Source organism: Enterococcus sp. DIV0170 (assembly GCF_051710765.1).
GTDB classification, from domain to species: Bacteria; Bacillota; Bacilli; order Lactobacillales; family Enterococcaceae; genus Enterococcus_A; species Enterococcus_A raffinosus.
Genome location: NZ_JBIOLG010000001.1, coordinates 1,105,001 through 1,220,343 on the forward strand (window position 1 = coordinate 1,105,001; position 115,343 = coordinate 1,220,343).

121 protein-coding genes, 1 tRNA gene and 1 riboswitch (2 of these 123 running past the window's edge) are annotated in these 115,343 nt (G+C 39.3%); of the genes, 94 read left to right on the top strand and 28 right to left on the bottom strand.

The genetic code is table 11. From position 1 onward, the window contains the following. The 3 genes from rsxC to IGI50_RS05295 form a co-directional block, all read left to right on the top strand. A protein-coding gene (gene rsxC / locus IGI50_RS05285; RefSeq protein ID WP_438776380.1) for an electron transport complex subunit RsxC crosses the window boundary here: on the top strand, positions 1–749 show its 3' portion. It extends 565 nt beyond the left edge of the window; only the last 749 of its 1,314 coding nucleotides appear in the window; the start codon falls outside the window, past its left edge; the stop codon is at positions 747–749. Between the two features lie 2 nt (positions 750–751). Beyond that, the gene (locus IGI50_RS05290) at positions 752–1,738 is read left to right on the top strand and encodes an RnfABCDGE type electron transport complex subunit D (RefSeq protein WP_438776381.1); all 987 of its coding nucleotides are present in this window, start codon (positions 752–754) and stop codon (positions 1,736–1,738) included. 145 nt (positions 1,739–1,883) lie between these two features. After that, a complete protein-coding gene (locus tag IGI50_RS05295) occupies positions 1,884–2,444 on the top strand; it encodes a histidine phosphatase family protein (RefSeq protein WP_438777568.1) in 561 nt (186 codons plus the stop codon). 26 nt (positions 2,445–2,470) lie between these two features. Here the strand turns inward: IGI50_RS05295 and IGI50_RS05300 are convergent, their stop codons facing one another. From IGI50_RS05300 to IGI50_RS05310, 3 genes are all read right to left on the bottom strand, one after another. Further along, complete coding sequence (locus IGI50_RS05300; RefSeq protein ID WP_222226871.1) at positions 2,471–3,376, bottom strand: lactate/malate family dehydrogenase; 906 nt, start codon at positions 3,374–3,376, stop codon at positions 2,471–2,473. Positions 3,377–3,462: 86 nt separating this feature from the next. After that, positions 3,463–3,912, bottom strand: coding sequence for a class Ib ribonucleoside-diphosphate reductase assembly flavoprotein NrdI (nrdI, locus tag IGI50_RS05305; protein ID WP_438776382.1), 450 nt, complete (start codon positions 3,910–3,912; stop codon positions 3,463–3,465). A gap of 478 nt (positions 3,913–4,390) precedes the next feature. Next, positions 4,391–5,542, bottom strand: a complete 1,152-nt coding sequence (locus IGI50_RS05310) for a hydroxymethylglutaryl-CoA synthase (RefSeq protein WP_218257008.1) — start codon at positions 5,540–5,542, stop codon at positions 4,391–4,393. Between the two features lie 229 nt (positions 5,543–5,771). Here IGI50_RS05310 and IGI50_RS05315 point away from each other — a divergent pair, with 229 nt between their 5' ends. From IGI50_RS05315 to mgtA, 3 genes are all read left to right on the top strand, one after another. Further along, the gene (locus IGI50_RS05315; protein WP_438776383.1) at positions 5,772–8,189 is read left to right on the top strand and encodes a hydroxymethylglutaryl-CoA reductase, degradative; all 2,418 of its coding nucleotides are present in this window, start codon (positions 5,772–5,774) and stop codon (positions 8,187–8,189) included. Positions 8,190–8,453: 264 nt separating this feature from the next. Then, positions 8,454–8,623, top strand: a riboswitch (M-box (ykoK) riboswitch). 130 nt (positions 8,624–8,753) lie between these two features. Then, positions 8,754–9,227, top strand: a complete 474-nt coding sequence (locus tag IGI50_RS05320) for a GNAT family N-acetyltransferase (RefSeq protein ID WP_438776384.1) — start codon at positions 8,754–8,756, stop codon at positions 9,225–9,227. A gap of 199 nt (positions 9,228–9,426) precedes the next feature. Further along, positions 9,427–12,081 (top strand): magnesium-translocating P-type ATPase, encoded by a 2,655-nt coding sequence (mgtA, locus tag IGI50_RS05325; protein ID WP_438777569.1) that lies wholly within the window; start codon positions 9,427–9,429, stop codon positions 12,079–12,081. Between the two features lie 46 nt (positions 12,082–12,127). On the opposite strand, the gene IGI50_RS05330 is transcribed toward mgtA, so the two are convergent. The 3 genes from IGI50_RS05330 to IGI50_RS05340 form a co-directional block, all read right to left on the bottom strand. Continuing rightward, entirely contained in the window at positions 12,128–12,574 is a 447-nt protein-coding gene (locus IGI50_RS05330; protein ID WP_222226603.1) for a GNAT family N-acetyltransferase, read from the bottom strand. Then, positions 12,564–13,031 (bottom strand): GNAT family N-acetyltransferase, encoded by a 468-nt coding sequence (locus IGI50_RS05335; RefSeq protein ID WP_438776385.1) that lies wholly within the window; start codon positions 13,029–13,031, stop codon positions 12,564–12,566. Before IGI50_RS05335 ends, IGI50_RS05330 begins: the two co-directional genes overlap by 11 nt. Before the next feature lie 324 nt (positions 13,032–13,355). Further along, a complete protein-coding gene (locus IGI50_RS05340; RefSeq protein WP_438776386.1) occupies positions 13,356–14,423 on the bottom strand; it encodes an endonuclease/exonuclease/phosphatase family protein in 1,068 nt (355 codons plus the stop codon). A gap of 201 nt (positions 14,424–14,624) precedes the next feature. Here IGI50_RS05340 and IGI50_RS05345 point away from each other — a divergent pair, with 201 nt between their 5' ends. Then, entirely contained in the window at positions 14,625–15,206 is a 582-nt protein-coding gene (locus tag IGI50_RS05345) for a GNAT family N-acetyltransferase (protein ID WP_438776387.1), read from the top strand. A 61-nt stretch (positions 15,207–15,267) separates the two neighbouring features. Here IGI50_RS05345 and IGI50_RS05350 read toward each other — a convergent pair whose 3' ends face one another. Beyond that, complete coding sequence (locus IGI50_RS05350) at positions 15,268–15,789, bottom strand: LURP-one-related/scramblase family protein (protein ID WP_218257014.1); 522 nt, start codon at positions 15,787–15,789, stop codon at positions 15,268–15,270. A gap of 26 nt (positions 15,790–15,815) precedes the next feature. Further along, positions 15,816–16,679, bottom strand: coding sequence for a Cof-type HAD-IIB family hydrolase (locus IGI50_RS05355; protein WP_438776388.1), 864 nt, complete (start codon positions 16,677–16,679; stop codon positions 15,816–15,818). Between the two features lie 168 nt (positions 16,680–16,847). Here IGI50_RS05355 and IGI50_RS05360 point away from each other — a divergent pair, with 168 nt between their 5' ends. From IGI50_RS05360 to IGI50_RS05400, 9 genes are all read left to right on the top strand, one after another. Next, positions 16,848–17,528 carry a uracil-DNA glycosylase gene (locus IGI50_RS05360; protein WP_218257016.1) on the top strand — a complete coding sequence of 227 codons (681 nt, stop codon included), beginning with the start codon at positions 16,848–16,850 and terminating at the stop codon, positions 17,526–17,528. Positions 17,529–17,686: 158 nt separating this feature from the next. Next, positions 17,687–18,667, top strand: a complete 981-nt coding sequence (pta, locus tag IGI50_RS05365; protein WP_010746429.1) for a phosphate acetyltransferase — start codon at positions 17,687–17,689, stop codon at positions 18,665–18,667. Positions 18,668–18,921: 254 nt separating this feature from the next. Beyond that, entirely contained in the window at positions 18,922–20,511 is a 1,590-nt protein-coding gene (locus IGI50_RS05370; RefSeq protein WP_438776389.1) for an alpha-glucoside-specific PTS transporter subunit IIBC, read from the top strand. A 19-nt stretch (positions 20,512–20,530) separates the two neighbouring features. Further along, entirely contained in the window at positions 20,531–21,862 is a 1,332-nt protein-coding gene (locus IGI50_RS05375) for a 6-phospho-alpha-glucosidase (RefSeq protein WP_028020723.1), read from the top strand. A gap of 64 nt (positions 21,863–21,926) precedes the next feature. Next, complete coding sequence (locus IGI50_RS05380; protein ID WP_218257018.1) at positions 21,927–22,706, top strand: MurR/RpiR family transcriptional regulator; 780 nt, start codon at positions 21,927–21,929, stop codon at positions 22,704–22,706. Positions 22,707–22,743: 37 nt separating this feature from the next. Next, on the top strand, positions 22,744–23,196 hold the full coding sequence (locus IGI50_RS05385) for a hypothetical protein (protein ID WP_438776390.1): 453 nt from the start codon (positions 22,744–22,746) through the stop codon (positions 23,194–23,196). A gap of 2 nt (positions 23,197–23,198) precedes the next feature. After that, the gene (locus IGI50_RS05390) at positions 23,199–23,663 is read left to right on the top strand and encodes a PTS sugar transporter subunit IIA (protein WP_438776391.1); all 465 of its coding nucleotides are present in this window, start codon (positions 23,199–23,201) and stop codon (positions 23,661–23,663) included. 158 nt (positions 23,664–23,821) lie between these two features. Then, complete coding sequence (gene tsaE, locus IGI50_RS05395; RefSeq protein WP_218257021.1) at positions 23,822–24,289, top strand: tRNA (adenosine(37)-N6)-threonylcarbamoyltransferase complex ATPase subunit type 1 TsaE; 468 nt, start codon at positions 23,822–23,824, stop codon at positions 24,287–24,289. Then, positions 24,286–24,807 (top strand): GNAT family N-acetyltransferase, encoded by a 522-nt coding sequence (locus IGI50_RS05400; protein WP_218257022.1) that lies wholly within the window; start codon positions 24,286–24,288, stop codon positions 24,805–24,807. The genes tsaE and IGI50_RS05400 overlap by 4 nt, the downstream gene beginning before the upstream one ends. A 21-nt stretch (positions 24,808–24,828) precedes the next feature. Here the strand turns inward: IGI50_RS05400 and IGI50_RS05405 are convergent, their stop codons facing one another. After that, positions 24,829–25,362, bottom strand: a complete 534-nt coding sequence (locus IGI50_RS05405; RefSeq protein WP_222226609.1) for a 3'-5' exonuclease — start codon at positions 25,360–25,362, stop codon at positions 24,829–24,831. A 76-nt stretch (positions 25,363–25,438) separates the two neighbouring features. Then, positions 25,439–26,194, bottom strand: a complete 756-nt coding sequence (locus tag IGI50_RS05410) for an exodeoxyribonuclease III (RefSeq protein WP_438776392.1) — start codon at positions 26,192–26,194, stop codon at positions 25,439–25,441. Between the two features lie 115 nt (positions 26,195–26,309). On the opposite strand from IGI50_RS05410, the gene IGI50_RS05415 reads away from it, so the two are divergent. Continuing rightward, entirely contained in the window at positions 26,310–27,221 is a 912-nt protein-coding gene (locus tag IGI50_RS05415; protein WP_438776393.1) for a Gfo/Idh/MocA family protein, read from the top strand. 85 nt (positions 27,222–27,306) lie between these two features. Next, positions 27,307–28,215 (top strand): UDP-N-acetylmuramate dehydrogenase, encoded by a 909-nt coding sequence (gene murB, locus IGI50_RS05420; RefSeq protein WP_218257026.1) that lies wholly within the window; start codon positions 27,307–27,309, stop codon positions 28,213–28,215. Positions 28,216–28,260: 45 nt separating this feature from the next. Here murB and IGI50_RS05425 read toward each other — a convergent pair whose 3' ends face one another. Genes IGI50_RS05425 through IGI50_RS05440 form a run of 4 tightly spaced genes read right to left on the bottom strand, consistent with a single transcriptional unit; the run spans position 28,261 to position 31,144 of the window. Continuing rightward, the gene (locus tag IGI50_RS05425) at positions 28,261–28,884 is read right to left on the bottom strand and encodes an ECF transporter S component (protein WP_010746417.1); all 624 of its coding nucleotides are present in this window, start codon (positions 28,882–28,884) and stop codon (positions 28,261–28,263) included. Between the two features lie 3 nt (positions 28,885–28,887). Continuing rightward, entirely contained in the window at positions 28,888–29,430 is a 543-nt protein-coding gene (coaC, locus tag IGI50_RS05430; RefSeq protein ID WP_010746416.1) for a phosphopantothenoylcysteine decarboxylase, read from the bottom strand. After that, the gene (locus IGI50_RS05435) at positions 29,427–30,152 is read right to left on the bottom strand and encodes a phosphopantothenate--cysteine ligase (RefSeq protein ID WP_438776394.1); all 726 of its coding nucleotides are present in this window, start codon (positions 30,150–30,152) and stop codon (positions 29,427–29,429) included. The genes coaC and IGI50_RS05435 overlap by 4 nt, the downstream gene beginning before the upstream one ends. After that, on the bottom strand, positions 30,149–31,144 hold the full coding sequence (locus IGI50_RS05440) for a YhdH/YhfP family quinone oxidoreductase (protein ID WP_218257028.1): 996 nt from the start codon (positions 31,142–31,144) through the stop codon (positions 30,149–30,151). The genes IGI50_RS05435 and IGI50_RS05440 overlap by 4 nt, the downstream gene beginning before the upstream one ends. 502 nt (positions 31,145–31,646) lie before the next feature. Between IGI50_RS05440 and IGI50_RS05445 the strand changes: the two genes are divergently transcribed. The 17 genes from IGI50_RS05445 (at position 31,647) to IGI50_RS05525 (ending at position 47,948) form a co-directional block, all read left to right on the top strand. Next, entirely contained in the window at positions 31,647–32,189 is a 543-nt protein-coding gene (locus IGI50_RS05445; RefSeq protein WP_010746413.1) for a helix-turn-helix domain-containing protein, read from the top strand. A 21-nt stretch (positions 32,190–32,210) separates the two neighbouring features. Beyond that, positions 32,211–33,299 carry an ABC transporter ATP-binding protein gene (locus IGI50_RS05450; protein WP_218257029.1) on the top strand — a complete coding sequence of 363 codons (1,089 nt, stop codon included), beginning with the start codon at positions 32,211–32,213 and terminating at the stop codon, positions 33,297–33,299. Positions 33,300–33,314: 15 nt separating this feature from the next. Further along, on the top strand, positions 33,315–34,124 hold the full coding sequence (locus IGI50_RS05455; protein WP_438776395.1) for an ABC transporter permease: 810 nt from the start codon (positions 33,315–33,317) through the stop codon (positions 34,122–34,124). Next, positions 34,121–34,966, top strand: a complete 846-nt coding sequence (locus IGI50_RS05460) for an ABC transporter permease (protein ID WP_010746410.1) — start codon at positions 34,121–34,123, stop codon at positions 34,964–34,966. The genes IGI50_RS05455 and IGI50_RS05460 overlap by 4 nt, the downstream gene beginning before the upstream one ends. Further along, positions 34,963–36,033, top strand: coding sequence for an ABC transporter substrate-binding protein (locus tag IGI50_RS05465; RefSeq protein WP_438776396.1), 1,071 nt, complete (start codon positions 34,963–34,965; stop codon positions 36,031–36,033). The genes IGI50_RS05460 and IGI50_RS05465 overlap by 4 nt, the downstream gene beginning before the upstream one ends. Positions 36,034–36,517: 484 nt before the next feature. After that, positions 36,518–37,630, top strand: a complete 1,113-nt coding sequence (locus IGI50_RS05470) for a hypothetical protein (protein WP_438776397.1) — start codon at positions 36,518–36,520, stop codon at positions 37,628–37,630. Between the two features lie 39 nt (positions 37,631–37,669). Beyond that, the gene (locus IGI50_RS05475) at positions 37,670–37,978 is read left to right on the top strand and encodes a hypothetical protein (RefSeq protein ID WP_438776398.1); all 309 of its coding nucleotides are present in this window, start codon (positions 37,670–37,672) and stop codon (positions 37,976–37,978) included. Positions 37,979–38,378: 400 nt separating this feature from the next. After that, entirely contained in the window at positions 38,379–39,215 is an 837-nt protein-coding gene (locus IGI50_RS05480; RefSeq protein WP_438776399.1) for a class II aldolase, read from the top strand. 147 nt (positions 39,216–39,362) lie between these two features. Further along, the gene (locus IGI50_RS05485) at positions 39,363–41,264 is read left to right on the top strand and encodes a BglG family transcription antiterminator (protein WP_438776400.1); all 1,902 of its coding nucleotides are present in this window, start codon (positions 39,363–39,365) and stop codon (positions 41,262–41,264) included. Between the two features lie 234 nt (positions 41,265–41,498). Then, positions 41,499–41,912, top strand: a complete 414-nt coding sequence (locus tag IGI50_RS05490; RefSeq protein WP_438776401.1) for a PTS sugar transporter subunit IIA — start codon at positions 41,499–41,501, stop codon at positions 41,910–41,912. 16 nt (positions 41,913–41,928) lie between these two features. Next, entirely contained in the window at positions 41,929–42,405 is a 477-nt protein-coding gene (locus tag IGI50_RS05495; protein WP_010744416.1) for a PTS sugar transporter subunit IIB, read from the top strand. A 17-nt stretch (positions 42,406–42,422) separates the two neighbouring features. Next, positions 42,423–43,187 carry a PTS mannose/fructose/sorbose/N-acetylgalactosamine transporter subunit IIC gene (locus IGI50_RS05500; RefSeq protein WP_222226622.1) on the top strand — a complete coding sequence of 255 codons (765 nt, stop codon included), beginning with the start codon at positions 42,423–42,425 and terminating at the stop codon, positions 43,185–43,187. After that, positions 43,180–44,010 carry a PTS system mannose/fructose/sorbose family transporter subunit IID gene (locus IGI50_RS05505; protein ID WP_438776402.1) on the top strand — a complete coding sequence of 277 codons (831 nt, stop codon included), beginning with the start codon at positions 43,180–43,182 and terminating at the stop codon, positions 44,008–44,010. The genes IGI50_RS05500 and IGI50_RS05505 overlap by 8 nt, the downstream gene beginning before the upstream one ends. A 10-nt stretch (positions 44,011–44,020) precedes the next feature. Continuing rightward, positions 44,021–45,064: an alcohol dehydrogenase catalytic domain-containing protein gene (locus IGI50_RS05510; protein WP_438776403.1), complete on the top strand. Its 1,044-nt coding sequence runs from the start codon at positions 44,021–44,023 to the stop codon at positions 45,062–45,064. An 18-nt stretch (positions 45,065–45,082) separates the two neighbouring features. Next, positions 45,083–46,552, top strand: coding sequence for a xylulokinase (locus IGI50_RS05515; protein WP_438776404.1), 1,470 nt, complete (start codon positions 45,083–45,085; stop codon positions 46,550–46,552). Beyond that, positions 46,549–47,088 (top strand): DUF4428 domain-containing protein, encoded by a 540-nt coding sequence (locus IGI50_RS05520; RefSeq protein ID WP_438776405.1) that lies wholly within the window; start codon positions 46,549–46,551, stop codon positions 47,086–47,088. The genes IGI50_RS05515 and IGI50_RS05520 overlap by 4 nt, the downstream gene beginning before the upstream one ends. Next, the gene (locus tag IGI50_RS05525) at positions 47,082–47,948 is read left to right on the top strand and encodes a class II fructose-bisphosphate aldolase (RefSeq protein WP_438776406.1); all 867 of its coding nucleotides are present in this window, start codon (positions 47,082–47,084) and stop codon (positions 47,946–47,948) included. The genes IGI50_RS05520 and IGI50_RS05525 overlap by 7 nt, the downstream gene beginning before the upstream one ends. Positions 47,949–48,011: 63 nt before the next feature. Here the strand turns inward: IGI50_RS05525 and hxlB (IGI50_RS05530) are convergent, their stop codons facing one another. Continuing rightward, positions 48,012–48,569 (bottom strand): 6-phospho-3-hexuloisomerase, encoded by a 558-nt coding sequence (hxlB, locus tag IGI50_RS05530; RefSeq protein ID WP_438776407.1) that lies wholly within the window; start codon positions 48,567–48,569, stop codon positions 48,012–48,014. Positions 48,570–48,757: 188 nt separating this feature from the next. Here hxlB (IGI50_RS05530) and IGI50_RS05535 point away from each other — a divergent pair, with 188 nt between their 5' ends. The 18 genes from IGI50_RS05535 to IGI50_RS05620 all read left to right on the top strand — a co-directional run bounded on the left by IGI50_RS05535 (position 48,758) and on the right by IGI50_RS05620 (position 69,042). Beyond that, a complete protein-coding gene (locus IGI50_RS05535; protein WP_438776408.1) occupies positions 48,758–50,209 on the top strand; it encodes a PTS transporter subunit EIIC in 1,452 nt (483 codons plus the stop codon). 63 nt (positions 50,210–50,272) lie between these two features. Continuing rightward, entirely contained in the window at positions 50,273–52,264 is a 1,992-nt protein-coding gene (locus tag IGI50_RS05540) for a BglG family transcription antiterminator (protein WP_438776409.1), read from the top strand. 16 nt (positions 52,265–52,280) lie between these two features. Then, positions 52,281–52,712 carry a PTS sugar transporter subunit IIA gene (locus tag IGI50_RS05545; protein ID WP_010744427.1) on the top strand — a complete coding sequence of 144 codons (432 nt, stop codon included), beginning with the start codon at positions 52,281–52,283 and terminating at the stop codon, positions 52,710–52,712. Continuing rightward, entirely contained in the window at positions 52,712–53,878 is a 1,167-nt protein-coding gene (locus tag IGI50_RS05550) for a mannitol dehydrogenase (protein ID WP_438776410.1), read from the top strand. Before IGI50_RS05545 ends, IGI50_RS05550 begins: the two co-directional genes overlap by 1 nt. Next, positions 53,875–54,525 (top strand): dihydroxyacetone kinase subunit DhaL, encoded by a 651-nt coding sequence (dhaL, locus tag IGI50_RS05555; protein ID WP_438776411.1) that lies wholly within the window; start codon positions 53,875–53,877, stop codon positions 54,523–54,525. The genes IGI50_RS05550 and dhaL overlap by 4 nt, the downstream gene beginning before the upstream one ends. 5 nt (positions 54,526–54,530) lie before the next feature. Further along, a complete protein-coding gene (locus IGI50_RS05560) occupies positions 54,531–55,523 on the top strand; it encodes a dihydroxyacetone kinase subunit DhaK (RefSeq protein WP_010744430.1) in 993 nt (330 codons plus the stop codon). A 17-nt stretch (positions 55,524–55,540) separates the two neighbouring features. Beyond that, the gene (hxlA, locus tag IGI50_RS05565) at positions 55,541–56,176 is read left to right on the top strand and encodes a 3-hexulose-6-phosphate synthase (RefSeq protein WP_438776412.1); all 636 of its coding nucleotides are present in this window, start codon (positions 55,541–55,543) and stop codon (positions 56,174–56,176) included. Between the two features lie 14 nt (positions 56,177–56,190). Then, complete coding sequence (gene hxlB / locus IGI50_RS05570; RefSeq protein WP_438776413.1) at positions 56,191–56,751, top strand: 6-phospho-3-hexuloisomerase; 561 nt, start codon at positions 56,191–56,193, stop codon at positions 56,749–56,751. 49 nt (positions 56,752–56,800) lie between these two features. Then, on the top strand, positions 56,801–57,454 hold the full coding sequence (locus IGI50_RS05575) for an HAD family hydrolase (RefSeq protein WP_438776414.1): 654 nt from the start codon (positions 56,801–56,803) through the stop codon (positions 57,452–57,454). Positions 57,455–57,585: 131 nt separating this feature from the next. Then, a complete protein-coding gene (locus IGI50_RS05580) occupies positions 57,586–58,707 on the top strand; it encodes an aminotransferase (protein ID WP_438776415.1) in 1,122 nt (373 codons plus the stop codon). 151 nt (positions 58,708–58,858) lie between these two features. Beyond that, positions 58,859–59,938, top strand: coding sequence for a helix-turn-helix domain-containing protein (locus IGI50_RS05585; protein WP_438776416.1), 1,080 nt, complete (start codon positions 58,859–58,861; stop codon positions 59,936–59,938). 268 nt (positions 59,939–60,206) lie between these two features. Continuing rightward, positions 60,207–62,867, top strand: coding sequence for an HAD-IC family P-type ATPase (locus IGI50_RS05590; protein ID WP_438776417.1), 2,661 nt, complete (start codon positions 60,207–60,209; stop codon positions 62,865–62,867). Between the two features lie 152 nt (positions 62,868–63,019). Next, complete coding sequence (locus tag IGI50_RS05595; protein WP_028021270.1) at positions 63,020–63,325, top strand: PTS sugar transporter subunit IIB; 306 nt, start codon at positions 63,020–63,022, stop codon at positions 63,323–63,325. Positions 63,326–63,328: 3 nt separating this feature from the next. Next, positions 63,329–64,588, top strand: coding sequence for a PTS sugar transporter subunit IIC (locus IGI50_RS05600; protein WP_438776418.1), 1,260 nt, complete (start codon positions 63,329–63,331; stop codon positions 64,586–64,588). Positions 64,589–64,626: 38 nt separating this feature from the next. After that, positions 64,627–64,968: a PTS lactose/cellobiose transporter subunit IIA gene (locus IGI50_RS05605; RefSeq protein ID WP_010744438.1), complete on the top strand. Its 342-nt coding sequence runs from the start codon at positions 64,627–64,629 to the stop codon at positions 64,966–64,968. Positions 64,969–65,051: 83 nt separating this feature from the next. Further along, positions 65,052–66,479 carry a glycoside hydrolase family 1 protein gene (locus tag IGI50_RS05610; protein WP_438777570.1) on the top strand — a complete coding sequence of 476 codons (1,428 nt, stop codon included), beginning with the start codon at positions 65,052–65,054 and terminating at the stop codon, positions 66,477–66,479. 54 nt (positions 66,480–66,533) lie between these two features. Further along, positions 66,534–68,429, top strand: coding sequence for a BglG family transcription antiterminator (locus IGI50_RS05615; protein WP_218257036.1), 1,896 nt, complete (start codon positions 66,534–66,536; stop codon positions 68,427–68,429). After that, a complete protein-coding gene (locus tag IGI50_RS05620; RefSeq protein WP_438776419.1) occupies positions 68,422–69,042 on the top strand; it encodes a YczE/YyaS/YitT family protein in 621 nt (206 codons plus the stop codon). Before IGI50_RS05615 ends, IGI50_RS05620 begins: the two co-directional genes overlap by 8 nt. A 161-nt stretch (positions 69,043–69,203) precedes the next feature. On the opposite strand, the gene IGI50_RS05625 is transcribed toward IGI50_RS05620, so the two are convergent. Then, on the bottom strand, positions 69,204–70,064 hold the full coding sequence (locus IGI50_RS05625; protein WP_218257038.1) for a MurR/RpiR family transcriptional regulator: 861 nt from the start codon (positions 70,062–70,064) through the stop codon (positions 69,204–69,206). A gap of 273 nt (positions 70,065–70,337) precedes the next feature. Between IGI50_RS05625 and IGI50_RS05630 the strand changes: the two genes are divergently transcribed. The 9 genes from IGI50_RS05630 (at position 70,338) to IGI50_RS05670 (ending at position 77,913) form a co-directional block, all read left to right on the top strand. After that, positions 70,338–71,336 carry a D-isomer specific 2-hydroxyacid dehydrogenase family protein gene (locus tag IGI50_RS05630; RefSeq protein ID WP_218257039.1) on the top strand — a complete coding sequence of 333 codons (999 nt, stop codon included), beginning with the start codon at positions 70,338–70,340 and terminating at the stop codon, positions 71,334–71,336. 14 nt (positions 71,337–71,350) lie between these two features. Further along, the gene (locus IGI50_RS05635; protein ID WP_438776420.1) at positions 71,351–72,454 is read left to right on the top strand and encodes an iron-containing alcohol dehydrogenase family protein; all 1,104 of its coding nucleotides are present in this window, start codon (positions 71,351–71,353) and stop codon (positions 72,452–72,454) included. 74 nt (positions 72,455–72,528) lie between these two features. Further along, positions 72,529–73,371 carry a PTS mannose/fructose/sorbose/N-acetylgalactosamine transporter subunit IIC gene (locus IGI50_RS05640; protein WP_438776421.1) on the top strand — a complete coding sequence of 281 codons (843 nt, stop codon included), beginning with the start codon at positions 72,529–72,531 and terminating at the stop codon, positions 73,369–73,371. A 23-nt stretch (positions 73,372–73,394) separates the two neighbouring features. After that, positions 73,395–74,264, top strand: coding sequence for a PTS system mannose/fructose/sorbose family transporter subunit IID (locus IGI50_RS05645; protein WP_010744447.1), 870 nt, complete (start codon positions 73,395–73,397; stop codon positions 74,262–74,264). A gap of 21 nt (positions 74,265–74,285) precedes the next feature. Further along, the gene (locus tag IGI50_RS05650; RefSeq protein ID WP_010744448.1) at positions 74,286–74,792 is read left to right on the top strand and encodes a PTS system mannose/fructose/N-acetylgalactosamine-transporter subunit IIB; all 507 of its coding nucleotides are present in this window, start codon (positions 74,286–74,288) and stop codon (positions 74,790–74,792) included. Between the two features lie 34 nt (positions 74,793–74,826). Further along, positions 74,827–75,699 carry a hypothetical protein gene (locus IGI50_RS05655; protein ID WP_438776422.1) on the top strand — a complete coding sequence of 291 codons (873 nt, stop codon included), beginning with the start codon at positions 74,827–74,829 and terminating at the stop codon, positions 75,697–75,699. 16 nt (positions 75,700–75,715) lie between these two features. Next, the gene (locus IGI50_RS05660) at positions 75,716–76,159 is read left to right on the top strand and encodes a PTS sugar transporter subunit IIA (RefSeq protein WP_438776423.1); all 444 of its coding nucleotides are present in this window, start codon (positions 75,716–75,718) and stop codon (positions 76,157–76,159) included. 21 nt (positions 76,160–76,180) lie between these two features. Beyond that, on the top strand, positions 76,181–77,248 hold the full coding sequence (gene uxuA / locus IGI50_RS05665) for a mannonate dehydratase (RefSeq protein WP_222226643.1): 1,068 nt from the start codon (positions 76,181–76,183) through the stop codon (positions 77,246–77,248). Between the two features lie 26 nt (positions 77,249–77,274). Then, a complete protein-coding gene (locus tag IGI50_RS05670) occupies positions 77,275–77,913 on the top strand; it encodes a bifunctional 4-hydroxy-2-oxoglutarate aldolase/2-dehydro-3-deoxy-phosphogluconate aldolase (RefSeq protein ID WP_438776424.1) in 639 nt (212 codons plus the stop codon). A gap of 282 nt (positions 77,914–78,195) precedes the next feature. On the opposite strand, the gene IGI50_RS05675 is transcribed toward IGI50_RS05670, so the two are convergent. After that, positions 78,196–78,855, bottom strand: a complete 660-nt coding sequence (locus IGI50_RS05675) for a C39 family peptidase (RefSeq protein WP_438776425.1) — start codon at positions 78,853–78,855, stop codon at positions 78,196–78,198. Between the two features lie 67 nt (positions 78,856–78,922). Beyond that, positions 78,923–80,842, bottom strand: coding sequence for an ABC-F family ATP-binding cassette domain-containing protein (locus IGI50_RS05680; protein WP_218257047.1), 1,920 nt, complete (start codon positions 80,840–80,842; stop codon positions 78,923–78,925). Positions 80,843–81,044: 202 nt separating this feature from the next. Here IGI50_RS05680 and IGI50_RS05685 point away from each other — a divergent pair, with 202 nt between their 5' ends. Next, on the top strand, positions 81,045–81,689 hold the full coding sequence (locus tag IGI50_RS05685) for a redox-sensing transcriptional repressor Rex (RefSeq protein WP_010744455.1): 645 nt from the start codon (positions 81,045–81,047) through the stop codon (positions 81,687–81,689). 74 nt (positions 81,690–81,763) lie between these two features. On the opposite strand, the gene IGI50_RS05690 is transcribed toward IGI50_RS05685, so the two are convergent. Next, a complete protein-coding gene (locus IGI50_RS05690; protein WP_218257048.1) occupies positions 81,764–82,102 on the bottom strand; it encodes a thioredoxin family protein in 339 nt (112 codons plus the stop codon). A 133-nt stretch (positions 82,103–82,235) separates the two neighbouring features. Between IGI50_RS05690 and IGI50_RS05695 the strand changes: the two genes are divergently transcribed. After that, positions 82,236–82,306, top strand: a tRNA-Gly gene (locus IGI50_RS05695). Between the two features lie 376 nt (positions 82,307–82,682). Then, on the top strand, positions 82,683–83,030 hold the full coding sequence (locus tag IGI50_RS05700) for a DUF1648 domain-containing protein (protein ID WP_438776426.1): 348 nt from the start codon (positions 82,683–82,685) through the stop codon (positions 83,028–83,030). 19 nt (positions 83,031–83,049) lie between these two features. Here the strand turns inward: IGI50_RS05700 and IGI50_RS05705 are convergent, their stop codons facing one another. Continuing rightward, positions 83,050–83,739, bottom strand: a complete 690-nt coding sequence (locus IGI50_RS05705; protein WP_438776427.1) for a lysostaphin resistance A-like protein — start codon at positions 83,737–83,739, stop codon at positions 83,050–83,052. A 136-nt stretch (positions 83,740–83,875) separates the two neighbouring features. On the opposite strand from IGI50_RS05705, the gene IGI50_RS05710 reads away from it, so the two are divergent. The 4 genes from IGI50_RS05710 to IGI50_RS05725 all read left to right on the top strand — a co-directional run bounded on the left by IGI50_RS05710 (position 83,876) and on the right by IGI50_RS05725 (position 86,942). Next, a complete protein-coding gene (locus IGI50_RS05710; protein WP_438777571.1) occupies positions 83,876–84,091 on the top strand; it encodes a hypothetical protein in 216 nt (71 codons plus the stop codon). Next, a complete protein-coding gene (locus tag IGI50_RS05715; RefSeq protein WP_010744460.1) occupies positions 84,078–85,022 on the top strand; it encodes an SPFH domain-containing protein in 945 nt (314 codons plus the stop codon). The genes IGI50_RS05710 and IGI50_RS05715 overlap by 14 nt, the downstream gene beginning before the upstream one ends. Positions 85,023–85,204: 182 nt before the next feature. Continuing rightward, positions 85,205–85,873, top strand: coding sequence for a DNA/RNA non-specific endonuclease (locus IGI50_RS05720; RefSeq protein WP_438776428.1), 669 nt, complete (start codon positions 85,205–85,207; stop codon positions 85,871–85,873). Positions 85,874–86,300: 427 nt separating this feature from the next. After that, positions 86,301–86,942, top strand: coding sequence for a lactate utilization protein (locus tag IGI50_RS05725; RefSeq protein ID WP_438776429.1), 642 nt, complete (start codon positions 86,301–86,303; stop codon positions 86,940–86,942). A 74-nt stretch (positions 86,943–87,016) separates the two neighbouring features. On the opposite strand, the gene clpP is transcribed toward IGI50_RS05725, so the two are convergent. Continuing rightward, positions 87,017–87,610 carry an ATP-dependent Clp endopeptidase proteolytic subunit ClpP gene (clpP, locus tag IGI50_RS05730; protein ID WP_010744464.1) on the bottom strand — a complete coding sequence of 198 codons (594 nt, stop codon included), beginning with the start codon at positions 87,608–87,610 and terminating at the stop codon, positions 87,017–87,019. A gap of 288 nt (positions 87,611–87,898) precedes the next feature. Between clpP and IGI50_RS05735 the strand changes: the two genes are divergently transcribed. From IGI50_RS05735 to IGI50_RS05755, 5 genes are all read left to right on the top strand, one after another. After that, positions 87,899–88,414 (top strand): hypothetical protein, encoded by a 516-nt coding sequence (locus IGI50_RS05735; RefSeq protein WP_010744465.1) that lies wholly within the window; start codon positions 87,899–87,901, stop codon positions 88,412–88,414. A 61-nt stretch (positions 88,415–88,475) separates the two neighbouring features. Further along, positions 88,476–89,210, top strand: coding sequence for a glycerophosphodiester phosphodiesterase (locus IGI50_RS05740; RefSeq protein ID WP_218257051.1), 735 nt, complete (start codon positions 88,476–88,478; stop codon positions 89,208–89,210). After that, positions 89,207–90,136: a tRNA (adenosine(37)-N6)-dimethylallyltransferase MiaA gene (gene miaA, locus IGI50_RS05745; RefSeq protein WP_438776430.1), complete on the top strand. Its 930-nt coding sequence runs from the start codon at positions 89,207–89,209 to the stop codon at positions 90,134–90,136. The genes IGI50_RS05740 and miaA overlap by 4 nt, the downstream gene beginning before the upstream one ends. A gap of 90 nt (positions 90,137–90,226) precedes the next feature. Beyond that, positions 90,227–91,471, top strand: coding sequence for a GTPase HflX (gene hflX, locus IGI50_RS05750; protein WP_438776431.1), 1,245 nt, complete (start codon positions 90,227–90,229; stop codon positions 91,469–91,471). Continuing rightward, positions 91,455–92,708, top strand: a complete 1,254-nt coding sequence (locus tag IGI50_RS05755) for an aminotransferase class I/II-fold pyridoxal phosphate-dependent enzyme (RefSeq protein WP_438776432.1) — start codon at positions 91,455–91,457, stop codon at positions 92,706–92,708. The genes hflX and IGI50_RS05755 overlap by 17 nt, the downstream gene beginning before the upstream one ends. Before the next feature lie 37 nt (positions 92,709–92,745). Here the strand turns inward: IGI50_RS05755 and IGI50_RS05760 are convergent, their stop codons facing one another. Continuing rightward, the gene (locus IGI50_RS05760; protein ID WP_438776433.1) at positions 92,746–92,919 is read right to left on the bottom strand and encodes a hypothetical protein; all 174 of its coding nucleotides are present in this window, start codon (positions 92,917–92,919) and stop codon (positions 92,746–92,748) included. A gap of 192 nt (positions 92,920–93,111) precedes the next feature. Here IGI50_RS05760 and IGI50_RS05765 point away from each other — a divergent pair, with 192 nt between their 5' ends. Both IGI50_RS05765 and glnA read left to right on the top strand, forming a co-directional pair. Beyond that, the gene (locus IGI50_RS05765) at positions 93,112–93,492 is read left to right on the top strand and encodes a MerR family transcriptional regulator (RefSeq protein WP_010744471.1); all 381 of its coding nucleotides are present in this window, start codon (positions 93,112–93,114) and stop codon (positions 93,490–93,492) included. Positions 93,493–93,540: 48 nt separating this feature from the next. Beyond that, the gene (gene glnA, locus IGI50_RS05770) at positions 93,541–94,881 is read left to right on the top strand and encodes a type I glutamate--ammonia ligase (protein ID WP_010744472.1); all 1,341 of its coding nucleotides are present in this window, start codon (positions 93,541–93,543) and stop codon (positions 94,879–94,881) included. Between the two features lie 55 nt (positions 94,882–94,936). Here glnA and IGI50_RS05775 read toward each other — a convergent pair whose 3' ends face one another. Together IGI50_RS05775 and IGI50_RS05780 are read right to left on the bottom strand one after the other, a co-directional pair. After that, positions 94,937–95,779 (bottom strand): ABC transporter permease, encoded by an 843-nt coding sequence (locus IGI50_RS05775; protein ID WP_218257055.1) that lies wholly within the window; start codon positions 95,777–95,779, stop codon positions 94,937–94,939. Further along, positions 95,760–96,515 (bottom strand): ABC transporter ATP-binding protein, encoded by a 756-nt coding sequence (locus tag IGI50_RS05780; RefSeq protein WP_218257056.1) that lies wholly within the window; start codon positions 96,513–96,515, stop codon positions 95,760–95,762. Before IGI50_RS05780 ends, IGI50_RS05775 begins: the two co-directional genes overlap by 20 nt. A 215-nt stretch (positions 96,516–96,730) precedes the next feature. On the opposite strand from IGI50_RS05780, the gene IGI50_RS05785 reads away from it, so the two are divergent. Then, positions 96,731–97,465, top strand: a complete 735-nt coding sequence (locus IGI50_RS05785) for a class I SAM-dependent methyltransferase (RefSeq protein ID WP_438776434.1) — start codon at positions 96,731–96,733, stop codon at positions 97,463–97,465. A gap of 59 nt (positions 97,466–97,524) precedes the next feature. Here the strand turns inward: IGI50_RS05785 and IGI50_RS05790 are convergent, their stop codons facing one another. The 3 genes from IGI50_RS05790 to IGI50_RS05800 form a co-directional block, all read right to left on the bottom strand. Further along, a complete protein-coding gene (locus IGI50_RS05790; RefSeq protein WP_438776435.1) occupies positions 97,525–97,938 on the bottom strand; it encodes a DUF3021 family protein in 414 nt (137 codons plus the stop codon). Next, positions 97,935–98,384: a LytTR family DNA-binding domain-containing protein gene (locus IGI50_RS05795; RefSeq protein ID WP_438776436.1), complete on the bottom strand. Its 450-nt coding sequence runs from the start codon at positions 98,382–98,384 to the stop codon at positions 97,935–97,937. The genes IGI50_RS05790 and IGI50_RS05795 overlap by 4 nt, the downstream gene beginning before the upstream one ends. A gap of 156 nt (positions 98,385–98,540) precedes the next feature. Next, complete coding sequence (locus tag IGI50_RS05800) at positions 98,541–99,008, bottom strand: TspO/MBR family protein (RefSeq protein ID WP_438776437.1); 468 nt, start codon at positions 99,006–99,008, stop codon at positions 98,541–98,543. Between the two features lie 251 nt (positions 99,009–99,259). On the opposite strand from IGI50_RS05800, the gene IGI50_RS05805 reads away from it, so the two are divergent. From IGI50_RS05805 to IGI50_RS05840, 8 genes are all read left to right on the top strand, one after another. Continuing rightward, positions 99,260–99,529 carry an IreB family regulatory phosphoprotein gene (locus tag IGI50_RS05805; protein WP_010739601.1) on the top strand — a complete coding sequence of 90 codons (270 nt, stop codon included), beginning with the start codon at positions 99,260–99,262 and terminating at the stop codon, positions 99,527–99,529. Next, the gene (gene ruvX / locus IGI50_RS05810) at positions 99,526–99,954 is read left to right on the top strand and encodes a Holliday junction resolvase RuvX (RefSeq protein ID WP_010744479.1); all 429 of its coding nucleotides are present in this window, start codon (positions 99,526–99,528) and stop codon (positions 99,952–99,954) included. Before IGI50_RS05805 ends, ruvX begins: the two co-directional genes overlap by 4 nt. Positions 99,955–99,969: 15 nt before the next feature. Continuing rightward, positions 99,970–100,290, top strand: a complete 321-nt coding sequence (locus IGI50_RS05815) for a DUF1292 domain-containing protein (protein ID WP_218257062.1) — start codon at positions 99,970–99,972, stop codon at positions 100,288–100,290. Positions 100,291–100,476: 186 nt separating this feature from the next. Then, a complete protein-coding gene (locus IGI50_RS05820) occupies positions 100,477–101,580 on the top strand; it encodes an alpha-hydroxy-acid oxidizing protein (protein WP_438776438.1) in 1,104 nt (367 codons plus the stop codon). 209 nt (positions 101,581–101,789) lie between these two features. Continuing rightward, positions 101,790–102,626: a transporter substrate-binding domain-containing protein gene (locus IGI50_RS05825; RefSeq protein ID WP_438776439.1), complete on the top strand. Its 837-nt coding sequence runs from the start codon at positions 101,790–101,792 to the stop codon at positions 102,624–102,626. Beyond that, the gene (locus IGI50_RS05830; RefSeq protein ID WP_438776440.1) at positions 102,626–103,285 is read left to right on the top strand and encodes an amino acid ABC transporter permease; all 660 of its coding nucleotides are present in this window, start codon (positions 102,626–102,628) and stop codon (positions 103,283–103,285) included. Before IGI50_RS05825 ends, IGI50_RS05830 begins: the two co-directional genes overlap by 1 nt. Positions 103,286–103,497: 212 nt before the next feature. Continuing rightward, positions 103,498–104,955 carry an amidase gene (locus tag IGI50_RS05835; RefSeq protein WP_438776441.1) on the top strand — a complete coding sequence of 486 codons (1,458 nt, stop codon included), beginning with the start codon at positions 103,498–103,500 and terminating at the stop codon, positions 104,953–104,955. A gap of 104 nt (positions 104,956–105,059) precedes the next feature. Continuing rightward, entirely contained in the window at positions 105,060–106,250 is a 1,191-nt protein-coding gene (locus tag IGI50_RS05840) for an amidohydrolase family protein (protein WP_438776442.1), read from the top strand. A 44-nt stretch (positions 106,251–106,294) separates the two neighbouring features. Here the strand turns inward: IGI50_RS05840 and rnhC are convergent, their stop codons facing one another. Further along, the gene (gene rnhC / locus IGI50_RS05845) at positions 106,295–107,197 is read right to left on the bottom strand and encodes a ribonuclease HIII (RefSeq protein WP_438776443.1); all 903 of its coding nucleotides are present in this window, start codon (positions 107,195–107,197) and stop codon (positions 106,295–106,297) included. A gap of 134 nt (positions 107,198–107,331) precedes the next feature. Here rnhC and zapA point away from each other — a divergent pair, with 134 nt between their 5' ends. The 9 genes from zapA to IGI50_RS05890 all read left to right on the top strand — a co-directional run. Then, positions 107,332–107,766, top strand: coding sequence for a cell division protein ZapA (gene zapA, locus IGI50_RS05850; protein WP_010744487.1), 435 nt, complete (start codon positions 107,332–107,334; stop codon positions 107,764–107,766). Positions 107,767–107,778: 12 nt separating this feature from the next. Beyond that, positions 107,779–108,327: a CvpA family protein gene (locus IGI50_RS05855; protein WP_218257068.1), complete on the top strand. Its 549-nt coding sequence runs from the start codon at positions 107,779–107,781 to the stop codon at positions 108,325–108,327. Between the two features lie 60 nt (positions 108,328–108,387). Further along, complete coding sequence (locus tag IGI50_RS05860; RefSeq protein ID WP_438776444.1) at positions 108,388–110,748, top strand: endonuclease MutS2; 2,361 nt, start codon at positions 108,388–108,390, stop codon at positions 110,746–110,748. Between the two features lie 115 nt (positions 110,749–110,863). Next, entirely contained in the window at positions 110,864–111,178 is a 315-nt protein-coding gene (trxA, locus tag IGI50_RS05865; protein WP_010744490.1) for a thioredoxin, read from the top strand. A 250-nt stretch (positions 111,179–111,428) separates the two neighbouring features. Further along, positions 111,429–113,204, top strand: a complete 1,776-nt coding sequence (gene uvrC, locus IGI50_RS05870; protein ID WP_010744491.1) for an excinuclease ABC subunit UvrC — start codon at positions 111,429–111,431, stop codon at positions 113,202–113,204. Positions 113,205–113,292: 88 nt separating this feature from the next. Next, positions 113,293–113,499: a helix-turn-helix transcriptional regulator gene (locus IGI50_RS05875; RefSeq protein ID WP_010744492.1), complete on the top strand. Its 207-nt coding sequence runs from the start codon at positions 113,293–113,295 to the stop codon at positions 113,497–113,499. Beyond that, positions 113,496–113,960 (top strand): hypothetical protein, encoded by a 465-nt coding sequence (locus IGI50_RS05880; RefSeq protein ID WP_010744493.1) that lies wholly within the window; start codon positions 113,496–113,498, stop codon positions 113,958–113,960. Before IGI50_RS05875 ends, IGI50_RS05880 begins: the two co-directional genes overlap by 4 nt. Before the next feature lie 11 nt (positions 113,961–113,971). Further along, positions 113,972–114,871, top strand: coding sequence for an ABC transporter ATP-binding protein (locus tag IGI50_RS05885; RefSeq protein ID WP_438776445.1), 900 nt, complete (start codon positions 113,972–113,974; stop codon positions 114,869–114,871). Further along, a protein-coding gene (locus IGI50_RS05890) for an ABC transporter permease (protein ID WP_060789361.1) crosses the window boundary here: on the top strand, positions 114,864–115,343 show its 5' portion. 780 nt of this gene lie beyond the right edge of the window; the window shows 480 of its 1,260 coding nt (coding positions 1–480); the start codon lies at positions 114,864–114,866; its stop codon lies off the right edge, out of view. Before IGI50_RS05885 ends, IGI50_RS05890 begins: the two co-directional genes overlap by 8 nt.

The following is a 115,343-nucleotide window of genomic DNA, read 5'->3' on the forward strand; positions in this document are numbered from 1 at the left end:
AATTAGTTTTAAAAGCAACAAAGGCAAATGAAGGAATTATCGCGATTGAAGATGATAAGCAAGAAGCCATCACAGTGATGAGAAGACTGTCTAAAGATAATCCGAAGCTCTCCGTTGCGGAAGTCCCGTCTGTCTATCCTCAGGGGAGCACAGAGATGTTGTTTAAAGCTATTACAGGTAAAGAAGCACCAGCCGACGGATCAACTAGAGATTTAGGTTATTTAATCATTAATGTAGCTACGACCGTGGCAGTTTTTGAAGCCATTGACCCAGGAATTCCTCTTAGCCATCGAATATGTTCAGTAGTTGGAGATGTAAAAAAGCAAAAGAATGTCTATTTCCCCATTGGAACGACGATTGAAGATATGATTGACTTTTGCGGTGGATTTGAGGGGAAACCATCAAAAATTATTACAGGTGGTTTTATGATGGGAAAGACGGTCGATACAATGGCAGCTTCTTTGACGAAATCTGCCAACGGATTGATTGTTATAAATGAAACACATGATCAGGACAGCTCCCCCAGTCCTTGCATCATGTGCGCGCGTTGTGTAGAAGTCTGCCCAATTGGCCTATTGCCTCATCAGCTTGAAAAAAGCTATTTAAAGGAAAATTGGAAACGTCTAGAAAAGCTTTATGTGGATAGCTGTATCAACTGTGGCTGCTGTACCTATATTTGCCCTGCAAGGCGTCATCTAGCTGAACATATCGTCGCAGGACAGCACACGCTCAAAGAAAGGAAGGCCTGATTATGGATAATAACCGTTCTTTCGAAGAAGTTCGCAGCAAGCGGTATCCGATGATGGAAGCATCCCCGCATTTGCTTTTTCATGAAAAAACCGACCAAATCATGCGACTCGTATTATTGGCACTATTTCCAAGTATTGTTGCCTCAATTATTTTCTTTGGTGCTCGATCGCTGCTCTTATATGTAATTTCGATTACGACCTGTTTGCTTTCAGAATTTGTATGGTTTAGGATTCGTAATCACTCATTGCCTAAAGACTATTCAGCGGCTGTTACGGGAGTTTTATTAGCGATGAGTCTACCGGTAAGTGTCCCCTTATGGTATCCGGCTTTAGGTGGAGTCATTGGAATCATTGTTGCAAAAGAGTTATTTGGCGGTATCGGTAGGAATTTATTGAATCCCGCCTTGACTGGTCGTGCTGTTTTAAGACTAATTTTTGTCAAAGAGATGTCTGAAAATGTTCAGCCACAGCCGTTTTTCTCAATAAATGGTTTAGATGTGGTATCATCAGCAACTCCATTGATGGAAGCTAAAGCTGGTGAATCACTCAGTTCTGGTCAGATGGTGGATAGTCTGACAGGTCTAATTGCAGGTAAAAATGCGGAAACCACCGCTATTCTTCTACTTTTAGGCGGATTATTTCTCCTATATAAGAAGGTGATTACATGGCACATTCCCTTCTGTATGATTGGCACAATTATTATTTTAGCGCTATTCATAGGAAAAGGGGATCTGACGATTGTTTTTGCCCATATTTTTGGTGGTGCTACGATGCTGGGGGCCTTTTTTATGGCAACAGATTACAGTACCTCGCCCACGACACCAAAAGGAGAGATTATTTACGGAATTTGCTGCGGTTTGTTATTGATGGCTTGGCGGGAGCTAAGTTCGATGCCAGAGGGAATGACCTTTATTCTATTAATTATGAATTGTTTTGTTCCTCTAATTGATCATCTTATTATACCGCGAGCTTACGGCGTGGAAAGATAGCAATTATTTTCAGTAAAAAAGTAGACGTCCTTTCATTCTAATGATAAAGTGATAAAGTTGGTGGCTATTACCAGTTTATTAGAAAGAATTATCTTGAAAATCACTCCATGATTTTCAATTTATAGGATAGAGAGGATTGTTTTATTTGCTTTACGTTGCGAGACATGGTGAGACTGAATGGAATCGGAAGGGGATCATTTCAGGTAGAAGTGATATATCTTTATCAGAAGTGGGGTATAAGCAAGCCGAATTTTTAGCAGAAGAAGTAGCAGCCCTTAAAACGCCCATAACTAAAATAATCCATTCGCCGTTAGAAAGAGCGCGAGAAACTGCACGGATCGTAGCAGAAAAAAATCAGCTGCTAATGAATATGGATGAACGCTTAATAGAGTTAGATTACGGGGATTACGATGGGACAAGTGATAAATCTGAAGGGTATTTAAAATTAAGAACACAATTTGCAGTCAGGTATCCCAATGGAGAATCCTTGATGGATGTTTACGCACGAATTGTCCCATTGCTGGAAGAATTGGAACAGGATTCTGAAAATACTTATTTATTAGTCTGTCATAATTCTGTGATTCGGGCGATCAAAAATTATTTTGAACCTCTTGAAAATGAAAAAGTCTTTAACTATCGAACCCCTAATGCAAAATTGATTGGTTTTGATTGGAAAAAAGTAGCATCAACGATCAAGAGTGCATAAAAAAACGGACATCATGTCCGTTTTTTTTATATTGTCCCGTGCATGGAATGAATCGTCTGAATCGTCTGTTGCCATTTTACTTGTTCTGCATTTGAAAGATCTAAAGGAAAGCTTTCCATAATTCCTTGTCGTGAAAGCTTTGCTGGAGAGCCTACATAACAGTCTTCAGCAGGATGATAATGGCTGACTGGAGCGACTAGATAGTTATTATTCAGAATGGCTTCAACAATTCGTGAGGCCTGAATGGCAATCCCATAAGAAGTATAGCCTTTACCTCTGAACGTAACCCAGCCACCATCTCGAGCAGCAGCATCTAATGCTGTAAGTTTCTCTTCAGATAAGGTATCTGTAATTGGTACTCCACCTATGCGAACACTTGACCAAGCAACGAATTGGCTTTCACCGTGCTCACCAATAACATAGCCGTCAATTGCAGAAGGATGAACGTTTAATTTCTGACTAACAGCATGTTTCATGCGTCCAGTATCTAACGTAGTACCTGTGCCTAGCACTCGTTCTTGAGGAAAACCCGTTAGTTCCTGCAAATACTGGGTGATCACATCACATGGATTAGTAATGTTCAGTAGTATTCCATTAAACCCAGATTCTTTGATTTTTGGTGCCCATTCCTCCACGATCTTTTTAGTAAGGTTCAATTCTGCGAAACGATCAGGATTGCCTTCGAAGATGGAAATGTCGCCGGCTGAAAAAACAATGATGTCAGTGTCTGACAACTCAGCTAAATCAGGTTCGATTAGCCGTACTTGATTATTTTGTTCCATTTGTCCATCCATCAGATCATTTAATTCTGCTCTAAGAATAGCTTCTCTTGGCTCAAAAAGAACCAGCTCATCTATTATATTTTTTGAAATTAAGGTATAAGCTGTCGTACTTCCAACATGACCTACACCGATAATTGCGACTTTTCTCAATTTCAACACACCTCTCTCAAAAAAATTCTTATTTTAAAAGAATGCCCCTAACATGAGAAAAAGTCAATAGAATAATTAGTAAATGATTAATTTTCGGCTTTCTCCTTTAAAATCTGGTACACACGTTCACAATCTGCAGAGGTCCCTCTTAGTTCATAATCCGCTAAAAAGGGAAAACCAAAAGCTTCACTATATTGTTTTGCGGTTAAGCAATATTGGTAGTTAAAGTTTTTGTTTCCACTGCCAACTACACCTAGACATTTTTTGTAGTTATCTTCGTATTCTAAGTATTCACGCATCACTTCGGTCAGGATCTCAGTATCCCCGCTATCTACACCGTTACCGCCTTCTAAATAGGTGGGAACAAAAGTAAAGAAAGGAGATTCTTCCACTTCAAAAATACTGTTCTCTGAAATTTCTTTGGCTGAAATCAATGGATTTGCTGAGTCTAACTCATGTTGTTCTTTCCCGTATTCCTCCAAGCGTTTTATAAAAGCTTTTGTATTTCCAGAGATCGAGATATATAAAATATTCATTAACTGACGCCTCCTATTTATTAAAATGAGTGAATCATAATCGTTTTATCTGACCACAGAATTATAACATGAAAAAGATAAACAAACAGATTGTAAACGGTTGCAAAAATCAGTAAAATGTGTTATAAATATAGATGTAAGGGGTAGGTCCCTAAGGTTGTAAAATTGTACAACAGAAATGAATGGAAGCAGTATTCATTTCAAAGTGAATGCCGAAATGGCAGAAAGGAAGTAGGGATTTGAAGTCTCCTTACCAAGTTATTCTAATCTAGCGGGGAAGAGAAATGTAGACAGTAGAACCATTTCTCCACTTAATGGTGAGGCTTAAACGAAATTCAACCACAAAGACGTTTAAGACCTAGACAAGAGTGTGAATATTCCAGAAATCTGGAATGAAGAAAAAACACTTAGCCATTAGACCTGCTAGATTATTTTTTTTGCCCAAAAAAGCCAGCTGAAAAGCTGGCTTTTTCGATAGTTATTTATTGTAATAACGAATATCACCACTAATTTTGTTTATTGCGTAATCAGTGGAATCAGAGAAAGTATACGTTTCTCCATCTGTCGGTAATTTCTTATTGAACATCGCTTCATATTCGTCAATCGACAATTGTTGACGACTTGAAAGCAATGCTTGATTTTCCTCAATTGATAGATAGGTTTTGTAATCATCCATCAAAGTCATTGAAAAGAATTCGCTGACTGCACCAGAGCCATAACTAAATAGACCAATCCGATCGCCAGCAGCTAAGTCCCCATTATCGAGTAGTGACATGAGCCCAAGGTATAAAGAGCCTGTATATAGATTTCCGACTTGTCGACTATATACAACCGCCTCATCATAACGAGCTTCAAGTCGTTGCTGCTCTTCTTCCGACATTTCAGAGAAAATTGCCCGCAGCGCTTTACGTCCCATTTTTGTATAAGGTAGGTGGAAAGTCAGCGCGGCATAATCACTACTATCTGTATGATTGACTTTTTTATTTTGTTCCCAAATACGAGTGAAGGAATCGATATACACCTGATTTGACATGTGACCATCAACTAATGGGTAATCATGTCCGGCCGGACGCCAGAAATCATAAACATCTTCAGAATAGAAGACACTATCATTGTTGAAAGCTAATAGATGTGGGTTTTTAGTAACTAGCATAGCGACTGCACCGCACCCTTGTGTCGGCTCGCCTCCGGTGTTCAGTCCATATTTAGCAATATCTGCTGCAATAACTAGAACTTTGCGATCCGGATGCAAAGTAACATAGTCGTTGGCTTGTTGCAGTGCAGCAGTACCACCGTAACAGGCATGTTTTATTTCAAATGAACGAGCAAATGGTTGAATATCTAACAGTTCATGGATGATAACTGACGCTGATTTTGAAAAGTCGGTGCTAGATTCTGTGCCGACAATTACCATGTCGATATTCTTTTTGTCCTCATCTGTAAGAATTTTCGCAGCAGCACTTGCTCCTAAAGTAACGATGTCTTGTGTCTCAGGAATAATTGCCATCTGATCTTGTCCAAGACCAATGTGAAATTTGTTGGGGTCAGTCTCACGTGCATTTGCCAAGTCCGTCATATCAAGATAATAATTTGGTACATGGAAACTGATTTTATCAATCCCTATATTCATATTGCTCCTCCTATTTCTAATTGATGAATAATGCTTCATCAATCAATTTCACCAGCATATCTTTCCACTAAATTACCAAAGTAAAAAAGTAGAGTAGACATTCTTTTCTTCCAAAGGTAAATATATCATAGAAAGGTCAAAATTAGTTAAGTTTGAATCTTAAGAAATTATAAAACTATCTATGCTATACTTACGTCTGGTTTTTAATGAAAATATTGGAGGTGCACTCTTGGAAGAAGTAGTTATTTTAAGCGCTGTACGAACACCAATTGGCAGATATAAAGGCAAATTAGCAACTGTTTCAGCCGTCGAGTTAGGTGCGTTCGCCGTAAAAGAAGCGATGAAACGCGCAGATCTCGCGCCAGATCAAGTTGAACAAGTATTCATGGGGAATGTATTGCAGGCAGGAAATGGTCAAAATGTCGCAAGGCAATCTGCAGTAAAAGCAGGAATTCCTTATGAAGTACCCGCCACGACAATCAATGAAGTTTGCGGTTCAGGAATGAAATCAGTTATTTTTGGAATGCAGCAGATTTTGCTAGGTGAAGCTCAGGTTGTTGTCGCAGGAGGAACTGAAAACATGTCACAAGCACCAAAAGTGACAAGTTTTGACTATTCTGCACAAGAGTGGCAGGAACCAAAATCAAGCATGATCTATGATGGATTGACAGATGCGTTTAGTGGCAAGCATATGGGATTAACGGCGGAAAAGGTAGCTGAAGAGTATCAAATTACTCGTGAAATGCAGGATCAATATGCCTATGACTCCCAAATGAAGGCTTCAAGAGCCAGTAAAGATGGAAAATTTGAATCAGAAATCGTTCCTATTCCTCTTCCGGATGGAAGCACCTTAAGGGAAGATGAAGGGATTCGACATGATTCATCGCTTGAGAAAATTGCTTCTTTAAAGCCTGCTTTTAAAGAAGAGGGCGTTGTTACAGCGGCTAATGCTTCGACTTTGAATGATGGGGCATCAGCGGTTGTTCTAGCGGCGAAATCCTATGCGATTGAAAACGGATTAGCTTATTTAGCGGTTATCAATGGCTATAGTGAAGTGGGAATTGACCCTAGTATCATGGGGATGGCTCCAGTTTCAGCGATTAATAAACTATTACACAAAGCAAACCGAACGATTGACGAAATTGATACCTTCCAAATCAATGAAGCGTTTGCGGCTGCTTCTGTCGCTGTTCAAAAGGAATTAAAGCTCCCTAATGAAAAAATCAACGTCTATGGTGGTGCAATTGCACTAGGACATCCAATCGGAGCTAGTGGAACACGGATTATCACGACTTTGATCTCAGAGCTTGTACAAGAGGACAAACAGCGAGGCGTCGCAAGTCTCTGTATCGGTGGCGGCTTAGGTCTAGCTTTGATGATAACGAAAGCTGAGGATCAAGAAACTGCAAAAAAAAAGTTTTATCAAATGACCCAAGCCGAACGATTAGCTAAGTTGGTCAAAGAAAAAAAGTTGTCGGCGAAGGAAGCGGCACAACTAGCCACTGAGACAGTATTACCAGAGAAAATCGCGAATCATTTAATTGAGAATCAAATCAGTGAGTGCTCCATTCCACTTGGATTGGCACAAAATTTCGTCATTAATGGAAAAAAAAAGCTTATTCCAATGGCGACAGAAGAACCTTCTGTTATCGCTGCTGCTAGTAATGCAGGGAAGATAATCGCTAAATCTGGTGGAATCACGACACGTGTGATGAATCAAAATATGGTTGGTCAAATTGTTCTGCGGAACGTTACAGATTTTGAGAAAGTGAAAAAAATCGTTGATGCCAACGAACAAAGCTTTTTTGCGGTCGCTGAGAAAAGCTATCCGTCTATTTACCAACGTGGCGGTGGAGTACAATCGATAAAAGTGCGTACCTTTGAAGAAGGTTATGTTTCTATCGACTTAGAAGTGGATACAAAAGACGCGATGGGAGCGAATATCTTAAACACAATGCTGGAGGCTGTTGCTCAAGAAGTCCGACAACTAATGCCAGAAGCAGATATCTTATTTAGTATTTTAAGCAATTATGCGACACAGTCACTCATTGAAGCGAAATGTGAAATTTCATTGGAACAGCTCTCACCTGAGTTGGCTGAAAAAATTGTTTCTGCGAGTGAATACAGTAAGATTGATCCGTATCGTGCGGCTACCCATAACAAAGGCATTATGAACGGCATTGATGCTGTGGTATTGGCAACTGGAAATGACACAAGGGCTGTAGCCGCTGCGTGTCACGCATACGCGGCACGAAACGGTCGATACGAAGGGATGACTGATTGGTCCATTCAAGAGAACACCCTCATTGGTAAGTTGACTTTGCCTATGAAGGTTGGAATTGTTGGAGGAGCAACAAAGGTTTTTCCAAAAGCGCAATTAAGCTTGAAGTTATTAGAAATAACGTCTGCTGAAGAGCTAGGAGAAATCATCGTGGCTGTTGGATTGGCTCAAAATTTTGCGGCTATTCGTGCATTAGTCACAGAAGGAATTCAAAAGGGACACATGGCGATGCAAAGTCGTTCGTTAGCGATTACTGCAGGCGCAACAACTAGTGAAATCCCACAAGTTTCTAGACAATTAAGAAAAGCTGAACGAATGAATTTAGCGACAGCTGAAGAAATTATAAAAAAACTTCGTTTGGGTTAATTAAAAGAGTCGAAAACGATTGAGTAGAGCAAGAGGCTCTACTCTTTTTTATAGAAACAATCGTTATTTAATTATGTCCTCTCAGATTTTTCTGTACTTTTCTATAAACTGTAAATTAATTTGAAAACTATTTTTAATAAAAAAATCGCTTTAAATCAATATAAAATTGGATTTTTCAAAGTGTGAATAAAGGGATCAATGGATTTTTTTCATAAAAAAGTTTGACAGACTCGTTATTACTTGTTATATTGTGTTCGAAAATAAAATATGATTTGTTAGGTGAGGCTCCTATACAAACATAGGCTACTGCCCAAAAATGTCGAGAGACGCCAATGGGTAGAACAGGAACTGTCGAATACAAGGCTTTTCTTAAGGTAGCTAAGATGTTTGTCTTTACGTTGTATAGTGCCAAAACTCAACGATTAGATCGACTATACGACTTTGTCTCTTTAGGATGAATAATAGTAAGGCTTTTCGCTGAGTTTTTGAGCGAAAAGCCTTTTTTACGTAGCAAACATTATTATTTTTAAAACAAGAATAAGGAGGAACAATCATGGTAAAACAGTGTTCACATTAACAAAGTGGAATAGCCCATTATATAATGAGGCCTTGACACTTAGAAACAACGAGTTAAAGCTAAGCTCTGGTAAGCAACTTCTATTCCAAGCACCTAGAGAGGAAAAGAACGATCTTCACTTGGTTGTCAAGCGAGGGAATCGAGTAGTAGGAACGCTATTACTACATCCGATTTCAAACGAATGTGCTCAGATCAAACAAGTTGCAGTAGATGCTCATTTTCAAGGGGAAGGGTTAGGAAAAAATTTATTGCTTTATGCAGAACAGATCGCGAGGAGTTTCGGCTTTTGTTTCGTTTTTTTAACTGGTAGAAAGCAAGCATGGGGATTTTATGAAAAATTAGGATACCAGGCGATTTCTGATGATTATGAAGAAGGCAGATTGGTTATGAGAATCTATAAAAAGAAGATTCAATCATCACTTGAACAAACAGAAAAAAAGGAGATGAAAACAAATGGATGACAGTAGCTCAATAATTACGGGTTTATGGCAGAAAAGAACAAACAAGATACTATTGTCTATTTGTTTTTAACCTCCACTTTTCTCCATAAGCCCGTCGATTGCAGGAGGGGTAAGGATGAATACGGTAAAAGATATGGCTCTATACTTGTTTATAGGGATAGGATTATGGCATATTTTTTTCGGAGAAAAGGAGAAAAAAATGAGACAACAAAAGAAAGTAACAACAAGGACAGATTATAGTTTATTTGCTAGAAAAACAGTGAAAAATATTTTTGAGACGTTTAATACATCGACATTGGGATTATCAGCTGAGGAAGTTTTAGAAGCAAGAGAAGCATTTGGCGAAAATAAGCTTCCTTTAAAAAAGGCGACACCTTTTATCATAGAAGTTCTAAAAGCATTTATCACCCCTTTTACTTTGGTTCTAATTGGGTTAGGATTCATTTCTTTGGTTACAGAAGGGATCTTGCCAGAAGCAGGTGAGAAAGATTTCTTTGGCAGCGGCATTATTTTGGTTATGGTGTTAGTCAGTGGAACAATGACACTGGTACAATCTGTTCGTTCAAATAAAGCGGCAGAAAAGTTAAAATCGTTGGTCAAAGTAACGGCAACGGTTCGTAGAGAGAATCGTTATAACGAGATTCCGATGGAGGAGATCGTCTGCGGTGATCTAGTAAAACTTTCCGCAGGGGATATGATTCCAGCGGATATCCGTCTGATTACCACGAAGGATCTATTCATCTCACAATCTGCTCTAACTGGCGAAAGCTATCCTGTTGAGAAAAGTGCCGGTGAGATAGCGGGGAATAAGGATTCTGAAACTAGTTATGATAATTTGGTATTTATGGGAAGTAATGTAATTAGTGGAAGTGCTGAAGGCGTTGTAATTGCCACGGGTGCAAATACATTGTTTGGCGATGTCGCAAGTTCTTTATCGGACACCCCCGTTCAAACAAGCTTTGAGCTAGGAATTCGTAAGACCTCCCTCTTATTTATTAAATTCATGGCCTTGATGGCGCCAACAGTGATTATTATTAATGGATTTACTAAAGGGGACTGGATGGAAGCATTTCTATTTGGTTTATCCGTTGCTGTAGGTTTGACACCGGAAATGCTGCCGATGATCGTAACGACTAATTTGGTCAAAGGTGCTACAGGGATGGCGAATAATGGCACAATTATCAAGAACTTAAACGCGATTCAAAATTTTGGTGCAATTGATGTTTTATGTACAGATAAAACGGGAACCTTGACTCAAGACAAAATCATTCTCGAATATCATTTGGATTGTGATGGAGAAGAGGATCATCGAGTTCTAAGACATGCTTATTTAAACAGCTATTATCAAACAGGATTAAAAAATTTGATTGATGTTGCGATTATTGAATCTACCAAGCAGGAATTAGACACCGATGCGATTCGTTACAAAAAAGTAGATGAAATTCCTTTTGATTTTCAGCGGCGTAGAATGAGTGTTGTTGTGGAGGATCAACAAGGAAAAACTCAAATGATTACAAAAGGCGCGATTGAAGAAATGCTGGAAATTTCCTCTTTCGTAGATTTTAAAGGGGAAGTCACAGAATTAACAAATGAATTAAGAAAAAAAGTATTACAAAAGGTACACGAGTTAAATGAAGATGGCTTACGTGTCATCGGGGTCGCTCAAAAAACGAATCCTAGTGTTGTCGGTGAATTTTCAACTGCTGATGAGGCAGAGATGGTGCTTATAGGCTATTTAGCTTTTCTAGATCCACCAAAAGAAACCACGAAACAAGCATTGAAGGCATTGAAAGAACACGGTGTAGGTGTGAAGGTTTTAACAGGCGACAATGCCTTAGTGACAAAATCTGTTTGCAAGCAAGTTGGATTAGGAACGGAAACAATCATTCATGGAGAAGACTTAATTCATTTAAAAGAAGATGAATTAGCGGAGATCGCAGAAAATTACAATGTCTTTGTAAAGCTAAATCCGCAGCAAAAACAGAAAATCACGAGTTTGCTCAGAAAAAATGGGCATACGGTTGGATTCCTCGGAGATGGGATCAATGATGCTCCGGCAATGAAGGCAGCCGACGTTGGAATTTCTGTTGATACTGCAGTGGATATCGCGAAAGAATCTGCGGACGTCATCTTGCTAGAGAAAGATTTGATGATTTTGGAACGAGGAATTCTTTCTGGAAGAGAAACCTTTGGCAATATCATGAAGTACATCAAAGCTACTGCTAGTTCAAATTTTGGGAATATGTTTTCGGTATTAGTAGCTAGTTCTTTTCTGCCATTCTTACCAATGCTGCCGTTACAAATTCTCTTCTTGAATCTGATTTATGACATTTCTTGTATTTCAATTCCTTGGGATCGGATGGATAAAGAGTATTTAGAAAAACCAAAAAAATGGACTGCCTCCAGTATAGGTAAGTTTATGGTCTGGCTTGGTCCAACTAGTTCAATCTTTGATATTACCACGTATTTATTGATGTACTTTGTGGTCTGTCCAGCTGTTATTGGCGGAAGCTATCACTCATTGTCACCAGATCAGCAGGTAGCTTTTATCGCTATTTTCCATGCAGGCTGGTTTGTCGAGTCGCTTTGGTCACAAACCTTAGTTTTACATGCGCTGAGAACTCCCCAGATTCCATTTATTCAAAGCAGAGGGTCATTTATCATGACGGTCATTACAACTTTAGGGATTGTTGTAGGAACCTTGTTGCCATTTACAAATTTCGGACAGAATTTGGGATTAGGTATCTTACCTAATCAATATTGGCTATGGTTAGTTGTCACGATTTTGGCTTATCTATTGCTAGTTACCTTGGTAAAAAAGATCTATATCCAACGTTACCAAGAACTTTTATAATAAATCACGCCTCTGAAAAATTAATTTCAGAGGCGTGCTTTATTATTTATTTTTTATCTGCTCGCAAATAAACCATGTCGACGAGTTGAACGCCTTGGTCAATTATCGGTTCGTGATAGTTGTCTGTAAAGAAGTTTTCTACACGATGAGATTCTTGAAATCCACACTTTTTATAAAAGTTCAGGATGCCAGGGACATCACCAGTTCCAACATACATCGTTTGATACTGAGTTAAAAACTCATTGAATAAAAACTGAATCATGGCTTTGCCATAGCCTTTGCCATGCTCATTTGGCATCGTCGCGATATTTTTCAGTTCACATTCCGTTTCATTTAATTGTGTGACAACGGCTTCGCACTTCAAATCGTCATCATACAGGACAAACATACGCCCGCTATCAAGGTAGCGATCAATCATGTCTTCTTGTTCGTCTGCTAAAAGAAGCAAATCTAAAAACTTTTTCTTATTTGAATGAATTTCTTCAATTTTCATTTGAGTTCTCCTTAGTGTTTCTTATTTTTAAATGCAGGATGGGAAAAGCGTTCCCCTGCTCGTCAAATTCTGAACGACCAGCTAGTTGAAAGCCCATGTGCTGATAAAATCCTATTCCTTGATCATTTTGTTCATTTACATCGACATACTTTATCTGTTGTTCGTCAATTGCGTATTGAAGCAATTTTTTACCGATTCGGTTTCCTCTGAAATGAGCAGCAACAAAGAGCATCTCGACTTTTTCATTTTCGATTCCAACAAACCCGACAAGAGTTGGGTCGTAATAGCCATAAAGCTGATCGATCATTAATAGAGCGTTCTTTACCTCAGGCTTTAAAGACTGGATGTCTTCTGCTGTCAAAAAGTGGTGGGTAGCTGCCACCGAACTTTCCCAAATCAGCAACAAATTTGCGAGTTCATTTTTTTTCTTTCTATTTATTTGTTTAATAGTTCCCATTTAGCAATCCTCCAATTTTTGTAAGGAAGAAGTGTTTTTCTCCGCAACAAATAAAGAGCACCTAAAATGGCTCTTTAATGAAGACGATGAAACCTTTCTTATTCCTCCTTCAAACAATGTTTCATCTCATAGTAGTTTTCTTGTTTGAAGGAAAGCAATTGTGCGTATATTGAAGACAAAATGTCGCATAGAGAACAACTCTTTTCTTATTTTCTTAATTTTAACAAGGAAAAAAAGGGAATGCAATTTCTCATGGAAGAGTAGATCAAAGGAGAAATAAAAAAAGACAGCAGGCTTTTTTTTTAAAGCTGCTGCCTTCGAGGATTATTTCAAACTAAAATCTAGGTAGACGGGATTATGATCAGAATATTTAAATTGCATATCCTTTACATGAACATTTTTAACATTGATGTTATCCGAAACAAGAAAACCATCAATCAAAGTAGTATACGTGGTTCCTTTTTTATAGGGCTCGTTTAAGGCACGAGCGGATGGAATTTTTTCTTCGGCTAGCTTTCCATTAGGTAGGTGAAAGCCTGCTGGAAGTTGATCTTTTGGAAATGGATGCGTCCAAGTTTCTCGTTTTTTGGTCGTGTCAAAAACCTCCGGACTATTTCCTAAGACATCGTGATTATAGTCTCCTGCGACCAAAACATAGTTGCCCTTTTTATACTCATTTTTCATCACATCAAAAATCTTTTTTAATTGAGCTGCTTGAATCGAGCGGTCTTTAGTAAAAGCGGATAAATGTGTGTTGATCGCAATTAGCTCATGATCCCCCTTAACTGGAATACGGCTAACGGTGAAGGCGCGATCCAAGTCAAAGAATTTATTGAAATTTGTCTCGATTGGTAAAGAGTAGCGCTTGCTGCTGGTTATTTCTGCTTTACTCAATGTCACAAGTCCAGACTTTGCTTGACCGATGGGATCTGTAAAAGGATAGAAAAGGTAAGAGGAATCATAATTTTGACCATACAAACTATTGTATGCAGGCAGGTGCTTCTTCAACCAAGCAACTTCATCCACATGCTGCGAACGATCGCCATCTTGATCCACTTCTTGATAAAAGGCTAGTGTCGGTTCTAGCTCCTTTGTCGTATTCACAATTCCCTGCATGTTTTCTTTAACGGTTTCTTTGTCATATGCTCGTGAGTACTTCCCGCCATCCATAAAAAAACTATAGCTTGGTGGATAAGCACCGTATCCTACATTATGACTCATTGCGCGATACGTTTTATTTGTTTCAAGAGTTTGGTTATGCGAATTGTTTGGTTCTAAGGTTTGATCGTCAGGCAGACGGTCATAGCTTGCGAATAGGTAGATCAGGTAGCCGCCTAATACAAGGATGATTGCTGCAATAACTCCTAAAAAAATTTTTACTATTTTTTTCATTGATTTTCCTCCTAAATAAACGAAAACGCCCTTAATAGTTCTTATCTATTGATTTTAAACACAGCAATATGGAAATGAAACTGGTCAAAGTAATCATAGCAAACTTTTTACTGAATACAAAGGAACCGCACTTTCGAAAATCGGCGCCTCATGGTACACTGTGAAGGTAGTATCAAACGTTATTAAAAGAGAGGTTTTAAAATGATTCGATTTGCAAAAAAAGAAGATGGAGCGGCCGTAGCTAAACTGATATTGGTTATTTTAAGGGATATGGAGCTGGATTTTCTTGAAGAGTTTGGAGAAGAACAGGCCTTAGAAGCTATCGCTGCTTGCTTTGAAGATCCAACCTACCGCTTTGGATATGCAAGAGGGCTTGTGGAAGAAATCGATGGCGAAATTGCTGGTGCTGTTTTTGGTTATCCGGCGAATAAGGAAGCGATTATTGATCTGCCCTTACAAAAATATTTGAGGGCTCAGGGGATTGAAGATGAGGTTCAAATGTTTATTGACCCAGAGGCCTTTCCGAATGAATGGTATTTAGACTCGATTGCGGTTGATGAACGATTCCGCGGTCAAGGGATTGGTTCGAAATTATTAACAGCTGTCGATCGTTTAGCGACTCATGAAGGAGAAAAAGTGATTGGATTAAATGTTGACAAGGCGAATCCAAATGCGAAACGACTTTACCTACGAGACGGGTTCAAGGATGTTGGCGAAATCGTGATCAGCGGACATGTCTATGACCATATGCAACGAAAAGTAAAAGCCTTTGATAGAGGTTAACTTCTGACAAGTTGCTGAGAAAGAATGCGAAAAAAGAGCTATGACGATGCAGTCATAGCTCTTAATTTTGAGAAAAAGTCACTTCAAAGGCCGTTTCGGACTCTTGCTGTTTGTTTCGATTGTAGAGCCAATAATCCATGATGGCTGCTACACAGATGCAGACTGGGGCATCTGCCGGATTGGTGACATCTAAAACATAATAATCACCTGTTAGCAAAGTCGCCTTATCCATTGTCATAATTGATTGGTTGAAGTGGTTGATTTTATATTTATGATTATAAATATCTCCATAAACAGCCCAATGAAGCTGTTGGATGTAATAGAAGTCGCCAGGCCAATGGAAAATTTTGTGAAGCACACCTACTTTTGTGTGATCACAATAAATTTCAAATTTGCGCCCGAAAATCACACTTGCCTGCTTGATATAAGCGACGATTTGACCATCCATGGCATATAGAGATAGTACATTTCCTTTTCGTCCCCAGTGGCCAACCATTAAGTATAAAGGAACTCCCTTGTTGTCTTTGACGATCGTTCGTGTCATGGAACTTAGTTGTTTTTCTTGAATAAAAAATTCGGTCATGTTGTATCACACCTTCTAATTATCCATTATTCAGAAAGAATTCGATCGATTGCCGTTGCTACTCCATTTTCTTCATTCGTATCAGTGACATGTTTAGCAATTTTTTTGATGGCGGGTGCTGCATTGCCCATCGCGAAGCTAGTGCCAACGTATGTCAGCATACTGACATCATTGAAATTATCCCCAAGAGCCATCACTTGATCCGCAGTAAAGCCCCGTTCTTCGGCAAATTGTTTTAAGGCAATCCCTTTTTGAGCATTGACGTGATTAATCTCTATATTCGTCAATTCAGAGGCGGCAATTGCTAAATCCCCCATTTTTTCTAGAACACCAGTAACTTCTTTTAGCTGTTCGGGTCCGTTTTTGTCAAAAGCAATGATTTTTAATACGTCTTCATTTTTTTCAATTAATGTCTGACGCATATCTTTGACGAAAGTAATCGGTGTTAAAGATAAATGTCTAGAAGAAGCCGCAATCGCCATTTTTTTAGAAATTCCGGGCATCTTTTCTAGAATATGCTCAGAGAAAAACTCGATTCGCATCGGCTGATTTGAAGAGTAGACATGTTCGGCAGTAAAAATTTCATAATAAAGGTCGGCCTCTTCCAGCACGTCCATTACTTCAAATGTCTTTTCCTTGCCGATCGGAATCGTAAAAATGGTTTCTCGTTCTGCGTTTACGACATGAGCGCCGTTTAATAAAATCATTGGTACGTGAATGTTCGCTTCATCCAAAGAAATTTTGGCGTGGCTCATTCCGCGTCCAGTAGCTGTAATAAATTCAATTCCTTGAGCTTGAGCTTTCCGAATGGCTTCGATATTTGCTGTCGGGACTTGCATTTGATCATTCAACAGTGTACCGTCCATATCAGAGGCAATGAGTTTTATCAAAATTATTCACCTAGCTTTCCTATCATACAACGATAGTGTACCATAATCCCAGAGAGGATAACCATGTCGAGGATATTCTTTAAAAAGAATTAGTTGAACAGGAAAAATAGAGTGGAAGGATTAAACCGTTTTTCTAATGCAAATTATTTCAAACAGGAGTGAGTGAACGTGAAAGAAATCATCCATAATGACTGGCAGAATGTTTTAGCCGATCAATTTCAGGCACCATATTATTTAAAGCTGCGTGAATTCTTGAAACAAGAATACAGTACGCAACGAATCCATCCAGATATGTACCATATTTTTGAAGCACTTGAATTAACCCCTTATGACAAGGTGAAAGTTGTCATTTTAGGACAAGATCCTTATCATGGCGTAGATCAAGCACATGGACTGTCCTTTTCTGTTCAACCTGGTGTAAAAATTCCACCATCCTTACGGAATATTTACCAAGAAATGCAAAGTGATTTAGGCATTCCGCCAGTTCAACATGGAAATCTCGTAAGTTGGGCGAAACAAGGCGTATTGTTGCTTAATACAGTCTTGACTGTGCGAGAAGGGCAGGCGTATTCTCATCGAGGACAGGGCTGGGAGCAATTGACAGATGCGATTATTGAGCGGCTAAACGAACGGGAAAAGCCCATTGTCTTTATCTTGTGGGGAAAACCGGCTCAGGAAAAAATTAAAATGATTGATACAAGCAAACATGCCGTTGTGAAATCTGTCCATCCGTCACCATTGTCTGCTCATCGTGGATTTTTTGGGTCAAAACCTTTTTCAAAGACGAATCAGCTATTGACGGAATGGGGCGAGGCACCGATTGATTGGCAATTACCTGAAACAGTGTAGTATGACAACGGTTTCTGTTATAGAGACAGTTTGTGAAAAGGCTCTTAATTCACATTTACTAGATTTTAATTAGTAGTACAGATGCTTTATTCTGTCCTTTTCTTTTCATGTGAAGTATTGTATGATAGATAGGAAATAAATATCTGGAGGGTTTTATTGTGGAACTATTTGATAGTTTGAAATTTAAGATTATTCGTCGCAACATTAAAGTTGCATTTCCTGAGGCAACTGACGCACGTATTTTAGGGGCTGCCTCACGGTTGAAAGCGGAAGAACTAATTGAACCAATCTTGATTGGGAATATGGCTGAAATTGAAAAAGCTGCGGGCGCTCGTGGAATCGCTTTAAGCAACTTCACGATCATTGATCCTGATCATTTTGATCGCTGGGATGAAATGGTAGAAGCCTTTGTTGAACGCCGTAAAGGAAAAGTCAGCAAAGAAGATGCTGAAAAGATTCTTAAGGATGAAAATTACTTTGGTACAATGTTGACTTATATGGGTATCACAGACGGAATGGTTTCTGGTGCGATTCACTCAACAGGAGATACAGTTCGTCCAGCATTGCAAATTATTAAAACGAAACCAGGCGTAAGCCGAACAAGTGGTGCGTTCTTAATGGTTCGTGGTCGTGACCAAGAAAAATATCTGTTCTCGGATTGTGCCATCAACGTAAATCCAAATGCTCAAGAATTGGCGGAAATTGCTGTTGAATCAGCAAAAACTGCAGAATTATTCGATATTGAGCCAAAAGTTGCAATGATGAGCTTCTCAACAAAGGGTTCTGCAAAAGCTCCAGAAGTAGAAAAAGTTGCTGAAGCGACAAAAATCGCTCAGGAATTAGCGCCAGATTTCTTAATCGATGGCGAATTACAGTTTGATGCTGCCTATATTCCAGGTGTGGCACAACTAAAAGCCCCTGAATCTAAAGTAGCCGGTCAAGCAACAGTCTTTGTTTTCCCAGAGCTTCAATCAGGAAATATCGGCTATAAAATTGCCCAACGCTTCGGTGGATTTGAAGCTATTGGTCCAGTCTTGCAAGGATTGAACAAACCAGTTTCTGATCTTTCACGTGGGTGTAACGAAGAAGATGTATACAAACTATCAATTATTACAGCAGCCCAATCATTGATGAGCTAGTCTCGAAGGGCTAAACGATAAAGAATAAAAGTAAAAAAGACAAGAATTCGCAATTAGACGAATTCTTGTCTTTTTTTTCTGTCAATAATCGAAACTGGGGGAGGTTGGGAAATTTCCCAGTCCCAGACACTTGGTGACAAGCTTGGAACCTAATTCCCAGAGTTGTCTCAGAATATTGTAAACGGTTTATTCGCCCTGTATAGTCTGAGGTGTAAACAGGAAAATTAATAATTGGAAGGAGAGGTATTGTTGTCATGATGGAAAAGATTCAGCGCTTTGGAGGAGCAATGTTTACCCCTGTACTATTATTTTCTTTTTCAGGAATAATGGTTGCTCTTTGTATCATTTTCAAAAACCCAATGCTTGTGGGCAGCATCGCCAATGAGGGGACGACTTGGTACTCGATCTGGAGCATCGTTGAAAATGGTGCTTGGACAGTCTTCAATCAGATGGAACTGCTATTCGTTATCGGATTATCTATTGGGCTAGCGAAAAAGGCAAATGCTCGAGCAGCGATGGAGGCATTCGTTGTCTATACGACCTGTAATTATTTCATCTCATCGATGTTGGAGTACTTTGGAAACTTTTTTGGAGTAAATTTTGCAGCAGAACCAGGTGGAGAGAGCGGGCTTAAACTAATTGGAGGAATCAAAACGTTAGATACCGGAATTATCGGTGCGATTTTTATTTCAGCAATTGTTGTTTTTTTACACAATCGATACTTTGATACAAAGCTGCCGGATTTCTTGGGTATCTTTCAAGGATCGTCGTTTATTGTCATTTTAGGATTTTTCTCAATGCTGCCGATTGCCTTTCTGATTTGTTTGATTTGGCCAAAGGTTCAACAAGGAATCGGTTCTTTGCAAGGTTTCTTAGCAAGTGCAGGGATCTTTGGGGTTTGGCTCTATACCTTCTTAGAGAGGATATTAATCCCAACAGGTTTGCATCACTTTATCTATACGCCATTTGTATACGGGCCAGCGGTTGTTGAGGAAGGGATCACCAAATATTGGATGGGGCATCTGCAGGAATTTGCTCAGACAACTAAGCCATTAAAACAATTATTCCCAGAAGGCGGCTTTGCTTTACATGGAAATTCTAAAATTTTTGCTTCTCCAGGAATTGCGGCGGCCTTCTATTTTACTGCGAAGCCAGAAAACAAAAAGAAAGTATTAGCTATTTTAATTCCAGCCACTTTGACTGCTGTGTTAGCTGGGATTACGGAGCCTTTAGAGTTCACTTTCCTATTTGTATCGCCACCGCTATTTGCTGTACATGCATTTTTAGCAGCATCGATGGCGGCGACAATGTACGGCTTCGGTGTAGTAGGGGATATGGGCGGCGGCTTCATTGATCTGCTGGCGAAGGTTTGGATTCCATTATTTCAAAATCATAAAAGCATGATCTTTACTCAATTATTTATCGGACTAGCGTTTATTTTGATCTATTTTGTCGTTTTCCGCTTTTTAATTCTACGGTTCAATCTGGCAACACCGGGACGCGAGGAAAATACCCAAGACATTAAATTGTACTCAAAGAAAGATTACAAAGCAAAACAAGGCGGCAACGCACCCGTTTTAGAAGGTGCGAATCAATATACTGAACAAGCAGCTGTTTATTTAGATGGTTTTGGCGGAGCGGAGAATATTGAAAAAGTGAATAATTGTGCTACCCGTCTACGAATTACAGTTAAGGATGAGAGGCTTGTACAACCTGATGAAGTGTTTCGATCAGGCGGCGCTCATGGCGTTGTACGAAATGGCAATGCGTTTCAGGTGATTGTCGGTTTAGATGTGCCGCAGGTTCGTGAACAGTTTGAAACATTAATGAACACAGAAAATTAATAAAGGGAGCGTATGAAGAATGAAGAAATTTTCAATTGTTATTGCAGGTGGGGGAAGTACTTTTACTCCAGGAATTGTTTTGATGTTATTGGACAACTTAGATAAATTTCCAATTAGACAAATAAAGTTTTACGATAATTTGGAGGAACGTCAAAATCATGTGGCGAGTGCCTGTGAGATTTTATTAAAGGAACGTGCACCAGAAATAAACTTTGTCGCTACGACAGATCCGGAAACAGCCTTCACAGATGTAGACTTTGTTATGGCTCACATACGTGTTGGATTGTATGCGATGCGGGAAAAAGATGAAAAAATCCCATTAAAATATGGTGTAGTAGGACAAGAAACCTGCGGGCCTGGGGGAATTGCTTATGGCATGCGTTCGATTGGCGGCGTACTGGAATTAGTCGACTATATGGAAAAATACTCTCCAGACGCTTGGATGCTGAATTATTCGAACCCGGCGGCTATTGTAGCAGAAGCTACTAGAAAATTAAGACCAGAATCAAAGATCATTAATATTTGTGATATGCCTGTAGGAATCGAAGAACGGATGGCGCATTCGATCGGTTTGAACTCACGTAAAGAAATGGAAGTTCGCTATTATGGTCTGAATCATTTTGGCTGGTGGACAGATATTCGCGACAAAGAAGGCAATGATTTGATGCCACAGATTAAAGCGCATGTAAAGGATCATGGCTATTCATTACCGGAAGAGATTGAAGAATCTCAGCATACAGATGCTAGCTGGATGCATACCTTTGCAAAAGCAAAAGAGGTTTACGCGTTGGATCCAGATACATTACCAAACACCTATTTGAAATATTATTTCTATCCACAAGATGAAGTTGCACATGCAAATCCTGAATTTACACGTGCAAACGAAGTGATGGCTGGTCGGGAACAGCATGTATTCAGCGAATGTGACCGTATTGCCGAAGCAGGAACCGCTGAAGGCACCTCTTTAGAAGTGGATGAACACGCAAGTTATATCGTGGATCTTGCTCGCGCGATCGCTTATAACACACATGAAAGAATGTTGCTGATTGTGCCAAATGAAGGAGCCATCGTCAACTTTGATGAAACAGCGATGGTAGAAGTACCCTGTGTTGTAGGCAGTAATGGACCAGAACCATTGACGCAAGGAAAGATTCCACGCTTCCAAAAAGGCTTGATGGAGCAACAGGTAGCAGTAGAAAAATTAGTGGTTGAAGCTTGGGCAGAAAAATCTTATCAAAAATTGTATCAGGCGTTAGCACTGTCAAGAATTGTTCCAAATGCTCGGATTGCAAAAGAATTATTGGATGACCTGATTGAAGCAAATAAAGAGTTTTGGCCAGAATTAAGCTAGTTGCGATGAAAAACAATATTTTTTCCTCCTCCATCACGTATAATAGTGTAGGAGGGGGAAAATTATGACATTAGAGCAGTTGATTCATCAACATTTAGCAGAACTGAGCGAACTGGATAAAGATATCTTACAATTCATGCTGGCGAATCCCGAAAAAGTTAGATCTTCAGGAATTATGGAGCTTGCCGATATGGTCCACGCGTCCAAATCATCTGTATTAAGAACAACGAAGAAGCTTGGCTTTTCCGGCTACTCAGAATTAAAGTATTTTCTGCGGCATACGGAAATCAGCGAGCAGCAAGAAACGAGCGAGAAGAATATTTTTGAGAAGCAACTTGATGATATCAAAAAGACAATTGAGTATATGCAATCAGTGAACTTGGAACCAATCAACGAGATGTTTGATCGAAGCCAAACGATTTATTGCTATGCTACGGGGTTTTCTCAAAAAAATATTATCGATGAATTCTACAAAATGTTATTAAATGTGGATAAACGAGCGCTGGTTTTGCCAAACAAAACTGAGTTGGATATGGTAATGCCAATGATTACCCAAAATGATTGTGTAGTGATTGCTTCATTAAGCGGAGAGACAGATGATGTGAAAGAGAATCTTACAGCGTTTGAAGTTCGGAAAATCCCGGTACTGGCGGTTACAGCAGTCGGAGATAACTATTTTGCTAGACATTGCACGCATCATTTAAATTTTTATTGTGACTTTTTCGTTATTGGCAGGAGAAGGCTTCAATCACAATCTTTGATTGGACTAAGCTGTTTAATGGATTACTTGCTTCGGTCCTATGGCATTTATACACTTGAAAAAAGTACTGATTCCACAACTTAAATATATCTAGATTTTGACACGAAAGGGAGATTTTAAAATGATAGCGCTTAAATCTTTGAGAGTGAAAAGAAATGTGTTGATTGGCTATTGGGTTCTGATGCCAGTGCTCTTTTACTTCTATTTATTTTTAGTAAGCTTCAATCAGCAGGTGACCATCCAACAACTTATTCTTCAAATTCCAGGATTAACATTAGGTTTGCTACTGTCCTTTTTAATGCTCTTTCAAGCAGCTTGCCTCTATTTTATTAGTTCTCAAAATGAGAAGAACCACTTTGTTGAGAAACGTTTCTTAGCCTTTAGTTTGGTTCAGCAAATATTGACGGGAAATATTATTGGCGCTGCCTTGTGTTTTTTCTATAATAGAAAAATAGTTGCTGAAAAACAGCCCATCTCACGCAATACAATGTTCATTTTTTATTTTGCGATTGGATTTATTAGTTTAATTACAGTAATCATCTTATTTATTGCGATGAGGACGAAAGGAGTATAAACATGTTTTCGATGTTTAAAAAAAAGAAGCAAGGGGTTATTTTTAGTCCTGTGAAAGGACAATTAATTCCGCTGTCTGAGGTAAGTGATCCTGTTTTTTCTCAAGGGATGATGGGACCAGGGTTTGCGGTTGAACCTGCATCAAATGAGATTTTCTCACCTGTTACAGGGATAGTAACCAGTATCTTTCCAACTAAGCATGCGATTGGGCTTGAAATGAGTGATGGGAAAGAAGTTCTGCTTCACATTGGTATTGATACGGTTGAGTTGCAGGGTCAAGGATTTGATGTTCTTGTTGGTGAAGCTGTTAAGGTCACACCCGAGACAAAGCTGGCTGTTGTAGATCGAGAGTATTTGAAGGCACAGGGAAAAGCAAGTACAATTATGGTTTTATTCCCTGGGGATACCGAAAGCTATGTAACAAAATCGAAAGCCGTTGAAGCAGCAGAAGAAATCAAGTTCACCTAATTAAATAAGCTGACGATCTAATAAGATAGGCTAAATGCTTATCTTTTTTTGTTTATCTAAAAACACGCTTTAAACGGAAGCAAAAATGAAGAATCTTTTTCTTTTCTCTCAATGCTTAAATCGTTATACTAAGTTGGTAGTAGAAAAGAGGGATTTGCGTGATTACGTTAATAGATACAGCAGCAACGGAACGTTTAGGAAAAATGATTGGGACAGCCGCACAGGCTAGCGATAATTTAGTGTTGACCGGTGATTTAGGGGCGGGTAAGACGACCTTAACTAAAGGAATCGCTTTAGGTCTAGGAATCGACCAAATGATTAAAAGTCCAACCTATACGATTATTCGAGAATATCAGCAGGGGCGTTTACCGCTTTATCATATGGATGTCTATCGGATCGAAACAGGGGCCGATGATTTAGGTTTAGATGATTATTTTGAAGGTGACGGCTTATCGGTGATTGAGTGGGGGCAACAGTTAGGCGAGTATATGCCAGAAGATTATCTGGAATTGATTTTAGCAAAAGACGATCAAGATGAAACGATGCGTCGTGTTGACTTCATCGCGAATGGAAAACAAGCGGAAGAATTTAAAGCACGAATTTTGAAGGCGTGGGAAGCAGAATGAGTGAAGTTGAGATCACATTGAGAGAAGCAATCCCGGACGATGCGGCAGATTTATTACAAATTAGCCGCCAAATCGCGAAAGAAACTGATTTTTTGATCATGGATGAAGTTGGCTTAGGATTAAGTGAGGACATGCTGAGTCTGCAGTTGGCAGATTTATATGAAAGTGAGAATAACTTGCTTTTATTGGCCTTTGCTGATGAGCAAATTGTTGGAATGGCTTCAGTTAAAGCCGCATCGGAGTACACTGTTTCCCACATCGGTGAGATCGGGATTAGCGTGCTGAAGGAATTCTGGGGAATCGGTTTGGGAACGGCGCTGCTCGATGAGGTTATCTATTGGAGTGAGAATGCCTCGTCCCTATACCGTTTAGAACTGACCGTTCAAAAAAGAAATGAACGGGCCATTCGTTTATATCAAAAGTTTGGATTCAAAACAGAAGCAACAATGGTGCGGGGAGCCCGTGATGCACAGGGTGACTTTTTAGATGTATTGCTGATGAGTAAATTGATCAAGTAAAAGCGAAGCGGAGTGCTTCGCTTACATGGGCAATACTAATTTTTTTAGTGGATCGATCCCAAAATGATCTTCCTGATAAAGCAAAATCTTTGCACAGGCACGGCTGTCCTCCAAGGCATCATGATGATGTTCCAAAGGGATGGAAAGCTCCTTACACACTGTGTTTAGCCGATGGTTTGCCATTTCAGGAAACAGTCTGCGACTGGTTCGAACGGTACAAAGAGAAAGGTAAGAGGGTTGCTCTAAATGATAGTAGTCGAGACAACCAGCTAAAACCTTTGTATCAAAGCCGGCGTTATGAGCAACGATCAAACGATTCTCTTTATAATAGTGTTGGATCTCTTGCCATACCTCAGGGAATTTCGGTGCATCCTCCACATCTTCTGGGTGAATCCCATGAATTTGGATGTTTTTCCAGAAGAATTCAGTCTCGGGTTTGATCAATGAATAATACTCTCCGACAATTTGGCTATTTTTTACCATCACCAATGCCAAGGAGCAGGCACTGTGAGATTGATAGTTGGCTGTTTCAAAGTCCATTGCGATAAAATTCAACAGATTCACCTCTTCGCCAATGTTTTACCATATTTTTTAGCAGGGCGAAAGTCCTACAGGTAAAGCTTCAAACTTTTTAAAGATTGATGTCTAATTCTACAGGACAGTGATCGCTGCCGAAAATATCGGTATGAATCTTGGCATCTTGCAATTTTTCTTTCAAGTCGTCAGAAACAACGAAATAATCGATTCGCCACCCAGCATTGTTCTTACGAGCATTGAAGCGATAGCTCCACCAAGAATAAATGCCTTCCTGATTTGGATAAAAGTGTCGGAAGGTATCGATATAGCCATTCTCTAATAAGATGCTAAATTTTTCACGCTCTTGTGGTGTAAAGCCAGCGTTTTTTTGATTGGTTTTCCAATTTTTTAAGTCAATATTCTCGTGAGCAACATTTAAGTCACCACAAAAAATGACAGGTTTGATTTCTTTCAAACCATTCAGATAAGCTAAAAAAGCTTCTTCCCAGGTCATACGATAGTCCAACCGTTTCAATTCGTTTTGTGAGTTCGGTGTATAGCAAGTGATGACGTAATATTCAGGATACTCAAGCGTGATGACGCGACCTTCTTGGTCATGTTCATCCACACCCAATCCATAAGTTACATTCATCGGTTCGTGCTTGGTGAAGATAGCCGTGCCAGAATAGCCTTTTTTCTCTGCATAATTCCAATATTCGTAATAGCCAGGCAAATCCATTTCGATTTGTCCAGCCTGTAATTTGGTCTCCTGCAGACAGAAAAAGTCGGCATCTAATTCATTAAAAACATCCATAAAATTCTTTTTCATCACGGCACGCAAGCCATTGACGTTCCAAGAAATTAATTTCACGATGCATTCCTCCATCCATATAAAGATGAGTTTATTGTAACGAAAAAAAAGGAGAAAGCAAAGGATACAAGTATTGAATAAAACAAAAACTAAATCATAAAAAGGGGTCTTAATCATGAAAATCGGAGTTATCGGTATCGGAGGCATCGCCCAGAAGGCTTATTTGCCTACCTATGCGAAAATGCGCAAGGAAGCGACCTTTATTTTTGCGACTCGCAGAGAAGAAGTTCGGGAAAAAATAGCTCAAGAATACAACTTTGAGCATACAGTCGCAACAATTGATGAATTATTGGCAGAAAAAATTGATGCGTGCTTTATTCATGTGGCAACGAGTGTTCATTTTGAAATTGCCAAGCAATGTCTGAACGCAGGGGTTGCGGTTTTCATTGATAAACCTGTTAGTGAGAAATTACAAGAGGTTCAAGAGCTGCAGCAGCTAGCGAAAGAAAAAGGACTTTTATTTATGGTGGGCTTCAATCGCCGCTTCGCACCAATGGTGGATCAGCTGAAACAGCTTCCGCAAAAAAAAGTTATTCATTTGGAGAAGAATGAACCGAATCATGCGATGAATACACAATATGGCATCTATGATTTGTTTATTCATTTAGTGGATACAGCAGTGTTTTTATTAGATGATGAGGTCATGAAGGTTCATTCTAAAATTCGGGAAGTAAAGGGCCAAATGACGTATGCGCAACTATTGCTTTCAACACCAACGACAGAATGTATTCTTTCAATGGATTTGCAAAGCGGGGGAAAAATGGAACGTTACCAAGTAAGTTCTCCTAAGGAAACGATGGTTTTAGAGCAATTGACAGATTTGACGATTAAACGAGGACAAACAGAAGAGGTACATCGGTTTGGTGATTGGACTACAACGCTTGAAAAGCGCGGGTTTGAACAATTAGTAACTACTTTCATTGCGGCGTTGAATGGCGAAAATGTAGATTTACGTCAAGAAGACGTACTATTGAGTCATGAGCTTTGTGAGCAAATGCTGAAGCAACACATTCGCCATCAGCTATAAGGGGTGGTAAGTTTTTTTCCCGCGTGCTAAAATAGCAAGGATGTTTGAAAAATTTACCCGTATCGAACGAGAAAGGCTTATCAAAGTGAAAACAACAGAATTAACGAACGCATTACCAAATTTGAAAATCCTTTTGGATGAACCCTTAATGAATTATACCTTTACAAAAACCGGCGGACCTGTGGACGCTCTAGCATTTCCTAAAGATAACGAAGAAGTGAAGGCGTTGGTAGACTATTGTCGCGGAAATGATATCCCATGGATCGTTTTAGGGAACGCCAGCAATCTGATTGTCAAAGATGGCGGAATCCGTGGTGTGGTAATCATGCTGACAGATATGACGACGATTCGCGTGGAAGAAGACACCATTACTGCACAAGCCGGAGCGAAATTAATTGATACAACGTATGTCGCCTTGGATCATTCCTTGACAGGTTTTGAATTTGCTTGCGGTATTCCGGGAAGTATTGGTGGGGCAGTATTCATGAATGCCGGAGCGTATGATGGTCAATTAGAAGATGTTTTTGAATCTGTCGACGTATTATTAGCTGATGGCACCTTTGAAACCTGGCACAAAGATCAGATGAACTTTTCTTACCGTCACTCTGCGATTCAAGATCAGCCAGCGATCGTATTAAGTGCTAACTTTAAGTTGGCTCCTGGCGATCATGGACAAATCGAGAAACGAATGACGGAGCTGACGGAATTGCGCGAGTTGAAACAGCCACTGGAATATCCCTCATGCGGCAGTGTCTTTAAACGGCCAGTTGGACATTTTACTGGAAAATTGATCCAAGATGCTGGTTTGCAGGGCTTGGTTTGGGGCGGTGCACAAATCTCTGAGAAGCATGCAGGGTTTATCGTCAATATCAATCATGCAACAGCGACTGATTATATTGAGTTGATTGCACATATTCAGCAAACGATCAAAGAAAAATTTGATGTAACGTTGGAAACGGAAGTTCGGATTCTTGGTGAAGATCCAAAAAAATAAAAAATGTTGGATAGAAATCGAAAATGATTTCTATCCAACATTTTTTTATTTTTTCATAAGTCGTAAAAGAACCGCGCAAACCGCCGTTGTTGCGATACCAGCGACGATGGCTTCAACCAATCCACTCCCGAAAATAATCCCTAAAATGACACCATAAACAGCATTAGCGGTTACCTGCAAGACATTGGCATAGCTGTCTTTAAAGAAGAAAAAGATCAGGTTCATAACTAAAATGGTATTGGTCATCGATCCGGCTAGACCGGCAATGAACAGACTGACTGGCCGTGCCTTTTGTTTCAAAAGGCGATGAAGCCCTTTGTAGACAAAGTAGGGAACGACACCGATTAAAATACGAGGAATAATAGCCACAATTATCGCGCGCCAATCCCCTTGGTTCGTCAACGGATTTGCGATAAATGGAGAAAAGACAAAGGACATCGGTGTGATAATCACCGTCGCTCTAGCCAAACTGATGATTCCAAAAACAGTTCCTAAGCCGGCACCGATGCGTGGACCTAAAACGATGGATGCAATAATGACTGGAATATGCATCGTCGTCGCATTAATCGGACCAATAGGAATAAAGCCAAGTGGAGTGACCGCTAAAATAATCATGATTGCTAAAAACATCGCGGTCAAAGTAAAGCTCTTTACATTTTTCTCTTTCATTTGTTACTCCTTCAATTTTGAATTTACGATATGCACGATATCTGCAACATTGGCCAAAGCACCTCGGCCGTAATCACCACAAGCCAGTAAAGCTTCTCTAGGTTCAACTTCTTGATAGCCAACTTCTTTTAATGTTGCAAGGTTTCGTTGAACGATCGGGTTTTGATACATATAAGTGTTCATTGCCGGAGCGATAATTTTCGGTGTATCTGGCAGTAGAGCCAAGGCAACGGTGGACAATAAATCATCGGCAATTCCATTGGCTAATTTTCCGATTGTATTGGCGGAAGCAGGGGCCACTAAAAATAAATCGGCTTCTTTAGCTAACGCAATATGATTGATCAAAGCGGCATCTGGTTCTTCCATAACATCCAGATGAACACGCCGATGGGACAGTGATTGAATCGTTAAAGGTGTGATAAATTCAGTACTGCTTTTTGTCATCACTACGTCCAATTTATAGCCCATTTTCGTTAGCTCATTCGTGATATCGGCTGCTTTATAAGCGGAGATACTGCCGCTGACACCTAATAGGATGGTCTTCATTTTGCTTCCTCCAATTCCATGACTTCATGTTTGATTAGTTCCGCGATTTCTGTCTTCGTATGTGCTTCTTTAACCTTGTGCTGCTTGTTGATGAGATAACCGTGGTGCTTTTCCCCACGAATCTCAGCTAAATCATTCGCTAAAATAAAATCAGCTTGATTCTTTTTGAGACTTTCCTTTGCCACATTTAACAGTTCAATCATCGTTACATCCACCAATAGTTTAAACCCAACTAAAATCGTCTGCGGCTGTAGTTTTTTAATCAAGGAAATTATTTTTGGTGTTTTCTTTAAGACCACTACCAAATGATCAGTGTCTGAAGAGATCTTCTTCTCCGTTCGTTCGTTGGCAATAGTCACTAAGGCACTTGGTAAATCCTTCGGCTGTGTCGCAACTGCCGCTTCTAGGTCTTCAAGCGTTACTGAGCTTTCAGGAGTGAAATCACTGACAGCCATACTATGAATTACGGCATCATACGTATTTTCAGACATTAGTTTTTTCAGTGTTCGTTCTAAGTCAGTGGTTGATTCGATGTAATAGGGATGAATCGTTTTGCCTTCTGGTTTCATTGCGTGACGAGTAGTGATCATATCGATCACGGCATCCTCTTTTGCAAAGCTTTCAGCAATTGCCTTGCCTAATTTTCCACTAGAGTGGTTAGTAATCGCGCGCACATCATCAATTTTTTCTGAGGTGCCGCCTGAAGTTATCAGGATTCTCACTTGTTTTTTCCTCCTAAAGCGACAATGGTACGGCCTACATGCGTTCCGGCCAATAAATTGTCTGCGGTCTCTTGTACTTGATCAAGTTCGACTTGTTGGACGTTAATCGTGTCTGAAAGAGCCCATTCGTTTGCCATTTTAGCCCAAAGTTTTTGGCGTTGTTCCATCGATGCTTCTACAGAGTCGATGCCTAATAAGTTAACACCACGTAAAATAAAAGGCAAGACAGTTGTATTCAGTTTGATCCCGCCAGCATTTCCACAAAGCGCTAAGCTTCCTCCGTAGTTCACAAAAGGAAGAACCTGTGCTAGTGTATCGCCGCCAACAGTGTCTACTACAAAATCAAAAAGCTGTTTGTTTAACGGACGACTTTTTTCAGGAAATAACTCCGCAGGTGATAAGACAGAAGTGGCACCTACTTCCATTAAATAATTCTTCCGGTCATCCTTGCGACTCAAGGCAATAATTTCCGCACAGCCAATTTGTTTGAGGAAGTGTAAAGCAAAACCCCCAACGCCACCTGTTGCCCCCGTGACAAGTACGCGACTATTTTTATTTAATCCATGTGCCTGCAATGCGTCTACTGCTAATGCTGCGGTAAATCCAGCTGTTCCGAAGGTCATGGCTTGTTTAGCAGATAAATTCTTCGGTCGTTTGATTACCCATGAAGCAGGAACAACTTGCAAATCACTCAAGCCGCCATCTTGTTTGACGCCTAAGCCATAGCCAGTTACTAAAACTTCCTCATTAACAGTAAAGCGTTCATCCTTCGACTCAATAATTTTTCCCGCCAAGTCGATCCCAGGAGTCATGGGATAATCTCTTAGCACGCCTGTGTTGGCCTTTGTCGCTAGAGCATCTTTATAGTTGATCCCAGAATAGTGAACGTCGATTAGTACCTCATTGTCTTCAATCTCAGGTTTTGAAAAACTTTGGATCTCCGTGTGTAGCGTTTCATCGTTGACTACACGTAAACGGCGATATTCAGTCATGGTTCATCCTCCTAGTTCTATTGTAATCTCTTATCAGAAATGACTCCGTAATTGCTAAACTTCTCATACATTTATATTTTTGATGAACGGTGAAAAATCGGACTCGCAGCTAGCTCATAGTAAGGAAAGTATTTTATCTAAGTGCATAAAAAATACAAGGATCTTCGTGTGCCTACCATTCTGCTAGACAGATCATTTGATGTATAGATGTGCATATTAATTGATTTCAAGCCTAGTAATCCGTGAAAAGCAAAACTCGCAGATTCGGTTACTATTATCTTAGCGGAAATGAAAGAAAATGCAACTTTCTTTTCTCTATCATTTCCATAAAACTATCCTAAGAAAATGGGGTTAAATACTTGATTTTTAGTAAAAAGTTCGTATACTTGAGTGGTGCTATTAAACAATAAGTTTACTATTAGCAAACATCATTAGAATTTTCCTAGGGCTGAGATTCGGTCCTATTTTTCTGGAGAAATGATTATAAAGAGGGAGTGAGACCATGGAGATTGGTGAGAAGTTGCGTAATTTGCGAATTCAGAAAAATTTAACACAAGAAGAGTTAGGGGAACGAACCGATTTATCCAAGGGCTACATCTCTCAATTAGAGCGTGACCTGAGTTCTCCTTCAATGGAGACTTTTTTTGATATTTTAGAGGTTTTAGGGGTGACGCCAGCTGAATTTTTCAAGCAAAAAACGGGTGATCAGAAGATTGTCTATAAAGAAGAGGACACTACTTTTTATAGTGATGAAGAACATGGCTACCACATTAAATGGCTGATTCCTGAATCCAATGAAAAGGAAATGGAGCCGATCTTATTAACCCTGGATAAAAAAGGTCAGTATAAGCAATTTACACCTTCGTTATCAGAAACCTTTATCTATGTTTTAGAGGGCAAGGTTGCTTTGCAGTTTGGTGAAACGTTGTATGAAGCGGAAAAAGGCGAGAGTATTTACTATGAAGCGAGTAAACCGCATCGTTTACAAAATCAGGCGTCAGGGGTCAGTAAAGTACTGATCGTCGCTACAGAATCTTATTTATAAAAAACTCATTAGGAGGAAGTCATGGCAAACACAATTATTTCATTTAAAGACGTAATTAAACAATACGACGAAGATGATCCCGTATTGAAAAAAATAAATTTTGATATCGAAGAAGGTCGTTTTTATACATTATTAGGTCCTTCAGGCTGTGGAAAAACGACAATTTTAAGAATTATCGCCGGTTTTACAGACGTAAGTGAAGGCGATATTTTTTTTGAGGGAAAACGAATGAATGACATTCCGGCAAATAAACGCCAAGTCAACACGGTTTTTCAGGATTACGCATTGTTTCCTCACATGAATGTTTTTGAAAACGTCGCTTTTGGATTAAAAATCAAGAAATTGTCCAAAAAGGAAATTGAAAAGAAAGTTTTAGAAGCCTTGAAGCTTGTTCAATTGCCAGGCTATGAGAATCGTGAAATTACTGAAATGTCTGGAGGCCAGCGTCAGCGGGTGGCGATCGCCCGTGCCATTGTGAATGAGCCGAAGATTCTTTTATTGGATGAACCATTGTCTGCTTTGGATTTGAAATTGCGAACAGATATGCAATATGAATTACGTGCCTTGCAAAAACGCTTGGGCATTACTTTTATCTTTGTCACACATGATCAAGAAGAGGCTCTGGCTATGAGTGATGAGATCTTTGTTATGAATAAAGGCAAGATTGTTCAAAGCGGGACCCCGGTTGATATCTATGATGAACCAATCAATCATTTTGTTGCAGATTTTGTTGGTGAAAGTAACATCGTTGCAGGTGAGATGGTGGAAGACAACTTAGTTAAATTTGTCGGTAAAACCTTTGAATGTGTTGATGGCGGTATGCGTCCGAATGAACCAGTAGAAGTAGTGCTGCGTCCAGAAGATTTATCATTGACCACACCAGAAAACGGCAAGTTAGTTGTTACAGTTGATACCCAGCTTTTCCGCGGGGTTCATTATGAAATGAACTGTATTGATGCGGATGGGAATGAATGGATGGTCCATTCTACTAAGAAAGCCAAGAAGGGCAGCAAGGTAGGATTGTCCTTTGAACCAGAAGATATCCATGTTATGCGCTTTAATGAGAGCGAAGAAGATTTTGAAGCGCGTTTAGAAAGTTATGAAGATTAAGGAGGGGATCAAGCAGTGAAAAATATACGTCGGTTCTATTCCATTCCTTATTTCTTTTGGTTGGTGTTTTTCGTTATTGCACCAGTGATGTTAATCGTGTATCAATCGTTTTTTGATATGAACGGTCATTTTACGTTAAGCAACTATCATACGTATTTGACGTCTAAAACGTACTTGATGATGACGGTGAATTCGGTGCTGTTTGCCTTTTTGATTACGTTAATGACGTTATTGATTAGTTATCCAACGGCATATTTCTTGTCTAAATTAAAGCATCGTCAACTCTTGCTCTTGCTAGTGGTGTTGCCGACGTGGATCAACTTGCTACTGAAGGCCTACGCGTTTATCGGTATCTTCAGCGCGAATGGATCGGTGAATGATTTTCTTAGTTTCATTGGAATCGGTCAGAAACAGCTGTTGTTTACCGATTTTAGTTTTATGTTTGTAGCTGCCTATATCGAGCTGCCTTTTATGATTATGCCGATATTTAACGCTTTGGAAGAAATCAATCCCTCTTTAATCAGCGCAAGCCGAGATTTGGGAGCGAATAATTTTGATACCTTTCGCCGTGTCATTTTCCCGCTTTCTTTGAATGGGGTAAAAAGCGGTGTGCAGGCTGTTTTCATTCCGTCATTATCTCTCTTCATGCTGACACGTTTGATTGGCGGCAATCGCGTAATCACACTGGGAACCGCGATTGAAGAGCATTTCCTTGTGACTCAGAATTGGGGAATGGGGTCTACGATCGGGGTTATCTTGATTGTCGCGATGTTCGTTGTCATGATGCTGACTGGTGAAAAACGAAAGGGAGGTCGAGTGAAGTGAGAAGAAGTAAATTTTCTTGGGCAAATATTTACTTGATTTTTGTATTTATTCTGCTGTATATTCCGATTTTCTATTTAATCTTTTATTCCTTTAATCAAGGCGGCAATATGAGCACTTTCACTGGATTCACATGGGAACACTATCAAAATTTGTTCTCTGATCGTCGTTTGATCAGTATCGTTGTTCAAACGTTTGTGCTAGCCTTTCTATCCGCACTTTTAGCAACCATCATCGGCACTTTCGGAGCAATGGGCATTTATTATACACGGAAACGTAACTCACGTAACGTTCTTTTAGGGCTGAATAACATTTTAATGGTATCGCCGGATGTCATTATCGGGGCCAGCTTTTTGATTTTGTTTACAATGCTTGGCGGTGTTCTGAAGAACTTTCAATTAGGCTTTGTTAGTGTTCTGCTTTCACATATCGCCTTCAGCATTCCGATCGTGGTATTAATGGTATTGCCTAAATTAAAGGAAATGAATGATTCAATGATCGATGCAGCTCGAGATTTGGGTGCGAACAATTTTCAGGTTTTATCCAATATCATCTTGCCATTTTTGACGCCGGGAATTATCGCCGGCTATTTCATGGCCTTTACTTATTCATTGGACGATTTTGCAGTGACGTTCTTTGTTACCGGCAACGGCTTTACGACGCTCTCTGTTGAAATATACTCGCGAGCACGGCAAGGAATTAGTTTAGAAATCAATGCCTTGTCTACCTTGGTCTTCATCTTCTCTCTATTATTAGTGGTTGGCTATTACTTCATTAGTCGAGATACCTCTAAAAAAGCTCGAAAACGTAAACGCGAATTTGAGGAGGTGGCGGTACTGAAATGAGAAAATTACAATCACTTTTTATCGGTGTTGTCGCCATTATTTTGCTGCTGACTTTTTTAGTGGTGCGGTTGAATCATTCATCGAATGCAAGCTCAAAAGTATTGAACATTTATAACTGGGGCGACTATATTGATCCAGAATTGATCAAACAATTCGAGAAGGAATATGGCTACAAGGTCAATTACGAAACCTTCGATTCAAACGAAGCGATGGAAGCCAAGATCAAACAGGGCGGAACAGCGTATGATATTGCGATCCCTAGTGAATATATGATCCAAAAAATGAAGAAGGAAAAGCTCTTGCTGCCGTTGGATCATTCAAAGATTCAAGGATTAGAGAATATAGATCCGCGTTTTCTAGATTTGGATTTTGATCGTGATAATACCTATTCGATTCCATATTTCTGGGGAACATTGGGCATCGTTTATAATGATAAATTTGTTTCTGGGGACAAGATTCAGCATTGGAACGATTTATGGCGACCAGAATTGAAGAATAATATTATGCTAATCGATGGCGCTAGAGAAGTGATGGGTCTATCACTTACGACACTGGGCTATTCGATCAATAGTAAAAACATGACGCAATTAAACCAAGCAATCAAAAAATTGAGCAGCCTAACGCCGAATGTTAAGGCGATCGTCGCTGATGAAATCAAAATGTATATGGCGAATGAGGAAAGTGCTGTGGCAGTGACCTTTTCTGGAGAAGCCGCTGATATGATGTCAGAAAATGAACATCTTCATTATGTTATCCCACCTGAAGGCTCCAATCTTTGGTTTGATAATATCGTGATCCCTAAAACATCGAAGAATCAAGAAGGGGCGTATGATTTTATCAACTTCATGTTGAAGCCTGAAGTCGCTAAACAAAATGCTGAATATATTGGTTATTCAACGCCCAATAAAAAAGCATTGGCGATGCTGCCAAAAAGTATCTCTGGGGATAAGCAGTTCTACCCAGACGATGAAACGATTAGTCATTTGGAGGTCTATAAAGATTTAGGACCAGAATATTTAGGGATTTACAATGATTTGTATTTGGAGTTTAAGATGTATAGGAAATAAAAGGCGGCTTGCGAGCTGCCTTATATACTATTTTTTTATAATATACTAGCGAATGAAATTAAGAGCTGATGGAATTACCATAATAAGTAGTAAGACTATTCATGCAAAGCCAAAAGATTTTGCTATGAAAAGATTGTCTGATTTTGGAGTGCTCAAATTCTTTGTAGAATGAGTATGATAACAGAAAAAATATATCTATAAAACAAAAAAATTATAAAAGCCAAAAAGATTATAAAATTATCTTTTTGGCTTTTTTTTATTGTTTTTTTAGAAGGTTTCAGGTTTTGTTTCTTCTAATCTGTCAATTTATTTAGGTGTTATTTGAAGATTTATTTATTCTTTTTCTGTTTATTGCAGTTATGGCTTTTGGCAATGTTATATAGGATCAATCACATTATTTTTTATAAAAAATTTGGATGCGCAAAACGTTGCTTTTCAGGCAAAATAGTTTTTAAGAAAACGCATTCAAAAAGGAGCGAATGAAATGGAAAGCAAACCACTTACACAGCGTCAATTACTAACAATGAAGAGAGCCAACATTGAAGTGAAAGTAAAGAAATTTTGGGAAGCGACAAAAAATGTTGATCTTGTGACAGAGTACATTGTTGCGCTTATTGTGAGAAACGCGTTAGTGGTAAGTGATTTTTCTTTCCCTTGTCCAGAAGTGGTTCAAGAACTGCTTTTCCATACAGAACCAAGTGATGTCTTGAGAAAGTTTTGTCCTTTTTTGAAAGATTATGTGGAAGAGTCAGAATGGGAAAAGGTCATTTCTCGTCTGTTTAAAAGTAAGAAGGAGTATTTTAAGGAAACCAAGACGATGTGTCTTTATGACAGCTATTTGAAAAATAGAGGAACTGCCGTGCTTGAAGAGCACTATGAGAGTTATATTATGGTGGCCCACTTTGACGATGCGAATGGCAAAAAGCATACGTTTCGTATGAGAGACGTGGATGGTCGCAATACACTTGCAGAAAACCAGCGTATTTTGAGAATATTTAACTCCTTCACTATTTTTGAAAAAGATGGGGTGCGTCGTTTTGTGAAATTCTTAGACTGTGAATGTACAGGGACGACAGTCATCTATTCTTCACGAGCAGCGAAGAAGAAATCACCGGAGGAGTCTGTCAAAAATAAGGAAACTACTATAGAAAAAAGCCCGTCAGAATCAACAGTAACTGGGGATTTCTTTGAAGAAGTGAATTTAGAATCCATGACAAAAAGCGAACTGATTATACTGATTAAAGGAATCTTCAAAGAAGTGGAAGCTGCTGTACAGGCGGAACAATCAGAATTAGTTGGTGAAGGTTTTGATGAGGCACCCTTTGAAAAACTCACGTCTCCGCAGTCACAATTAGACGCTAGGATTGTATCAGATCCTGCAGATAGCAAGAGCAGCACACAACAGACAGCAACTTCGACAGCGATAGCCCCGGAGGAGAAATTAAGTCCAGCCTTGGCCTCGGTTGGGGCTGCCCATGATGGCGAGTCAGCAAAAACAAGCCAGACTCAAATCCCTGAAACGAAACCATCAATAAAAATAACGAAGAAAACGCGTAATCTCATGAAGAACTTCAATTCAAGCAAAAAGAAGCGGTGACCACAAGGCGCGCTCGGTGATTCTTGGCGTTTATTTGACATGGAATCAAAAGGAATACAGTTAAAAGCAGATGCTCTAAATAAAGAGATTTCTGTAGTCAAGATGGAAGAAGCGGTTTCCTTTGGTGCTTTGAAGGCAAGCTATTCACATTTTGATTATGAGATCGACTATCAAATTGTTCAGGCGGACCCAAATCAGGTACAAGCGTTTGACAGACTCTTAGATAAATATTCCTATTTATATGAATCAAAACGTTTTTTAGTCGATGATAATTTTCATCAAAGTTATTTTGAGAGCAAAGAAGTACAGAATCGTTGTACGGAAGCCAAAGAGATTTTTTTCAGCTGAAAATAGGGACTCATTGAGTTCCTATTTTTTATTTCCTCAATCGTATCTTTATATAAAAAAACAAATACTCACGGTTATAAAAATTTGAGATAATTAAGCTATAAATCAGCTGTTTTGGTCAACAGTTAAAAAAGAGAAAATTTGTACCTCACAACAAACGACAATTGCATGATTCATCCTGCAACTTTTCTGTTACTAATTATCATCAAGAAAATTTCCTCGAATCCATCCTCCATTGGCTCTAAAAAGATCCTATATAATACAGGATTTCTGTAATACTCACTTACCTTTTCCCGCATAATTATGGAAAGTTGCATGATTCATCCTGCAGAAAGTTCGGCGCCAAGAAGACTTCTTTCATTATATGATTCAGATAGCAAGAGAGAAAGAAGGGCACGGCATGCAATTAGTAAATGGCTACAAGTTAATGGACTATGCAAAAGAAAAAGAATTGGTCTTACCTGCTTTCAATACGACCAACTATGAATTAACAGCCGGAATTATCCGCGGTTATGAAGAAAAAGGGTTAGGTGGATACATTGCGATTTCATCTAGTAATTTAAAACTCTCTAGTCCGAAGATCATTGCGGATATGGTTAAATCAGCGATGAAAAATGCGTCTGTTCCGGTTGCGCTGCATTTGGATCATGGGAAAAGCTTTGAGGATGTGAAAGCTTGCATCGAGGCCGGATTTACCTCAATTATGGTAGATGCGTCTCATTTACCTTTTGAAGAGAATATTGAAGAGGTGAGAAGAACGGTTGAATACTGTCACTTTTATGGTATTCCGGTAGAGGCAGAGTTAGGAGCGATCGGTGGTAAGGAAGACGATCATGTATCTGAAGAAGATGCTAAAACGAACCCAGATGATGTGAAGGAGTTTATTGAAAGAACCAATTGTGATCTACTGGCGGTTTCTATTGGCAATGTCCACGGGATGGACTTAACACCTAACTTAGATTTTCCATTACTGGAAAAAATCGCAGATATCTCTTCTGTTCCTCTAGTGCTACATGGGGGCTCGGGCATTCCTTTTGATCAAGTTCGAAGAGCAAAAAAACAAAATCTTATTAAAGTGAATTACGGTTCTGATCTGCGTCAAGCCTTTATTCGTACATTTGGTCAAGCCTACGAAAGCAATCATAATGAGTTTGATATTATGGCACTGTCAAAATCGGCCATCGAAAATGTTGAAGAGCGTGTGAAGGCGATCATTGCCGAAGTAAATGAAAAATAATTTTTAAATCAAAAGTTTCAATTCCTTTTTTAACAGGAATATAGGTGAGCTGACGAACCTAAAGTCTTGTAGGAAATAAAGCTATATAGCGGAATGCTAAACGGCATCAAAAATAAAAACATGAATAGGAATAAGGAGGGGGATAACGTGCTAAATAAAAGGCAAAAAGAAATGATTCAAGAATTCGAAAGACACAGTCCCTCTTTTTTAACCGCTGACCATTTTGTTGATAAATTTCAAGTGAGTATGCGTACCGTTCAATCGGATATTAAGAAAGTAAGAGAGTATTTGGAAACCAGCAGTTATGCTGAACTGATTTCGGTCGCATCTAAAGGCAGTCATTTAATTATTAAAGACTATACTGCGCTGCGAGCGGATCTCCATCAAGAAGAGGCGGTAAATGAATCCAGCCAATCGGATCGAGTTAGGAAATTGTGTGTATTGCTGTTGAACCAAAAAAGACCTATCAATCGTCAAAAATTGCTGGATCAGCTATTTATTGCTTCATCTACACTGAATACGGATTTAAAGGAAGCCGATAAGCTGCTCAGCAATTATCACTTGAGTGTGGAACGCAAAAGAAATTCCGGCATCTTTATTCGAGGAAATGAATATGACAAAAGGAAATGCTTGCTGAAGCTGGGGCACTTAGAGATTCATCAGGAGCAGAGCAGTATGGGTTGTGAAGAGACCTTTCGTCAAGACATTGAAACCGTACTAGTCAGTGTTCTGTTAAAGCATCACTTCCATATTTCAGAAACACTGTTCCAAAACCTGATCGTTCATATTGAAATGTCTATCAAACGAATGAACAACGGTTTTTACATCGGCTCTGAAGAATTTGAGGGAATCGAAGACTTTGATTCTGAGATGGAGGTATCAGCGGAGATTTTCCATCGTCTAGTTGAGCGCTCCTATTTCAAAATCTCCCAAGAAGAAATCATTAACTTGGCGATTTACATCAAGGGAAAAAGTGATTACGAAAATGATGATTACATCTCCGAAGAAGTCAATACCTTCATTCTTCACGCTTTGAAGGAAATCAATGAAAAATTTGATATTGATTTTCGCCAAGAAATTGATTTGAGAATCTCATTGGCTTTACATCTGATGCCGTTATTAACACGAATTGAGTACAACATTCAAAATGAAAACCAATTACTGGATCAAATCAAGCAGTCTTTTCCATTAGGATTTGATATAGCAGCGTATATGTGTCTTTTATTGCAAAACTCGATTGACAAAAAAATTGAAGAAGGTGAGATTGCCTATCTCGCGATTTACTTCAATCAATATTTGGCTAAATACAATGACATTTCTGGGAAAAAAAGAATTTTGATCATCACAAGCTTGAAACGCAGTGAGAGTATTTTGTTGAGACAGCGTTTTGCTACCTGGTTTTCCAATGAAATTACGATTTTAACGTTAGTCAATACGCATGAAGTTAGCTCGCTCGATATTGAAGATTACGATGTGATCTTTACCACAGAGCAAACAGAACTGACAGATCAGATGGGCGCGATCTTGATCAGCTTTTTCCCGAGTGAGCAGGAGTATTCCAAAATTAAACTGGCGATTGATGGATTTAACGATAAATTTGAGATCGTAAATTTATTTAATGAAGAGCTTTTCCACTTCGGTCAGTTTACCAAAAAGAAGGAAGTGTTGGATAAGATTTGTTCCATTTCCGTTTCAAAAGTTGGCGATAAAGTCTTTCAATTAAGAGAGGCTGTTGAGTTAAGGGAAGAGCTGGGAAGCAGCTATTTCGGAAATGGCATCGCGTTGCCCCATCCGATTAACCCGATTTTGGCTGAAACCTTTGTTTCTGTCATTTTATTGAAAAACGAGATGAATTGGGATTCAGATGGTAATCGGGTACGGCTAGTCATGCTGGTGGCCATTGAAAAAAATAATGCAAAGGTATTCCAGCTGTGGAATTATCTGGCTAAAATCATTCAAGAAAAAGGCTTTGTTGATCGGGTTATCAAAGATCCGACGTTTGATAATTTTAGAGAAAACCTTTCCCAGCTATTGGAAGAATATATTTAAAAATAAAGTGAATAAGACGAACATAAAAAATTTTTCGTGTTTTGAAAAATCAAATCATTAGTAGGAAATAAGATGGCAGTTCCACTTTTTTGCAGTGAATAAAGTAAGTGAGCAAATTGAAAAGCGACAATGAAAAAACTAGGAAGAACTAGTGGAATGGTATACGGCTTGAACATAAAGGATTTTTCGTAATTTGAAAAATCTATTCATTAGTAGGAAATAGGAGGAGCAAGTATGAAATTTATTTTTGTATCCCACGGTGATCTCGCAAAAAGTATTTTAGGAAGTGCGCAGATGATCGTTGGTGAACAAACAGAGGCGAAAGCTTTTGGCTTATACCCAAAGGATGATATTGGCGGCTTAAAAGATCAAGTGAAATCGGCGATTGAAGAGTTTGGCGGTGGGAATGACATCATTTGTTTTACGGATTTATTTAGCGGCAGCCCTTTTAATGCGGTGGTTGCTTTGATGGGAGATTTTCCTATTCGTCATATTACGGGAATGAACTTACCCATGGTATTAGAAGCATTCATGTCACGTATGAACGAAGATAATTCTGCTGAAGTTATTTGTACAAAATTATTGGAAGAGGCTCCCTCGACCTTTATCGATGTAAACCATTATTTAGGAGTAAATTTAGAAGATTAAAAAAGGAGCGAGAAACATGAAAAACATTGTATTTGCTAGAGTAGATGATCGTTTAATTCACGGAGAAGTAGTTACAGCCTGGACACCAACTTACAGTATCAATCATATTGTCATCATTGATGATATTGTAGCCAGCGATCCATTCCAAAAAAGAATATTGAAAGCGTTGGCACCGACTAAAGTTCGCGTGGATGCCTTTACAACAGAAGAAGGTATTGCTGAATTGAAAAAACCTTATAACGAAAAAGAGCGGATTTTATTATTAACCAAAACGCCGATTACTTACGCCAAATTAGTTGAGGGCGGGATTGAATTGCCGCAGGTTAATCTTGGTGGAATGGGTATTCGTGATGAACGAAAGCCATTCATCAAAAATGTTGCCTGTGATGAAGCAGAAGTAGCAGCGATTCGCCAAATGGTGGATAAAGGGGTCCATGTTTTCTACCAGTTAGTACCGGAACAACGCTTAATTGAGATTACGAATTTATTATAAAAAAGGAGGAAAAATGTATGTCGATTTTTCAAGCTTTTCTATGTGGGGTTGTGTATTTTCTAGCAATAGGAAATCTGCCCTTCGTCGGGTTGTGGTCGTTACAGCGGCCGTTGGTGTGCGGACTTATTACGGGGATTATTTTGGGTGACCCTTTAATGGGGGCAATGACAGGAGCTTCAATCAACTTAGTTTATCTAGGATTTATTTCTGCCGGAGGGTCAATGCCTGCTGATATGGCATTAGCCGGGATTTTAGGAACAGCTTTTGCCATAACAGGCGGATTAGATGCGAAAACAGCGTTGTCAGTAGCAGTACCGATCGGATTGTTAGGGACGATCGTCTGGTATGGACGGATGACTTTTGGTTCAATCTTTGTGCATGTGGCTGATAATTATATCGAAAAAGGTGAGTACCATAAGATTTGGCGAGCCAATGTTCTGTTCCCGCAGCTTCTAACGGCGGTCATTACGATTATTCCATGTGGCCTAGCCGCTTATTTCGGCGCAAGTTATATTTCTGGTTTCATTGAAGCGTTAAGTGGTACCGCGTTGACAATTTTCACCGTTATTGGTGGAATGATGCCGGCTTTAGGGGTGGCTATTACTTTGCAATATATTTTTAAAGGAGAAGCGCGGGTCTTCTTATTCTTAGGCTTTGTTTTGGCTACTTATTCTGGTCTGGACTTATTACCATTGGGTGTAATCGCAGGATTAACCGCATTGATCTATGTACAAGCGACAGGCAATAAATCTGATTCAGAGGAGGATGAAATCTATGAGTAAAGAGGCAGAAGGAAGTTTGATTCGTAAAAAAGATCTATTCCGTTCTTGGCTGATTTGGGAAAATTTACCACAAACCTGCTACAACTATGAACGGATGATGGGACAAGCTGTTGCCCATGTTTTCGTTCCTATCTCTAAACGACTGCACAGCGATGATCCAGAAAAGAAGAAGGAAATGATGAAACGTGAGATCGAATTCTTTAATGTTCATATTGAGTTCGGTTCATGTATTATCGGCATGATCATCGCTTTGGAAGAACAAAAGGCCAAAGGAGTGGCGATTCCCAGTGAATTTATTACAAGTTTGAAAACTTCCTTGATGGGTCCCTTATCAGGAATCGGTGATACGATATTCCAAGGGGTATTGATTCCTATTTTATTGGCAATCTGTATTGATTTGACGTTGAAGGGGACCATTTGGGGTTCGATTATTTATGCCGTAGCGATCATCGCAATTGCTTGGGGAATGAGTTACGCCAATTTCATGTTTGGCTATCGAGCCGGGGCAGATGCCGTCATGGATTTCCTTGAGAAAGGACTGCTAAACAAAGTTCTGCGCGGCGCTGAAATCATGGGGTGCATGGTAATGGGCGGCTTGATCTCCAGCTATGTAAAAATCCATGTAGCGTTAAAAATCGTCAGCTCAACTACGACCTTTAAGGTTCAGGAACAGTTTCTGGATGCAGTAATGCCGAATATCTTACCCTTTGCTTTCACAATGCTGATTTATTGGTTAATGAAACGCGGCTGGTCTTCCTTAAAGATCATTGGTCTGATTGTCGTAGTCGGAATTGTTACTGGATTCTTTGGAATTTTAGGTTAGGGGCGAAAGAATGAAAGCAATTGTTGAAACAGGAGTCAAGCAGTTAGAGATTCAAGAACTGCCGATGCCTGAAATTGAAAAAGATGAAGTGTTGATGCAAGTCAGAGCAAATGGCCTTTGTACCAATGATCTACGTGATTATTTAGGAGATATGAATTACACGTATCCTAGAATTGGTGGTCATGAATTTAGCGGCGAAGTGGTAGAAATCGGCAGCGAAGTGAATCCTGAACATTTTGATGTCGGGGATCATGTAGTGAAATATATCATTCCGGCTTGCGGAGAATGTCATTATTGTAAAACGGGTCGTGAGAATCTATGTATTGAAGTCGCTAAATCAACGACTTTTCAAAATCCTGGCGGTATTTCCGGCTTTCTTGGGATGTCACAATATATCGCAGTAAAAAGTCGGGATCTTTATAAATACCCCAAGGAGGTTCCTTTCACACATAGTGCATTTACTGAACCACTTGCATGTGTAGTAAACAGTGTGGAACGTGCTCAGTTGATGTTTGGTCAAGATGTTGTCATAATCGGCGGCGGTGTCATGGGCCTGTTCCATGTTATTTTAGCAAAATTATCTGGTACTCGAGTGATTCTCAGCGAGCCCAATGAAGAACGCAGAAAACTTGCGGAAGAATTGGGTGCGGATGTGACCTTTGATCCAACAAAAGTTGACGCAGTAGCTTTTGTCAAAGAACAAACAGATGGTCGCGGAGCCGAAGTTGTTTTTAATACTACCGCGCTTCCGCAAATTGCGAAACAAGCGATGGACTTAACCGCAACAGGTGGTCAAACCTTTATGTTTAGTTCGCTGCATCCCAATGAACCTGTACCGACGGATATGGGAATCGTCCATTCCTATGAAAAATTAATTACTGGGACAGTTAGTCCGAAAGTTCCAACCTTTTATCGCTCCGTTCAGTTGATCGCAAAAGGGATCGTAGATGTTACTCCGTTATTAGCGAGGACGTTTGATTATACAGATGCCGTAGATGCCTTTGAATATGCGCTACGTCCGGACACATTGAAGACCATTATTACCTTTGATTAGAAGAAAGTAGGAAGAAAAATGAGTGGATCTGTCTATGTTGGACTAGATATCGGGACCACATCCATCAAGGTGGCCGCAGTTACTAACCAGTTAGAAACGATTTTTGAAAAACAATATGCCTATGATTATCTGATTCCAAAAAAGGGCTGGACGGAGATTGAGCCTGATACATGGGTAGAAATCACCATCAATGGGTTACAAGAGTTATTTCAACAAATCCCTGCGGAAACGGTCAAGGGAATTGGGATTACTGGGCAGATGCACACGACCGTGTTTGTAGACAAACACGGTTTTTCTGTCCGACCAGCCATTATGTGGAACGATAATCGAACCAAAGAAATTCTTCCGATAATAAAACAGCGTCTAAAAAGCAATGAGAAGAGTGCACATATCGCAAAAATTGTTTCCACCGGCAGCCCATTAACAAGCTTGTTGTGGGTGAGAGAGCATGAACCGGAAACTTTTGGAAAGATTAACCAGTTTTTGATTGCTAAAGATTATGTGAAATTAAAATTGACTGGGGTTGCTTCCACCGATTATTGTGACGCATCGACCTCTTCTTTATATGATTTGAACAGTGATGATTGGTCGGAAGAAGTCCAAACCTTGTTTAGACTAGATAAACAGCTATTTCCAGCGATTCGGCCCGCTTCAGCAGTTGTTGGAGGATTGACTGAAGAAATATGTCATCAGTTGAATATCACAAAGCCTATTCCAGTTGTTTCAGGAACGGGAGATAATGTCGCGTCGGCTTTAGTTTCTGGTAGCTTTGAGAGTATGCAGCCGTTGGTTTCTTTAGGAACCTCAGGGGTGCTGGTCATTCCCAACAGCCAGCACCAGCTCAAATCTAAAGGAAAAAACGTTGTAGCCAAAATTACTGAAGCGGATGATTCCATCATTACCCAAGGGACTGTCCAGGCGGGGGCAAAAATTAACAGCTGGTGGTTGGAGGATATTTTACAAACAGATAACTACGCCGAAGAGCAGGAAAAAATTTCCTTAACCTTATTGGGGGAGAATGAGGTTTTCTTTTCTCCGCATATGAACGGCGAGAAAACCCTCTTTGCTGAACCGGATTTAAAAGGGGCGTTTATAGGTTTGGGACTGGATACAGGCAGAGCTGAAATGTATTTAGCTGTATTGGAAGGCCTGGCTTTTGGTATTCGACAATTGTTCGATGCTATGAAAAACGAGCAACAGCCAGCGTATTTCACGATTGTCGGCGGTGGTGCAAAAAGTGAAATATGGATAAAAATTTTTGCTAATGTTCTAGGTTATCCAATCAGGCGTGTGTTGACCTCACAGGAGGCGGTCCACGGGGCAGCGATTTTAGCGATTATTAGCGTAGAAGGAAAGATTACTTTTCCAATCAATGCTGCTCAACTAATCCAGCCTGACCCGGAACTTATTGTTAAGTACAATCAACGATATAAAAAGTATTTAAAACTGACTGAGCTATTAATAAATTTGAGAGGTGACGAAGAATGAAAGAGTGCTTGATCTGCGGCGGGCCATTAAAACTGATTAAGTTCAAATGTGCGGATGGCTATGTTTGCAAAGGCTGTTATGAAAAAGTCAGCGTTAATTTTACTCAAACGATCAAAACCAAGAATAAAGACGAGCTTTTAGCACTTCTCGAAGGCTCAACAAAGGAAACGACTACTCCGACATTTGAAATTTCTAGAAAAATCAATCAATTGATTTTCTTTGATGATAAGAATCAAAAGATTTGTTTGCCCAACCATAAAAAATATACGAAAGAAAAATTAAAACCAGAAATTTATCCATTTTCGTCCATCAAAAATTGTCAGGTCATAGAAGAAAAAACGGAAAGGACAGTAAAGAAAAAGATCCAGAAATTGGGCCGGATCAAGGTCGTATTGACAGTCCAGCAAGAAACGCACGACATTTGGCTGATTCCTAATTTTATCAATAGAGACAGCACGGCATACAAAACGATGCGTTCCTTAGCGAGCAACATCGTTGTTGAAGTCAATCAATTGAAGGAGGAGGTTGCATGTTAGCAAATTTAAAAGAGGTCTTGGAAAACGCGCGCGAAGAAAAGCAAGCGATTGCCGCATTTAATGTGCCAAACTTGGAAATGGTACGAGCAGCTATTCAGGCTGCAGAAGAGGCGGAAATGCCAGTTATCTTGCAGCATGCAGAGGGCCATGGCACCTTGATTTCATTAGAAGAAATCGGCCCAATTATGCTCCAATATGCTAAACAAAGCAGTGTTCCAGTAGTCGTTCATTTAGATCATGGGAAAAGCTTCGATGTGATCCTTCAGGCGATGAAACTTGGCTTTACCTCAGTGATGATCGACGCTTCTGATCTGCCTTTTGAGGAAAACATCACACGGACAAAAGAAATCATGAAAGTCGCTCATAGTTTGGGTGTCAGTGTGGAAGCTGAGTTGGGGCATGTCTTTACTTCTTCTTTAGGTGGTGGGGAAGGACGCGCACCAGATGATGATCAAATCGGGGACAAGGATATCTATACAGATCCCAATCAGGCAAAAACCTTTGTCGATGCGACAGGCGTTGATTGCTTAGCGATAGCATTCGGGACAGTTCACGGAATTTACTTGAAAGAGCCGAGACTGGATTTGGATCGTGTAAAAGAAATCTATGAGGAAGTCAGTATTCCGTTAGTCATGCATGGCGGTTCAGGCATCGCTGCTGAAGATTATCAAACAGCGATTGCAAACGGGATTGCGAAGATTAATTACTATACCTATGCCAATCAGGCGGGAGCTGCCGCGCTGAAGGACTACTTGAAGGAGGAATCGCAAGAGTATTTCTTGGAAGACTGTCTCAACGTAACAACAAAAGCACTGAAAGAAGATTATGTTCGAGCGATAAAAATCTTTAGCGGGAAATAGAATACGAAGAAAAAAGTGGTGGTAATCATACAATAATTGATTACGCACCACTTTTTTTGCATTTTATTCCAAGTCGGTATGTCGTTCTAGCATCGTCTCACCAGTTTCGTTCATTCTCTCCATCAGCTCTAAAATAATTCCATCATAGGTCAAGAAACTGATCTGTTCAAATGCTGATCCCATCGGTTGGATTGATGTAAGATTGTTTTCTTTTAATTTTGGTGATACTCCAGGAAGTACGACTACCACGTCAGCCATTTTGGCCATTTCAGATTCTTTATCCATCGTTAATAAAGCAAGGGAAACACCGTTGCCTTTCGCTTTTTTCGCAAGCGTTACCAAACTAGGTGTCGTTCCGGAACCAGAGCCGATAATCAAAAGATCCCCCTTCTTCGTTCTAGGACAACTAATTTCTCCAACTAAATGAACGGATAAACCTAAGTGAAGCAATCGATTCGAAAAACCTGTGATGGCTACACCAGAGCGGCCGGCTCCAGAAAGAAAAATAGTTTTCGCTTGTAAAATGGCTGTTACTAATTGATCAAGTTCCTCATCCTTTTCATACGCCACGAAAGTTGATAGCTCTTCAATAATTTCCTGTGTGTGTTCTTTTACAGACATATAGACGCCTCCAATAGTTATTTGTACTTAAAGCCTAATGAATTTAGTTTCCCTTCACAAGAGTATTTTTGACAGAGAGTGCCTGACAAAGGTGTCCTTTCAAGCGATAGCTTTTCAGAATAACGCCCCCTATAATTAATGTCAGAAGGCGCTTTCTAAAAAAGAGTATTCTCAAGGAGGAAAAGAAAATGGAGTTTCAGCAACCTGCAAATGCGAACAGCTGGCGAGCGAAAATTCAGCGTATGGGTGGATTTTTAAGCTCGATGGTGATGCCGAATATCGGTGTATTTATTGCCTGGGGTCTGATGGCAGCATTCTTCATCCCAACTGGATGGACACCCAACGAACATTTAAATGAGTTAGTTCCGCCAATCTTGAATTATTTATTGCCTGTTTTAATTGGTTATACCGGCGGCTATAACGTTTATGGAAAACGCGGCGGTGCCATCGGCGCCTTAGCGACAATGGGGGTAGTAGTCGGTGCAGATATCACGATGTTAATCGGCGGCATGATTATGGGACCGATCGGCGCGATTTTAATGAAGAAAATCGACGAGCTGCTTAAAGGAAAAGTTAAACCAGGGTTGGAAATGCTGGTAGACAACTTTTCATTAGGCTTTCTCGGTTTTGCGATTGCTCTAATCGGATTCGTAGCAGTCGAGCCCGTTTTCGCAGTGATTCTATCCTTCATTTCTGGGGGAGTCGACTGGTTAATGGCACGGAACTTGATTCCATTAACTAGTATTTTTGTCCAACCGGCACAGGTCTTATTCTTAAATAATGCAGTAAACCACGGAATCATGATTCCATTAGGTACACAACAAGTATTGGAAACAGGCAAATCGCTCTTATTCCTAGTGGAAGCAAACGGCGGCGCTTGGGTTGGGTTATTGATCGCCTTTTCCATGTTCGGCACCGGCATGGCTAAAAAATCAGCGCCAGCCTCCATGTTGATCCAATTCTTAGGAGGGATCGGTGAGGTCGCCTTTCCGTATGCCATGATTAAACCGATCACTATTTTGGCACCAATCGCCGGGAATATGACGGCCCTAGCTATCGGTCAATTATTTGGCGGTGGAACAGTGGGAGCAGTCTCACCAGGAAGCTTTTTAGCCTTACTAATGATGACACCTCGTGGAAATTTCGTCGTAAATATCGCGATGTATGCTTCAGCTGTTTTAGTTTCCTTTTTAGTCGGCGCCTTTTTCCTAAGGCTAAGCTTGAAAAAAGATCTGGCTGCGGAAGAAGAATTGGCCTTAGAAGGAGCAGGTGCCTCTACTGCTGAAGCGTTTGAAACAGAAATGCCAGAACCAATCGTAGCAGAGAATGTAACGCACACAGGCAAACCAATCAGAAATGTCATTATCGCTTGTGATGCTGGAATGGGTTCTAGTGCGATGGGAGCCTCGATGCTGAATACGAAAGCACGGAAAAACATGCTAGAAGTTACAGTTAAAAACGTTTCGGTAGATAACATTCCAGAAGATGCAGATTTAATTATTACCAATGAAATTCTGCTGGAAAGAGTAAAGGGTCTAACAAAGGATAAACAAGTACCGATCTTGACGATCAAGAATTTCTTGGACAACAGTGAATACGATCGATTCATAAAATTTATCAAAGAAAATAATGGTGAATAAGCCGTATTCGCTCTCAATTTAGTGTAGTATGATGAATTCTACTAAGGATGGGGAGGAATCTAGATGTATTTATCTACCAGAGAAAGCTCTATCTTAACAATTCTGTTAAATAGTAGAAATAAGCATACAGTACAAGATATTAGTAATCGATTGAATATCAATGAACGGACTGTTTACAGAGAATTGAAAAATATTAAGGCAACGTTGAAGACATTTCAGCTGGAATTAGTGTCAATTCCATCGGAAGGGTTTGAGATTCAAGGGAAGCCGGAAAATCTATCGGCGTTGAAACAGGCCTTTCAAAAACAGAATATTCATCAAATTCTTTCTGTAACGGAACGGGTTGATTTAGTCACATTGATTTTGTTGTTGGAAGAGGACTTTATCAAGATGCAAGCAATCGCCGCAGAACTGCTGGTCTCTCTTTCAACGATCAAAAAAGATGTTGCTTTTCTAACGGACAACCTGCCTGAAAAAGGGATACAAGTTATTTCTAAAAAAGGAGAAGGGATTCGATTAGAAGCAGAGATGATCAATCGTCATATTCTAATCCTAGATATCTTGACAAAACACGTCGCTTCATCGGAATTTATTGCATGGTTTTTACTAAAACATTCGAAGGATTCATTTTATAAGAAGATTTGTTTTCAAAAAATCAGTGAGCCGCTCCATTTTGTGTATGAGCAGATGGGTCAGCTTAAGGCAGATATTGATGATAATGATTTGCAGGAGCTGGTCATCTTATTATCATTATGGATCAATGTCTGTCATCTGACTGCATTGCCTAACAATACGATAGACACGGTCGCAATTGAGCTGAATCAAACAGGAAAAAAACTTTATCATCGAATGATCGAAAAACAAAGAGATGTTTTAGCGGAAAAAAGTCATCCTGAAGCTTTTTTAGATTACTTAAAATGGATCATTCATTTATATTTTCAACAAGAATCTCCAAATGAATTTGCACTTCCACATTTTGAGAGAGATATTATGCTTTCTGTGAAGGAAATGGTAAATAATGTTGAAACGCAATTAGGGGTCAAATTGCATGGAAATGAACGGCAAATCCGTGACTTATCTGTTCATTTAAGAAAGGCTGTCACACGTATTAATAGTGGTTTGTTTGTTAGAAACCCTATGAAAGATGAGATCAAGAAAAATTATTTGTTTATCTTTGAAATTGTAAGTAAAGCAGCTTCAGAAGTATTCGGTAAAGAATTTTTCCCAGAAGATGAATTGTGCTTTTTGGTTCTGTATTTTGTAATGATGATCGACAAACTATCGAATAAAGCTTTTCGCGTACTAATTGTGTGCTCCAGCGGTATGGGCTCGTCAAAAATGCTCACCAGCCGTTTGGAATATGAAGTACCAGAAGTCTACGTGAAGGATATCATCTCACTAACTGATTTGCACAATAAAAACGTAAACGATTATGAATTGGTTTTATCCACGATTCCTCTGCCCTTGGCGCCAGAAGAATATTTGAAGGTTTCTCCTTTATTGAACGAACAAGAATTGGCGTTGGTTCAGACCAAAATTAACAATCATAAATACACAGATCTAAAAACTATTCAGCGACAAAAACAGATGAATGTAGAAGAATTTGAAAAGCATTTGGTCCAGAAAATGTTTTACGCACAAAAAACGTTAGAGCTGATGAAACATTGCCGGTTTAGCGAAAAGGAAATCTTCCTCACACGTGTCAGGAAAAAAAGAGAGGCAATAAAACAATTAGCGGTATTTTTGGAGGTGGATGAGGCCAAGCTGACCAATAGTATTCAGACGTCTGTGCAGCAGAATCGAACAGTGCTCTTTATCGTTAGAAAAAATGCTGCACTATCAGGAGATCGGATTCAATTGATTTCAGACAGCTCCAAACGGTTGGGGAACTATTACTTAGTCGTAATCGATACTGCGGAAAAGAGTTCAGAGATCAGCCAAAAGTATTATAGCCAAGTCAAAGAAATCTTTTTTGATCATGTCGATGATTTGACCAAAATTGGCTCAACAAATGATTTAAAGACATATTTGGTAAAAATAAATGAAATCCTATAGATTGCGAGAGGTGGAAATGAAAATTTTTAAAGATGAGAATATCCAACTGAATCAGCACTATGAAAATAAAGTCGAAGCCATTTTAGCAGCTGGAGAAATATTAGTTGAGAATGGCTACGTGGCAGAAAGCTATCTCCAAGACATGCTGGCTAGAGAAGAGGAAGTATCAACCTATATCGGCAACAACATTGCGATTCCTCATGGGATCGTAAAGTCGGTGGAAAAAATCTATTCTTCGGGGATTTCATTATTGCAGGTACCAGAGGGCGTTGATTTCGATGGAAACACGGCTTACTTAGTTTTCGGTATTGCAGGAAAAAATAATGAGCATTTAGAGATTTTAGGCCAGATCGCAACCATCTGCTCTGAAATGGAAAATGTTGAGATCCTTCGTCAGGCAACATCTAAAGCAGAGATTCTTAAAATTTTTGAGGAGGTCGTCGTTTAATGAAACAGGCATTACATTTTGGGGGCGGAAGTATTGGGATCGGCTTTATTGCTGATTTATTGCATGAATCCAATTATGAAGTAACGATTGTTGATATTGATCAAGAACTAGTCAGTCAAATAAACGAAACGGAAACCTTTGATTTATACCTGATCAATGAAGAGTACAAGAAAAAGCAGTTAACACATATCCACGGACTGTCTTCGATTGAAGATCAGTCAGAGATCATCGAAAAAATTAGTACCACTGATTTGCTCACAACGGCAGTCTGGGCAGAAAACCTGCCAAAGATCGCACCAGTCCTTCTGGAAGGGTTAAAGAAACGTGCAGCTCTCGGCGAAAAACGTGTAAATATTTTAGCCTGTGAGAATGCAATGTTCAACAGCGAGATTTTGCGTAAAGCGATCCTTGCACTGGATTCTTCAGCCGCAGAGTGGCTAGACGGTATTGCAGCATTCCCTAACACCGCCGTAGATCGGATGGTGTTAGCATCGGAGCATGAGGGGAAAAAGACAATCGATATTGGTCGAGATCACGAGTTAGTGATCGAAGAATCCAAACTGGTTGATCCAGCAAATAAGCCAATCAAGGACGCTGTCTATACGACTAATCTGAAAAAATACATCGAGCGAAAACTTTATGTGGTGAATTGTGGTCATGCATGGGCAGGCTATATGGGTTTTGTTAATGGGTACTCAATAATCCAAGATGTTTTTCATAATGAAGAATTAGTTAGCATGATTCGCGAGACCATGTGGGAATCGGCTCATTTATTGATGGAAAAGCATGGATTTACTGAAGAAGATATGACGGATTATATTGACTTTATTATGGCTCGATATCAGACACCGGGAATCAAAGATTGGATCACAAGAGTGTCTCGTTCGCCCATTCGCAAGCTGCAGCCAGAAGAACGTTTAGTCGGACCTTGTGTGCAATGTGAAGAGCTAGGTCTGAAAAACGAACGGTTGTTAGAAGGAATCGCGGCGGCATTTCTATTTGATAATCCAGCAGATGAGCAATCTATGGAATTATTAGCCTTTGTGGCAGAGCATGGAATTGATGAAGCAATCGTTCATTTTACCAAAATACCACTAGAGAGTCGGATGCACCCAGTCATTAAAAATAATTATCAGAAATTTCTGGAAAAGAAGGGAAAAGCATGAGAACAGATTTTTCTAATCAAGAGGGTAGCAAAATTGTCGATGCCATCATTGCTGCGATTCAGACGAATAAGGAAAATTTGAGCGAAGTGGACAGTCATGGCGGCGATGGGGATCATGGCATCAATATGAATAAAGGCTTTACTTTTGCTAGGCAAGAATTGGATGAACTACCTTGTTACACAATGAGTGATGGGCTGAAGGTGATTAGTCAGGTACTAGTCAATAAAATCGGCGGCTCGATGGGACCGTTATACGGGAGCTTCTTTAGAGGTCTAAGTGCTGCATCAAGAAAAGAAGAGACGATTACTCGCGAAGTGATGCTTGCAATGTTAAAGAAGGCTTATCAAAATCTCTCAGACTTAACGGATGCCAAAGTTGGCGATAAAAGCTTGATTGATGTATTAGTACCTGCCATCGAAACCTATGAAAAAGCAGTTGACGGTGGAGAAGCTTTCAATGAGTGCTTAACACAATCACTTGCTACGGCAAAAACGGGATTAGAAGCAACCAAAAAGATCCCGGCCAAAATTGGACGAGCAAGCCGCATCGGTGATCGTTCGATTGGGTATCAGGATGCAGGTGCGACTTCCTGTTATTTAATCATCGAAGCGATAGTTAACACAATAAATGAATTATTGGGGGAGTAAGAACGATGCAAATTTTTGTAAATGATCCAGATTTTATCGTCGAGGATATGCTGAAGGGATTTACAGCTGCACATCCAGAAGTGATACTTTCGCCATTAAATGATCGAGTGGTGACACTTAAGGATAAAAAAGAAAAAGTCGGCGTCATCACAGGAGGCGGCAGTGGTCATGAACCAGCGTTTCTCGGATATATAGGTGAAGGGATGCTTGATGCTGTAGCGATTGGGGAGGTTTTCGCTTCCCCACCTGCTCAAGGATTTCTAGATGCGATGATCGAAGCTGACAATGGTCAGGGTGTTGCCTGTCTTTTTGGCAATTATGCGGGAGATAATATGAACGTCAAAATGGCGATCCAAATGGCTGAAGAAGAGGACATTGAAGTGAACTATGTGGTAGCGACAGATGATATCGCCTCTTCACCTAAGGCAACTCGTGAAAAACGTCACGGAATCGCTGGCGGGTACTTCATGTGGAAGGTAGGCGGAGCCAAAGCGGCAGCCGGCGGTACATTAGCTGACGTTATCGAAGTGGCACAAAAAGTGGTGGATCGAACCAGAAGTATTTGTGTAGGACTTACCCCCTGCACGATTCCAGCGGTTGGGAAACCAAACTTCTTAATTGATCTAGGAACGATGGAGTTTGGGATCGGTCATCATGGGGAAACGGGGATCGAGAAGAAAGCATTGGGCAATGGGCAGGAAATCGCGATTGAGATGACCAAGGCCATTTTGACAGATTTTGAATTCGATGAAAAAAAGAAACTAGCAGTGATGATTTCAGGACTAGGTTCAACCATGCTGATGGAACAATACGTAATCTGCGGGCAAGTTTTGGAAACGCTGAAGGAACAAGGGCATCAAGTCGAAAAAGTCTATGTTGGCAATTTTGTCACCTCGTTGGATATGGGAGGGATTTCACTTACGATCGTTGATTTAGATGAAGAGATTACACAATTGCTAGATGCAGCAGGACAAGCAGTCGGGTTGAAAAACTATTAAAGGATAAGGGTGGAAAAATGAAATTACAACTAGCGTTGGACGAGTTAAAATTAGAGGAAGCATTGATTTTTGCAGAAAAAGTACAAGAACATGTCGATATTATTGAAATTGGCACACCATTTGTGATTGATTCTGGAATGGAAGCTGTCCGCCGTTTTAAAGCAAAATTCCCGGATAAAGAAATTTTATCCGATGAAAAAATTATGGATGGCGGCTATTATGAATCACAGCTGGGCTTTGAAGCGGGAGCTGAGTATGTCACAGTCTTGGGGGTCACCGATGTTGCTACAATCAAACAATGTGTGAAAGCCGGAGCTGATTTTGAAAAACAAGTAGTGGTGGATATGATCTGCGTTGCAAATCTTGAAGAAAAAATTGCCGAAATGGAAGAACTAGGAGTGGATGTCTTAGCTGTTCATACAGGAGCAGATCAGCAGGCTTGTGGGCGGACACCGCTAGATGATTTGAAGGTAATGACTTCTTGTGCGAAGAAAACGAAAATCGCAGTAGCTGGGGGGATCAGCAGTAAGACAATCGATAAGTATGTGGCACTAAATCCAGATATTATTATTGTTGGAAGCAGCATTACTCACGCACCTGATCCAGTAGAAGAAGCTCGCTTGATCAAAGAAGCGATGTTAGCAAAAGCCTAGTGGAGGACAAGATTATGACACCATCAATAAATTTGCAGAGTATTTTAGTGGAGCTAACTGAAGATGCCCAGCAGATCGATCAAGCACAGCTGAAACAAGTAGAGGCGTTGATTTTGAAGGCAAAAAGAATTTTCATTGCTGGTGCAGGGCGTTCTGGTTTTGCGGCACGCGCATTTTCTAATCGTTTGATGCATTTAGGATTTACTGTGTATTTTGTCGGAGAGCCAACAACACCTTCAATCCGGGAAAATGATTTGATCATTATCGGATCAGGATCGGGTCGTACATCAGGGTTAGTGAATATGGCAAAAAAAGCCAAGAGCGAGAAAGCATTGCTAGCAACGATTACGATTTATCCGAAGAATCCGATTGGAACACTGGCTGATGCATTGGTTCAGATTCCCGGTATTTCGACAGGGGATCATCCGACTGAAAAAGCACCGTCAATTCAGCCAAATGGCTCATCTTTCGAGCAGTTGTCGTGGTTAGTCTATGATTCGATGATCGTTGATTTGAAAAAGAAACTAAAACAAGAGCAGACGGACATGGATTATCGTCATGCAAATCTTGAGTAAAGGATGGCATCGGGCTTCGGCTCGGTGCTCTTTGAGTAGGGAGGACGAAATGAAAGCAGCATTGTTTGATATGGACGGAACATTGATTGATTCTGAACGATACTATTTTTCTATCTGGCAGGAATTAATGGCGCAAGAAGGCTACCATTTAGAGAAAGAGTTTTATCAACATGTGGTTGGGTCGCCAACTTCCATTTTGAAAGAAAAGTTTCAAAATCACTTCGGAGAGCTACCAATGTTTGATCGCTTATTCGAGGAATTTATGGACAGACGCAAACAAGCCCAAAGAAAGGCGATATTTTCAATAACCAACGGCTGCCAGGAGTACTTAGCGTATTTAGTAAAAACAGGTGTTACTTGTGGCATCGTCACATCCAGTTATCAAGAAGAAGCAGAATATATTCTTAAAGCGCTGCGACTGGATTCATTCTTTTCCTTCGGTATTTACGGCGATCAAGTAAGCAAAGGAAAGCCAGACTTTGAAATCTACCACAAAGCAATCGAAGCCGCTAAACAGCCGGCTGATCAAATTTTAGTTTACGAAGATTCGCCTAATGGCATACTGTCTGCGGTCAATGCCGGCTTGAACTGTATCCACATCAAGAATTTTATTGATCCGACACCGGAGATCGAACAATTGATCATTGGCAGCTGTTCGGATTTTATCGAAGTGATGAATTTAACGAATAATATCTCAGATTAAGCAGCGAAAGGGCTGCTTTTTTAATCGTCCAAAAATGAAATCTTTCTAGCTAGCTTAGCGGTTATCCTCTATAATAATAGAACGATGGATTTTTGGTAATAAAATAATTAACGAAAATAAGGAGAAACCAAATGAAAATAGCACCATTTAAAGTAGAACTCTGGATGAATGAGCACGAGGAGAAAGCGATCTATAATACAGGAGAAACTTGCGTTGACTCGATCAGTATGGATGAATTGTTTGAAATCGCCGGATTGGATAAACAAGAAGCGTTGAATGAACTGACACAAAAGCGTTTGACTTATGGGCATATTTTCGGCAATCCACATTTCAAGCAAGGGATCGCTTCACTGTATCAAACGATTCAAGAAGAGGACATCACAACGACCCATGGTGCGATCGGAGCCAATCATTTAGTCCTTTATTCACTGGTCGAGCCAGAGGATGAAGTGGTCGCTGTTTTACCGACGTATCAACAGTTATATTCGATTCCAGAGTCTTTTCATGCAACTGTGAAGCAGCATGTGTTGACACCAGAAAATAATTTTTTACCGGATATAGAGGAAGTTAGAAGTTTAGTCAGTCAAAAAACAAAGCTGATCATTATAAATAATCCGAACAATCCTTCCGGTTCTTTGATGAATCGAAAGATGTTAGAAGAAATCATCGCTATTGCTGAAGATGTGGGAGCGTACATTCTCTCAGATGAGACATATCGCGGATTGACTCAGGCTGAGGTGGAAAGTCCATCGATCGCTGATTTGTATGATAAAGGAATCAGTGTTAGCAGCATGTCTAAGGTGTGGTCTTTAGCCGGTCTGCGCTTGGGCTGGATCGCAACGAAAAATAAAGAAGCGATGGAGCAATGTTTGCTTCATCGTGACCACAATACGATCAGCTGCGGAATGATTGATGAAGAGTTGGCGGCGATTGCTTTGGAGAATAAGGATAAGATTTTAGCGAGAAATCAGCAGATCATTCGAGAAAATCTGAGAATTTTAGATGAATGGATAGCGAAGGAACCTCATATCACATATGTCAAACCTCAAGCGGGAACGGTCACATTGCTTTATTATGATTTTGATCGTTCAAGCATAGAGCTCTGTCTTGATTTAATCAACAATTATGGCTTGCTGTTTACTCCGGGGGATTGTTTTGAGTTTGAATCCTGTGTTCGAATCGGTTATGGCTGCAGTACGGAGGAGTTAATAGCTGGATTGAATAAGTTCTCTGAGTATTTAGCAACTGTATAATTTATAAAAGTATAACGTTTCCTAGCTGGATCGTTATGCTTTTTTTATAGTCTCAATGGTTAACAAAAACACCAAATAGTTTAACAAGCACTCCATTATAATCACTACCTGATAATGGTACACTAAGAGTGAAAAGAGAGGAGTGATTTCGATGGCATTGTTGATGGGCAAAACAATACAGAAGCTTAGGAAAGATCAAGGAATGACTCAAGAGCAGGTCGCTGCTACACTAGGAGTATCGACAGCCGCTGTTTCAAAATGGGAAACAGACAGTACCTATCCAGATATTTCATTGCTAAGTCCTTTGGCACGACTATTAAAAACAAACGTAGATCGACTGGTCAATTTTAAAGGAAACCTAAGTGACAGCGAAGTAGCTCGATTTGAACAGGACGCTCGGTCTATTTTTGAGACGGGGAATAGTCAAGAAGCGATGACGTATTGTCAAGCTTTGCTGCGAGAGTATCCGAACGATGATGGCTTAAAATTTCGTTTGGCCTCGCTGTATATGTTCTATTTAGGCGCTTCTTCCGATGAAGAGTTGGCAAATCAGCAGTTAACTGCTGCTATACGACTTTTTGAAGCACTCCGTTTTTCAGAGACCCTCGAACTCCGACACGCGTCCCTTCACGTATTAGCAGGGCTATACATGATGAATGATGAGTTAGATAAAGCTGAACAGGTGATTGAAGAATTACCGAATACGGATTATGACACACGAATGATGAAAACCAACATTCTTTTTAGAAAGAAAGAATTTGAGGAATCCTTAAAGTTAAGTCAGATGTGCATATTCCAACAAGTACGGGATATCAGTCTGCACCTTTATAATTTAGTAAAAATCGCAAGAAATTATGAACAATATGATAAAGCCAAGGCCATTCTAGAAATCGGCATTGAACTTGATAAGTTGCTTCATATGGACAGAATCAGTGGATTAAATGCAAATTATTATTTATCTAAGGCTGAGATTTCAGCTATACAAGGAGATACCCAAGCGGCGCTGCTCGAGTTAGAACAATTTATTCCGGCGTTAAAGACGGTCTTTGCCTTGAATGAAAACTTGGATGATTTGCTTTTTGATAGACTTGAGCTAAAAGATCCTTCTGTCTCCCCTGCGTTTATTGCTAAGGGAATGGCCGATTTAATTGAGCACTCGGAAGAATTTCAGTCGTTACTGACAGAAGAGCGTTTTAAAACATTACTAAAAACTTTACGAAATTTGGTTTAGGAAATTTTAGTGAGAATAGAAAAAAGCAAAGCAGTGTTTTTGCTTTTTTCTTAAACCGATTCGATAAAATTGACGAAATTTTAGCGCTTTGATACAGTTGTATTAATAAAAAAATTGGAGGTGAGTGGCGCATGGACCCTGACGCCGGTGAGACGTCGTTAATTAAGCAGAAGATTCCTTATTTTCAAAAAGAATAGGCTTTTTTCAGTGCGTTGTGAAAAACAAGGTGCTTTTTTGTCGTATTCAAAAAATAAGGAGAAGAGAACGAATGAAGGAAGATTATTACCAGAGTATCAAGAATTTAGTGAAGGACTATCCAAATGAAGAGTTTGAACAAGGCTTGTCTACGAAAGAAGCGCATGAGCGGTTATTAAGGAATGGTCCCAATAAGCTGGAAACAAAAAAGGTTTCTAAGTGGCGGCTATTTATCCGACAATTTCATAATATGATCATCTATATTTTGATCATTGCGGCGCTGTTAACGATTGTTATGGGACATTATTCGGATGCGATTATTATTGGCCTGGTTGTCGTAATCAACGCATTGATCGGCTACTATCAAGAAGCCAATGCCTCCGACGCTTTAGAAAAAATCAGAGAGATGTTGGCGGTGGAAGCGACAGTTTACCGTGACGGTCAGCGAATGGATGTTCCAACAGAGGAATTAGTAGTGGGCGACGTTGTTTTCCTAGAGGCTGGCGATAGCTTACCGGCTGATTTACGTATTGTCGACAGCGACAATCTGCGTATTCAAGAGGCTTCGTTGACTGGTGAGGCCGATTCCATTGAAAAAACGGCAGAGGATTTAATAGAGATGGATGTTCCTCTAGCCGAGCAGTTTAATCGTGCCTTCGCTTCCACCTCGGTGACGAATGGAAGCGGCTTAGGCGTGGTTATGGCTACCGCAGAGCATACCCAAATTGGACAGATTTCCACAGAAGTTGGTCAAGTAAAAGCGCGAAAATCGCCCTTGATGCAGCAAATTGATGGATTAGGTAAAGGCGTGTCTTATGTTGTGATTGGGGCAGCAATACTACTTTTCGGCTTAGGTCTTTTACTTGAAACTTACTCATTAACTGTTCTATCTTTAGCGATCGTAACAATGATTGTTGGTTCGATTCCTGAAGGTCTGCCAGCGACGACTTCCGTTATTTTAGCGATGGGAGTCAGTGATATGGCGAAGAATAAGCACACCATCGTCAAATCATTACCCGCTGTCGAAACACTAGGATCAGTCGATGTGATCGCCACGGATAAGACCGGTACTTTGACCAAAAATGAAATGACCGTGAAGGATATTTTTCTATCCGCTCATCATTATGAGATCAGTGGAAATGGTTATGAGCCAAAAGGAAAGATAATGGAAGAAGGGCGTGAAGTGACTGCATCTGATGAGCTTGAACGATTTTTAGAAGCTGGTTATCAGGCTAATGACACGTTGTTGTATAAAGAAGAGAAACGCTGGACAATCAATGGGGAACCAACAGACGGCTCCTTTTTAACGTTGTATCACAAGTATTTTGGTGAAAAATATGAATCAAAATACAAAGAAGTTGATATGCTGCCTTTTGATTCGGATTACCGCTACATGGCAAAATTAGTCAAAGACGAAAATGGGAAACAATTGATTTTTATCAAAGGTTCGCCAGATAAGCTTTTTCCAATGGCAAGAGTAGAGGATGACTATTGGCTTCAAACGGTGCAGGAGCTTTCTAAACAAGGAAAACGCGTGGTTGCGGTAGGGTACAAGGAAGTACCGTCTGAACTAACAGAAGTTAGTCATGACATTCTTTTTGAAGGAATCACCTTGCTGGGACTCGCAGGGATTATTGACCCGCCAAGGGAAGAAGTAATCGAATCCTTAAAGGATATGCGTAAAGCTGGGGTAGAAGTGAAGATGATTACAGGAGACCATCCCTTGACCGCGAAAACAATCGGTGAAAAACTGGGGCTGGCACCAAAAATTCAAGTAATTACCGGCCAAGAATGGGACAATCTATCTCAAGAGGATAAAGAAGCTGCAGCACTCTCCCACCAAGTATTTGCTCGGGCAACACCAAAAAACAAGCTTGAAATCATTGAAGCACTGCAAGCAAGAGACAAAGTCACAGCCATGACTGGTGACGGGGTCAATGATGCTCCTGCATTAAAGCGTGCCGATATCGGTGTAGCGATGGGAATCGAAGGAACCGATGTCGCAAAAGATTCGGCAGATATGATTCTGACGAACGACCATTTCGCGACAATGTCTATCGCGATTCGTGAAGGACGACGGATTTACGATAATATCAAGAAGAGTATCTTGTTCTTATTACCGACTTCCTTTGCTGAGGGATTGATCATTGCCTTCACGATTTTAATGCAACAGGACATGCCGCTTCAAGCGACGCAGCTTTTATGGATCAACATGGTTTCAGCGATCACGATCCAATTTGCCTTTATCTTTGAGCCGGCAGAGGATCAAATCATGGAACGACCGCCGCAAAAAACAGGCAGCCGCTTAATGAACAAGCATGACATCTTCCAGATGGGATATGTTTCAATCTTAATGGCGCTGATCAGTATCTTGGCTCATGATTGGCTGTTGGCTCAAGGCTTGGACCAAGTTACCGCCAGCACCATGATGGTCAACATTATCGTTGTCAGCAAGATTTTTTATCTATTTAACATTCGTACATCGAAATTTGCTTTGTCAAAAGAATTTTTCAGCAACAAGCCAGCATTCCTGATCATTGGAATTATGGTAGTGCTGCAGCTGCTTTTGACCTATGTGCCATTTATGCAACAAGCCTTCCATACAGCACCAATGAGTGTTGTTGAGTGGGGGATCACGATTTTAGCGGGTCTCCTGATTTTAGTAATTACTGAGATAGACAAATGGATTCGAATGAAGCGTCAAGAAACACATTTACAAGAGTTGTATGAATAATGCAAAGGCTGGACGAAACAGAGTCCAGCCTTTTTTTGCGTGTTTCCCAGCAACATTTTACTTTTTCCCAGCTCTAGGAAAAAAGTAAGTTTGTCGAAGTAGATTTAATTTTCCTATAATGAGCATGTAAATAAATGAAAGTGGTGAAGGAAATGAAAAACATCTTGTTAATATGCGGATCAGGTGCTTCTAGCGGGTTTATGGCAGCGGCGATCAGAAAAGCAGCAAAAAAAAGAAAGGTAGAGGTAACAGTTAAGGCAGCAAGTGAATCGCAGTTAGATGATCGTATTAATGAAATCGATTACTTGCTGATTGGTCCGCATCTGTCCTATATGCTGAAGGATCTCCAAGAACAAACAAAGGACAAAAATGTCCAAGCGGCGGTGATTCCGCAGGCTGTCTATGGAACACTAAACGGAGAGAAAGCTCTGGACTTAATCTTGAAAATGGAGGGTTAGCTGATGGATAAAATCATGAATTTTATGACGAATTCTTTTGCACCGAAAGTAAATAAGGTAGTGAAGAATCCTTGGATTTCAGCCATTCAGGATTCGATTATGGTAGCCTTACCACTTGTTTTCGTCGGTTCATTGGTAACAGTCGTTTCATTACTAAAAAACATTTTTAGCTGCATGCCGGATTTTTCGATGATCAGTAATTTCTCTTTTGGAATGTACGCATTAGTCGTGGCCTTTTTGATTCCTTATTACCTAATGGAGAAAAAAGGTTATGGCGGACAAAAATTGATTTCTGGCGCAGCTTCATTGGTATTATTCATGATGCTTTTGTTCCCCACGATGACAGCCGATGGAGAAGCAGTGTTCATTCTTTCTCGATTCGGTGCCACTGGAATGTTTCTTTCCATGATCACTGGCTTATTTGTCGGGTTTGTTATGAATTTTGCAGTAAAATATTCTTTCTTCGATGAAGACACCCCAATTCCAGACTTCGTGGTGGGCTGGTTCAATAGTTTACTGCCGATTACGTTCATTTTGCTTGTCGGCTGGTTAATCACTTTCCAATTCAAAATCGATTTCTTCGATGTGGTTTTATTGGTCTTTAGTCCGTTAGCGAGCATTGTCCAATCGTACCCAGGCTTTGTGTTATCGGTCTTTATCCCAGTATTTCTGTATACCTTCGGAATTTCTGGCTGGGTTATGATGCCAGTCGTCTATCCAGTCTATATGTCTGGACTAGCAGCAAATGCTGAAGCGGTAGCGAATGGCGGACAGGCCTTAAACATCGCAACACAGGAAACCTGTTATGCCTTTTCTTCAATGGGTGGAATTGGAACGACATTAGCATTATCTGTGATGATGCTGTTGTTAAGTAAGTCTGCGCAATTGAAGGCGATTGGAAAAGCGGTAATTATCCCTTCGATCTTTAATATCAATGAACCGTTAGTTTTTGGTGCACCGATCGCCTTTAATCCATACCTGATGGTCCCGATGTGGATCAACAGTATTATTGTTCCAACAATCGCCTACGTAACAATGTCAGTGGGCTTGGTCAACGTACCATCTAGTACCTTCTTGTTATGGTATATGCCGTATCCATTCACTTCCTACTTAGCAACACAGGATTGGCGAGCGATCATTGTTTGTGCAGTGATTTTCGTTATTACTTGGCTGGTCTTTTTGCCATTCTTTAAGGCCTACGATAATTCATTAGTTAAACAAGAAGCACAAGAGGCTTTGGAAGAAGCTGAAGCTGTACATTAAAAAAAGATGCACGATTAGTCATCAGCAGGAGGACACCTATGGAAGAGACGAAATTTTTAGAGGAGAATGACCAGTTGAACCAGCTGTCTATGAACATCTTAGTTCACGCCGGCAGTGCACGAGATCACTTGGTTCATTCGTTAGAAAGCTTAGAGGCGAAGGATTTTACTCAAGCAAAAGAAGAAGTAGCAGCGGCACGTAAAGAAATAGTGATCGCACATGGATTGCAAACGGATACGTTGCAGCTAGAGGCATCCGGCGAACAAATTCGCTATTCTACCTTATTTTGCCATGCGCAAGATACATTAATGACTGCACAAAGCGAGATTTTAATCGGCGAACATTTGATTCGCTTATTCGAAGCTTTTGACCAAAAATAGCAGGTACGCTTAGCCAGTCAGAGAGCCTTTGACTGGTTAATGCTACAGAGATACGAGGAGGAATTTCATTGAAAAATTATCGAATGCCTAAGAATTTTTTATGGGGTGGAGCAATCGCGGCGAATCAAGCAGAAGGTGCCTACAAAGTAGCTGGAAAAGGCATCAGTTTAGCCGACTTGCACAAGTATTATCCAGATAAAAGCAATGCCGAGATTGCCGAAGAACAGCATAAGGGAATGTCATTGGCGGATGTCCAAGCGAATCTGGCGGACACAGAGGGCTACTATCCAAAACGTCATGGGATTGACTTCTATCATACGTATGAGTCAGACTTGGAATTACTTAGTGAGATGGGCTTTAAAACGTTCCGAACATCCATCGATTGGACACGAATTTTTCCGACCGGTGAGGAAGAGGAGCCAAACGAAGAAGGACTAGCTTATTATGATCGTCTGATTGACAAAATTATTGAACTGGGAATGGAACCGATCATTACTATTTTGCATTATGAAACACCTGTTGAGATTACTTTGAAGTATGGCGGATGGAACAATCGCAAAGTGATCGATTTGTTTGTTAAATATGGAAAAGTCGTTTTAGAACGTTATCAAGCCAAAGTGAACTATTGGATCGTCATCAACCAAGTCAATCTAATCCAGTTCGAGCCCTTTAATTCAACAGCAATTCCCTACGATACCGTCGATAATTATGAAGAGGCAAGTTTCCAGGCCGTTCATCACCAGTTCGTAGCCTGTGCGAAATTAGCAGCTTACGCTAAAACGATTAATCCTGATATGCAGATCGGAACGATGATGGCTGATTGTACGGCGTATCCTTATTCTTGTGACCCAGATGATGTGAATTTAGCTTTACGTCGCAATCGTATGCAATACTTTTATACAGATGTTCAGTTTCAAGGTGCTTACCCGCAGTATGCTCTAAATTATTTTGCTGAAAACAATATTCATTTAGAGATTACAGATGAGGATAAGCAATTATTAAAAGATCATCCAATGGATTATTTAGGGCTTTCTTATTACTATTCACAAATGGTGGACGCCTCTAAAAATACCATGAGTCCTTCATCCGTGACACCCAACCCTAATTTAAAAGCCAATCCATGGGGATGGGCGGTCGATCCCCAAGGCTTGTATAATTCATTGTCGCAATATTGGGATCGCTACCACAAATCAATCATTATCGCTGAAAATGGTTTTGGTATGTATGATGAATTAGTAGATGGTCAAGTACACGATGATTATCGAATTTCTTATCTGTCTGAACACATCGCTCAGATGAAGCGCGCGATGTATGATGGCGTTGATGTCATCGCCTATTGTGCTTGGGGACCCATCGACATTATCAGTTGTTCTTCTGCGCAAATGGAGAAACGTTACGGGTTCATTTACGTTGATTTGGACAATGAAGGCAAAGGGTCTGGCCAGAGAATTAAAAAAGACAGCTTCGAGTGGTACAAACAAGTGATTGCATCAAATGGCGAAACATTATAACCAATTGAAAAGTTGATCTTTTGGATCAACTTTTCTTTGAATGGAGGTGTTCCTGTGCTGACGAAAAAAGAAAAGGAGCTGGTTGACTACTTGACGAAGAAAAAACGTTGGGTAACCTCTGACGAACTGGCATCATTTAGTAATTGTACGACTCGTACGATTCGCAATCGGGTTGCTCGGATCAACCAGAACAATCAGGCGCTCATTTTGACGAGTCATTTGGGTTACCAGTTAAACCCAGAAGCAAAAATACAAACAAAGGGACTCGAAGATCGAAAATCTCGTATTTTTTTGGAGCTGCTAAAGCATTCTTCAGAAGGTGTTGATTTTTATGAGTTAGCGGAAAAACTGTTCGTTTCTGAGTCAACATTGAAAAATGATATTCAGCAACTAAAAAAAGAAATAACTAATGATGCGATCCAAATCGTTTTTGAACAAGATTTTATCAAGCTAACGGGACCTGAACGTGCAAAAAGGCGCTATCTTATCTCACTTTTGTACAATGAAAGCGATCTGCAGGAAAAGCTGAAGGCCAGTATTCAGCAAATGATCGGCTACATCTCATTAGACAATCTTCAACAAACGATTCAAGCAGTTTTGTCTACACACTCGATTCAAATCAATCAATACTCTTTGAACAATATTGTCCTGCATTTTGCAATTAGCATCGAACGTATCCGACAGGGACATAGCTTGAAGAAGTGTCTGGCTAATCCACAGATACAGCATCATCCAGAATTTCTGATCGCAGAGGAGATCAGCGATCAGTTGGCACAGCAGTACGACATTCATTTCTCTCAAGCTGAATTAGAGCAATTGTCTTTATTATTTATTGGGATGCAAAATGAAACGCTGACAAAACAAGACAATCAACAGCTTTCTAGTTTTGTTGATCAGAAGATTATTGTTGCGCTACAGGATGTGTTAGCAGAAGTAGAGCGTACCTATCTTGTCGAACTGCATGATGAAGAGTTTTTCAACAAATTAGCCATTCATTTACAAAGTCTCTATTATCGTTCACATTACGAAACCTTTACCCGTAATAGCAGTCTTTTAGATTTAAAAACGGCTTATCCATTAATTTATGATTTAGCAGTCTATATTTCTTCTTTGATTCAAGATCGTTTAGATATATGGTTCAATGATGACGAAATTTCCTTCATTGCGTTACATATTGGCTCGTTCCTTGAGACACAAAAGCACTTTCAAAATCAAGTGACCATTCAATTAATCGTGAATAACTACCATGATCTCGCGAGCAATCTTAGCAAACAGCTCAAAGAGCATTTTGGTGAAACAGTCCATGTTTTAGTGACAGAAAGAGGTAAACATTTTTCTAAAGAGTATGATTTGCTACTGACGACAGATCGGGAAATAGCTTCTAAATTTGCTGGCTCTGTTTTCATTCATCCTTTTTTGACGACTAAAGATATTAAAAAAATTGAAAAACGAATGGATTCGCTAAAATCACAGCGAGAAAAACGACGGATGTATCAATCAATTGAAAAGTTTATTTTACCAGAATTATATTTCAATCAAATCGATCCCGCTGGATTAAAGCCAATCGAAATTCGGAAGCAGATGAATCAACGAATGTTAGAGAATGGCTTTGTAGATGCTGCGTTCTTTGAAAGAGTGGAAAAACGTGAACGCATGTCTCCTACGAGCTTTCCTTCAGGGATCGCGGTGCCCCATTCAGTAGAATTGGAGGCTGAAAGAAGTGGTGTGGCAATTATGACGTTACAGGACCCGCTAGTATGGGCGGATCAGTCCATTAAGCTTATTGCTTATATTGCCATCAACAAGGAGGAAGCCAATGAGTTCAATGACTTTTTTGAAAAATTTATTGAGATTGTTTCAGAACCAATCAATACGAAGCAGCTAAGTATGAGTGAGGACTATGAAGAATTTATTCTCCGTTTGAAAACCATGGTGGATGCTGATGAATAAGCAAGTATTCAATCGGCTCGGTTTAGTTTTTACGGGAACGATCTTAATGGGCGTCGGCATAGAAATTATCGTGATCGCCAATCAAGGATTTGATTCAGTCAGTACCTTGATTTTAGGTCTTATGAATTATTCGCCCCTTCCATTTGGACGCTGGAGCCAATTAATTAGTTTAGTTTTTTTACTCATTACTTTTTTCTACAAACGGAGTATGTTGGGCATTGGCAGTATCATTAACACGCTGCTGGTAGGGGAAACGATTAGCCGAGCAGCTCCTTTTCTTGAAGGGATTGTTCTTTTGCAGGATAGTCTTGTCGCTTCTTTTTTAGGTTTTGTTGTGATGGCCTTAGGGACCGCAATTTATTTATCTGGGAATCTAGGATCGGGACCTTTGGAAGGTATGATGTTTTGTACCTGTGAGTTACTAGGGGTATCCTTGCAAAAGGGACGGATATTGTTGGATTTCGTGATTGTCGCAGGAGGACTTTTATTAAAAAGTTCAGTTGGAATCGGAACGCTATTTGCTATTATTTTATTAGGTCCAATAATACAGGGATTCATGCTTATATTGCAAAAGCGGGTACGCTACAAATACCGCGATGGAGAAATACTTTAATAATAAGAAGTGATGTATAATAGCTGAAGTTCTCATTCAATGGAGTGATTAGTTAGATTTTCAGTTTGAATCATAAGGGATTAAGCAATGGGGATAAATTGAAAAAGCGCCACAACTTAGTTAGAACACGCTAACTAAGTTGCGGCGCTTTTTTTGTTTCTTTATTCGCTTTTATTTTCTTTTAGACTTTGGATGACTGTTCGAACTTTAGTGATGGTATTTTGTGCATTCTCACGATTGTGGAACATCAAAATCACATAGAGAGAATCAATGATGCTTAATTGAGCGATTCGAGAAGCCAATGCTTCAGAGCGAAATTCAATTTCTTCAGAGATCGAAATAAACACGACATCGCCTAATTTTGCCAAAGGTGAGTGGGCCTGACTTGTCATTACGATAACCTTCGCGCCATTTTTCTTAGCTGCTTCAGCGATATGAATAGTTTCTTTCGATTTTCCAGAATGGGAGATAAACAATGCGCAATCTTCCTCTGTAAGTAAGGAAGCCTCCATTAATTGAAGATGATAGTCGGTACTATGACCGACTGGAATAGGAGAACGCAAAAATTTATGATAGGCATCGGTCGCCACGATTTCAGAGCCTCCCACGCCAAAGAAATAAAGACGCCTTGAATCTGAGATCATTTTTACCGCTCGTTTTAGGTCTTGTTCCTTCAATAGTTTCTTTGTATCGACCAAAGTTGACATATTTGAATCGAAAACTTTCTGCGCCATTACTAATTCCGAATCATCTTTTTGTACATTTTCGTGAATCGTAATCGCGGTAAGATCATTTTCTTGTTTCAATAGCGCCATCTTGAAATCCTTAAAGCCGTTAAAGCCTAATTTTTTGGTGAATTGAAAAAAAGTGGAGTCAGCAATCCCCAGTTCAGCTGCAAGATCACTAATAGAGCTGTGGCTAACCTTACTTGGGTTTTCAAGTATGTAATCGGCAATCGCTTGTTCTTTCGGACTAAAATCGTTGTACATGGATTTAATTTGTAAGTGAATAGGGCTAGACATAGGCAATCCTCCTTTATCTCATAAGTAGTTATTCATAAGATACTAGGAAACGAAAAAAAAATCAACAAAAATATTTTTTATTTTTTCTGTTTACAAAAAAATATTTTTTTGTATAATAAAGGCATAAGGTTGAATGCGTTATCAGAAATCGGTTTCCGTAGGACGCTTGACTTTGAATAGTCTATGAAAGGGAGTTGGATAGAAAAGCATCAATGAATGAGGTAGAAATGATTTGTCAGGAAGAGTCAAACAAGACAAAAAGGAGCTTTAAGGATGGGAAAATACAAAATAGCGATTGTAAATTCAAGTAGTTTCGGCAAAATTTTTCACGATCAATTGGAACGATTGGAAAAGATCGGTGAGGTTCGTTCATTTACAGTAGATGGCGAAATTGGTGGACGAGAATTGGCAGAGCTGTTGGCGGGCTACAATATCATTATTGCAAGTGTCACTCCATTTTTTACGCAAGAATTTTTTGACTATAAGGATGAACTTATTTTAATTACGAGACACGGCATTGGGTACAACAATATTGATATTGAAGCCGCACGAGAACACGGCACATTAGTTTCGATTATTCCAGCTTTAGTTGAACGGGATGCCGTTGCAGAAAATAATATTACGAACCTGTTAGCACTTTTAAGAAAGACTGTTGAAGCGGATATCAGTGTGAAAAATGATAGTTGGGAAGATCGTGCTAATTTTGTCGGCCGCACCCTCTTTAATAAAACTGTCGGCGTTATCGGTGTCGGAAATACAGGCAGCTGTGTTGTGGAGACTTTAAGGAATGGCTTTCGCTGTCACGTTTTAGCCTATGATCCCTACAAGTCAGCGCTGCATATTGAAAGCTATGGGGCAAAAAAAGTAGACCTTCCCGAATTGCTGAAGGAAGCAGACATTATTTGTCTTTGTGCCAGCCTTAATGAAGAGAACTATCATATGATTTCCACTGAAGAAATTGCCCAGATGAAGGGCAATGTTTATCTCTCGAACAGTGCTCGCGGCGCTTTACTTGATGAAGAAGCAATTGTCAGCGCTTTAAAATCAGGGAAAATCGCGGGATTAGCCACCGACGTTTTAGAAGAAGAACCAGGCCGCAGCGATCATCCCTATCTGGCCTTTAGCAATGTGGTCATGACGCCTCATACCTCCGCCTATACGATGGAGTGTCTACAGGAAATGGGGGCGAAATGTCTGAGAGATGTTGAAGATGTCGTCGCTGGCAAAATTCCGGAACGATCGGTCCAAGCAGAAAGTAAGGTAGTCAGTTAGGAAGGTGAGCAAATGTGTTAACTGATTTAAAGGTAAAAGTAGGACCGCAGTTTTATCGGTACAACGTTGGTGCTATTGATTTTGTGCCAATGCTTTTACAGGAGTTCTCAGCTAAAAATGTGCTAATTGTTCATGGTCAAGTTTCTTTTGAGAAAGCGAAGCCGTTTCTGAGTTTCTTAGATGAGGAAGCCTATAATTTTTCCTTTTTACGATACACCGGAGAGTGCAGTTATTATGGTGCCGAACAAATTGAAAAAGCAGTAAAAATCAATCAAATTGATTTTATTATTGGCGTTGGCGGTGGAAAGCTGGCAGATCTTGTCGGCTACGCGGCACATAGAGTGAATGTAAATTTTGGCGTGATCCCAACACTTGCCAGTAATTGTGCACCATGGACGCCTTTATCGGTGATGTACAAAGAAAGTGGGGAATCTGAAGGAAAGAGTGAACATTTTTTACGTCAGGCCTCCTTTTTTATCACTGATCCAGCGTTAGTTATTGATGCGCCAGTGAATTATTTTGTTGCAGGCTTAGTGGATACAATCGCGAAATGGTATGAATCAGAAGCGATCCTGCAGCAGGATCATTTAAAAAATGAACCCTTTCTTCAGTTGGCTGGGTATACAGCGGCACTTTGTAAAGAAGCAATTCTAAACAATTCAGCGAAAGCGATCAAAGATATGCAAGCTGGCATAGTATCAGAAGAATTTGTTCATCTATCTGAAATTGTCTTTGCTGTTGCCGGACTAGTTGGCGGCTTAGGAGATAAATATGCAAGGAACGCGATCGCCCATGCGATGCATGATGGTATGAGCAAGTATTTGCCAAACAGTCACGATTTCTTACATGGAGAAAAAGTTGCCTATGGCATTTTCTACCAGCTAGCTGTGGAAAAGAAATGGGAACAAATTGATGCGCTGCTGCCTTTCTATCAAGAATTGGGATTGCCGATGTCATTAAAGCAGATGCAGCTCTTTCCAGAAGATGAAGCAGTTATCGATCAGATTGTTGCATTTATTGATTCAAAGGAAAAGGTCCACCTGCTTCCGATCCCAATTACAAAAGAGCTCTTGAAGGAATCAATGAATGAGTTAGAGAACTATTTAGAAAAAAAGTAATTGCTCCTTCTTTCTATTGAAGAGAGTGATTAACAAGTTGAATACAGGATTTAATTACGAATGAGGAGGAAATTATGGATACTTTAAGTGTAATGCAGAGTTTACTAATCGCTTTGTGGGTCGCTGCGGTAATGTCTAGGTGGCTAGGAGGCGGAGCAACGCTAACCTTGCGTTTCTCACCTTTAATGACCGGTTTGATCGTCGGGATTATCATGGGAGATGTGGCACAAGCCATGATCGTGACGGCCGCTTTGCAAATGATTTATATGGGGGTTTTCTCACCTGGCGGATCAATGCCGGCAGAACCATCCATCGCTGCTGCTATCGCGGTTCCAGTAGCGTTATTAGGGAATTTAAAACCAGAAGCGGCGATTGCCGTTGCCGTACCCGTTGGACTGTTGGGGAGTTATTTGTATCAGTTCCGTTTCTTCATTAATACGTTCTTAGGGAAGTATACAGATAAGGCGGTAGAAGACTTAAATGCGAAAGCAATCAAACGCTCGATTATTTTATACCCAACGTTGGCGTCCTTTATTTTGTTCGTTCCATTAGTATTTATTGCTCTTTATTTAGGTGCACCAATTATTGCGGATGTCATCAATGCGTTGGAAGGAACAGTAGTCATCCATATTCTTGAAGTAGTTGGTGGCGGCTTGGCGGCGATCGGAATCGCGACAACGGTTTATGTTATTGGCCGAAAAGATTACATGGTCTTTTTCTTCCTTGCTTATTTCATGAGTGTTGTGTTGAAGTCCCTTGAAATCACGATGGTAACTTACGCAATTTTTGGGGTCTTGATCGCGCTAATCTTCGTACAATCACAAAAAGGCAAAGGTGCGGCACCCGCAGCCGAATCGGCAGGGCAAAGTTCTACAGCATCCTTTGATGATGACGACGATTACGATGACGGGTTCTAATTTATTACTAGGAGGGAAAAAACATGACTGAAGTATCAACCAATCAAGCAGAAAATAAAAGCTTAGCACCTGAAGAGATTACCAGTAAAGATGTTACGAAAGCTTATCTGAGATGGCATTTCGCAAATGAGATTCCTCATTCATTCGAACGCTATTTGGCACCATCATTATTGTATGCCATGATGCCAATCTTGAAAAAGCTATATAAAGACGACGATGCTTTAAAGGCCGCTTATAAACGCCAGCTACTATTTTTCAACACACAGCTAAGCTGGGGTGGCGGCGTGATTACAGGGTTAATGTCATCCATGGAGCAGCAGCGCGCTCAAGAAGAATACGAGAAAAAAGAAATTCTGATGCAAGATGACTTAATGTACAACACGAAAGCTGGTTTGATGGGAGCGTTAGCCGGAATCGGTGATGCGATCGACTCAGGGACCGTTCAATATATTTTCATCGCGATTGCCGTTCCTTGGGCACAACAAGGTAGTGCCTTAGGCGCCTTGTTCCCATTTGTTTTCTTCGCTTTGTATCAAGCGGCGTTAGGGGTCTTCTTTGCGAAACAATCCTTTACTATGGGTCGAAATGCGACAGGCCTAATGCAAAGTACAGGTGTTCAAACAGCGATCGAAGCGTTGTCCGTATTAGGTTTGTTCATGATGGGAATTTTGGCCGGGAATTATGTAAAAGTTGAATCCACCTTGAAGTTCGCTATTTCTGGACGGAAGTTTGTTATTCAAGAGATTCTCGATCAAATCGTACCTGGTATTTTGCCATTAGCTGTTGTAATGGGTGTGTATTGGTTCTACACGAAAAAAGGGTTAAAAGTAACACAAGCATTGCTCTGGCTAACCTTGATTTTAATTGTTCTAGCTGGAATCGGAATCTTATAATTTGAAAAGGATGTGTATGAAATGGGCGTAATTAATCTAGCTCGAGTGGATGAACGGTTGATCCACGGACAAGTAATGATGACCTTATCACAAAAAAGTGGAGTGAATTCAATTTTCGTAGTGGACGAAGTAGTGGCGAAGGATAAATTTATGCGTGATCTATATAAAAATGCTGGCAGCCGCACAGGACAGAAGACCATCGTGATTACTCCGGAAAAAGCGAAATTTTACTGGGATGAATTCAATTTTAAAGAATACAACTGTATTTTGATCACAAAAACAGTCAGTGTAATTTACGATTTAGTAAAACACGGTGTGCCAATGAAAGAATTAAATATTGGCGGGATTGCACAAAAAGATCCTGAGAAAGATTTACTCGTGACGAAATCTGTTTATCTAAACAAAGAAGATGCAGAACGATTAAAAGATATGAATGAAAATTATGGTGTCGAAGATATTTATTTCCAAGCAACACCAGCTGCACCAAAATCCAGTTTAAAAGATGTACTAAAACAATTCGGTTTGTAGAATTTTTTGACTGAAAGAACAGGAGAGAGCATAGATGGAGCAAACAGAGGGGTTCAAGGATTGGTTATTTCGATACCAATACGTTTATCGATTGCGGCGGACTGAAAAAAGTAAAAAAAGATTTCTTGCGGCATTGGTAACGGATATCGCTAAAATGCGGAAAGATGTTCGTGTTATTGAATACGATCAACAAAAAAAATACGCGGCTCGAAATGTTTATGTTGGCAATATCAAACAAGCGGATCGCATCATTTGCACCTTCTATGATACTCCTCCTGAAAGTTTTGGTTCGTATCAGTTGTTTGATCGGAAAGACCAAGCGCAGAAGACGACCAAGTTTATTTTGCTAAGCTCAATAGCCGCAATTCTTTTTGGAATCATTGGTACGTTGGTCTATATGCGTTTTGCACCAAATTCTTTTCAATGGAACGCACTCAGCACTTTCGTGATTATGGCGATTTACGCAGGCTACTTTGCTTTGTTAGGAAAAATAACAAAGGGATTGTCTAATCGAAAAACATTGGTTCGCAATACGTCGTCGATATTGACGATGCTGAAGATGATTGCGGAAAATAAACAGAAAAATATTGCCTATGCTTTTTTAGATGAAGGCAGCTATGGCACTAAAGGTTTGGACGAGCTGCAAAAACAAGCGAATGGACAATGTAAAATTTATTATTTAGACAGTATAGGTGCGCCAGCGCCATTACATCTTGTCGGTGAATCACCAAATAACCAAATCATTCATGAAAATATGGATTATCAAGCTTCTGATCAGAAGGTAAATTATATTTTCAGTGCAAGAACAGATCAAGAGAATCGCGCTTTTTATTTAAATCCAGCTGATTTAAAGAAAAAGCAATTGAATATGGAAAATATAGCCACTGTGACGAGCTTGTTTCAGTGAGAGAAAGGGAGGACCTATGTTAGGAATCGTAATTGCAACACATGGAAATTTAAGTGATGGGCTGAAGGATGCAGCAGAAGTGATTGTTGGGACAACGAATAATATTGCGACAGTCAATTTAAATCCCGGAGATGATGTTCAAGCATTGGGAAAACAGATTGAAGCAGCAGTCAAAGAGGTCCATCAGGAGAACGGGGTTATTGTTTTAACGGACTTGGTTAGTGCCAGTCCTTATAATCAATCTGTTTTGATTACCAATGGTTTAGATCCAACACTTCAAGAAAAGGTTTATATCATTGGCGGAGTAAATTTACCCATGCTGTTAGAAACTATCAATCATCAAATTTTGAGTACCCCCGTTGAAGAAGCAGCACCAGCGGTTATGAAGCAAGGCTCAGATAGCTTAGCTATTTGGCATATTTCAGAGGTTGAAGATGAGGAAGACGAAGACGACTTTTAATAGGAATAGGAGACTAAATTAATGAAATGGGGCTTTAGATGGTATGGAGAGAAAGGCGACTCCATTCCTTTAAATCATGTGAGACAGATACCAGGCATTAACGGCGTAGTGGGAACATTACTGAACAAATTACCCGGCGACGTATGGGAAGTTTCTGAGATAAGAGAGTTAAAAGAATCGATTGAAAAAGAAAATTTAGAATTATTAGGAATAGAAAGTGTCGCGATTCATGATGCGATCAAGGCAGGTACCGCTGAACGAGATCAGTATATCGAGAACTATATCCAGACAATCAAAAATCTTTCAGAATGTGGGGTCCATCTGATTTGTTACAGCTTCAAACCAATCTTCGGATGGGCAAAAACAACGCTGAATTATGAAAATGAAGATGGTAGTCTGGCACTATTATACGATCAAGCAGTTGTAGACAATATGGAACCAGGGGACATGTATAAACTAATCAGCAGTCAATCAAAAGGCTTCCAGTTGTCTGGTTGGGAGGAAGAACGGCTTAACAAATTCAATTCGTTAGTGGAAATGTATGAAGGGGTGACTGAAGAGGTTCTGTTTGATAATTTGAAATACTTCCTTGAGAAGATCATTCCGATTTGTGAAGAAGCGGATGTGAAAATGGGGATTCACCCAGATGATCCACCTTGGGAAATTTTTGGCTTTCCTCGTATTACAAAAAATCTCGCGGATTTGCAGCGAATTACCAGCATGGTTGATTCTCCATATAATGGCATCACTCTATGTACTGGAGCTTTGGGTGCAGATCCGGATAACGACATGGTCGAAATCATTCATGCCATTGGTGATCGGATCAACTTTGTCCACTTCCGTAATGTAGAATTCTTAGGCTATCGGAAGTTTAAGGAAACGGCACATTTATCTACGGAAGGCTCATTAGATATGTATGCAATTATGGAGGCCTTAGTAGACGTCGGTTTTGACGGCGTGATTCGTCCAGACCATGGCCGTACGCTTTGGGGTGAGGTTGCCAGACCTGGCTATGGCTTATACGATCGCGCGATGGGTATTACGTATATGCAGGGTTTGCACGAAGCCATTACCAAACGAAAAGGTTAAATATTGCGTAGAAAGTGAGCGGGAAAATGTCAGTAAATATGAAACATAAGGTTTATGAACAATTATCGCAAACCAAACTTTTGCCGTTATACACGGCAACTGATTTGAGCTATTTATCTATAGTAGAAGAGATTCTATTCGAAAATAATGTTCCTCTGATTGAAGTGACCTTTCGTAGTGAGCTGGCGGCTGAAGCAATCAAGCGATTGTCGGAGTCCGGCAAGCTAATGGTTGGTGCTGGAACAGTTCGAACACTAGCAGAAGCGAAAATTGCGGTTGAAAATGGTGCGCAATTCGTTGTTTCTCCAGCAGTCGTCCCTGATGTGATCGAATATTGCTTGGATCATGAGGTTCCAGTCTTTCCTGGAACGGCAACACCAAGAGATATTCAGCAGGCAGCAGATTATGGACTTAAGGTCGTAAAATTTTTCCCAGCAGATATTTATGGAGGACTAAAAGCCATTGATGCATTAAGCGGTCCATTCTATGATATAAAATTCTTACCAACTGGCGGAATTAACGGAGAAAACTTCCTAGAATATCTTGATAACCCAAATGTAGTAGGTGTGGGCGGTTCCTTCATTCTCTCAGAAAAAGTTATTAAAGAAGACAACGGAAAGAAAATGAATCAGCTTCTTCACTCATACGTTCAACAAATCAATTAATTCTAACGTGAAATAAAGAACATTTGCATCCAGACTTTTGAAAAAAGGTCGATGCAAATGTTTTTTTCTTAATTGTAATAAGTCGCTCTCTTCATAATAACGCCACATTTTTTTCTAACTTTCCTTCAAAAAGCTCATAGCTTTTTCAAATATTTAGCGTAAGATGAACTTAACCCTAAAAATAATTCTTTTTCCCCTGTGAAAGCAGGAACCCCCAATAAAAAAGAGCTGGCGCAAGGACGTCAGCTCTTTTTTATGTCTATCTATTTTTTTACATCCATCCTAACTGAATACCCATGCATTGGCTAGCTCAGGCATGAGATGGTCCAAGGAGTACTTTTGTTTGTAGTGTTCCTTTTCTGGGCGATCATTTGGATCATAGACAATTATTTGATCACTTTGAAGATCCTTTTTGATTACCATGATATGTCCAACTTCTGTAAACTCGCCAGGGGTAACGGAAATCACGAGGGGCTGATTTTGATTTAAGTGTTGTTGTATTTTGGCTTGATCCTTCCCAAGTTCTTCAAGGGCAAGGCCATAATTTTGAGCAAAGGCAGGGAAAATCGACCAAGCGGTGCCTTGTCCTGCTTCATAATAATTGTTGCCGCTCCATTGTAGAATTTCTGTTGGATAAACGGTTCGCTTTTCTTGGTAAGAAAGAATCATGGCTAAGGAGGTGATCGCACACCCATTTGTGGCTAAGTCATTTTGACTGGAGCCACTGCCATAAGCTTTATCAGCCCAACGCGGGTCTGTTTGCAAAAGTAACGAGAAATCCTGACCATGCTCTTGTAAATATTGAGTGGCACTGGCCGAAAAATCCTGTTGACTGTTAACTTTATTATCAAAGTGAAAGAATCGAGAAGAGAGGATCCCTAAACTTGCCATCACTAAAAAAATTCCAAGTATTATTGATAAGGGTCGATTTTTTCGCCTCATAAAAAACACCTCCACTCTCTTATTAAAGCGAAAAAGAGTGAAGGTGTCATCGGTCAAAAGTTGTAAGTTATTCAAATTCTTCTAATTCTAAGCTAAGTTCTTCCCAACTGGCGAGTTGTTCTTCTTGCTCGGCTTTTTGAGCCTCTAACTCATTCGTCAGTGCTAAAAGTTGGACATGGTCGTTCAGTATTTCTGGCTGACTCATTTGAGCCTCTAATTCATCGATTTTTTCATCCAAAGTGGCGAGCGTTTCCTCAATGGCTTCGATTTTTCGACGCAAGCTGCGGATCAGCTTTTGCTGTTCTTTGTCTTGATAAAATTTCTTTTTAGGAGCTTCTATTGCAGTCTCTTCTTTCGCTTGTAGTTCGGCAATTTCTTCTTCCTCTTTTTTCTTCTCTAAGTAATAATCGTAATCCCCTAAATACAACTTGCTGCCTTCAGGAGACAGTTCGATGACTTTGTTGGCAATACGATTAATAAAGTAACGGTCATGAGAAACAAAGAGCAAGGTCCCTTGATAATCAATAAGGGCGTTTTCCAACACCTCTTTATTGTCAATGTCTAAATGGTTCGTCGGCTCATCCAGAATCAAGAAGTTCTCTTTATTCATCGAAAGCTTTGCCAACGCGACACGGGCCTTCTCGCCGCCACTAAGTAAGGGAATCGTTTTTTCAACATCTTCGCCACTGAAAAGGAATCCGCCAAGAACATTTCGAATGTCTTTTTCAGGCGTTGTAGGGTGTTCATCCCATAGTTCTGCCAGAATTGTCTTGTTTCCATGTAAGTCTGCTTGACCCTGATCATAATAGCCTACAGTGACGTTTGTCCCAAAATGTGGTTGGCCTTTAATAAAAGGCAGTTGACCGATGAGAGATTTTAGCAGGGTAGATTTGCCGATACCATTTGGTCCGACTAAAGCGATGGCATCTTCTCGTCGTATGTCTAAGTCAATTGGCTCAGACAATGTCTCCTCATAGCCGATGGCTGCTTCTTCCACCTGCAGGACGACATTCCCAGAAACCTTATCAATATCAAACATAAACTTCGCGGATTTTTCTTTTCCATCAGGTCGATCCAGTCGATCCATTTTTTCCAAAGTTTTCCGCCGACTCTGGGCACGTTTTGTGGTTGAAGCACGAACTAGGTTGCGAGCGACAAAATCTTCCAACTTTTCAATTTCTACTTGCTGCTTTTCGTAAGCCTTCCAATCGCTGGCAAGCTGTGCGGCCTTTAAATCTAAATAGCGAGAGTAATTTCCTGTATAGTGCCGAATCTTATGTCTGGAAATTTCATAGATTTCATTAACGACACGATCTAAAAAGTAGCGGTCATGAGAGACAATTAGCAGTGCACCGGAATAGCCTTGCAGATAATCTTCCAGCCAAGCCAAAGTTTCAATATCTAAATGGTTGGTCGGTTCATCGAGGATTAAAATATCTGGTTTAACTAGCAACATTCGAGCCAAAGCCAAACGTGTTTTCTGACCACCAGAGAGAGTACTGATCTCTTTATCATAAAAGCTTTCGTCAAATTTAAATCCATGTAAAACACTACGAATCTCATTTTCGTAACCGTAGCCGTTTTGATCATTAAAGTCGTGCTGCAACTGATCGTATTCCTTCAATAGAGAAGCGTAGCGACTATCACTTTCCGGTGTTTCACCAATTGCGACTTCTACTTCCCGCATTCGTTTTTCCATTTGACGTACCGATTCAAAGGCCTTCAGCATTTCATTCCAAATGGTTTCGTTGGAATCCAGGCCGGTGTCTTGAGCAAGGTAACCTAAACTTGCTTGTTTATTTTTAATTACCTGCCCAGCATCTGGCGCTTCGATGTTCGCGATAATTTTTAGTAATGTAGATTTTCCTGCACCATTTCGTCCAACTAGACCGATACGAGCCTTGCTGGCGACTTCAAGGTGAATGTTTTCAAATAATGTATCCGCACCAAAATAGCGGGCAATTTGATTTGCTTGTAATAAAATCATTGGATATCTTCCTTAAATTTATTTTTCCGAATGGATTCAGTCTACCATATTTTTAAGGTCCTTGCGATTGGAAGCGGTCATTTCACCTAATCGTGATTTTTTCACAAATTTTCGAGCAAGTGCGTTGCAATTTCACTAACATTCTTGCTATTATAGTGCAGTAGTCAACATTTACGAATTTTTTTGATAAAGGAGAGTTATTGTGAAAGAACATTCAATTCCAAAAGCGACTGTTAAACGATTGCCGTTATACTATCGGTATTTACGTATTTTAAATAATGCTGGAAAAACCAAAGTTTCATCTACAGAACTAAGTGAGGCGATTCAGGTCGATAGTGCAACGATCCGCCGAGACTTTTCTTACTTTGGTGAATTGGGCAAACGTGGATATGGATATGACGTTGAAGATTTGATGCATTTCTTCGGAAAAATCTTAAACGATGATCAATTGACCAATGTCGCATTAGTCGGTGTCGGTAATTTAGGAAGCGCCTTGTTGAAATTCAAGTTTCATCAAAGCAACAGTATTCGTGTAAGCTGTGCCTTCGATGTCAAAGAAGATATTGTGGGACGTATCGTTGACGGTATTCCAGTCTATCCATTAGACAACATGGTGGAGCAAATCAAGCTGCAGCAAATCGAAATCGCTATTTTGACGTTGCCTGCACAACAGGCCCAACAAGTAGTGGATCAATTAGCCGCTGCAGGAATTAAAGGAATTCTGAACTTCACTGCCGCACGTTTGACTGCGCCTGAAGATGTCATTATTCAAAGCGTTGATTTAACGAATGAATTGCAAACATTGATTTACTTTTTACATCATAATACAGATAATAAAAAAGACTAAGCGTGTGTGAACCGATCCCAAAAAGCTAGACCAAAAATCTTACTTTTGGAGGTCGGTTCAGTGCTTAGTCTTTTTCATTTGAACAGCTCTTGATAATCTATCGCTTCAGCTTCTTCCGGTAATTGTTGTAGAAGTTTTTCCAACAATTTAAAGTCAATGAAGCGAGCTTGACGAGCGACTTCTTTTCCATTGTGATAAACCAAAACGGCTGGCACAGTCAGAACCTCAAAAAAGCCAGATAACTCAGGGTCTTGAACAATATCTAAATGATGAAAAGGAATCTTGTAGCTTTCAGCCAGTGCTTTTGCCTTAGGAGCATCAACATGACAAATACTGCAAGTTTCAGAGGAGATGAAAACAATGCTATTTATTTCGCTGGCAAGGGATTTCTTTACAGTTGTAAGATTTTCCATTGATTAAAGCTTCCTTTCTGTGATGCTTACTTACTATCTGTAAGATAATCAGAATTGGTCAACTTGTCAATTCTTATGTTCGATAGAAATAGTTGTTGGATTGAATAAAAAGCGTTATACTCTCTTATGTACCGCGGGTGTAGTTTAGTGGTAAAACAGAAGCTTCCCAAGCTTCCGTCGCGAGTTCGATTCTCGTCACCCGCTTCATTTACGAAAGCACAGGGCCTTAGATTAATTGGCTGCTGTGTTTTTTAGTATTTAATACTTTTCTTTTTAATGTCCCCTTGCTATTCAATCAGTGATTGATGTATGCTAAGGGTGACGTGAGGGGAAACCTTCACTTAGGGTAATTTATCCTGATTAAACCAACGTTTGTGGCTGAGCGTTGGTTTTTTTGTGTAGCTTTGTAAGCGGATTATGCGAAAAAGTATATTTTTTAGAAATACAATAGAATCTGAAGTGCTTACTTTAATGAAGGAATTTGTTTGTATATAAAATCGCTTTTTTCTATTTGAGATTTTCTAGTGTTCTTATTTTGTGAGGCATATACTATGAGCTAACTATTAAAGGAGGAGAAACGATGATGTTTGAAAGAGGTTATCGTTGGATACGACGAATTAGTGTTCTATTTTCTGTAGCGCTTTATAGCTTAAGTCTTTTTTTCTATTCTCGTTTGCCTGCTAAAATTCCGATTCAGTTTGGTCTTGATGAGAAGGTGACTAACTGGGGAAGCAGAGGAACTGTTTTTCTTTTTCCGACCCTTTTACTGCTGATAGCAATCATCAGCAGTAGTAACTATAGTGACATGAAATATCCTGAACGAAGTATGGAAAATCGAGTGAGTAAAATAGCATTGTGTGGATCTTTGTTGTTAATTTGTGGTGTAGGCATTTACCTCTTTTTTCTCTATGCGCGAATGCTAGAATAGATAATCCCCAAAAAGCGGATTAAGTAGTGATTCCAAAAAGACTTAGGATGAAAAGTAAAAGAGCCGGCAGCATACCGTTCATGGTATTTATCATCCAATGGACCATAATGGATGACCAAATATTTTTTGACAATAAGTAGATTGCGCCTAAGTAAACACCTAATACCATGTAGGGAATCATGGCATATAAATTGCCGCTAAAATTGTTCCAGTGGACCAATCCAAATAAAATTCCTTGAACAAACAGCATCAGTATTTGGAGAATTGTGTTCTGGAATTTCCCTAATAATAAATAGCGAAAAGTTAGCTCTTCAGCAAAAGGCGCAATAAAGGGTGTAATGGCTGCTACCACCGTCCAAGAAGGATCAAGTTTCTGGGAAGTGTAGCGTGTGGAAGACCGAAGCTGAAGAAGCTCACTAGGGATCATTCCACGCACGACCCGAAGTAACCAAAATGCTCCGGCAACTAAAACAATACTAATGAGTAATTTTATAAAAAGTTTTTGTCGAAACAGGCGCCATTGTGCTTTTAAAAAATCATGAAATAAGTAAAGCATCATGACAAATCCTATTAAAAAAAGAACGGTCGAAGCAAGCAAAGCAAGTTTTGGATCTCTGTCTAAGTGAATGAGTGGAAAAAGAAAATCACCAATCAATAATTCTGCTGGGACGATTAGAAGTCCCAACCATTGTTTTTTATTCGTCTCCATCTTTTATGCCCCATTTCTTTTCCTAGTTTAAAAAAATTGAGGAATAGTGTAAAGCAATATGAAATAAGAAGCAGGTTCTTTGTGATTGATTTGGTATACTAGAAAAAAGGAGGGGGAGAGTGTAGTGGATTATCAGATGCAGAAAACGATGGGAAAATGTTTTCGCAGTAAGGGGGCAAGTATTAGTGGGCTCGTTCGAATCTTGGGTAGTTGGTATGATTATAAAGTAGTGAACGGTCCGCCTGAGCCGCAAGATATGTTGGAAGTTGTCGACTTTACTAGTCGAGAGTTGCTGGTCATCATTAATAATAATTTAGAAGAAAGTGATGTGAATTACATTGTTAATAGTTAATATTGTTTTATTAGTCCTTGCAATAGTAGTCCTTTTGTTTGTTATCAGTCAATTAGTCGTGATTGTACAGCAAGGAGAAGTTAAAGTTGTTGAGAGTTTTGGTAAGTATGTGAAGACCTTAGAACCAGGGTTACATTTTTTGATTCCGATTTTATACGTGGTTCGTCGTCGTGTTTCGTTGAAACAAACGCCGATTCAAATTGAACCACAAAGTGTGATCACCAGAGATAATGTTATTGTCGAAATCGATGAGGCGATTAAGTATCACGTGACAGATGCTAGAGCTTTTGTGTATGATAATGAAGATTCTGTCACGTCAATGATCCAAGACTGTCAGTCAAATTTAAGAGGCATTATCGGTAAGATGGAACTGAACGAAGTGTTGAATGGGACGGAAGAGATTAACGTAAATCTTTATGAAAGCGTGAAGGACATTACAGCTGGTTACGGGTTATCTATTGATCGGATTAATATTGGTGAGATTTCTGTTTCGAATGAAATCGTCAATTCGATGAATAAATTAATTACAGCTAGCAGGGATAAAGAATCGTTGATCACGATTTCTGAAGGGAAAAAGCAATCAGTGATCTTAGAATCTGAAGCAAAATCTTCTGAGATGCAGATTGATGCAGAAGCGCGGGCCAGACAAACAAAAATCGATGCAGATGCTAGAGCAGAACGTACTAGAATCGATGCTGCTGCAGAAGCAGATCGAATCGCTCGAATCACGGAAGCTGAAACTGCACGAATTAAGGAAATCAATAAAGCCATTGCTGAAAGCAATTTGACGGATGAAATGATTGCTTATCTAGGAATCGAGGCCTTCAAGCACGTTGTAGAAAATAATGGCAATACTGTGATTATGCCAAGTAATTTAACCGAGTTAGGAAATGTCCCAGCGATTAAGGAAATTTGGCAGCAAACAAAATAAATGGATCAGCGTGATGGGAAAAAATAGGCAGAAAATCTTCCAGACCACTCAACATATTAACTGTTACAAATTAGTATTGATGTAATTCGATAGTCAGTGGTTGAATGATAAACCTGTATTTAGATAGTAGGAGTTGAAGTACCATCACAGTAAAAAAACAAGTACCGAAAATTATTACTGCTGTGGTCGTTGCTTTAGCTGGGATTTACGGTGTTTATTCACAAGTAAGTCCTAGCAATGAAGCAAGAGATGCAGTGAAAGAGGTGTCCGTCAGTCATATTTCTGAGGTTCCAGAGTATGATGGGGAGCATCAAACTATTCAATTAAATAATAATCAACCCAATTTTTCTAACAGCGATCTTTCTTTGACGAAGGGAACATGGACGCAGTTTTCTGATTTAGATCAATTGAATCGCGTTGGTGTAGCGAATGGGATGTTAGGAAAAGAGTTGATGCCTCATCAAGAGCGGGAACGTTTATATGTAAAGCCGACTGGCTGGCATCAAAAATTTTATAATGATGAGCCCTTGTATAATCGAGCGCACTTGATTGCGTATCAATTTTCAGGCGAAAATAATAATCTAAAAAATTTAATGACTGGCACTGCATCAATGAATGATCCAGGCATGAATGATTATGAAATTAAAATCGGAAATTATATTCGCAAAACGAATCACCACGTTCGTTATCGGGTAACTCCATATTTCAAAGGGAATGAATTAGTCGCTCGTGGGGTCCAGATGGAAGCGCAAAGTATTGAAGACGGTCAGATTTCATTTAATCTCTTTATTTATAACGTTCAAGAAGGAATTACCATCGACTATCAAACCGGCTATTCACAAAAAGAATAAAATAAAAGTTTTACAAGTTCATTGTGGATTACCTATAAAGTGAACAGTTTGTCATTGAAATTCCTAGTAAGAAATCTGAAGAAGCCAGATGATCGGTTATTTAGCTAATCATCTGGTTTTTTGCTATCATTTTTCCCCCTTTATTGAGAGGTCACTTTTCATTTTTTAATTCATGAATAAAGGCATACAGGTTCATTTGAAGTAACTAATGAGCGAATTCTACAGGATATTAAAGGACTAATTGCTTTTAGAGAACAGCTGCACGCACCTAAAAAATGTTTTAGGTGTTTTTTTGGTTGCCAATCAGTCACAAATCATTGAAAATGAACAAGAAGAATTCAAGTAAAGATGGATTTCGTTGTTTTAGGTCTGGCTGAAAAAAATTTAGCAAGTAAAGCTTATAAATGAGGACTTAAGGAGAGTGGATATGGAGCAATATCAAAAAGATCGGTACGTAGCTGCCGCAGAAAGCTTAAGCAGGAAATTAGAACGAAGAAATTTTCAACCGATTATTTGTCAAAGTTTAAAAGAAGCCAGAGAAAAAGCATTAGAGAAAATCGCTCCCGATCAGTCGGTAGGTTTTGGAGGTTCTGTTACTGTAGAGCAATCGGAAATTATTGAGAAATTATATGAACGCGGTCAACGAATGATTGATCGAGAAAAAACAAAATCAGCAGAAGAACGGCATCAAGTAATGAAGCAGGCACTGCTGGCTGATTATTTTTTGACGAGTATTAACGGAATTACCGAGGATGGAGAATTAGTTAACGTAGATAGCGTAGGAAATCGTGTCGCTGCGTTAACCTATGGTCCAGACAATGTATTTGCATTTGTCAGTATGAAAAAAGTGTATGGTGATCTGAAGACGACTGTCGAAATGGTTAGGCGAAATACGGCACCATTAAATGCCCATCGTTTAGGCCTTGAAAAAACGCCATGTATCAAAAAAGGAACTTGTGGAGATTGTTTACAGGCAGAATGTATTTGCAATACCATCGCTATAACGAGACGATCAATGAAAAAAAATCGTATTGTGATTTTTTTGATTATTGAAGAGGTTGGGTTATAGGAAATTATTTTCGTATCAGCTAATAATCAATAGCCAAAATAAAAAAACCGAGGATATCCTCGGTTTTTAAACGTTTAGTTCAAAGCGCTGCTGTTTTCCATCACTTCATCAATTAAGCCGTATGCCTTTGCTTCTTCGGCTGTCATGAAGTTGTCGCGATCAGTATCACGTTCGATTACTTCGATCGGTTGACCAGTGCGTTCAGATAAAATGTTGTTTAAGCGTTCGCGCGTTTTCAAAATGTGACGTGCAGCAATTTCAATTTCTGTTGCTTGTCCTTGCGCGCCGCCTAGGGGTTGGTGAATCATAATTTCAGCGTTTGGTAAGGCGAAACGTTTCCCCTTAGCACCAGCTGTTAGCAAGAAACTTCCCATAGAAGCTGCCATCCCAAGGACGATTGTTTGGACATCGGCTTTAACAAAGTTCATCGTATCAAAAATCGCTAAGCCGGCAGAAACGCTACCGCCTGGAGAGTTGATGTAAAGATAGATATCTTTTTCAGAATCTTGGGCATCCAAGAAAAGTAATTGGGCGATGATAGTGTTCGCCATATCGTCGTTCACTTCTCCGCTCAACATAATGATGCGGTCTTTCAATAAACGAGAATAAATGTCGTAAGCACGTTCGCCACGAGATGATTGTTCAATAACTGTAGGAACTAAATTCATAGTGAATCCTCCTTAAAATAGTGTTCATAAATTATTTTAGCACAAACGAGGTTAGATTGCTAAAACTTAAAAAAAGTATACAACGTTGGTCAGTTTTGGTCAAATATTAGGCTTCGTTTTTTTAAACAGGTCAAACTATCCTCAAAACATCAAAATATGGTACTATTATTAACGATGATAACAGGATGTCAGATTGCCGCAACTTAAATGATTTCTGTGGGATGAAGGGCGTGTGAAAATCAATTTTTTTAGAAATAATTTCATAAGGATGAATTAGGAGGGAAAAACGTGGAAATCGCATTTATTGGACTAATCGGCGTGTTAATTGGAGCGGGCTTAACAGGCATCGCGGTTTACTTTGTGTTTAAGTATATTGACTTGCGTCATCGACGTGAAAGAGAATTGGAGCATCAGGTAAAGGAAATTGAAACCATTAATCTCTTAAATAAAAAAGTAAATGAAATTTTATCAAAACGAAATGTGTTAATGCAGGAGTATGTGACATTTAATTCATTCGATGATTGCTATATCACAATTGATGATTTCATCTATTTGAATTCCTTTACGGCGCAAAATAATTTCTATCTACCAAATTATTTAATTGAGGAATTTTTCAAAAATATTTCTCATCGAAAGGTTATTTTATCTCCGGAAGAAACGGTAAAAATCGGGGGATATACGTACAAAGGCGGACGGATTGTCATGGAAACTTTTTCTGAACAGCTTTTAGAAATATTAGATGAAAAGAAACAACAGTTGTCTCGTTCTACCAAACAACCTTTGCGCTATTTTAATGTACAATAGCAGCTTAGCAACACTCACAAACTTACGAGTTTTTTTATTGATGATGAACGAGGTGAAGTAAATGACAGTAATTATTGCTCATCGCGGGAGTGCAGGGACTCATCCGGAGAATACCTTGCCGGCGTTTATGGAGGCAGTACGAACGGGCGCAGATGGAATTGAACTTGACGTCCATTTAACAGCGGACCAGCAATTGGTCGTTATTCATGATGAAAGTGTTGACCGGACCACAGATGGTAAGGGATTCATTCGTGAGTTAACACTGGAAGAAATTAAGGCATTAGATGCTGGTAGTTGGTTTGACGAAAAATATCAAGCTACCAAGATATCCACGCTGCAGGAAGTTTTAAACCTCCTGCTCCAGATGCGGTTTCGTGGTTTCTTATGTATTGAGATAAAGACGAATAAATATCATTATCCAGGGATCGAAGAGAAAATATCAAACGTAATGACGAGTAAAGAATGGCCCTTCACCTATTGGTATACAAGCTTTAATATTGATTCATTGCGAATCATGCACGAGTATGAACCGGATGTTCAATATGACTTGATCCAGAAGAATGACTTAGAAAAATATCAACTCGTCTTGGATACAGATTTTATTGAAGGACTGCATCCAAGTTATGACTGGGTGAGACAGCATCCAGAGATTGTAAAAAACTTTGAAAAAGCGATTCGCCCATGGACACCAAATCTTTACGAAACAATGATGACCTGCTATGAGAACAACTTAGCTGGTATCATTACTGACTTTCCAGAAAAAGCGATTCGAACGAGAAGCAGGTTTAAGCAATGAAAGTAGTTGCAATTGTAGGACCTACCGCTGTAGGTAAAACGAGTTTAAGTATTGATTTAGCGAAACGCTTTAATGGAGAAATCATTAGTGGAGACTCTATGCAAGTATATCGTGGATTAGATATCGGTACCGCTAAAGTAACACCTGAGGAAATGGAGGGGGTTCCCCACCATTTAATCAATGTTCGAGAGTTAGATGAAAACTATTCTGTTGCTGACTTTCAAGTAGCAGCTAGGCAAACCATTCAAGAGATTACTGAACGTGGAAGACTCCCAATTGTCGTTGGCGGAACTGGGTTATATATTCAATCTTTATTATGGGATTACAAGCTTGGTAGTGAAGGTGAGCCGGAAGATGACACATTACGAAAAAGCTATGAGCATTTCGCTGAAAAAAATGGCAACCAAGCATTATGGGAGAGATTACAGGCAGTTGATTCATTGGCGGCTGAGAAGATTCATTTTAATAATCGAAAAAAAATGATCCGAGCGTTAGAAGTGTTTGAATTGACCGGTCATTCGATCCTTGAACCTAAGGAACAGCCTAAAAAACTTTATGATAGCTTTTTGATTGGTTTAAATACAGATCGCGCAATTTTGTATCAGCGAATTAACCACCGAGTGGATCTTATGGTTGAACAAGGATTGCTGGAAGAGGCTAAGAAACTTGCTGAAACACCGGATGTTCAGGCTGCTCAGGGAATAGGCTATAAGGAATTGTTTCCATATTTTGCTGGAGAAATGTCCTTAGAGGCAGCGCTCGAAGAGGTGAAATTACACTCGCGCCGCTATGCGAAGCGTCAATTAACATGGTTCCGTAATCGCATGTCGGTTCATTGGTTTGATTTGGTTCAGCAGCCGAAAGTGATTAATGACATTGAAGCGGAAATCACGAGATGGTTGGCAGAGGAGAATGATCAAAATTGATGGGTGAACAAATAAGACAGGTGCACAGCGTAAAACAATAGTATTCATTATGAAGCGGAAACGTTATTAATGAAATTAGGAGGAAATGGATTGTCAGAAAGAGTCATATTAGTCGGCGTCGAGACAGACGAAAGTAAATATAATTATTTAGAATCGATGCATGAGTTGGCCGGACTAACCAAGACGGCTCATGGCGAGATAGTTTTTTCATTAACACAAAAGCGCCCTCGAGTAGATCGTCAAACGATTATCGGAAAAGGGAAAGTAGAGGAATTGGCTCAGCTTGTCGATGCACACGAAGCTGATTTGGTGATATTTAACCATGCCCTCTCACCACGCCAAAGCCAAACTATTGAAGCTCAGGTGGGTGTTCCAGTGATTGATCGAATCCAATTGATATTGGATATCTTTGCGCAGCGTGCCCGCTCAAAAGAAGGAAAGCTGCAAGTAGAGCTTGCACAGTTGGATTACCTATTACCTAGGTTGGTTGGACAAGGTCAAAGCTTATCTCGACTTGGTGGTGGGATTGGTACCCGCGGTCCAGGTGAAACAAAATTGGAAACAGACCGACGTCATATCCGGCGTCGTATTTCAGCAATCAAAAAAGAATTGAAAGAAGTCGAGGCACACCGTGAGCGCAATCGTCAAAAACGGCAACAATCAAGTATTTTTCAAATGGGCTTGATTGGGTATACGAATGCTGGAAAATCAACGATTCTGAATTTATTAACGAATGTGGACACGTATTCTGAAGATCAGTTATTCGCGACATTAGATCCTTTGACTAAGCGATGGCATTTACCACAAGGGATGGAAACGACCATCACAGACACAGTTGGATTTATTCAGGATTTACCTACACAATTGGTTGATGCCTTTCAATCAACATTAGAGGAAAGCAAAGGGATGGATCTTTTGCTTCATATTGTAGATGCCAGTGCGGAGGATAGACAGCAGCAGGAAAAGACAGTAATTGAGTTGTTAAAGGAACTGGAAATGGACGACATTCCGATGCTAACTATCTATAACAAAGCTGATCGAATCGATGAATTCAGCTTTGCACCGACCTTGTTTCCAAGTGTTTTGATTTCTGCGAAAACAAATAAGGGAAAAGACCTTTTGGCAGAGGCCATCAAGCGAGAAATTATGAACTTGTTGGAGCCTTATTTAGTGACTTTAAATGCCGATGAAGGACAGGCTTTGAATGAGATGAAAAGGGAAACGCTTGTGTTGAGTGAGCGTTTTGATGAAGAAAAAGAACAATATATTGTACGGGGATTTGCTAAGAAAAAATCTCTTTGGATTAGGAGAATGGACGATGAATTGGACGACTAACCTAGCACCTGAGTTGGTTGAAATAATTGATCAGGTTGATCAAAAGATTGCAAAGCGGTTGCAGGAAATAAGAGAGGTTGCGTTATCAAATCAGGCGAAGGTATTGACTGCGTTTCGAGAAAACCATGTTTCGGAAAGTCATTTTTTACCCTCAACAGGCTATGGGAATGACGATCAGGGCAGGGATGTATTAGAAACAGTTTATGCTCAGACTTTCGGAGCAGAGGCTGCATTAGTACGACCTCAAATTGTTTCAGGAACACACGCCATTGCGACATCATTGTTTGGTGTGCTACGTCCAGGTGAAGATCTGCTTTATATTACTGGGACACCCTATGATACTTTGCTAGAAGTGATCGGAATACAAGGAAATGGTATTGGATCTTTCAAAGAATACAACATTGGTTACGATGAAGTGAATCTTTTGCCGGATGGAAACGTCGACTTTGATAAAATCAAGGAAAAGATAACAGATAAGACCAAAGTAGTGGCAATTCAAAGATCTCGTGGCTATGCGTCCCGACCTTCTTTTACGATTGAAAAAATCAAAGAAATGTGTGATTTTGTTAAATCGATTGCTCCAAACGTTGTTATTTTTGTAGATAATTGTTACGGTGAATTTGCAGAACTAATGGAGCCGACTCAAGTCGGGGCGGATTTGATGGCGGGCTCCTTAATCAAAAATCCCGGTGGGGGGATTGCCAAAACTGGCGGCTATATTGTTGGGAAACAAGAGTTGATTGAGCGATGTGCTTATCGCTTAACCACGCCTGGAGTTGGAGCGGAAGGTGGCGCGATGTTAGGGAGTGTCTTTGACATGCTGCAGGGCTTCTTCTTGGCACCTCATGTAGTAAGCCAAGCGATTCAAGGTGCGATTTTCTCTTCTGCTTTGTTGGCCGAGTACAATTTAGAATCTACACCCAAGTGGGATCAGCCGCGAACAGATTTGATTCAGTTGATCGACTTTCGAGATCGAGAGAAAATGATTCAGTTTTGTCAAGCGATTCAAAAATATTCTCCGATTGATGCGTATGTGGCCCCAATCCCATCTTACATGGCTGGCTATGAAGATGATATCATTATGGCAGCAGGAACCTTTATTCAAGGGGCAAGTATTGAACTCAGTGCGGACGGTCCATTGAGAGAACCTTATTCTCTCTATCTTCAGGGGGGCTTGACCTTTGAACATGTTAAAGTTGCGGTAGCAAACGCTGTAAATGAAGTTTATTATTCATAATAGTTAAAATCCGAAGTTGTTGAACTTCGGATTTTTTTTATCCTTTTTTTATTTCAAGCTGATTTTCGTGGAGGATTAATTGATAATCATGGTTGAAATACACAAGATAGGTACGATTCTCTTCATAAGAAGCTCTAACGACTCCAATCAACCCAGCCATTGGGTGAGGCCTTTTTAGTTCAACGGTTTGACCAATTTCAAATTTAAACAATCTTCCATCTTCCTGTCTTTTTTCTCCAGTATATCAATTTCTTTGAACCAATCTACCCTTGATACAATAAGCTTTCTTTGATAAAAACGAACGTTCGGAATTTATATGTAAGAAAATGTGACATAAAGACTTGACGATTGGTCTAACGGATGGTATCCTTTTTTCAACATCAAAAAACAAGGAGGAGATGTTATGCGGGAAAAAGAATTGCGTCGTTCACTTGCTGTTTTTCCAATTGGTACAGTTATGAAGTTGACGGATTTGACTGCGCGACAGATTCGGTACTATGAGGAGCAAGAACTGATCCATCCGGAACGAAGTGAAGGTAACCGTAGGATGTATTCTCTAAATGACATTGATGTATTGCTAGAAATCAAGGACTATCTATCCGATGGCCTAAATATGGCAGGAATCAAACGAGTCTATCAAATGCGTCAAGAAGAAGTGAAAGCGGCTAAAGAAAAACCGCCATTGACTGATAAGGATGTTCGCCGTATTTTTTATGACGAAATGTTGACACAAGGTGGATTCCAGCAACAAAATCCATATCAATCACAAGGTCCAAAGCTGTAGTGATTGTGGAATATAAAAAAATGAAGTGCGAGGAAGGGATTAGATATTATGCCGAAAAGAGATCTAAGTAAAGAGGATATTACAAGAATTGTCGAAGAAGAAAACGTCCGTTTTTTACGTCTGATGTTTACAGACATTATGGGGACTATCAAAAATGTTGAAGTACCAGTTAGCCAAATGGAAAAAGTCCTAGATAACAAAATGATGTTCGACGGTTCATCTATTGAAGGGTTTGTCCGTATTGAAGAAAGTGATATGTATCTATATCCAGATTTGTCTACTTGGATGATTTTCCCATGGGAAAGCGATCATGGCAAAGTAGGACGCTTAATCTGTGATATTTATAGTCCTGATGGTACACCGTTCCCAGGAGATCCTCGTGGAAACTTGAAACGTGTATTGAAGGGAATGGAAGAGTTCGGCTATACTTCATTCAACTTAGGACCAGAACCAGAATTCTTCTTATTCAAAATGGATGAAAATGGCGATCCAACATTAGACTTGAATGACAAGGGCGGATACTTTGATTTTGCACCAACTGATTTAGGTGAAAATTGTCGTCGCGATATCGTACTAGAACTTGAAAGCTTAGGCTTTGAAGTAGAAGCTTCGCATCATGAAGTTGCTCCTGGTCAGCATGAAATTGACTTCAAATACGCAAATGCGATTGAAGCATGCGATAACATTCAAACCTTCAAATTAGTTGTAAAAACAATTGCACGTAAACACGGCTTGCACGCAACGTTCATGCCTAAACCTCTTTACGGAATCAACGGTTCAGGAATGCATTGCAATATGTCACTGTTTAATGATGAAGGCAATGTGTTCTACGACGAAGATGGTCCAATGAAACTGAGCAAAACAGCTTATCAATTTTTAGCTGGTCTTTTGAAGCACGCGCGTGCATATACGGCAGTATGTAACCCGATCGTGAATTCTTACAAACGATTAGTTCCTGGTTTTGAAGCTCCTGTGTATGTAGCTTGGAGCGGACGCAATCGTTCTCCACTGATTCGTATTCCAGAATCTCGCGGTTTGTCTACACGTTTAGAATTACGCTCTGTGGATCCAGCAGCAAATCCATATTTGACTATGGCTGTTTTATTAGAAGCTGGTTTAGATGGTATCCGTAATGAATTGACACCACCAGCAGCAGTGGACCGCAACATTTATGTAATGACTGAAGAAGAGCGTAAAGAAGCTGAAATATATGATTTACCTTCTACAATTCATAATGCAATCAAAGCATTGCGTGAAGATCAAACGATGATCGATGCTCTAGGTAATCATATCTACACGAACTTCAATGAAGCAAAACGCATGGAATGGGCAGCCTTCCGTCAAACTGTTTCAGAGTGGGAACGTGATCAATACTTAGAACTTTACTAATCCTAACTCGTAGACCTCTTGAGGATTTCCTCAAGAGGTCTTTTAAATTAATAGTTTATCTCTTTACTTCTATCCGTTTGACGTTCCATAAGGCAATAGCTAAAAATATACAGCTTGAGATCACTAGAATAGCGATAGGAAGAATGATACTCTCTTGACCATTTAATAAAATTCCTAATTCTTCTTTAATTACTGTCGCAATTGGTTCATCTGCAGCAGTAAATACGTTTGCCGTTAAGATACGGCGGATTAATACGATGCCGCTAGTTAAAGGAAAATATTCTACTATTGTCTGCACATTGTCAGGCAGACTTCCTATCGGAACATAGCAACCGGTCAAAAAACCAATGAAAGGACCGATCACAGAAGTCATAGTGGAGAAGGTATCAATTCGTCTAAAAAAGCTCGCAATGAAAAACATAAAGGCTGAAGAACAAAAAACTGTCAATAAACTAACAATGAATAATAGGCCCAACTGTGGCAAAGTGAGAAAGTCACCATTCGAAAGAACCACAATGTAGATTTCTGCTACAAGAATCACGATAAAAGTAATCAACAGTGAAATCAAGAAGGTACTAAAAAAATAACCCAACATAATTTTACTTTTAGAAATCGGAGAGATCATAAAGTCAGTATAAACATTTCGCTCCTTGTCTCTAATCATTAGGCTGACTGAACCAAGAGTAGAACTTGCTGATGCAATACCGATCACACCAGCAAGCATCCAAGTGTCAATTACAAGTTTCGGATGCGAAAGGGCAGATAAGGAATCAACTAAACTGTCGCCTAGCAAGAAAACGTAAAGGATAATCATAATCAATGCTCCGATAAACGAACCAATCACCGCCTGTTTGTTTTTGAAAAATAGCAACAATCCTCTATATACTAATGCATTCATAATTCTCTCTCCCTTTTTCCATAATCGTCAAAAAGACATCCTCCAGTGTCAAGCACTGATAGTTTTTCTTCAAATTCTCTGGGGCGTCATACGCCATAATTTTCCCATTATCTAGCATCAAAATATTATCTGAATCTCGAGCCTCTTCCATGTAGTGAGTAGTTAATACAACGGTCATGTGATATTTTGATTTTAATTGATGAATCAATCGCCACATGTCTGATCGTGAACCAATGTCTAGTCCGGTAGTTGGTTCATCTAAGAACAATAATTTCGGTGTGTTAAGCAAAGCTCTTGCGATATCAACCTTTCTCTTTTCTCCGCCTGATAGAACACCATATCGTTTATTTAAGAGATGTTCGCCTTGGACATCCGCTAGTTTTTCTTTGGCTAATTGCTTGGCTTCTTTCCAATTATTAGTGTAAAAGTATGCCCGAATAAATAAGTTTTCTTTCACTGATAAATCTGGATCTAAGATACTGTTTTGGAAAACAACGGAGATCATTGATTTATGCTCAGTGGATTGTGTTTCTAAAGCTTTTCCTTCAAATAGAATTTCACCAGCATCTGCCTTGGCTAATCCTAGAATCAAAGAAATCAAAGTTGATTTTCCTGCCCCATTTGGACCTAAGACAGAAAACAACTCTCCTTCTTTTATTGAAAATGAAATATTATTTAAAACTTCTTGATGATTATAAGATTTAGCTAGGTTTGATATTGTTACGAGTTCATTCATTTTAGTTCCCTCTTTCTAGTTAATATTTCTCTCGTTGTTCTTCTTGATAAACCCACTATAAGCAACTTTTTTGGCTGAAACAATGGAATTTCTCTAAGTGGTTGTTAACTCGAACTAAGGTGAATGTTCCCCTATTTTTTTGCCGGTCTTCAATAAAAAATGCCTAGTAAAATCATTTTGATATAATGGAAGCAAAGACTTGTGAGGTGTGAAAGATGAAAGATAGATATCAACAATTCGCTTATGATTATGATGAGTTTGGCAGTATTGAGGAATATCTTGGCACAGAGAAGGAGTTTTTTCAATCCGTCTTTTCGAAAGAGAAAGTGGAAAGTGTGTTGGATTGCGCTTGTGGAACAGGCCAGCATCTTTATATGTTTTCAGAGATGGGCTTAGATGTCGCTGGATCGGATTACTCAGCATCTATGTTAGAGGTTGCTGTTAAAAATTTAAGTGAAAAAGGGATAGAGGTACCACTTAAACAATGTGATTTTAGGTATTTAGAGAAAGCGTATCAAAAGAAATTTGATGCAATCGTCTGCTTGACGACCTCTTTGCCTCACTTGCACACAGAAAAAGATCTGATTACTGCTCTAAAATCAATGAAAGCAAGGATGAAAGACGATGGGATACTTATTTTGACACAAGGGACGACACATCATAATTTAAGTTTGCCAGCAATTGAAGTAGTAGTGAATAAGCCAAATTTCTCTCGTGTATTTGTTAAGGAACAGGATGGAGCATTCCAAACCATCCATGTTTTAGATCTGTATCATTCGACAGAGCGTCTGGAAAGCAACCAATATGACATTGTATATAAGATAATTCTTGATGATGAGTACCGTCGACTGCTTAGTTTAGCTGGATATAAAGATGTACGAATATTTGGAGATTATGATCAAGCTCCTTATGATTTAGAGAGCAAGCGATTGATTGTCGTTGCGAGGTGAGCATGAAAAATGCCGATTGGCTATTCCAATCGGCAGAGAATTGTATTTTAGGTATTCGCTTAGCTATTTTGCTTCCTTTTTCGCTGAATTAGCTGGTTGATCTCGGCTGCTTCCTTCTTGTCATTACTGTAAATGAAAAATTTAATGAAAGCGTAAATTAATAGAGTGATCCCAAAATTTTGTATTAGTCCAATCATTCCTAAATTCCAACCATACCAAATATCGCCAATGATAATTTGTAGGAAAATCAATCCGATATAGAGCAGTTGATTTAAAATAATACGACGATTAGAGTAGGTTTCCTTGTCTTCAATAATGAAACGCAGCAATCCAGATATTAATGAGACGATCAGCATGTATTCTATGATCTCAAAGAGCGTTTGCTTATTGATTGCCAAGTTTACAAGGACTAGTAACGTAAAAATCATAGATGACAATCGAAAAACACTTTTGAAATAGTCGATTACTCTCATATCCGTTTCCTCATTCCTAAGGCTTTTTTTAATTCAGGAACATATTTTCTCGATACAGCAACGCGTTCATCGTTAACAAGAGTTGCTTCAAAGCGGCCACTCAAAGTAGGTGATACAGATTGAATGACTTCGATATTTAGTAACATTGATTTTCCGATTCGGATAAATTTGTGGGGCAAAAGCTCTTCCTCCAGCTGATAAAGCTTTTCAGCACTTTGGTAGACCTTGTCTTGCGTATAAATAAAGCTTTTCTTATCGACAACTTCTATATAAAAAACATTTGAGTATGGCACTTTGTAATGAGCACCATTTTCCTCACCAACTAAAAAAAGTTTTTCGTTCTTGAGAATAGAAAGCACATTTTGAAGGGATTTTGTTACTTCATGAACTTTAAAATTGGCTGTTTCTTCTTTTGATTTTTCAATAATCTCAACAATTGTCTTCAAAAGCGGCTCCTTTCCAATAGATTCCTGTCTAAAAGTATAGCAAGCGCTTTATGGAAAGGTCAAATCGGAGAGAAAAGAAGTGTCCTATTGACTGACGGAAAGAAAATGAAAAGATCAAAGCTAATAAAAAGACATCAGAGAGCTGATGTCTTTTGACTAGTTTAAAAACGCTAATCCAAATGAAAGGTAGGTAGCATAAATAATCCAAATAAGGTAAGGAACAAAACAAATCGCTGCTCCTGTAGAAATTCCTTGAAATTCACGAATGCTAAAAATGATACTAATTAGTAGAAACAAACTGATGAAAGAGGCGATCCAGAAATGTGAACCTCCAAAAAAAATGATACTCCAAATAAAGTTAAGTACTAATTGAATGCCAAAGAGAATATAAGAAAGAGTTTTGCTTTTTGCTTCCTTACTATCGATCACCAAGAATAATGCCAAACCAATTAGAGCATAAAGGATAATCCAAATCGTTCCTACGATGCTTCCTGGGGGTGCTAAAAATGGTTTATTTAGCTGAGCGTAGATTGCAGGGATATCGCCAGCAAAGAAACCAGAGATTGATCCAATTAATTCTACACCAATGATACAGGCAAGTAATTTAAAAAATCTATTGGACATAGTAGAGCCTCCTTTGTTTTTTTAAGCAAGAAATGTATTTAGTAAAACAAGTTATAATTTCAGTATAACGAGCATTATCCTTAAAAGAAAAAAAGATGCTTATAAAAAAAGACATACACTAGAGGAAAGCATGTTATAATAATTTGGAAGATTTTCTAAAGCCAATAGATTGGCAACTTGCAAAGTTTGTAAGTTTTGTCTTCTTTTAGTAGAATATAATTGTTGATAATTCCAAGGAGAGGTGTGAGAAAATGGGATACACAGATGAAACAGTCCGTTTTGATTTTGATGATAATCGTAAGAAAGAAATTAGTGAAACGTTAACGATTGTCTACAATGCTTTAGCTGAAAAAGGCTACAACCCGATTAACCAAATCGTCGGCTATTTATTATCAGGAGATCCTGCGTATATTCCTCGTTATCAAGATGCACGAAACTTGATTCGTCGTCATGAGCGCGATGAAGTCATGGAAGTTTTGGTAAAATACTATCTAAAAGATCACGGTATTGATATTCGATGAGAATAATGGGACTAGATGTCGGCTCTAAAACTGTTGGAATTGCGGTAAGCGATCCATTTGGCTGGACGGCTCAAGGAGTCGAAATCATCCGTATTGATGAGGAGCAAGGGGAGTTTGGCTTTGATCGTTTACGCGAGCTTGCCAAGGAATATCAGGTTACTAAATTTGTAGTAGGACTCCCTAAAAATATGAACAATTCAATTGGTCCACGTGCAGAAGCTTCTATGGCCTATGCTGAAAAAATCAAAGAACTTTTTGATTTACCAGTTGAGTTTCAAGATGAACGACTGACGACAGTGCAAGCTGAACGGATGTTAGTCGAACAAGCGGACGTGTCGCGTTCGAAAAGAAAAAAAGTTATCGATAAACTTGCAGCGGTGATGATCTTACAAAATTATCTTGACCGTACCGGCAATAAACTTTAGAAAAGAGGAATAGATATGGCACACGAACATACACATGACCACGATCACGAGCATGATCATGACCACGAACACGAAGTAATTACTTTAGTTGACGATGAAGGAAATGAAACGTTATACGAAATTCTTTTGACAATTGATGGACAAGAAGAATTTAATCGCAATTATGTATTACTTTATCCCGCAGGAGCACCTGAAGACGAAGATGTTGAATTGCAGGCTTACGCTTATGTTGAAAATGAAGACGGTAGCGAAGGCGAATTGCAGCAAATCGAAACAGATGCTGAATGGGATATGATTGAAGAAGTTTTCAATACCTTCATGACCGAAGAAGAATAAAATGAATTAAGAAGAATCCTTTTTTAGGGTTCTTTTTTTGTTTCCACTGGAATAAAACGTCAATAGGAAAGAATATTTTTATAGATTACTACTAAAAATAATCGATAAACAGATCATTTGTCACTAATTAAGTAGAAGGGTAACATTGGATTTGTAAACGTTATCAAATCGAAGGTGGGGATTTAGATGGAAAAGATTTATCAGGCGAGCACTGCAGAAGGTGCCATCGATTTTATTAATATGTTTGACCTGGAAGAAGCTGCAAAAGAGGTTATCCCTAGAGGCGGGTATGGATATATCAGCAGTGGTGCAGGGGATATCTTTACGTATCAGGAAAATGAAAAGGCTTTTAATCATAAATTGATTATTCCGCATGTATTAAGAGACGTGGAATTACCTAATACGAAGACAACGTTTGATAATGTTGAGTTAGCAGCACCGATAATTATGGCTCCTGTTGCAGCTCATGGATTGGCTAATGTTTCCGCAGAAAACGCTTCTGCAAAGGGTGTTGCTCGCTTTGGTACAATTTATACAGCAAGTTCTTATGCTTCCTGTACGTTAGAGGAGATACGACAAGCTGGAGGAAAGGAAGCACCTCAATGGTTTCAATTCTATATGAGTAAAGACGATGGGATAAATCGTGATATCTTAGATATGGCAAAAAGAAATGGCGCTAAGGCGATCGTTCTGACTGCGGATGCTACCGTGGGAGGAAATCGTGAAACAGATCGGAGAAATGGCTTCACTTTCCCTTTAGCAATGCCAATTGTTCAAGCGTATCAATCAGGAATCGGACAAACCATGGATGCTGTATATGGTTCATCAAAACAAAAACTTAGCGCGAAAGATGTAGAATTTATCGCCCAGAATTCTAAACTTCCTGTCTATGTAAAAGGCGTTCAGTCAGAAGAAGATGTAGAACGTTCACTTGGATCAGGTGCTTCTGGCATTTGGGTCTCAAATCATGGAGGTCGGCAGCTTGATGGAGGTCCGGCATCCTTTGATTCCTTGCAGTACGTAGCTAAAGCTGTGGCAGGCAGAGCTCCGATTGTTTTTGATAGCGGCATTCGTCGCGGCCAGCATGTTTTCAAGGCGCTGGCATCTGGCGCTGATTTGGTTGCGATAGGTCGTCCTGTCATTTATGGTTTAGCACTTGGTGGCTCCGTTGGTGTGCAACAAGTCTTTGATTTTTTCAAGAAGGAATTGGAGATGGTGATGCAATTGGCAGGAACACAAACAATAGAGGGCATACGGAAGATAGAATTAAGAGAAAATAGATATGTATAAAAGCTTTTAAACGAAGACAAGTTGAGAACTAGTTATTCTTAAAAATAAATCTAGTTATTTTAGGGGGGTGTCTTATCACACATTGAAATTGATCATATCTGTATTACATCCTGTTTTTCATAGGCAACTTTCTATTAACATGTGTTTTTTATATGCTATAAGTAAAGAAGCAATAAAAAAATATGTTTAAAGGAATGGGTGAAAGAGCATTGAAGAAATGGATGATAGGTGTGACACTTATTGCCGCAGGTTTTATTTTGACTGCATGCGGAAATGGTCAAGCAAAAGAGGATGCGAGTTGGGAAAAAGTTGAGGACAAAAAAGAGATCGTTGTGGCGACTTCGGGAACACTATTTCCGTCATCCTATTACGATGGTAAGAACAATTTAGTTGGTTATGATGTAGATGTTGCAAAAGCGATAGCGAAAAAACTAGATTTGAAAATTCAATTCAAGGAATATAATGTCGATGGACAAGTTACCGCAGTTAATCGAGGGGAAGCCGACTTTGCTGCCAATGACTTTGGCATGTCAAAAGAGCGTTCGGAAAAATTCTCTCTTTCATCCCCGATCAAATATTCTTTTGATAGCATGATCGTTAGGAAAAGCGATGACTCAGGCATTCACTCTTTAGATGATTTAAAAGGGAAAAAGGCTGCAGGCGAACCGAATACTAGCTATATGAAAATTGCGGAAAAATATGGTGCAAAAGCAGTTACTTACGACAATGCTACGAATGATCAATATTTAACGGATGTGGCAAACGGCCGGACAGATGTGATCTTAAATGACTACTATCTGCAAAAAATGTCCGTAGCAGCGTTACCTGATATCCCCGTAAAAATTTTAGAAGATGTCTACTTCAATGCAAATACAACTGGTTTTCTTTTCAAAAAAGAAAATAAGATGTTAAAAACTAAAATTGATCATGTGTTGAAGGATTTAAAAGAAGATGGGACTTTAACAAAAATAGCTGAACAGTACTTTGGAACAGATGTTTCAGTAAAACCGAAACAAGAAGTAACAGAAAAGGTTTCACCAGATTAATGTACATCCCTACAATTGATATCAATTTAATGATAGAATCTATTCCATTTATAGTAAGCGGATTAGGCTACACGTTAGGGATTAGTGTGGCAGCCTTTCTGCTTGGGAATTTTCTTGGAATAATTGTAACTATTTTAGGGTTTATATCTTGGAAACCCCTTCAGCTTTTTGTACGTTTTTACTTGTCTTTCTTGCGTGGAACACCAGCATTGGTTTTACTGTTTTTATTGTACTTTGGTTTGCCTTACCAATTAAATGCAGTGGCCGCGGCAATTATTTGTTTTAGCTTGACCAGTAGTGCGTTTATCGGTGAAATCTATCGTGGCTCAATTGCAGGCGTAAATAAAGGTCAATGGGATGCTGCGAATGCTTTGGGAAATCGTTTTTTTCCAACGATGCGCTACATTATTCTACCTCAAGCGATGAGAATTTCTATTCCGGCTTTAAGTAACGTTGCGATGGATCTAGTAAAGGGGACTTCCTTAGCTGCTATGATCACCGTACCAGACATCTTTCAAAAAGCTAAAATCGTAGGGGGACGAACATTCGATTATTTATCTATGTATATTTTAGTAGCAATTATATATTGGTTGCTTTGTATTATTGTTGGCAATATTCAGAAACGTTTGGAAATTCATTTTCAAAGAAAATATATATGATAAAGTAAGAACTCACAAAACAATGTGGGTTCTTATTTAGTCTAAGTTTCAATCAGCGGTGATGACTTTCTAACGAAACCATCATCTGCAAGTGTTAATATAGAATGATTGAATTCAGTGGTTTATTCATCTACCTATTTCTAAGAATCAGCTGCTAGTATTATCCAAAAAAATTTGTGATAATAAATAAAACATAAAACGAGGTGTCGCTAATGAAAGATGGTTTATATTGGGCAGAATTGCTGCGAAAAAAAGAAATAAGCTTTCAAGAATTATTAATGAAATTTGAAGAAAGGGTTCTTAAGCAAAATTCAGCTCTAAATGCTTTTGTAACGATAATGGACCAAGAGGCACTTAAAGAATATGAAAAACTAGATAATATTTTGGACCGTCCATTTGCTGGTCTACCGATCCCATTAAAAATGTTGGGGCAAGAAAAGAAAGGGTGGCTAAGCACATCAGGTTCTAAGTTATTACGAGAACATCATGCAAGTCATAGTAGTAATTTTACTAATCAATTGGTAGCAAATGGCTTGATCCCTTTTGCCCAAACAAATACACCTGAATTTGGATTTAAAAATATTACAGATGCTCAAATTTATGGTTCTGCCAAAAATCCATGGAATCTTGACTATTATTCTGGCGGTTCTAGTGGAGGTGCAGCTAGTGCTGTGGCTTCAGGGATTGTTCCGATTGCAGGAGCAAGCGACGGCGGCGGTTCCATCCGAATCCCTGCTTCGTTTTGCGGATTGATTGGGTTAAAGCCTACTCGAGGAGTGATGCCAGTTGGTCCAAGCGGATGGCGTGGCTGGCAAGGTGCGGCAATCGATTTTGCATTAACTGTTTCAATGCGTGATACGGAGAAACTCTTCTATGGAATGCGCAGTATCCATAGTGCAGCACCCTATCAGGCTCCTAAAAGAGCTTGGCAACATTTTCAAGCAGCACATGGAAAGAAACTGCGAATAGCAGTCATTATTGATTCTCCAATCGATTCGCCAGTTTCTGATGAAGCAATCAAAGCAGTGGAGCAAGCACGGGATTTCTTATCGGAAAAGGGACATCAAGTAGAAATGATTTCGTATCCAGTAAATGGAAATGAGATAATCACCAGTTATTACTTAATGAACGGTGCAGAAACTGCGGCGATGTTTTCAGGGATCGAAAAAGGCATGAAACGACCGGTTGAAAAGAATGATATGGAATTGATGACGTGGGGAATTTATCAATATGGCAAAAAAATTCCAGCTAGTCATTTTGTAAATGCCTTGAATCAATGGGATTACGCTGCTTTTAAAATGGAAGAATTATTTACGAAATATGATCTGCTCTTGACCCCAACGACTGCGGAGACCGCGCCTAAGTTGAGTGATCATTTAGTAAGCGATGAGGTTCGGGATGCACTTGAAGCAGCAGCTACGCTAACGGAGTCGGAACTTCTTCATTTAATTGATCGCATGTTCGAGAAAAGTTTACAAATTACACCTTATACTCAGTTAGCAAATTTAACAGGTCAACCGGCAATTAGTTTACCGACGCATGTGACCTCAGAAGGCTTACCCCTAGGTATTCAATTCACGGCTGCGCGGGGACGGGAAGATTTATTGCTGCAGGTTGGAAAAGTATTCGAAGTAGAATATGGATTTAAATTACCAGAGTATTATCAATAAAAATATAGTTAGTCAAAGGAGCCCTTAAAATTGTCTATCCTTTTTAAGGGTTCTTTTGTTACACTTAATTATGTTAATGAAAACGTTTTTTTGGAGGGGTAGAGATGATTTTATTAAAGGCAAAAAAAGTAATCACTGGTGATGGGAAGACAATCATTGAAGACGGTGGTGTTGTTTTTGAAAATGACACGATTAAGGCTGTAGGAAAGGCAGAAAAATTATCTGCAGAATTTCCGCAGGCCGAAATCCGAGATTATGGCAACGGGACTATTTTACCAGGGTTGATGGATGCCCATATCCACCTTGGCTATTATTGGACGCAGCCAGATTTGCATCGATACAATGATTTTATGATTGCCTATTATGTACAAAAGCAAGCAGAAATGTGTTTGTCTAAGGGAGTCACAACGATTCGTGATTGTTGTGGGCCGCAATTTTTATTAGAAACACTTCGACTAGCCGCTGAGAAAGGATTTGTTAAAGCCCCACGTATATTACATACCGATCGAGGAATATGCATAACTGGAGGTCATGGTCACGAAGATGGTATTGAAGAGGTTGATGGTGTTGAAAATATACGGCATACGATTCGACGTCAAAAGAAAGATGGAGCCGATTGGATTAAGTTATTAACGACAAATCGTGACGACATTTGTGAGTTTACACAAGAGGAGTTAGATGCGGGCGTTGCCGAAGCACATCGTCTTGGTTTGAAATGTGTGGTACATTCAGGAACGCAACCAGGAATTCAGATGTGTATTGATGCGGGCTTTGATACGATTGAGCATGGAAATTTCTTAACTGTTGAGCAAGCAAAACAAATGGTGAAGAATCACCAATCATGGACTCCGACAATGTTTGCGTACCATTTTCTTGCAGAATACAATCAAAAGGTTCAAGAAGTTGGCATTGATCATTCAAATCAATCAACCGAAACGTATTCACATCATTTGGATTTTTTCGAAAGTTCGGTTCAGGCTTACTCAGAAAACTTCAAAGCAATTTACGATGAGGGAGTAACCATCTTAGCTGGAACGGACATGGTAATGCTTGAAGCACCAAGTGTCCCGATTGTAGAAGAGCTAGAATTGATGGTGCGATATGGTTTATCGCCAATCGAAGCTATCCAGACGGCTACACAAAATCCAGCGAAAATTTTTGATTTATCTCATCTTACTGGTGAATTGAAAAGCGGCTTACAAGCAGATATTCTGGTAGTTACTGGTGACGCTGCTTCCGACATTGAGGCACTCCGGAATGTTCAGCAAGTCTATCTTGCAGGAACAGAAGTCTAAAATTACCCGTCAAAATGTTTGCGCATTTTGACGGGTAAAATCCGTTAAACTAATTTTTTCGCTTTCTCTGTATTTGCGAAATGGAGTTTAACGTATTTACTTAATAATTCGGTTCCTCCTTGACGTATCAGATCAGCAGCTAATTCATCAGAAGGTTTGCCCGCACCTGAAGGAACTTTTCTTCCGAGTTCAACAGAAGCTTTGTCTAATTCTTCAAGGAAGCTTGCACGACTGATGATTGAAGCAGCTGCCACCGCTAGATGATATTGTTCACCTTTAGTGACAAAATAGATTTTTTGATTAACACGCTGTGCTTCTTGTTTAACATACTTCATGTAATTGGCTTCTGAAGTAAATTGGTCAATTAGTATTGCATCAGGTTTAACTGGCTCAATCTCTTCTAGTAATATACGAATGGCTTGATTGTGTAAAGCAACCTTCATGCGTACCGCATTATATTTTGGTTGAATCTCATTGTATTTTTCTGGATTAACAACTAGTAATTTGTATGGGATCAGCTTTTTAATAGTAATTGCCATTTTACGAATTTGATCATCAGTCAGCATTTTTGAATCTTTCACGCCGAGTTTCTTTAAGGGGGAAAGGTGTTCTTTGTCTACATATGCTGCACAGACACATAGGGGGCCGAAGTAGCTGCCGTTTCCAACTTCATCACTGCCGAGAACGGATAGCGATGAAAAGTTTTCGGGCAGACTGGTGCTTTTCTTTACTGTTGATGATTCTGATTTTCCCCATTTTGCGGCCTCCTGTTCAGCATTGTTTCCTTGAAACAATACTTTTCCAGAGGTGTAGGCGGTGATGCTTGTGCCATTCTTTTTTGCTGAAAACTCACTATAGGGTGCTTTTTTGTTTAGCAAGTAATCAGTGTAATAGGATTTCAGCTTTTGGATTTCAGTTTTTGATAGTTTTAAAACAGTAGAACTCATAAATTTTTCTCTTTTCTTTAAGTTAATTGGCTTTTAATTGATGAAAGTTGTACATATGAAAGGTTTTAGCATATAATATATTAGTATTTTTAAAACTGAGTAAATAAAAAATTGTATTAGGAAGGTTGATCGATATGGCGCAAAATCGCTATAAGGCAATCGTTGCCGGTCAGACTTATACTATCATTGGACAAGAATCCAAGCAACATATGGATATGGTTACCGCTTTGGTCAATGAGCAGTTAAATGAGATCATGTCATTATCCCCTGAAATCACACAAGAAAAAGCTGCGATGTTGCTAGCGATAAATGCGATCTCAGATCAATTAAAAAAACAAGAAGCGTTAATGAAACTGGAAAAGCAGCAGTATACGCTTGATGGACAAGCTGCACATAATTTGGAATTAGAAAATCGCATTAAGAAAATTGAAGCAATTGAAGCCGAAGCCAAAGAAATTATGCGGAAAAATGGAAAAGAAAATGTTCCAATCCGGAATCACGTTGAAGCACAACAGATTGTTAATGAAAATCGAAAACGTGAGATTCAAAAAAGAGCGGCAAATAAATAAGTGAGGGATACTATGTTAACATTGGTAATTTTATTTGCACTACTGCTATCTTTTTATGTGGGTTATCGACGTGGCGCAGCTTATCAGATAGTGTTTACTGTTGGATATTTACTATCATTTATCGTTGCACGGATGTATTATCAACAATTAGGTTCTCATCTAGACCTTTTTGTTCCCTATCCATCCGTTACAAGTAATTCTAAAATGATTTATTATTCAGTTGAACAAGCATTTAATCTGGACAAGGCCTTTTATGCTGGAGTTGCATTCGTTATGATTTTAATAGCCGGATGGTTAGTGACACATTTAATTGCAATCTTCTTTAAAGATTTGTTGTTTAAGGTGATCATTCCTCAGTATGATGGCATTGTTGCTGGGATTTTACAATTGATTGTTTGTTATGTGTCTATTTTTTTGATTTTGAAATTAGTCAGCTTCGTACCGATGGCCTTAATTCAAAATCAGTTAGAGGGTAGTTGGTATGCTCGTTTTATGGTTGAGCATTCACTATTTTTAAGTTCTCATTTTGATAACTTATGGGTGACAAAAATTATTGGATAAAGTAAAAACCGGGACGCTGTTTGACAGGTTTCGGTTTATTTATGTATAGAAGGTGAAAAAATGAATGAACGTATTCTAAAAACATTAGAATTTGACCAAGTAATGAAAATGATTCAGCAACACTTAACGACGGAGCAAGGTGAGGAAGAAATCCGACAATTAACACCTTCTAGCGATGAAGATATTGTTCAAGCTTGGTTGGATGAAACAAAAGATGGAATGAAAGTCCAACGGCTACGAGGTGGGCTGCCGATTCCTAAATTAAATAATATTAAGCCGCATATGAAACGAATTGAGATCGGTGCGAATCTTAATGGATTAGAATTAGCTGAGGTTTCTCGTGTTCTGTCAACAACTAGCGAACTTGTTCGTTTTATTGAAGATTTAAAAGACAGTGAATTAGAATTTCTACGAATTTATTTTTGGGAAGAGCAATTGACGACTCTACCAGAATTAAGTGGCAAATTACGTCGTTCTATAGAAGAAGATGGAAGAGTTCGAGATGAGGCTTCATCAGAACTGCGTACTATCCGAAATCAGATTCGTCGGAGTGAGCAAACAATTCGTGAGCAATTAGACGGCTTGATTCGTGGGAAAAATGCGAAATATTTAAGTGACAGTCTTATTACCATGCGGAATGACCGCTATGTTATTCCTGTAAAGCAAGAGTATCGCGGTATTTTTGGCGGAGTTGTTCATGATCAAAGCGCTTCAGGTCAAACACTTTTTATGGAACCTAAGCAAGTTGTTGAATTAAATAATCGATTACGTCAACAGCAAATTGCTGAGAGAACAGAGATTGAACGAATTTTAGCTGAATTATCCGCTGAGTTAGTTGCTCCACGTAAAGATATTTTACACAATGCTTATGTTCTCGGTCGTTTTGATTTAATGAATGCAAAAGCACGATTTGCCAAAACTTTAAAGGCAGTTGTTCCAACTATCAATAAAGAAAACCATGTTTTCTTTAAGCAGGCTCGACATCCATTATTGGATCAGGAAAAAGCGGTGGCAAATGATCTGATGATTGGAGAAGACTTTCAAGCTGTCGTAATTACTGGACCGAATACGGGTGGGAAGACCATTTCCTTAAAAACACTTGGTCTTTTACAATTGATGGGACAAGCAGGCTTGCCAATCCCTGTAGCAGAAGAAAGTGAAATGGCCATTTTCGAGGAAGTTTTTGCAGATATAGGTGATGAACAATCTATTGAACAAAGTTTATCGACGTTCTCTTCTCATATGACAAATATTGTATCAATACTAGATAAGATTGACGAACATAGTTTAGTACTTTTTGATGAACTTGGGGCTGGAACAGACCCTCAAGAAGGAGCAGCTTTGGCGATTGCGATCTTAGATGCAGTTGGTGCGAAATCAGCATATGTGATGGCGACGACCCACTATCCTGAGCTGAAAATTTATGGCTATAATCGTTCAAACACAATTAATGCAAGCATGGAGTTCGATGTGGATACACTAAGTCCAACTTACCGTTTATTGATTGGGGTACCCGGACGAAGCAATGCTTTTGAAATTTCTCGACGACTTGGCTTGGATCCTTTGGTGATCGAAAGTGCGAAACAAATTATCGATGAGGAAAGCCAAGACTTAAATGAAATGATTTCGGATTTAGAAAATCAACGTAAAGCTACAGAGACGGAATACCTAGAAATTAGACACTATGTAGAGGAGTCTGAGAGACTTTATCGTGATTTGAAAAACGCTTATACGTATTTCTTTGATGAGCGTGAGAAGGAAATGGAAAAAGCGCGCAAAGAAGCAAATAAGCTTGTTACAGAAGCAGAAGAAAAAGCTGAAAAAATTATTAAAGATATTCGTCAAATGCAGTTGGATGGTCAAGGAACGATAAAAGAACACCAATTGATTGATGCAAAGTCACAACTAGCTGACTTAAAACAAGATGAGCAATTAAAGAAAAATAAGGTTTTACAAAAAGCGAAGGCAAAGAAACAGTTCAAGCCAAATGATGAAGTGATCGTAGAAACGTATGGTCAGCGCGGAACGTTAATTCAAAAGGTTGGAAATAATGAGTGGCAAGTTCAACTAGGAATTTTGAAAATGACTGTTTCCGAAGACGATATGACATTAACTACACCTGTTGAAGAACCGAAACAACGTGTAGTCACAGGCGTGCAACGCGGAGCCAGTGCTCGTGTGAAACCAGAATTGGATTTGCGAGGCAAACGGTACGAAGAAGCCCTGGCCGAAGTTGATCAATATATTGATGCGGCGCTTTTAGCGAATTTTGCTCAAGTGAGAATCATTCATGGAAAAGGTACTGGTGCTTTACGTAAAGGTATTACAGATTATCTCAAAAATAATCGTAATGTTCAGAGCTTTGAATTTGCTCCGGCGAATCAAGGCGGAAGCGGTGCAACTGTAGTTACTTTTAAATAGTTTACAAGTGTAAGCAGAAGAGTAGCGAAGAAAATGCGACCGTGATATACTACTTTTAGTAAGAAAAAGAAATACCTGTTTTTATGGTATTCGATTTATAATAGGAGGAATTCAAATGTCACAAGTAGTTACTGATAAAACTTTTAACGAAGAAACAGATAACGGTCTTGTTTTAATCGACTTTTGGGCAACCTGGTGTGGTCCTTGTCGCATGCAAGCACCGATCTTAGAACAATTATCCGAAGAATACGACGAAGATGAATTTAGAGTTGTAAAAATGGATGTAGATGAGAATCCTGAAACTCCAGCATCATTTGGAATCATGAGCATTCCAACGCTTGTATTGAAAAAAGATGGACAAGTTGTTGACAAAGTTATTGGTGTTCACACAAAGGATCAATTAAAAGAGCTTATCCAAGCTCACATGTAAGAAAATGAGCTGGACGTTATGTCCAGCTTTTTTCAATTGAATTTTTACGTTTTTATTCGTACTAAAGGATTGATTTTACTATAAGCTGTTTAGTAGGATAGTATGCATGATAAGAATATAAGTAGCTATGTAGCTATGTAGCTACCCTAGAGTTTTGAACGTTTAGATTAATGTAGGAATAAACCTTGGTAACAATCAGATTATTAAAGAGGATTGTTTAACTATAGGCAGCTTTGGAGGATAGCAACTTATGAATGAACGAATAAAAAATAAATTAGCACTATTACCAGATCAACCTGGCTGCTATTTGATGAAAGATAAAAATGGGACGATTATTTACGTAGGAAAGGCTAAAATTTTAAAAAATCGTGTTCGTTCTTACTTTACAGGTAGTCATAACACTAAGACGGAGCGACTAGTCAGTGAGATTGTAGATTTTGAATATATTGTGACAGAATCAAATATCGAAGCTTTGTTGCTTGAAATTAATCTAATCAAAAAAAATGATCCTAAGTACAATATTATGTTGAAGGATGACAAGACGTATCCTTTTTTAAAAATTACAAATGAAAAATATCCGCGATTAATGATTACTCGTAAGGTTTTAAAGGATAAAGCTCATTATTTTGGTCCCTATCCTGATGTAAATGCCGCAAATGAAACAAAGAAATTATTGGATCGACTTTTTCCACTGAGAAAATGCAAGCCATCACAGAAAACTCCTTGTCTCTATTATCATTTAGGACAATGCTTGTGTCCCTACGCGTTTCACGTTGATCCTCAAGTTTACAAAGATATGGTAGAAGAGATAAAGAATTTCTTGAATGGCGGCCACACAGAGATTCAAGATCAAATAAAAGAGAAGATGAATCAAGCAGCAGCAGACATGGAGTTTGAAAAAGCTGCGGAATATCGGGATCAAATCAGAGCGATTGAAACAGTTATGACGAAGCAGAAAATGACGAATACGGATTTAGTCGATCGTGATATATTCGGTTATGCTACTGACAAAGGGTGGATGTGTGTTCAGGTTTTCTTTGTACGTCAAGGAAAGTTGATCGAACGGGATGTTTCGATGTTTCCTTTTTACAACGATGCAGAGGAAGATTTTCTTACATATATCGGTCAGTTTTATCAGGAGAATGAGCATTTTATTCCAAAAGAGGTATTGATTCCCGATAATATCGATAAAGTAAGTGTGGAAGCAATGTTAGACACAAAAGTTCTGCAGCCACAACGTGGTGACAAGAAAAAACTTGTTAAGTTGGCGGGAAAAAATGCACAAGTAGCTTTAAATGAAAAATTTGATTTAATTGGCCGCAGTGAAGCTCGAACAATCGGTGCGGTGGAAAAATTGGGTGATGCTATGAATATTCCAGCTCCTATTCGTATTGAAGCCTTTGATAATTCAAATATTATGGGGACGGATCCAGTTTCAGCAATGGTTGTCTTTATTGATGGGAAACCAGCTAAAAAAGAATATCGTAAGTATAAAATTAAAACAGTCAAGGGCCCCGATGACTATGCTTCAATGCGAGAGGTTATTTATCGGCGTTATTCACGTGTTCTGAAAGAAGGTCTACCTTTTCCAGATCTTATTGTGATTGATGGGGGAAAAGGCCAAGTAGATGTAGCAAAAGATGTGTTAGCCAATCAATTAGGGATAGATATTCCCATTGCTGGTTTAGCAAAGGATGATAAGCACAAAACAAGTGAACTACTTTTTGGACCAGAATTGAATGTCGTTCCGTTAGAGCGCAACTCTCAGGAATTTTTCCTGCTTCAACGAATTCAGGATGAAGTTCACCGTTTCGCCATCACCTTTCATAGACAATTACGAAGTAAAAACAGCTTTGCCTCTAAGCTGGATAATATTGATGGTCTCGGGCCGAAACGAAAAAAAATGCTGTTAAAGGAATTCAAATCATTAAAGAATATTCAAGCAGCCTCAATTGATGAACTACAAAAAGTAGGGTTACCAAAAGTAGTAGCTGAAAACACCTATAATGAATTGCAAAAGAAATAATGTATAGTACCCTTTACATTAAATGTAAAGGATGCTATACTTTTTTTGTATCATATGTAAAGCGCGCTATACATTGAGGGGGGATTATTTGCAAAATCGAATTCAAACCTTACGTAAAGAACGTAAGCTGACCCAAAATGAGTTGGCGAATTATCTAGAAGTAACGCGACAAACCATTATTTCTTTAGAGAACGGAAAATACAATGCTTCGTTAATTTTAGCCCATAAGATTTCCCGTTTTTTTGGCTTAACAATTGAAGAGGTGTTCATTTTCGATGAGGAGGACGAGGAATGAAAGAGCTATCCAAGGCAGACCGTGAATATGCAGAGAAATTACGAAAGCAGAGTAAAATTTATTTAGTGACGATTTTGTTTATGTTAAGTTGTTCTGGCATATTATTTGTTGGAACGAATTGGTATAAATTAAAAATAAGTGAACATGCTGTTGGATATTTGCTAGGTTTCTTTCTTTCAATAAGTGTTGCCTTCATTATTTTTATTTTTAGAAATCAACGTACAATACGTAACCCTGAAAAATTGAAACAACAACGGATTGCTAGAACGGATGAACGTAACCTAGAAATTTCAAATATGGCTTTAAAAGTAACTGCGTATATACTTGCGGTTGTTTTAGTAATGTTAAGTATGATTGGCAGCTTTATTTCAGAGAGTTTGATGATTACTGCGAGCAGCTTGCTTTATGTTTTTCTATTCAGCTATCTGATTTGTTGTCTTTATTTTAGAAAGAAATTATAAGGAGTGAAAAAATGTTAAAGGTTGAGAGTTTGAGTAAAAGTTTCGGATCATACAAAGCGTTAGATAATATGAATTTTACGATCGAAGATGGAAAGATTTTAGGATTGATTGGGCAGAATGGAGCAGGAAAAACTACAACATTTCGTTTAATTCTAGATTTCCTATCAAAAGATTCGGGGAGTGTTCTGTGGGATGGACATGAATTATCTGGTAACGACTATAACATCATTGGTTATTTGCCAGAAGAACGTGGGCTTTATCCCAAGGTTACAATTGAAAATCAGTTGCTTTTCTTTGCCTCTTTGAGAGGAAAAAGCAAACAGGAAATAGCACCAAAAATTGATGAATGGATGGAAAAGTTTCAGGTCAAAGGGAAAAAAACAGATAAGGTAAAATCTTTATCGAAAGGGAATCAACAGAAAGTTCAATTAATTTCAACTCTGATTCATGAACCGAAGTTAGTCATTTTAGATGAACCATTCAGTGGGTTAGATCCGGTGAATGCCGAATTACTAAAGAATGGCATTATTGAACTAAAAGAGAAGGGATCTTGCGTTATATTTTCTAGTCATAATATGGATAACGTAGAAAAAATTTGTGATCACCTGATTATGTTGAGAAATGGCGAAACTGTTCTAAATGGGAAGGTTCATGAAATCCGTGAGTCTTTTGGACGTAGTAAATTATATTTAGATTCTCATTTGAAAAAAGAGGACATAGAAGCCTTTGCTGGTGTGCATACTGTGATTCAAAAAGAGGATGGTAGTTTTGATATTACTTTGGAAAATCCAGATGCTGGACAAGACATCTTTAATCAAGCGACTAAAGACGGTTATATTCCAATGTTTAATCAACAACCGCCAACACTAGAAGAAATTTTTAAATGGAAAGCAGGTGCCGTAAATGAGTAAAATGGGGATTATTATAAAAGATGTCTATAAAAAGAATGTAAAATCAACCGCCTTCGTCATTATGATCCTTGCACCATTTTTAGTTATGGGCATTTTCTATTTATCACAACATTTCTTTGGAGATGCTAATGATATTAATAAAATTGGTATTGTCAGTGATCAGCCAGCAGTAGCAGAACAATTAGCAAAGACAAAAAGTGAGGATTACAGCTTCAAAATAATATCCTCCGATAAAAAAGCGCAAAAACAATTAGAAGATAAGAAGGTTGATGCTTATCTTGATCTTAAGATGAGTCAGGAGAATGTTTCAGGAAAGCTCTATAGTAAAGCTTCTCTAGGGACCTCGACTGAGACGCAGTTGCAGCAGATTTTAAGTTCAATGCAAGCGACTATTCGTGCCAATCAGTTAAATTTAACAACTGCACAAGTACAGAAGGTTATGGAGCCGGCAAAATTCGAATCTACTAAAGTG

Excerpts from the sequence above, each read along its gene's own strand:
- IGI50_RS05290 (WP_438776381.1), top strand. The coding sequence starts at position 752 with ATGGATAATAACCGTTCTTTCGAAGAAGTTCGCAGCAAGCGGTATCCG.
- nrdI (WP_438776382.1), bottom strand. The coding sequence starts at position 3,912 with ATGAATATTTTATATATCTCGATCTCTGGAAATACAAAAGCTTTTATA.
- IGI50_RS05310 (WP_218257008.1), bottom strand. The coding sequence starts at position 5,542 with ATGAATATAGGGATTGATAAAATCAGTTTCCATGTACCAAATTATTAT.
- mgtA (WP_438777569.1), top strand. The coding sequence starts at position 9,427 with ATGAGACAACAAAAGAAAGTAACAACAAGGACAGATTATAGTTTATTT.
- IGI50_RS05330 (WP_222226603.1), bottom strand. The coding sequence starts at position 12,574 with ATGAAAATTGAAGAAATTCATTCAAATAAGAAAAAGTTTTTAGATTTG.
- IGI50_RS05335 (WP_438776385.1), bottom strand. The coding sequence starts at position 13,031 with ATGGGAACTATTAAACAAATAAATAGAAAGAAAAAAAATGAACTCGCA.
- IGI50_RS05340 (WP_438776386.1), bottom strand. The coding sequence starts at position 14,423 with ATGAAAAAAATAGTAAAAATTTTTTTAGGAGTTATTGCAGCAATCATC.
- IGI50_RS05345 (WP_438776387.1), top strand. The coding sequence starts at position 14,625 with ATGATTCGATTTGCAAAAAAAGAAGATGGAGCGGCCGTAGCTAAACTG.
- IGI50_RS05350 (WP_218257014.1), bottom strand. The coding sequence starts at position 15,789 with ATGACCGAATTTTTTATTCAAGAAAAACAACTAAGTTCCATGACACGA.
- IGI50_RS05370 (WP_438776389.1), top strand. The coding sequence starts at position 18,922 with ATGATGGAAAAGATTCAGCGCTTTGGAGGAGCAATGTTTACCCCTGTA.
- IGI50_RS05375 (WP_028020723.1), top strand. The coding sequence starts at position 20,531 with ATGAAGAAATTTTCAATTGTTATTGCAGGTGGGGGAAGTACTTTTACT.
- IGI50_RS05380 (WP_218257018.1), top strand. The coding sequence starts at position 21,927 with ATGACATTAGAGCAGTTGATTCATCAACATTTAGCAGAACTGAGCGAA.
- IGI50_RS05385 (WP_438776390.1), top strand. The coding sequence starts at position 22,744 with ATGATAGCGCTTAAATCTTTGAGAGTGAAAAGAAATGTGTTGATTGGC.
- IGI50_RS05390 (WP_438776391.1), top strand. The coding sequence starts at position 23,199 with ATGTTTTCGATGTTTAAAAAAAAGAAGCAAGGGGTTATTTTTAGTCCT.
- IGI50_RS05400 (WP_218257022.1), top strand. The coding sequence starts at position 24,286 with ATGAGTGAAGTTGAGATCACATTGAGAGAAGCAATCCCGGACGATGCG.
- IGI50_RS05415 (WP_438776393.1), top strand. The coding sequence starts at position 26,310 with ATGAAAATCGGAGTTATCGGTATCGGAGGCATCGCCCAGAAGGCTTAT.
- IGI50_RS05425 (WP_010746417.1), bottom strand. The coding sequence starts at position 28,884 with ATGAAAGAGAAAAATGTAAAGAGCTTTACTTTGACCGCGATGTTTTTA.
- coaC (WP_010746416.1), bottom strand. The coding sequence starts at position 29,430 with ATGAAGACCATCCTATTAGGTGTCAGCGGCAGTATCTCCGCTTATAAA.
- IGI50_RS05440 (WP_218257028.1), bottom strand. The coding sequence starts at position 31,144 with ATGACTGAATATCGCCGTTTACGTGTAGTCAACGATGAAACGCTACAC.
- IGI50_RS05445 (WP_010746413.1), top strand. The coding sequence starts at position 31,647 with ATGGAGATTGGTGAGAAGTTGCGTAATTTGCGAATTCAGAAAAATTTA.
- IGI50_RS05450 (WP_218257029.1), top strand. The coding sequence starts at position 32,211 with ATGGCAAACACAATTATTTCATTTAAAGACGTAATTAAACAATACGAC.
- IGI50_RS05465 (WP_438776396.1), top strand. The coding sequence starts at position 34,963 with ATGAGAAAATTACAATCACTTTTTATCGGTGTTGTCGCCATTATTTTG.
- IGI50_RS05470 (WP_438776397.1), top strand. The coding sequence starts at position 36,518 with ATGGAAAGCAAACCACTTACACAGCGTCAATTACTAACAATGAAGAGA.
- IGI50_RS05475 (WP_438776398.1), top strand. The coding sequence starts at position 37,670 with ATGGAATCAAAAGGAATACAGTTAAAAGCAGATGCTCTAAATAAAGAG.
- IGI50_RS05480 (WP_438776399.1), top strand. The coding sequence starts at position 38,379 with ATGCAATTAGTAAATGGCTACAAGTTAATGGACTATGCAAAAGAAAAA.
- IGI50_RS05490 (WP_438776401.1), top strand. The coding sequence starts at position 41,499 with ATGAAATTTATTTTTGTATCCCACGGTGATCTCGCAAAAAGTATTTTA.
- IGI50_RS05495 (WP_010744416.1), top strand. The coding sequence starts at position 41,929 with ATGAAAAACATTGTATTTGCTAGAGTAGATGATCGTTTAATTCACGGA.
- IGI50_RS05500 (WP_222226622.1), top strand. The coding sequence starts at position 42,423 with ATGTCGATTTTTCAAGCTTTTCTATGTGGGGTTGTGTATTTTCTAGCA.
- IGI50_RS05505 (WP_438776402.1), top strand. The coding sequence starts at position 43,180 with ATGAGTAAAGAGGCAGAAGGAAGTTTGATTCGTAAAAAAGATCTATTC.
- IGI50_RS05510 (WP_438776403.1), top strand. The coding sequence starts at position 44,021 with ATGAAAGCAATTGTTGAAACAGGAGTCAAGCAGTTAGAGATTCAAGAA.
- IGI50_RS05515 (WP_438776404.1), top strand. The coding sequence starts at position 45,083 with ATGAGTGGATCTGTCTATGTTGGACTAGATATCGGGACCACATCCATC.
- IGI50_RS05520 (WP_438776405.1), top strand. The coding sequence starts at position 46,549 with ATGAAAGAGTGCTTGATCTGCGGCGGGCCATTAAAACTGATTAAGTTC.
- IGI50_RS05525 (WP_438776406.1), top strand. The coding sequence starts at position 47,082 with ATGTTAGCAAATTTAAAAGAGGTCTTGGAAAACGCGCGCGAAGAAAAG.
- hxlB (WP_438776407.1), bottom strand. The coding sequence starts at position 48,569 with ATGTCTGTAAAAGAACACACACAGGAAATTATTGAAGAGCTATCAACT.
- IGI50_RS05535 (WP_438776408.1), top strand. The coding sequence starts at position 48,758 with ATGGAGTTTCAGCAACCTGCAAATGCGAACAGCTGGCGAGCGAAAATT.
- IGI50_RS05540 (WP_438776409.1), top strand. The coding sequence starts at position 50,273 with ATGTATTTATCTACCAGAGAAAGCTCTATCTTAACAATTCTGTTAAAT.
- IGI50_RS05545 (WP_010744427.1), top strand. The coding sequence starts at position 52,281 with ATGAAAATTTTTAAAGATGAGAATATCCAACTGAATCAGCACTATGAA.
- IGI50_RS05550 (WP_438776410.1), top strand. The coding sequence starts at position 52,712 with ATGAAACAGGCATTACATTTTGGGGGCGGAAGTATTGGGATCGGCTTT.
- dhaL (WP_438776411.1), top strand. The coding sequence starts at position 53,875 with ATGAGAACAGATTTTTCTAATCAAGAGGGTAGCAAAATTGTCGATGCC.
- IGI50_RS05560 (WP_010744430.1), top strand. The coding sequence starts at position 54,531 with ATGCAAATTTTTGTAAATGATCCAGATTTTATCGTCGAGGATATGCTG.
- hxlA (WP_438776412.1), top strand. The coding sequence starts at position 55,541 with ATGAAATTACAACTAGCGTTGGACGAGTTAAAATTAGAGGAAGCATTG.
- hxlB (WP_438776413.1), top strand. The coding sequence starts at position 56,191 with ATGACACCATCAATAAATTTGCAGAGTATTTTAGTGGAGCTAACTGAA.
- IGI50_RS05575 (WP_438776414.1), top strand. The coding sequence starts at position 56,801 with ATGAAAGCAGCATTGTTTGATATGGACGGAACATTGATTGATTCTGAA.
- IGI50_RS05580 (WP_438776415.1), top strand. The coding sequence starts at position 57,586 with ATGAAAATAGCACCATTTAAAGTAGAACTCTGGATGAATGAGCACGAG.
- IGI50_RS05585 (WP_438776416.1), top strand. The coding sequence starts at position 58,859 with ATGGCATTGTTGATGGGCAAAACAATACAGAAGCTTAGGAAAGATCAA.
- IGI50_RS05590 (WP_438776417.1), top strand. The coding sequence starts at position 60,207 with ATGAAGGAAGATTATTACCAGAGTATCAAGAATTTAGTGAAGGACTAT.
- IGI50_RS05595 (WP_028021270.1), top strand. The coding sequence starts at position 63,020 with ATGAAAAACATCTTGTTAATATGCGGATCAGGTGCTTCTAGCGGGTTT.
- IGI50_RS05600 (WP_438776418.1), top strand. The coding sequence starts at position 63,329 with ATGGATAAAATCATGAATTTTATGACGAATTCTTTTGCACCGAAAGTA.
- IGI50_RS05605 (WP_010744438.1), top strand. The coding sequence starts at position 64,627 with ATGGAAGAGACGAAATTTTTAGAGGAGAATGACCAGTTGAACCAGCTG.
- IGI50_RS05610 (WP_438777570.1), top strand. The coding sequence starts at position 65,052 with ATGCCTAAGAATTTTTTATGGGGTGGAGCAATCGCGGCGAATCAAGCA.
- IGI50_RS05620 (WP_438776419.1), top strand. The coding sequence starts at position 68,422 with ATGAATAAGCAAGTATTCAATCGGCTCGGTTTAGTTTTTACGGGAACG.
- IGI50_RS05625 (WP_218257038.1), bottom strand. The coding sequence starts at position 70,064 with ATGTCTAGCCCTATTCACTTACAAATTAAATCCATGTACAACGATTTT.
- IGI50_RS05630 (WP_218257039.1), top strand. The coding sequence starts at position 70,338 with ATGGGAAAATACAAAATAGCGATTGTAAATTCAAGTAGTTTCGGCAAA.
- IGI50_RS05640 (WP_438776421.1), top strand. The coding sequence starts at position 72,529 with ATGGATACTTTAAGTGTAATGCAGAGTTTACTAATCGCTTTGTGGGTC.
- IGI50_RS05645 (WP_010744447.1), top strand. The coding sequence starts at position 73,395 with ATGACTGAAGTATCAACCAATCAAGCAGAAAATAAAAGCTTAGCACCT.
- IGI50_RS05650 (WP_010744448.1), top strand. The coding sequence starts at position 74,286 with ATGGGCGTAATTAATCTAGCTCGAGTGGATGAACGGTTGATCCACGGA.
- IGI50_RS05655 (WP_438776422.1), top strand. The coding sequence starts at position 74,827 with ATGGAGCAAACAGAGGGGTTCAAGGATTGGTTATTTCGATACCAATAC.
- IGI50_RS05660 (WP_438776423.1), top strand. The coding sequence starts at position 75,716 with ATGTTAGGAATCGTAATTGCAACACATGGAAATTTAAGTGATGGGCTG.
- uxuA (WP_222226643.1), top strand. The coding sequence starts at position 76,181 with ATGAAATGGGGCTTTAGATGGTATGGAGAGAAAGGCGACTCCATTCCT.
- IGI50_RS05670 (WP_438776424.1), top strand. The coding sequence starts at position 77,275 with ATGTCAGTAAATATGAAACATAAGGTTTATGAACAATTATCGCAAACC.
- IGI50_RS05675 (WP_438776425.1), bottom strand. The coding sequence starts at position 78,855 with ATGAGGCGAAAAAATCGACCCTTATCAATAATACTTGGAATTTTTTTA.
- IGI50_RS05680 (WP_218257047.1), bottom strand. The coding sequence starts at position 80,842 with ATGATTTTATTACAAGCAAATCAAATTGCCCGCTATTTTGGTGCGGAT.
- IGI50_RS05690 (WP_218257048.1), bottom strand. The coding sequence starts at position 82,102 with ATGGAAAATCTTACAACTGTAAAGAAATCCCTTGCCAGCGAAATAAAT.
- IGI50_RS05700 (WP_438776426.1), top strand. The coding sequence starts at position 82,683 with ATGATGTTTGAAAGAGGTTATCGTTGGATACGACGAATTAGTGTTCTA.
- IGI50_RS05705 (WP_438776427.1), bottom strand. The coding sequence starts at position 83,739 with ATGGAGACGAATAAAAAACAATGGTTGGGACTTCTAATCGTCCCAGCA.
- IGI50_RS05710 (WP_438777571.1), top strand. The coding sequence starts at position 83,876 with ATGCAGAAAACGATGGGAAAATGTTTTCGCAGTAAGGGGGCAAGTATT.
- IGI50_RS05725 (WP_438776429.1), top strand. The coding sequence starts at position 86,301 with ATGGAGCAATATCAAAAAGATCGGTACGTAGCTGCCGCAGAAAGCTTA.
- clpP (WP_010744464.1), bottom strand. The coding sequence starts at position 87,610 with ATGAATTTAGTTCCTACAGTTATTGAACAATCATCTCGTGGCGAACGT.
- IGI50_RS05740 (WP_218257051.1), top strand. The coding sequence starts at position 88,476 with ATGACAGTAATTATTGCTCATCGCGGGAGTGCAGGGACTCATCCGGAG.
- miaA (WP_438776430.1), top strand. The coding sequence starts at position 89,207 with ATGAAAGTAGTTGCAATTGTAGGACCTACCGCTGTAGGTAAAACGAGT.
- IGI50_RS05755 (WP_438776432.1), top strand. The coding sequence starts at position 91,455 with ATGAATTGGACGACTAACCTAGCACCTGAGTTGGTTGAAATAATTGAT.
- IGI50_RS05765 (WP_010744471.1), top strand. The coding sequence starts at position 93,112 with ATGCGGGAAAAAGAATTGCGTCGTTCACTTGCTGTTTTTCCAATTGGT.
- glnA (WP_010744472.1), top strand. The coding sequence starts at position 93,541 with ATGCCGAAAAGAGATCTAAGTAAAGAGGATATTACAAGAATTGTCGAA.
- IGI50_RS05775 (WP_218257055.1), bottom strand. The coding sequence starts at position 95,779 with ATGAATGCATTAGTATATAGAGGATTGTTGCTATTTTTCAAAAACAAA.
- IGI50_RS05780 (WP_218257056.1), bottom strand. The coding sequence starts at position 96,515 with ATGAATGAACTCGTAACAATATCAAACCTAGCTAAATCTTATAATCAT.
- IGI50_RS05785 (WP_438776434.1), top strand. The coding sequence starts at position 96,731 with ATGAAAGATAGATATCAACAATTCGCTTATGATTATGATGAGTTTGGC.
- IGI50_RS05790 (WP_438776435.1), bottom strand. The coding sequence starts at position 97,938 with ATGAGAGTAATCGACTATTTCAAAAGTGTTTTTCGATTGTCATCTATG.
- IGI50_RS05800 (WP_438776437.1), bottom strand. The coding sequence starts at position 99,008 with ATGTCCAATAGATTTTTTAAATTACTTGCCTGTATCATTGGTGTAGAA.
- IGI50_RS05805 (WP_010739601.1), top strand. The coding sequence starts at position 99,260 with ATGGGATACACAGATGAAACAGTCCGTTTTGATTTTGATGATAATCGT.
- ruvX (WP_010744479.1), top strand. The coding sequence starts at position 99,526 with ATGAGAATAATGGGACTAGATGTCGGCTCTAAAACTGTTGGAATTGCG.
- IGI50_RS05815 (WP_218257062.1), top strand. The coding sequence starts at position 99,970 with ATGGCACACGAACATACACATGACCACGATCACGAGCATGATCATGAC.
- IGI50_RS05820 (WP_438776438.1), top strand. The coding sequence starts at position 100,477 with ATGGAAAAGATTTATCAGGCGAGCACTGCAGAAGGTGCCATCGATTTT.
- IGI50_RS05830 (WP_438776440.1), top strand. The coding sequence starts at position 102,626 with ATGTACATCCCTACAATTGATATCAATTTAATGATAGAATCTATTCCA.
- IGI50_RS05835 (WP_438776441.1), top strand. The coding sequence starts at position 103,498 with ATGAAAGATGGTTTATATTGGGCAGAATTGCTGCGAAAAAAAGAAATA.
- IGI50_RS05840 (WP_438776442.1), top strand. The coding sequence starts at position 105,060 with ATGATTTTATTAAAGGCAAAAAAAGTAATCACTGGTGATGGGAAGACA.
- rnhC (WP_438776443.1), bottom strand. The coding sequence starts at position 107,197 with ATGAGTTCTACTGTTTTAAAACTATCAAAAACTGAAATCCAAAAGCTG.
- zapA (WP_010744487.1), top strand. The coding sequence starts at position 107,332 with ATGGCGCAAAATCGCTATAAGGCAATCGTTGCCGGTCAGACTTATACT.
- IGI50_RS05855 (WP_218257068.1), top strand. The coding sequence starts at position 107,779 with ATGTTAACATTGGTAATTTTATTTGCACTACTGCTATCTTTTTATGTG.
- IGI50_RS05860 (WP_438776444.1), top strand. The coding sequence starts at position 108,388 with ATGAATGAACGTATTCTAAAAACATTAGAATTTGACCAAGTAATGAAA.
- trxA (WP_010744490.1), top strand. The coding sequence starts at position 110,864 with ATGTCACAAGTAGTTACTGATAAAACTTTTAACGAAGAAACAGATAAC.
- uvrC (WP_010744491.1), top strand. The coding sequence starts at position 111,429 with ATGAATGAACGAATAAAAAATAAATTAGCACTATTACCAGATCAACCT.
- IGI50_RS05880 (WP_010744493.1), top strand. The coding sequence starts at position 113,496 with ATGAAAGAGCTATCCAAGGCAGACCGTGAATATGCAGAGAAATTACGA.
- IGI50_RS05885 (WP_438776445.1), top strand. The coding sequence starts at position 113,972 with ATGTTAAAGGTTGAGAGTTTGAGTAAAAGTTTCGGATCATACAAAGCG.